At 39.9% G+C, this 115,343-nt stretch carries 100 protein-coding genes and 1 other RNA gene (2 of these 101 cut by a window edge); 58 read left to right on the top strand and 43 right to left on the bottom strand.

The genetic code is table 11. The features are described from left to right. Positions 1-589, bottom strand: the 5' portion of a protein-coding gene (locus OFN91_RS00590; RefSeq protein WP_270872884.1) for a putative transporter. It extends 389 nt beyond the left edge of the window; only the first 589 of its 978 coding nucleotides appear in the window; the start codon lies at positions 587-589; its stop codon lies beyond the left edge, outside the window. 172 nt (positions 590-761) lie between these two features. Here OFN91_RS00590 and OFN91_RS00595 point away from each other — a divergent pair, with 172 nt between their 5' ends. From OFN91_RS00595 to htpG, 18 genes are all read left to right on the top strand, one after another. Next, complete coding sequence (locus OFN91_RS00595) at positions 762-1,979, top strand: argininosuccinate synthase (protein ID WP_270866208.1); 1,218 nt, start codon at positions 762-764, stop codon at positions 1,977-1,979. Between the two features lie 18 nt (positions 1,980-1,997). Beyond that, positions 1,998-2,441, top strand: a complete 444-nt coding sequence (gene rplI / locus OFN91_RS00600) for a 50S ribosomal protein L9 (protein ID WP_270872885.1) — start codon at positions 1,998-2,000, stop codon at positions 2,439-2,441. Then, positions 2,441-2,986, top strand: a complete 546-nt coding sequence (gene hslV, locus OFN91_RS00605) for an ATP-dependent protease subunit HslV (protein WP_270858759.1) — start codon at positions 2,441-2,443, stop codon at positions 2,984-2,986. The genes rplI and hslV overlap by 1 nt, the downstream gene beginning before the upstream one ends. Further along, the gene (gene hslU, locus OFN91_RS00610; protein WP_270864462.1) at positions 2,987-4,303 is read left to right on the top strand and encodes an HslU--HslV peptidase ATPase subunit; all 1,317 of its coding nucleotides are present in this window, start codon (positions 2,987-2,989) and stop codon (positions 4,301-4,303) included. An 18-nt stretch (positions 4,304-4,321) separates the two neighbouring features. Then, positions 4,322-5,191, top strand: coding sequence for a GTPase Era (era, locus tag OFN91_RS00615; protein ID WP_270858761.1), 870 nt, complete (start codon positions 4,322-4,324; stop codon positions 5,189-5,191). A gap of 63 nt (positions 5,192-5,254) precedes the next feature. Next, on the top strand, positions 5,255-6,775 hold the full coding sequence (locus tag OFN91_RS00620) for a hypothetical protein (RefSeq protein ID WP_270872886.1): 1,521 nt from the start codon (positions 5,255-5,257) through the stop codon (positions 6,773-6,775). After that, on the top strand, positions 6,775-7,431 hold the full coding sequence (locus OFN91_RS00625; RefSeq protein WP_270872887.1) for a type 4a pilus biogenesis protein PilO: 657 nt from the start codon (positions 6,775-6,777) through the stop codon (positions 7,429-7,431). Before OFN91_RS00620 ends, OFN91_RS00625 begins: the two co-directional genes overlap by 1 nt. Beyond that, a complete protein-coding gene (locus OFN91_RS00630) occupies positions 7,428-7,865 on the top strand; it encodes a hypothetical protein (protein ID WP_270872888.1) in 438 nt (145 codons plus the stop codon). Before OFN91_RS00625 ends, OFN91_RS00630 begins: the two co-directional genes overlap by 4 nt. After that, positions 7,843-9,486, top strand: a complete 1,644-nt coding sequence (gene mshL / locus OFN91_RS00635) for a pilus (MSHA type) biogenesis protein MshL (protein WP_270872889.1) — start codon at positions 7,843-7,845, stop codon at positions 9,484-9,486. Before OFN91_RS00630 ends, mshL begins: the two co-directional genes overlap by 23 nt. Then, on the top strand, positions 9,486-10,316 hold the full coding sequence (locus tag OFN91_RS00640; protein WP_270872890.1) for an ATP-binding protein: 831 nt from the start codon (positions 9,486-9,488) through the stop codon (positions 10,314-10,316). Before mshL ends, OFN91_RS00640 begins: the two co-directional genes overlap by 1 nt. Then, positions 10,309-11,331, top strand: coding sequence for a tetratricopeptide repeat protein (locus OFN91_RS00645; protein ID WP_270872891.1), 1,023 nt, complete (start codon positions 10,309-10,311; stop codon positions 11,329-11,331). Before OFN91_RS00640 ends, OFN91_RS00645 begins: the two co-directional genes overlap by 8 nt. Continuing rightward, the gene (locus OFN91_RS00650; protein ID WP_270872892.1) at positions 11,328-11,867 is read left to right on the top strand and encodes a hypothetical protein; all 540 of its coding nucleotides are present in this window, start codon (positions 11,328-11,330) and stop codon (positions 11,865-11,867) included. The genes OFN91_RS00645 and OFN91_RS00650 overlap by 4 nt, the downstream gene beginning before the upstream one ends. Positions 11,868-11,872: 5 nt before the next feature. Beyond that, positions 11,873-13,621, top strand: coding sequence for a GspE/PulE family protein (locus OFN91_RS00655; protein ID WP_270858769.1), 1,749 nt, complete (start codon positions 11,873-11,875; stop codon positions 13,619-13,621). Then, a complete protein-coding gene (locus tag OFN91_RS00660) occupies positions 13,618-14,859 on the top strand; it encodes a type II secretion system F family protein (protein WP_270872893.1) in 1,242 nt (413 codons plus the stop codon). Before OFN91_RS00655 ends, OFN91_RS00660 begins: the two co-directional genes overlap by 4 nt. Positions 14,860-15,019: 160 nt before the next feature. Then, entirely contained in the window at positions 15,020-17,191 is a 2,172-nt protein-coding gene (locus tag OFN91_RS00665) for an FtsK/SpoIIIE family DNA translocase (protein WP_270873062.1), read from the top strand. Between the two features lie 36 nt (positions 17,192-17,227). After that, the gene (locus OFN91_RS00670) at positions 17,228-18,394 is read left to right on the top strand and encodes an FtsW/RodA/SpoVE family cell cycle protein (protein WP_270858771.1); all 1,167 of its coding nucleotides are present in this window, start codon (positions 17,228-17,230) and stop codon (positions 18,392-18,394) included. A 2-nt stretch (positions 18,395-18,396) separates the two neighbouring features. After that, positions 18,397-19,479 (top strand): undecaprenyldiphospho-muramoylpentapeptide beta-N-acetylglucosaminyltransferase, encoded by a 1,083-nt coding sequence (gene murG, locus OFN91_RS00675; RefSeq protein ID WP_270872894.1) that lies wholly within the window; start codon positions 18,397-18,399, stop codon positions 19,477-19,479. Between the two features lie 90 nt (positions 19,480-19,569). After that, positions 19,570-21,411, top strand: coding sequence for a molecular chaperone HtpG (gene htpG, locus OFN91_RS00680; RefSeq protein WP_270872895.1), 1,842 nt, complete (start codon positions 19,570-19,572; stop codon positions 21,409-21,411). A gap of 721 nt (positions 21,412-22,132) precedes the next feature. Here the strand turns inward: htpG and OFN91_RS00685 are convergent. The 3 genes from OFN91_RS00685 to OFN91_RS00695 form a co-directional block, all read right to left on the bottom strand. After that, a complete protein-coding gene (locus OFN91_RS00685) occupies positions 22,133-24,301 on the bottom strand; it encodes a heavy metal translocating P-type ATPase (RefSeq protein WP_270872896.1) in 2,169 nt (722 codons plus the stop codon). Between the two features lie 6 nt (positions 24,302-24,307). Then, complete coding sequence (locus OFN91_RS00690) at positions 24,308-24,517, bottom strand: heavy-metal-associated domain-containing protein (RefSeq protein WP_442867986.1); 210 nt, start codon at positions 24,515-24,517, stop codon at positions 24,308-24,310. A gap of 1,304 nt (positions 24,518-25,821) precedes the next feature. After that, positions 25,822-28,932, bottom strand: a complete 3,111-nt coding sequence (locus OFN91_RS00695) for an Eco57I restriction-modification methylase domain-containing protein (protein ID WP_270872897.1) — start codon at positions 28,930-28,932, stop codon at positions 25,822-25,824. Positions 28,933-29,082: 150 nt separating this feature from the next. On the opposite strand from OFN91_RS00695, the gene OFN91_RS00700 reads away from it, so the two are divergent. The 4 genes from OFN91_RS00700 to OFN91_RS00715 all read left to right on the top strand — a co-directional run bounded on the left by OFN91_RS00700 (position 29,083) and on the right by OFN91_RS00715 (position 31,142). Continuing rightward, entirely contained in the window at positions 29,083-29,820 is a 738-nt protein-coding gene (locus OFN91_RS00700) for a YebC/PmpR family DNA-binding transcriptional regulator (protein WP_270858167.1), read from the top strand. Positions 29,821-29,829: 9 nt separating this feature from the next. Continuing rightward, complete coding sequence (locus OFN91_RS00705) at positions 29,830-30,318, top strand: peptidylprolyl isomerase (RefSeq protein WP_270872898.1); 489 nt, start codon at positions 29,830-29,832, stop codon at positions 30,316-30,318. A gap of 108 nt (positions 30,319-30,426) precedes the next feature. Continuing rightward, a complete protein-coding gene (acpS, locus tag OFN91_RS00710; protein WP_270872899.1) occupies positions 30,427-30,783 on the top strand; it encodes a holo-ACP synthase in 357 nt (118 codons plus the stop codon). Next, positions 30,783-31,142 carry a hypothetical protein gene (locus OFN91_RS00715; RefSeq protein WP_270872900.1) on the top strand — a complete coding sequence of 120 codons (360 nt, stop codon included), beginning with the start codon at positions 30,783-30,785 and terminating at the stop codon, positions 31,140-31,142. Before acpS ends, OFN91_RS00715 begins: the two co-directional genes overlap by 1 nt. A 22-nt stretch (positions 31,143-31,164) precedes the next feature. Here the strand turns inward: OFN91_RS00715 and OFN91_RS00720 are convergent, their stop codons facing one another. The 3 genes from OFN91_RS00720 to hcp all read right to left on the bottom strand — a co-directional run bounded on the left by OFN91_RS00720 (position 31,165) and on the right by hcp (position 34,616). Then, positions 31,165-32,232, bottom strand: coding sequence for an AI-2E family transporter (locus tag OFN91_RS00720; protein WP_333720464.1), 1,068 nt, complete (start codon positions 32,230-32,232; stop codon positions 31,165-31,167). A 135-nt stretch (positions 32,233-32,367) separates the two neighbouring features. Further along, positions 32,368-32,886, bottom strand: coding sequence for an EexN family lipoprotein (locus OFN91_RS00725; protein WP_270872902.1), 519 nt, complete (start codon positions 32,884-32,886; stop codon positions 32,368-32,370). A gap of 98 nt (positions 32,887-32,984) precedes the next feature. Beyond that, positions 32,985-34,616 (bottom strand): hydroxylamine reductase, encoded by a 1,632-nt coding sequence (gene hcp / locus OFN91_RS00730; protein WP_270872903.1) that lies wholly within the window; start codon positions 34,614-34,616, stop codon positions 32,985-32,987. A 90-nt stretch (positions 34,617-34,706) separates the two neighbouring features. Between hcp and OFN91_RS00735 the strand changes: the two genes are divergently transcribed. Next, entirely contained in the window at positions 34,707-35,357 is a 651-nt protein-coding gene (locus OFN91_RS00735; RefSeq protein ID WP_270862585.1) for a Crp/Fnr family transcriptional regulator, read from the top strand. Between the two features lie 296 nt (positions 35,358-35,653). Here the strand turns inward: OFN91_RS00735 and OFN91_RS00740 are convergent, their stop codons facing one another. From OFN91_RS00740 to panB, 5 genes are all read right to left on the bottom strand, one after another. Then, positions 35,654-37,138, bottom strand: a complete 1,485-nt coding sequence (locus OFN91_RS00740; protein WP_270872904.1) for a phosphoethanolamine transferase — start codon at positions 37,136-37,138, stop codon at positions 35,654-35,656. Positions 37,139-37,152: 14 nt separating this feature from the next. Further along, a complete protein-coding gene (locus OFN91_RS00745; protein WP_270872905.1) occupies positions 37,153-37,401 on the bottom strand; it encodes a hypothetical protein in 249 nt (82 codons plus the stop codon). An 84-nt stretch (positions 37,402-37,485) separates the two neighbouring features. Then, entirely contained in the window at positions 37,486-38,499 is a 1,014-nt protein-coding gene (gene ruvB, locus OFN91_RS00750; RefSeq protein WP_270864436.1) for a Holliday junction branch migration DNA helicase RuvB, read from the bottom strand. A 66-nt stretch (positions 38,500-38,565) separates the two neighbouring features. Continuing rightward, positions 38,566-41,640 (bottom strand): AAA domain-containing protein, encoded by a 3,075-nt coding sequence (locus OFN91_RS00755; RefSeq protein ID WP_270872906.1) that lies wholly within the window; start codon positions 41,638-41,640, stop codon positions 38,566-38,568. A 59-nt stretch (positions 41,641-41,699) separates the two neighbouring features. Beyond that, a complete protein-coding gene (panB, locus tag OFN91_RS00760) occupies positions 41,700-42,494 on the bottom strand; it encodes a 3-methyl-2-oxobutanoate hydroxymethyltransferase (protein ID WP_270872907.1) in 795 nt (264 codons plus the stop codon). A gap of 103 nt (positions 42,495-42,597) precedes the next feature. Here panB and ssrA point away from each other — a divergent pair. From ssrA to OFN91_RS00800, 8 genes are all read left to right on the top strand, one after another. Further along, positions 42,598-42,958, top strand: a transfer-messenger RNA (tmRNA) gene (gene ssrA / locus OFN91_RS00765). Between the two features lie 195 nt (positions 42,959-43,153). Further along, positions 43,154-44,425 carry a tyrosine-type recombinase/integrase gene (locus tag OFN91_RS00770; RefSeq protein WP_270872908.1) on the top strand — a complete coding sequence of 424 codons (1,272 nt, stop codon included), beginning with the start codon at positions 43,154-43,156 and terminating at the stop codon, positions 44,423-44,425. A gap of 88 nt (positions 44,426-44,513) precedes the next feature. Beyond that, positions 44,514-44,936 (top strand): hypothetical protein, encoded by a 423-nt coding sequence (locus tag OFN91_RS00775; RefSeq protein WP_270872303.1) that lies wholly within the window; start codon positions 44,514-44,516, stop codon positions 44,934-44,936. Between the two features lie 112 nt (positions 44,937-45,048). Continuing rightward, positions 45,049-45,270 carry a helix-turn-helix domain-containing protein gene (locus tag OFN91_RS00780; RefSeq protein WP_270872302.1) on the top strand — a complete coding sequence of 74 codons (222 nt, stop codon included), beginning with the start codon at positions 45,049-45,051 and terminating at the stop codon, positions 45,268-45,270. Continuing rightward, positions 45,267-45,638, top strand: a complete 372-nt coding sequence (locus OFN91_RS00785) for a hypothetical protein (protein ID WP_270872301.1) — start codon at positions 45,267-45,269, stop codon at positions 45,636-45,638. Before OFN91_RS00780 ends, OFN91_RS00785 begins: the two co-directional genes overlap by 4 nt. 131 nt (positions 45,639-45,769) lie before the next feature. Next, positions 45,770-47,299, top strand: a complete 1,530-nt coding sequence (locus OFN91_RS00790) for a hypothetical protein (RefSeq protein WP_270872909.1) — start codon at positions 45,770-45,772, stop codon at positions 47,297-47,299. A 106-nt stretch (positions 47,300-47,405) separates the two neighbouring features. Beyond that, a complete protein-coding gene (locus OFN91_RS00795; RefSeq protein WP_270872910.1) occupies positions 47,406-48,755 on the top strand; it encodes a hypothetical protein in 1,350 nt (449 codons plus the stop codon). Between the two features lie 617 nt (positions 48,756-49,372). Continuing rightward, complete coding sequence (locus OFN91_RS00800) at positions 49,373-50,128, top strand: metallophosphoesterase (protein WP_270872911.1); 756 nt, start codon at positions 49,373-49,375, stop codon at positions 50,126-50,128. A 136-nt stretch (positions 50,129-50,264) separates the two neighbouring features. Here the strand turns inward: OFN91_RS00800 and OFN91_RS00805 are convergent, their stop codons facing one another. From OFN91_RS00805 to OFN91_RS00830, 6 genes are all read right to left on the bottom strand, one after another. Next, on the bottom strand, positions 50,265-51,032 hold the full coding sequence (locus OFN91_RS00805; protein WP_270872912.1) for a hypothetical protein: 768 nt from the start codon (positions 51,030-51,032) through the stop codon (positions 50,265-50,267). 157 nt (positions 51,033-51,189) lie between these two features. Then, entirely contained in the window at positions 51,190-52,008 is an 819-nt protein-coding gene (locus OFN91_RS00810; protein ID WP_270872913.1) for a ferritin-like domain-containing protein, read from the bottom strand. 12 nt (positions 52,009-52,020) lie between these two features. Continuing rightward, a complete protein-coding gene (locus OFN91_RS00815) occupies positions 52,021-54,036 on the bottom strand; it encodes an ATP-dependent helicase (protein ID WP_270873063.1) in 2,016 nt (671 codons plus the stop codon). Positions 54,037-54,212: 176 nt separating this feature from the next. Beyond that, positions 54,213-55,550 (bottom strand): M48 family metalloprotease, encoded by a 1,338-nt coding sequence (locus tag OFN91_RS00820; RefSeq protein WP_270872914.1) that lies wholly within the window; start codon positions 55,548-55,550, stop codon positions 54,213-54,215. Positions 55,551-55,562: 12 nt separating this feature from the next. Beyond that, entirely contained in the window at positions 55,563-56,156 is a 594-nt protein-coding gene (locus OFN91_RS00825) for a LemA family protein (protein WP_270872915.1), read from the bottom strand. A gap of 66 nt (positions 56,157-56,222) precedes the next feature. Then, positions 56,223-57,314: a D-alanine--D-alanine ligase gene (locus OFN91_RS00830; protein WP_270866245.1), complete on the bottom strand. Its 1,092-nt coding sequence runs from the start codon at positions 57,312-57,314 to the stop codon at positions 56,223-56,225. Between the two features lie 124 nt (positions 57,315-57,438). On the opposite strand from OFN91_RS00830, the gene OFN91_RS00835 reads away from it, so the two are divergent. The 9 genes from OFN91_RS00835 to msrB all read left to right on the top strand — a co-directional run bounded on the left by OFN91_RS00835 (position 57,439) and on the right by msrB (position 74,369). Beyond that, positions 57,439-59,970, top strand: a complete 2,532-nt coding sequence (locus tag OFN91_RS00835) for a transglycosylase domain-containing protein (protein WP_270872916.1) — start codon at positions 57,439-57,441, stop codon at positions 59,968-59,970. Between the two features lie 72 nt (positions 59,971-60,042). Beyond that, entirely contained in the window at positions 60,043-65,196 is a 5,154-nt protein-coding gene (locus OFN91_RS00840; protein ID WP_270872917.1) for an alpha-2-macroglobulin family protein, read from the top strand. 124 nt (positions 65,197-65,320) lie between these two features. Beyond that, the gene (locus tag OFN91_RS00845) at positions 65,321-66,466 is read left to right on the top strand and encodes a hydrogenase small subunit (protein WP_270858960.1); all 1,146 of its coding nucleotides are present in this window, start codon (positions 65,321-65,323) and stop codon (positions 66,464-66,466) included. 2 nt (positions 66,467-66,468) lie between these two features. Further along, a complete protein-coding gene (locus OFN91_RS00850; RefSeq protein ID WP_270868243.1) occupies positions 66,469-68,193 on the top strand; it encodes a nickel-dependent hydrogenase large subunit in 1,725 nt (574 codons plus the stop codon). A gap of 3 nt (positions 68,194-68,196) precedes the next feature. Continuing rightward, complete coding sequence (cybH, locus tag OFN91_RS00855; protein WP_270872918.1) at positions 68,197-68,865, top strand: Ni/Fe-hydrogenase, b-type cytochrome subunit; 669 nt, start codon at positions 68,197-68,199, stop codon at positions 68,863-68,865. Further along, complete coding sequence (locus OFN91_RS00860; RefSeq protein WP_270858957.1) at positions 68,862-69,410, top strand: HyaD/HybD family hydrogenase maturation endopeptidase; 549 nt, start codon at positions 68,862-68,864, stop codon at positions 69,408-69,410. Before cybH ends, OFN91_RS00860 begins: the two co-directional genes overlap by 4 nt. Continuing rightward, positions 69,407-70,969: a hypothetical protein gene (locus OFN91_RS00865; protein ID WP_270872919.1), complete on the top strand. Its 1,563-nt coding sequence runs from the start codon at positions 69,407-69,409 to the stop codon at positions 70,967-70,969. The genes OFN91_RS00860 and OFN91_RS00865 overlap by 4 nt, the downstream gene beginning before the upstream one ends. Further along, a complete protein-coding gene (gene hypF / locus OFN91_RS00870; RefSeq protein ID WP_270872920.1) occupies positions 70,959-73,253 on the top strand; it encodes a carbamoyltransferase HypF in 2,295 nt (764 codons plus the stop codon). Before OFN91_RS00865 ends, hypF begins: the two co-directional genes overlap by 11 nt. Positions 73,254-73,337: 84 nt before the next feature. After that, positions 73,338-74,369 carry a peptide-methionine (R)-S-oxide reductase MsrB gene (gene msrB, locus OFN91_RS00875; protein ID WP_270872921.1) on the top strand — a complete coding sequence of 344 codons (1,032 nt, stop codon included), beginning with the start codon at positions 73,338-73,340 and terminating at the stop codon, positions 74,367-74,369. Positions 74,370-74,422: 53 nt separating this feature from the next. Here msrB and OFN91_RS00880 read toward each other — a convergent pair whose 3' ends face one another. From OFN91_RS00880 to OFN91_RS00935, 12 genes are all read right to left on the bottom strand, one after another. After that, positions 74,423-74,956, bottom strand: coding sequence for a tetratricopeptide repeat protein (locus tag OFN91_RS00880; RefSeq protein WP_270872922.1), 534 nt, complete (start codon positions 74,954-74,956; stop codon positions 74,423-74,425). Between the two features lie 9 nt (positions 74,957-74,965). Next, complete coding sequence (locus OFN91_RS00885) at positions 74,966-75,904, bottom strand: carbon-nitrogen hydrolase (protein ID WP_270872923.1); 939 nt, start codon at positions 75,902-75,904, stop codon at positions 74,966-74,968. Between the two features lie 16 nt (positions 75,905-75,920). Beyond that, positions 75,921-76,901, bottom strand: a complete 981-nt coding sequence (locus tag OFN91_RS00890) for an agmatine deiminase family protein (protein WP_270872924.1) — start codon at positions 76,899-76,901, stop codon at positions 75,921-75,923. A gap of 69 nt (positions 76,902-76,970) precedes the next feature. Then, on the bottom strand, positions 76,971-77,762 hold the full coding sequence (locus tag OFN91_RS00895) for a DUF3298 and DUF4163 domain-containing protein (protein ID WP_270872925.1): 792 nt from the start codon (positions 77,760-77,762) through the stop codon (positions 76,971-76,973). Positions 77,763-77,809: 47 nt separating this feature from the next. Continuing rightward, a complete protein-coding gene (locus OFN91_RS00900; protein WP_270872926.1) occupies positions 77,810-79,303 on the bottom strand; it encodes a MutH/Sau3AI family endonuclease in 1,494 nt (497 codons plus the stop codon). 1 nt (position 79,304) lies between these two features. Beyond that, positions 79,305-80,504 carry a DNA (cytosine-5-)-methyltransferase gene (gene dcm / locus OFN91_RS00905; RefSeq protein WP_270872927.1) on the bottom strand — a complete coding sequence of 400 codons (1,200 nt, stop codon included), beginning with the start codon at positions 80,502-80,504 and terminating at the stop codon, positions 79,305-79,307. A gap of 113 nt (positions 80,505-80,617) precedes the next feature. Next, positions 80,618-82,327, bottom strand: coding sequence for a proline--tRNA ligase (locus OFN91_RS00910; protein ID WP_270872928.1), 1,710 nt, complete (start codon positions 82,325-82,327; stop codon positions 80,618-80,620). Continuing rightward, on the bottom strand, positions 82,317-83,624 hold the full coding sequence (gene hemA, locus OFN91_RS00915; protein WP_270858945.1) for a glutamyl-tRNA reductase: 1,308 nt from the start codon (positions 83,622-83,624) through the stop codon (positions 82,317-82,319). Before hemA ends, OFN91_RS00910 begins: the two co-directional genes overlap by 11 nt. Continuing rightward, entirely contained in the window at positions 83,624-84,526 is a 903-nt protein-coding gene (locus tag OFN91_RS00920) for a polyprenyl synthetase family protein (RefSeq protein WP_270872929.1), read from the bottom strand. The genes hemA and OFN91_RS00920 overlap by 1 nt, the downstream gene beginning before the upstream one ends. A gap of 60 nt (positions 84,527-84,586) precedes the next feature. Next, complete coding sequence (locus tag OFN91_RS00925; RefSeq protein ID WP_270868230.1) at positions 84,587-85,207, bottom strand: HAD family hydrolase; 621 nt, start codon at positions 85,205-85,207, stop codon at positions 84,587-84,589. Then, positions 85,188-85,901: an SIR2 family NAD-dependent protein deacylase gene (locus OFN91_RS00930; RefSeq protein ID WP_270872930.1), complete on the bottom strand. Its 714-nt coding sequence runs from the start codon at positions 85,899-85,901 to the stop codon at positions 85,188-85,190. Before OFN91_RS00930 ends, OFN91_RS00925 begins: the two co-directional genes overlap by 20 nt. Before the next feature lie 121 nt (positions 85,902-86,022). After that, positions 86,023-86,355: a hypothetical protein gene (locus tag OFN91_RS00935; protein ID WP_270866260.1), complete on the bottom strand. Its 333-nt coding sequence runs from the start codon at positions 86,353-86,355 to the stop codon at positions 86,023-86,025. Between the two features lie 202 nt (positions 86,356-86,557). Here OFN91_RS00935 and OFN91_RS00940 point away from each other — a divergent pair, with 202 nt between their 5' ends. From OFN91_RS00940 to OFN91_RS00960, 5 genes are all read left to right on the top strand, one after another. Continuing rightward, positions 86,558-87,850: an O-acetylhomoserine aminocarboxypropyltransferase/cysteine synthase family protein gene (locus OFN91_RS00940; protein ID WP_270872931.1), complete on the top strand. Its 1,293-nt coding sequence runs from the start codon at positions 86,558-86,560 to the stop codon at positions 87,848-87,850. Positions 87,851-87,859: 9 nt separating this feature from the next. Further along, positions 87,860-88,273 (top strand): RrF2 family transcriptional regulator, encoded by a 414-nt coding sequence (locus tag OFN91_RS00945; RefSeq protein WP_270858939.1) that lies wholly within the window; start codon positions 87,860-87,862, stop codon positions 88,271-88,273. 44 nt (positions 88,274-88,317) lie between these two features. Next, positions 88,318-89,232: a cysteine synthase A gene (gene cysK / locus OFN91_RS00950; RefSeq protein WP_270864410.1), complete on the top strand. Its 915-nt coding sequence runs from the start codon at positions 88,318-88,320 to the stop codon at positions 89,230-89,232. 418 nt (positions 89,233-89,650) lie between these two features. Further along, positions 89,651-90,247: a hypothetical protein gene (locus tag OFN91_RS00955; protein WP_270872932.1), complete on the top strand. Its 597-nt coding sequence runs from the start codon at positions 89,651-89,653 to the stop codon at positions 90,245-90,247. An 80-nt stretch (positions 90,248-90,327) separates the two neighbouring features. Beyond that, the gene (locus OFN91_RS00960) at positions 90,328-91,185 is read left to right on the top strand and encodes a hypothetical protein (RefSeq protein ID WP_270872933.1); all 858 of its coding nucleotides are present in this window, start codon (positions 90,328-90,330) and stop codon (positions 91,183-91,185) included. A 458-nt stretch (positions 91,186-91,643) separates the two neighbouring features. Here the strand turns inward: OFN91_RS00960 and cmoA are convergent, their stop codons facing one another. The 12 genes from cmoA to cmoB all read right to left on the bottom strand — a co-directional run bounded on the left by cmoA (position 91,644) and on the right by cmoB (position 103,371). Further along, the gene (cmoA, locus tag OFN91_RS00965; protein ID WP_270872934.1) at positions 91,644-92,348 is read right to left on the bottom strand and encodes a carboxy-S-adenosyl-L-methionine synthase CmoA; all 705 of its coding nucleotides are present in this window, start codon (positions 92,346-92,348) and stop codon (positions 91,644-91,646) included. Beyond that, the gene (locus tag OFN91_RS00970) at positions 92,338-93,258 is read right to left on the bottom strand and encodes a bifunctional riboflavin kinase/FAD synthetase (protein ID WP_270872935.1); all 921 of its coding nucleotides are present in this window, start codon (positions 93,256-93,258) and stop codon (positions 92,338-92,340) included. The genes cmoA and OFN91_RS00970 overlap by 11 nt, the downstream gene beginning before the upstream one ends. Then, positions 93,240-93,755 carry a lipocalin family protein gene (locus OFN91_RS00975; RefSeq protein ID WP_270872936.1) on the bottom strand — a complete coding sequence of 172 codons (516 nt, stop codon included), beginning with the start codon at positions 93,753-93,755 and terminating at the stop codon, positions 93,240-93,242. Before OFN91_RS00975 ends, OFN91_RS00970 begins: the two co-directional genes overlap by 19 nt. After that, entirely contained in the window at positions 93,756-94,460 is a 705-nt protein-coding gene (tlyA, locus tag OFN91_RS00980; RefSeq protein WP_270872937.1) for a 23S rRNA (cytidine-2'-O)-methyltransferase TlyA, read from the bottom strand. It lies immediately after the preceding gene. Beyond that, positions 94,450-96,396 carry an NAD-dependent DNA ligase LigA gene (gene ligA, locus OFN91_RS00985; protein WP_270872938.1) on the bottom strand — a complete coding sequence of 649 codons (1,947 nt, stop codon included), beginning with the start codon at positions 96,394-96,396 and terminating at the stop codon, positions 94,450-94,452. The genes tlyA and ligA overlap by 11 nt, the downstream gene beginning before the upstream one ends. A gap of 1 nt (position 96,397) precedes the next feature. Beyond that, positions 96,398-97,111 (bottom strand): 3-deoxy-manno-octulosonate cytidylyltransferase, encoded by a 714-nt coding sequence (kdsB, locus tag OFN91_RS00990; protein WP_270872939.1) that lies wholly within the window; start codon positions 97,109-97,111, stop codon positions 96,398-96,400. After that, positions 97,108-98,559: a threonine synthase gene (gene thrC / locus OFN91_RS00995; protein ID WP_270872940.1), complete on the bottom strand. Its 1,452-nt coding sequence runs from the start codon at positions 98,557-98,559 to the stop codon at positions 97,108-97,110. Before thrC ends, kdsB begins: the two co-directional genes overlap by 4 nt. Positions 98,560-98,568: 9 nt before the next feature. Further along, a complete protein-coding gene (argB, locus tag OFN91_RS01000) occupies positions 98,569-99,417 on the bottom strand; it encodes an acetylglutamate kinase (protein ID WP_270872941.1) in 849 nt (282 codons plus the stop codon). 14 nt (positions 99,418-99,431) lie between these two features. Further along, positions 99,432-100,373 carry a tetraacyldisaccharide 4'-kinase gene (locus OFN91_RS01005; protein ID WP_270872942.1) on the bottom strand — a complete coding sequence of 314 codons (942 nt, stop codon included), beginning with the start codon at positions 100,371-100,373 and terminating at the stop codon, positions 99,432-99,434. After that, positions 100,366-101,502 carry a DegT/DnrJ/EryC1/StrS family aminotransferase gene (locus OFN91_RS01010; RefSeq protein ID WP_270864399.1) on the bottom strand — a complete coding sequence of 379 codons (1,137 nt, stop codon included), beginning with the start codon at positions 101,500-101,502 and terminating at the stop codon, positions 100,366-100,368. The genes OFN91_RS01005 and OFN91_RS01010 overlap by 8 nt, the downstream gene beginning before the upstream one ends. A gap of 8 nt (positions 101,503-101,510) precedes the next feature. After that, positions 101,511-102,314 (bottom strand): NAD(+) synthase, encoded by an 804-nt coding sequence (gene nadE / locus OFN91_RS01015; RefSeq protein WP_270858926.1) that lies wholly within the window; start codon positions 102,312-102,314, stop codon positions 101,511-101,513. A 163-nt stretch (positions 102,315-102,477) separates the two neighbouring features. Continuing rightward, positions 102,478-103,371, bottom strand: coding sequence for a tRNA 5-methoxyuridine(34)/uridine 5-oxyacetic acid(34) synthase CmoB (gene cmoB / locus OFN91_RS01020; protein WP_442868043.1), 894 nt, complete (start codon positions 103,369-103,371; stop codon positions 102,478-102,480). A gap of 134 nt (positions 103,372-103,505) precedes the next feature. Here cmoB and OFN91_RS01025 point away from each other — a divergent pair, with 134 nt between their 5' ends. From OFN91_RS01025 to OFN91_RS01045, 5 genes are read left to right on the top strand one after another with little or no spacing between them, the layout of a single operon-like run. After that, positions 103,506-104,591, top strand: coding sequence for a transglutaminase-like domain-containing protein (locus tag OFN91_RS01025; protein ID WP_270872943.1), 1,086 nt, complete (start codon positions 103,506-103,508; stop codon positions 104,589-104,591). Beyond that, positions 104,588-104,911, top strand: a complete 324-nt coding sequence (locus OFN91_RS01030) for an aryl sulfotransferase (protein WP_270872944.1) — start codon at positions 104,588-104,590, stop codon at positions 104,909-104,911. Before OFN91_RS01025 ends, OFN91_RS01030 begins: the two co-directional genes overlap by 4 nt. After that, positions 104,904-105,179 carry a heavy-metal-associated domain-containing protein gene (locus OFN91_RS01035; protein WP_270864395.1) on the top strand — a complete coding sequence of 92 codons (276 nt, stop codon included), beginning with the start codon at positions 104,904-104,906 and terminating at the stop codon, positions 105,177-105,179. Before OFN91_RS01030 ends, OFN91_RS01035 begins: the two co-directional genes overlap by 8 nt. An 8-nt stretch (positions 105,180-105,187) precedes the next feature. Continuing rightward, positions 105,188-105,460 carry a cation transporter gene (locus OFN91_RS01040; RefSeq protein ID WP_270858921.1) on the top strand — a complete coding sequence of 91 codons (273 nt, stop codon included), beginning with the start codon at positions 105,188-105,190 and terminating at the stop codon, positions 105,458-105,460. A 9-nt stretch (positions 105,461-105,469) separates the two neighbouring features. Further along, a complete protein-coding gene (locus OFN91_RS01045) occupies positions 105,470-106,750 on the top strand; it encodes a M20/M25/M40 family metallo-hydrolase (protein WP_270872945.1) in 1,281 nt (426 codons plus the stop codon). On the opposite strand, the gene nth is transcribed toward OFN91_RS01045, so the two are convergent. After that, a complete protein-coding gene (nth, locus tag OFN91_RS01050) occupies positions 106,745-107,377 on the bottom strand; it encodes an endonuclease III (protein WP_270872946.1) in 633 nt (210 codons plus the stop codon). The two genes, OFN91_RS01045 and nth, sit on opposite strands and share 6 nt — an antisense overlap. A 77-nt stretch (positions 107,378-107,454) precedes the next feature. Here nth and OFN91_RS01055 point away from each other — a divergent pair, with 77 nt between their 5' ends. From OFN91_RS01055 to OFN91_RS01090, 8 genes are all read left to right on the top strand, one after another. Continuing rightward, entirely contained in the window at positions 107,455-108,264 is an 810-nt protein-coding gene (locus OFN91_RS01055; RefSeq protein WP_270872947.1) for a peptidylprolyl isomerase, read from the top strand. A gap of 124 nt (positions 108,265-108,388) precedes the next feature. Further along, entirely contained in the window at positions 108,389-109,210 is an 822-nt protein-coding gene (locus OFN91_RS01060) for a peptidylprolyl isomerase (protein ID WP_270858917.1), read from the top strand. 20 nt (positions 109,211-109,230) lie between these two features. Next, on the top strand, positions 109,231-110,295 hold the full coding sequence (gene fbaA / locus OFN91_RS01065) for a class II fructose-bisphosphate aldolase (protein WP_270872948.1): 1,065 nt from the start codon (positions 109,231-109,233) through the stop codon (positions 110,293-110,295). 10 nt (positions 110,296-110,305) lie between these two features. Continuing rightward, positions 110,306-111,589: a MotA/TolQ/ExbB proton channel family protein gene (locus OFN91_RS01070; RefSeq protein ID WP_270870761.1), complete on the top strand. Its 1,284-nt coding sequence runs from the start codon at positions 110,306-110,308 to the stop codon at positions 111,587-111,589. Further along, positions 111,579-112,589 (top strand): OmpA family protein, encoded by a 1,011-nt coding sequence (locus OFN91_RS01075; RefSeq protein WP_270872949.1) that lies wholly within the window; start codon positions 111,579-111,581, stop codon positions 112,587-112,589. The genes OFN91_RS01070 and OFN91_RS01075 overlap by 11 nt, the downstream gene beginning before the upstream one ends. Before the next feature lie 69 nt (positions 112,590-112,658). After that, complete coding sequence (locus OFN91_RS01080) at positions 112,659-113,555, top strand: 1-aminocyclopropane-1-carboxylate deaminase (protein ID WP_442868044.1); 897 nt, start codon at positions 112,659-112,661, stop codon at positions 113,553-113,555. 96 nt (positions 113,556-113,651) lie between these two features. Continuing rightward, positions 113,652-114,662, top strand: a complete 1,011-nt coding sequence (locus OFN91_RS01085) for a hypothetical protein (RefSeq protein WP_270872950.1) — start codon at positions 113,652-113,654, stop codon at positions 114,660-114,662. A 357-nt stretch (positions 114,663-115,019) separates the two neighbouring features. Continuing rightward, positions 115,020-115,343, top strand: partial view of an MFS transporter gene (locus OFN91_RS01090; protein WP_270872951.1) — the beginning only. The gene runs 879 nt beyond the window's last position; the window shows 324 of its 1,203 coding nt (coding positions 1-324); the start codon lies at positions 115,020-115,022; its stop codon lies beyond the right edge, outside the window.

The following is a 115,343-nucleotide window of genomic DNA, read 5'->3' on the forward strand; positions in this document are numbered from 1 at the left end:
GGTTGTTGTATTCTAGGCGTGGCAGGTAGCGTCCCACAAACCACGAAACCCCAAGCCCTCCGATACTAACGATTAGCGCAATCCAAACAAGCCCGCCTGGGATATTTTCGAGTATTGGTACTTTGACCCCTGAGCTTAAATTCCACAAAATCGGTATGAAGGCAAAGAGCGTCATAAAGGCATACACGATACGCATGCCGACATCTTCGAGCGTTTTGGTGAAACGATAAATGTCCTCTTGGATACGCTGCGAGCTACCCTCGATATCGCGCTCTACCTTGCGCCAAAAGCCGATATACGCAAATGTCATCGCCTCGCGCCATTTTAGCACCCATACACGCGTGATATATCGCTCAGCAACCACCGATAGCACGAACCAAACAGCAATCCAGATAAAAAGCAAAATTTGCTGGTAAAATTCATCGATTGTGTGCTTGTCTATCTCGCCACCCATATCGTAAAATGTCCGATACCACTCGTTAAATTTGACATTTAAAATGGTTTGAAACAAATTTATACCTAGTATGCAAAGCATACCGCCCCATGCCAAAATTCGCCATTTTTTGCTTTTGAAAAATGATGAAAACATTATCTACCTTTATTGAAAGTTTATTTCAAAATCAATTTTAGCAAATTTGATATTAATTTTTATTTTAACGCCTTAAAATTTTGCAAATTTCCCAAATTTCGCAAATTTCAGAACTTTTAAACCAAAATTTAGCTAAAATCTTTGCCGTTATTTTCAAATCAAAGGAGTGGTTATGCAAAAAAGCGTAAAAAAGGTAGTTCTAGCGTATTCTGGCGGACTTGATACGAGCATTATTTTAAAATGGCTTGGCGATAATTATGGTTGCGAAGTGGTAACTTTCACCGCTGATATCGGTCAAAACGAAGACCTAGCCCCAATCAAAGACAAAGCCCTAAAACTAGGCATTAAACCAGAAAATATTTTTATCGAAGATTTGAGAGAAGAGTTTGTAAAAGATTATGTTTTCCCTATGTTTCGCGCAAATGCAGTCTATGAGGGCGAGTATTTGCTAGGCACAAGTATCGCTAGACCGCTAATTGCGAAAAAAATGGTCGAAATCGCGCAAAAAACAGGCGCAGACGCTGTAAGCCACGGCGCTACTGGCAAAGGAAACGATCAAGTTCGCTTCGAGCTTGGTGCGTACGCACTAAAACCTGATATAAAGGTCATCGCTCCATGGCGCGAGTGGGATTTAAACAGCCGTGAAAAGCTTTTAGCTTACGCGCAAAAGCATGGTATTGATATCACCAAAAAACCGGGCAAATCACCATATTCAATGGACGCAAATTTACTTCACATCTCTTATGAGGGTTTAGTGCTAGAAGATCCAAACCACGCCCCAGAGGACGATATGTGGAGATGGACAACAGATCCTAAAAACGCCCCAGATGAGAGCGAAATCATCGAAATCGAGTATGCTAACGGCGATCCAATCGCGCTAAATGGCAAAAAACTAAAAGCGCATGAAATTTTACACGAATTAAACAATCTCGGCGCCAAACACGGTATCGGCAGACTTGATCTAGTCGAAAATCGCTATGTCGGTATGAAAAGTAGAGGTTGCTACGAAACCCCAGGTGGCACAATCCTTCTCAAAGCTCACCGCGCGATAGAAAGCCTCACACTAGATCGTGGCGCAGCGCACCTAAAAGACGAGCTTATGCCAAAATACGCTGAGCTAATCTACAATGGCTTTTGGTTTAGCCCAGAGCGAATCATGCTTCAAAGTCTAATCGATAAATCACAAGAGTGCGTAAATGGCACAGTTCGCATAGAGCTATACAAAGGAAATGTGATTGTAAGAGGCAGAGAGAGCAAAGATAGCTTGTTTAATGTCGAATTTAGCACATTTGAAGAAGACGCTGTATTTAACCAAAAAGACGCAGACGGCTTTATCAAGCTAAATGCGCTTAGATTTATTATCGCAGGAAAAAGCGGTCGAAAATTTTAAAATTTAAAAGGAAATTTAATGAAAGTTTTACTTATAAAAGATGTCAAAGGGCTAGGAAAAGCCGGTGAAATCAAAGAAGTAAAAGACGGATATGGAAATAATTTTTTGATAGGAAAGGGCTTTGCGCTAGCTGCGACTAACGAGGTTTTGCGTAAATACGAGGCTGGCAAACGCAAAGAAGCCGAGCTAGAAAAAGAGGAACTCGACAAAACCACCGAGCTTAAAGAGGCGTTAAAAAATGTCCGATTAAAAATTGCAAAACAAGCAGGTGCAAATGGCGCACTTTTTGGCTCAGTTACAAAAGAAGAAATCGCAACTGCGCTAAAAGAGCAAAAGAATTTCGATATAGATAAAAAAGTCTTGGAAGTCGAAAATATAAAAAGTGTCGGAATTTACGATGTTTCGGCGAAATTTAAACACGGCATTGTGGCAAAATTTGAAATAGATGTGGTAGCAGAGTAATGTTTGAAGCAACTACGATTTTAGCTTACAAAGGCAAAAGTGGCTCAGTTATCGGCGGAGACGGGCAGGTGACCTTCGGAAATACCGTGCTTAAAGGCAATGCGACTAAAATTCGCAAAATAGGCAAAGACGGAAGCGTGCTAGCTGGATTTGCAGGAAGCACGGCCGATGCGTTTAATCTCTTTGATATGTTTGAAAAATGCCTTGATAACGCAAAGGGCGAACTTTTGAAAGCTGTGGTGGAATTTAGCAAAGAGTGGCGCAAGGATAAATATCTACGCAAACTCGAAGCCATGATGCTTGTAGTGGATAGAAAAAATATATTTTTGCTAAGTGGCACGGGCGATGTCGTCGAGCCAGACGATGGCCGCCTAGCGGCCATTGGAAGTGGCGGAAACTACGCACTAAGCGCAGCTAGGGCATTGGATAGGTTTGGAATTTTAAGTGAAGAGGATTTGGTAAAAGAGAGCCTAAAAATAGCTGGTGAAATTTGCATTTACACAAACGAAAACATTAAAACTTACGCAATCTGGGACGATAAATAGATGATGACACCAAAGGAAATTGTTAAAAATTTAGATGATTATGTAATCGGACAAAAGGACGCCAAACGCACGATAGCAGTCGCACTTCGCAATCGCTATCGCCGTATGAGGCTAAGCGATGATATGAGGGGCGAAGTCACCCCGAAAAATATCCTTATGATAGGCTCTACCGGCGTGGGAAAAACAGAGATCGCGCGAAGATTATCAAAAATGTTTGGTTTGCCATTTATCAAAGTGGAGGCTAGTAAATACACAGAAGTTGGCTTTGTAGGGCGAGATGTGGAGTCTATGGTGCGAGATTTGGCAGCTGCGGCTGTAAATTTAGTCAGAAATGAAGAATTTGAAAAAAACAAAGACAAAATCGACGAGTATATCGAGCAAAAAATTTTAGAAAAGCTTATGCCGCCATTGCCTCGCGGGGCTAGCGAAGAGAAAAACGCAGAGTATGCCAAAAGCTACGAAAAAATGCGTGAAAAACTGCTTAGCGGGAGTTTGGACGAGAAATTAATCGAAATTGAAATCAGCGAAAATACGCTAGAATCAAATTCAAATTTACCGCCAGAAATGGCAAATATGCAAGAAAATTTCATTAAAGTCATCGGCATAGCGACGAAAAAAACAAAAAAAGAGCTCAAAATCAAAGACGCCAAAGTCGCCCTTAAAAACGAAGCTAGCGAGAAAATTTTGGATATGGAAAGCGTCAAGGCAGAGGCGATGAGACGGGCTAGGGAAGAGGGCATTATCTTTATCGATGAGATTGATAAGGTAGCCGTTAGCTCCAACGGCTCGCGCCAAGATCCGAGCAAAGAGGGCGTTCAGCGCGATTTGCTTCCGATCGTGGAGGGATCGAGCGTGAGCACGAAATTTGGCAATTTAGACACTGACCACATTTTATTTATCGCGGCTGGGGCGTTTCACATAAGCAAACCAAGCGATTTAATCCCAGAGCTTCAAGGCAGATTTCCGCTTAGAGTGGAGCTTGAAAGCTTAGATGAAAACGCGCTTTACGAAATTTTAACCAAGCCAAAAAATTCGCTCTTGAAGCAATACTGCGCACTTTTAGCAACCGAGGGCGTGGAGTTAGAATTTAGCGAAAGTGGCATAAAAGCACTTGCCAAATACGCTGCTCAGGCAAACGCTCAGGTCGAAGACATCGGCGCTAGACGACTTCATACCATAATGGAAAAGGTGCTAGAAGACATCAGCTTCGAAGCCGATGAGCACAGCGGTGAAAAGGTCGTGATTGATGAAAATTTAGTCAGCGAAAAGCTAGGCGTAATCGTTAATAACGACGATTTAGCAAAATATATTCTTTAAATTTTGCGGGAAATTTCGATGAAAAGCGGATTTGTTACACTTATCGGACGCACGAACGCTGGAAAAAGCTCGTTTTTAAACTATCTTTTGGGTGAGCAAATTTCGCTTGTCTCGCACAAAATCAATGCCACACGCCGTAAAATCAACGGCATAGTTATGCACGGAGATGATCAAATCATCTTTGTCGATACCCCAGGACTTCACGAGAGCGAGAAGCTGATGAATAAGCTTATGGTCGAAGTGGCGCTCAAAGCCATTGGGGACGGCGATTTGACGCTGTTTTTAGCGCCTGTGCATGATAGCGTGGAAAACTACGCGAAATTTGTCGAGCTAAATCCCACTGCCAAACATATCGTGATTTTGACTAAAATCGATGAAGTAAATGACGAAAAAATCGTTAAAAAACTGCTCGAATATCAAAAATTTCAAGATAAATTTGAAGCCATAATTCCAGTTAGTATCAAAAAAAATATCTACAAACGCCAAATTTTGGACGAAATTTGCAAATTTTTGCCCGAGCATGAGTATTTTTACGATCCTGAAATTTTAAGCACTACAAACGAAAAAGACATTTACCGTGAATTTATCCTGCAATCTATTTTCGAAAATACCAATAGCGAGGTGCCGTATTCGAGCGATGTTTTAATCGAAAAAGTGATAGAAAAGCCAAATTTAATCTCAATTTATGCCCAGATTATTACCGACACAAACTCTCATAAAGAAATTTTAATTGGCAAAAATGGTGAAACAATTAAGAGAATAGGAATTAGGGGGAAGAAAATAATTTCCGCCTTTAAAAACATTAAAATTTACTTAAAGTTAATAGTTTTGGTAAAAAAAGGGTGGAAAAATGATGAAAATGGCGTAAAAAGGCACTTTATCTATTGACATTTCATTTTATTTTTATTATTATTCGTAGATATTTAATTTCATTTAAAGAAGTGGAGTGTTATGGCAAGAAATAGTAAAAATGCTACTTCGGTTGTTGCAATCAACAAAGTCACGCAAACCATATTCGGTCTAAGTGAAAATGAAGTTTTTGAACACGATTTTTCTAAATCAAATCGTGCGAAAGAGACTTACATTTCTTATGTACCTTATAAGGATGTAATGACAACAACAGTCGAAATAAGCAAGACTGTCGCGGATGACGATTTGTTAGACACTATCGTCGTTAAGGTTTATGAGGAGCTAGGTCTTGACACTGCTCTGGATTATAAAATTACATATAGCGAAGTTATCGGTGCTAACAGCGATGATAGAGTATTTAATGTATTCGTCGTCGATAACACAAAATTAACTGCTGAATTTGATGCTATCGCAGCTCGCACAAATTACATCGATTATGTCGCTATGGCACCGTTTCTTTACGAAAATCTCTATGCTCGTGGAATTTTGACAAGAGACGGAATTGATTGTTTTGTTTATCTGCAAAGAGATGACGCGTTTTTGGTCGTCTATCAAAACGGTGAATATTTTCAATCAAGACAACTTAGATACAATCTCAAATTCTTGCACGACAAATTTTCTGAATTGGTCGGAAACAGAATGGAAGAGGCTGAATTCTTTAAATTACTTGCAACACAAGGTATAAATTTAGAAAATCCGGCTGAGAGAGATTATATGATTCAAATTTTCGATGATATGTTCTACTATATCAACGATGTTTTGAACGGTATATCTAAGGTCTATAACATAAATATTCAAAGTATTTATATCGGCACAGATATCGGCAAAATCCCTGCTATCGAGGTTTTTGTAGAAAATAATCTAAAAATCGACTACAAAGATTTTAATTTTAGCGTAGCGATTAATGCGAAAGATTATCCGCTTACTCAACTAGATACTTTGATGTTTTTAGCCGGACAGCAATACTTGGCTGAGCCAGATGATGATCACAACTACTCACCATTTATGCGCCCACCACCATTAAACCAAAGATATAGCGGTAAATTGATTGGCTATGTTTTGGGTGGTTTATTGCTTGGTGCTGCTTACCCTGCGTATCAATTTGGCTATGGTTATTACAACAATATGATAGCTGATGAGAAAACAACAGAATATCAAGGATTAGAATCAGAGCTTGTCCCTGCAAGAGAGCAAGTCAAAGAAGCAAAAGAAAAAACTGCCAAAGTCAAAGAGGAATTTGGCGTAAGAAATAAAGATTTAGGCGATCGCAGTAGTTTGATTAACGAAATTTTTAGTAAGAAAAATGAGTATGCTATGAAGGGTATGTCTGTATTTGACCTTACTAATATGATTGTTAAAAACAGAGGAAAATTGGTAAGAATAGGCAACGATGATAGAAATATTACCGTAGAAGTTCATACTAAAAATGACAAGCAAATGACAGAGTTGCTAGAAGATATAAGCCAAAAAGCAAAATATGGCGTATATACTGAAACAATCGTCTTGCAAGGCAAAGATGACAGTGTCGTTTATGATAGTAATATAAGTGTGGAGGTGCGCTAATGAGAAAAAAAGGTTCATTAGATCAAATTGATGAATGGTTTGCAGCCAAAGGCAATGGTGCCAACAACTACTTATATTTAGGTTTGATTTTGGCGGCAGTTATTGCTTATTTTGGATTGAGTACATATTCTGCGCCATATTTGGAAGAAAGTGAGAGTAATTTAGCTAGTGCTGCCCAAAAACTAGAAGATTCTCAAAGAGAGTATGATACTGACTTTAACAGCAACCCTGCTGGCAAAGTTGCACAAGAAAGAGCTACTTTAAAACTCGAAGAGACAAATTTGGAAAATGCTGTTAATAAAATCAACTATTTAGATGTAAAATTGACAGAGATTTCAAAGCTAACATACAATGAGAAAAACTGGGCTACCTTTATGGATAGTTTAACAACACTGGCCGAGAATAATAATATCAAAATTCATAGCATTACTAGCTCTAAAAAAGAGCCTAGTGCTAAAAATGTATTCAAGCCAGAAGCATTGTTGAATATCGATGTTAAATTTGAAGGTGCTTTTCAAAATGTTGTTAGATATGTAAATTTAATAGAGCAATCAGAAATGATTGTAGATGTTAATAAGATGGATATCAATGGCACCGAGGAAGGTAAAATTGGTGGCACGGTTGGTATGTCTATCTGGGGAGTGAATTACAAATGAAAAAGATAATTTTATGTTCGTTTGTTTTGTCTAGTGTGCTTTTTGGAGCAGATGAGCCTAAGGGTCTATCTGATGAAGTAAGAGCATTTCAAGATAGATATAATGGTATGTTTGCTAACCTAAACAAGCCAAGGGTGGGTCTTAGTGATTCTCAAATTGCATCTTTGCCAGATCCGTTTTATCCGCGCGAGGCTAATACTGGTCCTGTTGAGCCTGTGGTGAAAAAAACAGAAGGTTTAGGTTATCAGTTGCTTGGTATCATGGGCAATAAAGTTAAATTAAATGACAAATGGTATGGACTAGGTGATTATATCGGTTCATATAAAATTGTCCAAATAACTGGTAATAGCGTTATTGTCGCTAATAACGAAGATAATAAAATCGAATTAAAACTAAAACAAGGAAATCAAAATGTCACTATTACATACAAGTAAGAAACTTAGCTTAGCTGCTATGCTTGCATTATCGCTTGGTGTCACAGGTTTATCTGCTGCTTCAAACTGCGATAGAAAGGCTTTGAATATTAAGGTTAATGATGTTGTAACGCTAAATGAAATGCTAACACAATTATCTGATATGTGTAGATTTTCTGTCGTTGCAAAAGATGCTATTGCGCAAGAGGAACTTGCAAAAGAGCTCCAAGGTGTTAGCATTAAAGATATGTCATTAAGAGAGGTTTTTGATTTATTGATTAAAGAAAATAACCTTAGCTATGATTACTCAAACAATGTTCTTAAAATTTCTGCATTAGAGACAAAGACATTTAAGGTAGATTATATCACTTCTGTAAGAGAAGGCATTGCTACTACAAAAGCCTCTGTTGATTCAGCTCCTGTTGAAGTAGGAGAAGATGAAGACAAAGAGAAGTTAGATGATAACAAAATTACATCTACTGAGAAATTTGATTTTTGGGAAAGAATTAGCGATGATATCACTAGTATTTTAAATAACGGCACAGAAAAATATGTAGCCGTAGCTCCTATTGTCAATCAAAATGCTGGTTTGATTACCGTAACTGCTACAAAATCTCAAATTGCTCGTGTTGATAGCTATTTGAAAAATATGCAAAAACGCCTTGGCAGACAGGTTTTGCTTGATGTAAATATTATTTCTGTCGAGTTGCATAATGAATACACAACAGGTATCGATTGGAGTAAATTCCAACTCGGCTTTAACACATACATAGGTGGTGATGCTAATACTCCTACAAGCTATACTTTTGGTAATAGAAATGCTACTCCTATGCAAACACAGAGAATGACTGTAACACCAAATGTTCTAACATATCCAGATCCAAATAATCCTGACAGAACAATAAGTGAAAGATATAATACGGTTACTGGTTTTAATCGTTATGAATGGGGACGCGAAATGGGATTAAAAGCTAGCCAAGCTAGTGGTATTTGGGGAATAGCTGCGAATTTAAATTTCAGCATTGATGGTATGATTAACTTCTTGGAGACCAAGGGTAAAACAAAAGTCGTAGCTAGCCCTAAGGTAACTACTATGAATAACCAACCAGCGATTATTTCTGTTGGTGATACTATCAACTATTTATTGCTAGAAAGTGCTACTTCTCTAACTGCGGCAAGCGATGGTAGCTCTGTCACATCTGATCAAACACAATACTCTATTTTTATCGGTATTTTGTTAAATATCTTGCCAGAAATTTCAGATGATAATAGAATTATGCTTAGAATCAATCCGTCTTTGAGTAGCTTTAAATATGCAGAAGATGATATGAAAACTAGCACACCTAGAAATATCGCTCCTGATACACTTCAAAAGAAACTTTCAAGTGTAGTTTGGGTTGATGATGGCGATACTGTAATCCTTGGTGGTTTGATTGGTCAAACAAAAACTAAAAATAACACAAGAGTTCCGATTTTGGCTGAGATTCCTCTTGTAGGAAATTTATTCAAAAGCACAGCCGATGTTTTAAGCACAACTGAGCTTATTTTCGTCGTAACTCCACATATTATCGACAATACAGGTGCTCCTTTGGCTAGCTCGCTAAAAGAGCTTGGTTACTCAAAATCTGTCTATGAAAAATAATGAGTAACACTTATACCTCTATTAAAGAGATATTTATCGAAGATAACGAAGTCTCAGACTTCGTTAATCTCGATAAATCAACTCTTGCATACCATAAAATTTTAAATGCCCTACAAAAACCGCTCAAACTGATTTTGTTTTATGGCAAACCAGGTTGCGGAAAGACCTTTTTGCTAAATAAAATAAAAGCTGATTTGGAAAAAAAGGTTAAAGTCGTTTTTATGCCACAACCTTTTTTTGATGAAAAAGAGTTTTTTTTAGAACTTTATTCTCAAATTTTCCACTCTAACCCAGTTACGCCAATCGATAACTACGAAAATTTTATGAGAGTTTATCGCGAAAGACTTGGGATTACAGGTGGAGGCGCAGCTGTGGAGCAGGTGGTAATCTTGCTTGATGAAGCTCAACTTTATCCTGGAAATTTGATTGAAAAAATTAGATTAATGGCGGATTCTAGGTTATTTAAATTTTTATTTACAGTGCATAAAACAGATGAGGAAGATCGTCTTGCCAAAGATTATTTTAAAACCAGAATTTGGGAGAGTATAGAGCTTCCAAACTCAAATTTAGGCGAGGTAAAGCTGTATATAGAAAAAAAATTAGTTTTTCATGGTTTTCAGCAATATTATTTTATGTTTAGCGATGACAATTTTGATTTAATCCTAAATTTAACTGATGGAAATATGAGAAACATAAACAAATTAATGTATAAAATGTATGAGCTGTTTGAGTATTACGAGGCAAATAAGCCAACAGAGATTAGTTTTGCTCAAATCAATAATAAAATCATAGAAATGGCGGCCATTGGCACAGGGATAATCGATGCTTGAATTTTATGAAGTTAATGAATTAGAAAAAAAATGGGAAGAATACAATAAAAACAAAAAGCAATTTTCCTTTTTGAAATCTAAGCCAAATTTTGTATTTAAATTTGACAAGACGATTTTAGGGCTTTTGGCTTTGATTTCTATCGCGATTGGTGCAATTTTTTGGTTGCTTAAAGACGACGACAAAGTTAGCATGGCTAGCATAAACGAAAATATCCAAAACGGACCTACCATAAGCGATGTCGTGCCAAACCCTGCGCCCCAGCCCCAGCCTACCATAAATACTGCCCCGCAAACTGAGGTTGCCGCGCAAAATAGTGAAATTTCGCGCGCAGATTATAATATCAGCGCCCCAGCAAACGATACTAACCGAGCGCAAAATATTGATCGCCCAAGCCTAAATATCAACGATGTGGGTGTGCTATCTAGCGAGGATTCTGGCGGTTTTAAGATCACAAACACATACGAAAATTCTGCCAATAACCAAAATTTTGCTAACCAAAATTTTGCTAACGGGGGATTTAATCAGGGTTTTAATCAGGCTAACAATGTGCCAAATTTTAACCCAAATGCTCAAAATTTCAACCAACCGATGAAAAACGAGATTATTGATTTTGGTAAGGCTCCATTGCCACCAAAACAAAATGTCGCTTCAAGTGCGCCAGCCCCTGTGAATAGGGCTCCGATTAGTTCTCGCCTTGAAATTCGCACCTCAAATTTAAGCTCTGAGCGACAGAGTTTGGAGAGTAAATTTTATGCGACAAATAAAATCGAGTATTCGCTTTCATTGGCCGAGGAAGCTTATAATAAAAAAGATTATGACAATGCGATAAAATGGGCTTTAACATCAAATGAGATTGATAAAAACAATATTAATAGCTGGATAATTTTTGCCAAAGCTAATTATAAAAAAGGTCGCAAAGATGATGCTATTTACGCGCTAGAAACATTTAATTCTAAGGCTAAAAATGGCGAAATTGCGAATTTAATAAATCAAATCAAAAGCGGTGCGCTATGAGAGTATTTTTATTTTTAACGCTATTTTTCGGCTATGTTTTCGCTGTCAATGTCGATGATGTGCGAAATTGGGACCAAATCGGTCAATACAATAGAATTTGCCAAGAAAGCGTTAGGAATCTCTTTATCGAGGAGCAAAACGAGGCGCTAGCAAACACTTACGCGAAAGCTTGCCTAAAAATGGATAGGGTAAATGAGCTAGTCGTGCCAATGGTAATGCTGTATAAAACGAAGGAAACTAGGGAAAATGCCTCTTTGTATTCGACCATAGTTTTCCAAAAGAAAATGCTTTATTTAGCGCTTTGCGACGGCGTGGATATTTCGTATATCAGAACGCCGAAGATTAATTATATTTTGTCTGAAATTTTTGATAAATTTGTAGAGAAAACATACACCAAAAAAGGCGATGCGTATGTTTTTACCCTAGATGACGGCGAAAAAGCCGAGCTTTTTATCAAAGAAGAAGAGGGAGTAAAAAAGATGGTGGTGGCAATCTATGCCGGTGAAAAACTTAGCTCGATTAAAATTTATTGGTGATTGATATGACAAAGATAGAAGAGCAGATTGTTTCAATTCTAATAAAAAATAATGTCCTAACCCAAGCTATCGTCCCTGAAATTCAGGAGAAAATGGATATTGGTTTGACCCTTGGCGAAGTTTTGGTCGGCGACAACTATTTAAGTCAAGAAAATTTTTGCTTGATTTTAGCTGAGCTTTACAAACGCAGACAGATTGATTACGAAGATGTTCGCGAGAAATTTTCAATCGATCAAAAAGAATTTTTGCAAGTTTTGGCTAAAAAACAAAATTTAACCTATATGAATTTAGATGATGTTGATATCGATTTTAAACTATCTGAGCGCGCTCCGATGGCGCAACTTAAAAAATTTGGCGTAATTCCTGTAAGGGCGGACGATTTAAATATCTATGTTGCGTTTTCTGATCCGTTTAATATGGAAGCTCAGGATAGAATTCAAGCGATTTTTAACAAACACCTTCTAAAAATCGTTGTAGCCGATCCAAATCAAGTAAATAAATATATGTCTAAACTCGAACTTTCCGAGAGTATCAAAGATTTGGTCGCTACTATTAGAAAAGAGCTTGCTAGCACGGGCGGTAGTGGCACAGGCGATGATACATCTGCGATTTTGCAGCTTATCGAGATGATTGTAAAACAATCAATCATTATGCGCGGTAGCGATATTCACATAGAGCCTACTGAGAATAACTGCGTCGTGCGCACCAGAATTGACGGTATGTTGCAAGAAATTTTTATCTTTGATAAAGACATTTATCCGCCACTTGTGAGCCGTTTGAAACTGCTTTCAAATATGGATATCGCAGAGCGTAGAAAGCCACAAGACGGCCGTTTTTCTATGACGATTTCTGGGCGCGAATACGATTTTCGTATCTCGACACTGCCTATTATCAATGGCGAATCTACCGTTATGCGTATTTTGGATAAATCTAAGGTTATCATTAGCCTTGAAAAGCTTGGTATGCACCCAGAAAGCTTTAAAAAATTTAGCAATGCAATGCACGCACCGTATGGCATTATTCTAGTTACTGGACCAACCGGTAGTGGTAAATCAACCACACTATATGCGGCACTAAACGATGTCAAAAGTGTCGATACAAAAATCATTACCGTTGAAGACCCTGTTGAGTATCAGGTAAATTTAATACAACAAGTCCATGTTAATGAAAAAGCAGGCCTTACATTTGCGTCGGCTTTGCGCTCGATTTTGCGTCAAGACCCTGATATTATAATGATCGGTGAGATTCGTGACCAAGAAACGCTTAGAATCGCGATTCAAGCGGCTCTTACTGGACACTTGGTCTTTTCTACACTACACACAAATGACGCTGTTAGTGCGATACCAAGAATTGTAGATATGGGAATTGAGAGTTACTTAATCAGTGGTGCGCTTATTGCGGTCGAGGCTCAACGCCTTGTGCGCAAGCTTTGCCCACACTGCAAACAACCGACAAATGTGCCAAAATCTATGCTCGATCAGTTAAAAGAATTTTTACCTGAGCAGTATAAATTTTTCAAAGCAGTTGGTTGTGATCAATGTGGTCAGACAGGCTATATGGGTCGTGAGATGATAAGTGAAATTTTGCCTATTACAGATCGTATGCAAAGCCTGATTGCAAATGGTGGCTCGAAAGACGATATGAGAGCTTTGGCGAAAGAGGAGGGCTTTATCGATATGTTTGAAGATGGCATTATTCGTGCAGCTCGTGGAGTAACAAGTATAGAAGAAATTTATAGGGTGGCTAAACAATGAAAGATTTAAATGTAAATATGAACGCTGGTGGAAAACGCCAGCAAATGCGACTAAAAGTCAATAACAAGGTCAATGCGAACAACCTAATGAAACAACGCTCAGGCGGTTCGATTTCTAGACGCGCTCAAACGCAAAATTTGGGTAATATCACAGGCGATTTTAAAACCCAAGTAACTCGTTTAATGGGCGGTAGTGGCAAGGTAAAAACTCTGCCATTAGTTGCTGCTATTAGACAGCTTTCTGTTATGACAAATGCTGGTATTTCTATTCACGACTCTATTAAAGAGGTCGCAAGAGCGACAGAGGATAAGACGCTAAAAGGCATTTTTAGTGCGATGAACGACGACCTTAATGCAGGTCTTAGCCTGACTGAATCAGCGGAGAAATTCCGCCCACAACTAGGCGATGTCGTCGTGGCAATGGTAAGCCTCGGTGAAGCCACAGGTAATATGGCTGAATCACTTGCTAAGCTAGCTTCTATGCTTACTGAACTTTACGAAAACCAAAGAAAATTTAAAAAGGCTATGCGCTATCCGATGACTTTGATGATTGTTATGGCGATAGCATTTACGATTTTAATGATGTATGTTGTGCCTAAATTCCGCGAAATTTTCGAAGAGCTCGGCGCAGATTTGCCACTTCCTACAAGAATTTTGCTAGGAATTGAAAGTGCGCTTAACAATTATGGCGGCTATATTTTGCTTGGTATCATTGTTACAATCGTGGGTCTTAAATGGCTGTATAAAAACAACGATCAGTTTAAAATCGGCTGGGATAGGGGAATTTTAAAGGTTTATTTGTTTGGTAAGATTATTTTTTACTCTACAATGTCAAGATTTATGCTTATTTTTACCGAGCTAGTTCGCGCTGGTATTCCTATTGCAGATGCCCTTGATACGGCTGTTTTGATGGTCGATAACCACACACTAAAAGAAAAACTTTCAAGCGTTAAAATCGCTGTTCAACAAGGTGTTAGCCTAACAGAGGCTTTTGAGAATACTGGACTTTACGAGAGTATGCTTATTCAGATGATTAGCGCTGGTGAGCAGGCTGGTAACCTCGATAAAATGCTTGGAAATGTTGCTGATTATTACAAAGAGAAATTTGACGATATTATCGATAATATTTCTAGTTATGTTGAGCCGATTATGCTATTTTTCATGGCTGGTATGGTCTTACTACTCGCTCTTGGTATCTTTATGCCAATGTGGGATTTGGGAAAAGCTGTCAAAAACTAAAACAAAATCCGCGTCCAAATCGGGCGCGGATTTATCACAACTTCGTAAAATTCTAGTTTTCAAATAAAATTTTAACCTTAAATTTGCTAAAATTGCGCTTTTTATTTTCAAAGGATTTATCATAATAAAAGAAGTATATTTTATAATCGTCTCGGCTATAATTTTGTTTTTTGGATTTGCTACGATTGCGCCTGATTCGGCTCTTGTCGGCAGTGCTGGCAATGCAATTCGCTCGGTAAATTTAGGGCTTTTTGGTTATTTTTCATATATTTATCCACTATTTTTACTAGGGCTTGTCTATATCGCGTATCGCTATTTCAGGGGATTTGATTTTAGATTTTTTGAATTTTGCATAGGCGTGATTTTGCTATTTTTCACCGTGCTTTTTGTGCAATCAAGCATTATCGGCGATAGTGGTGGAATCATCGGTAGCGTGGTCATAAATCAGTTAAGGCAGTTTGTGGGAAGTGTGGGGATTTGGATTTTTAATCTAACGCTTTTTGTCCTTTCGCTGGTGCTGATTTTCGAGGATAAGCTTACAAATATTATCAAAAATTCTTTTATCAAAGAGCAAACTAGCGAGGCAAAAAGTGAAATTTCGCGCGAACAAACTCGCCAAAGAGCCACAAGGGCGCAAACCGAGCTAAAACCAAAACCGCTTAAAAAAGACAGAGCTGAATTTAGCGAAAAGCAAGAGAGCAAAATCGAAAAATTTCTAACCGAGCAAAGCGATGATTTGGAGGGTGAAAATTTAGATTTAAATTTAGAAAAAGAGCCAAATTTACAAAATGAAATTTCAGAGCCAAATTCTAAAAAATCAAATTCCAAAAAACCATCTTCGCTAAAAAAAGTCGAGCATTTAAGCGAGGTTGCCGAAAACAAAAAACTTCTTGATGAGTTAGAAAAGGGCAAAATCGATAAACCGCAAAATTTCGCCCTTCCGCCACTTGATTTTTTGGAAAATCCGCCCAAAAAACAAAATATAATCGATGAGAGCGAAATAGATCAAAAAATCTTTGATTTGCTTGATAAACTTCGCAAATTTAAAATCGACGGCGATGTCGTTCGCACATACTCAGGTCCCGTGGTTACGACATTTGAGTTTCGTCCAGCAGCGCACATTAAGGTTAGTAAAATCTTAACCCTCCAAGATGATTTGGCTATGGCTCTGCGCGCGCAGACGATTCGTATCCAAGCCCCGATTCCTGGCAAAGATGTCGTAGGTATCGAAATCCCAAATCAAGAGGCGCAGACAATCTATTTGCGCGAAATTTTTGAAAGCGAGGTTTTTAAAACTGCTTCTAGTCCGCTTACTATGGCGCTTGGTAAGGATATCGTGGGTCAGCCTTTCGTCACAGATCTAAAAAAACTCCCACATCTACTTATCGCAGGTGGGACAGGAAGTGGTAAAAGTGTCGGCGTAAATGCTCTTATTTTAAGCCTTTTGTATAGAAATTCGCCAAAAACACTGCGCCTAATAATGGTCGATCCAAAAATGGTTGAATTTAGACTTTATGAGGATATCCCACACCTACTAACGCCGATTATTACTGAGCCAAAAAAAGCTATAACTGCCCTTGGAAATGTCGTGGCTGAAATGGAGCATAGATATCGCATAATGGCTGATAATAGGGTCAAAAATATCGAAAGTTATAATGCCAAAATTTCAAAAGAAAATGGCGAAATTTTGCCTTATATTGTGGTTGTGATAGATGAATTTGCCGACCTTATTATGACAGGCGGAAAAGAGGTCGAAACCAACATAGTGCTTTTAGCTCAAAAGGCAAGAGCATGCGGAATCCACCTAATCATCGCGACACAACGCCCAAGCAAAGAGATTGTAACAGGCCTAATCAAAGCCAATATGCCAAGTCGCATTAGCTTTAAGGTTCGCTCATACACAGATAGTCGCATAATCCTCGATCAAATGGGATCTGAAAGCCTGATAGGGAAAGGTGATATGCTCTTTATGCCACCAAGCGGAAGCACTACGATTCGCCTGCATGCGCCTTTTAGCACAGAAGATGAGATAAACGCCATAGCTGAGTATTTGCGTTCGCAAGAAAGCGTGGTTTATGATGAGAGATTTTTAGCCGAAAACGATAGCCAAAAAGAGGGCGCAGGTATGATGGATCCGCAAAATATGGAGCTTGACGAGCTGTTTGAAGAGGCGAAAAATATCATTTTAACCGAAGAAAAAACTTCGATTAGCTATTTGCAACGCCGTCTTAAAATCGGATACAACCGCGCCGCTACAATCATCGAGCAGTTAGAGCAAATGGGAATTTTAAGCGAAGTTAATGCCAAAGGGCAAAGAGATATCATCAAATAAATTTGGCTAAATTTTGAAATTTAAATGGAGTAAAATTTGAGAACAGATCAGTGGCTGTTTTATTTCACGGTTGCATTAATCACCATAGGCATTGTATTTTCGCTATCCTTGACCTCATATACCACGCTTGCAAGCGATACTGAGCCACTATATTTTTTCAAAAAACAATGGATATTTGGTATGTTTAGCATTTTCCTTATGTGGGGGCTTTCACAGTTTAACCCAGATAAGGTTTTAACGCCGTTTTGCATGGTTTTGTGGGTGGTCTCTGGGCTAGTGATGATCTCAATGGGCTTCATGCCTAAATCAATCGTATCAGAGGTAAATGGAGCGGCTAGGTGGATAAAAATCGCAGGCATTAGTATCGCTCCGGTGGAATTTTTCAAAGTTGGCTTTATATATTTTTTGGCGTGGAGTTTCTCGCGCAAGATGAACCACACTAAAAAAACGGTTTGGCAAGAGATTAAAATTTGGGTTCCGTATGTCTTTCTTTTCGCGATTTTTGGCATAGTTATCGCCATAGGGCAAAAAGATCTTGGACAAGTGGCTGTTTTGGCTGCGACGATGATATGTATGTCGTTTTTCGCCGGAACCAGCATGAGGCTAGTTGGCATAGTGGTGGGAATAATCGGCATTTTGGGTTATACCTTTATCGTCACTAGTCCGCACAGAATCGTGAGAATTCGCTCGTGGTGGGCTGGCGTGCAAGATGCTATCACTCCGTTTCTCTCCCCAGAAACAGCCGCTAAGGTTCGCGTAGATGATGCGAATATGCCTTACCAAGTCGGACACTCGCTAAATGCCATAAACAACGGCGAGCTAATGGGCGCTGGGCTAGGGCAGGGAAGCTTTAAGCTGGGCTATCTTAGCGAGGTGCATACTGACTTCGTGCTAGCTGGTATTGCCGAGGAAATCGGATTTTTTGGAATTCTTGGCGTTGTTTTGCTTTTTTCTGCGATGCTTGCTAGGGTCTTTCGCATAGCCTCAAAATCCGTAAATAGCGTATATTTTCTCTTTGGGCTTGGCATTGCTTTTATGCTATTTTTCTCATTTTGTCTAAATTCTTACGGAATTACTGGGTTAATCCCTATGAAGGGTATCGCTGTGCCGTTTCTAAGCTATGGCGGAAGCCATGTCATAGCTGCTTCAATGGCGGTTGGATTTATACTTATGATTAGCAAACGCGCAAATTTAAGGAGCTGAAAATGATAGCAATCAGTGGCGGTGGCACAGGCGGGCATTTAAGTATCGCAAAAAGTTTAGGCGCTGAGCTTAAAAATCGCGGAATAGGGGTGATTTTTATTGGTTCGACCAATGGCCAAGATAGAGCGTGGTTCGAAAATAGCGAAATTTTCGAGCGGGCGTATTTTTTGGAAAGCTCTGGCGTGGTAAATAAAAAAGGATTTAGTAAAATTTCATCGCTGATGAATATTTTAAAACTATCTTTGAAATGTCGTAAAATTTTCAAAGAAAACGGCGTAAAAGCCGTAATCAGCGTGGGCGGATACAGCTCAGCTCCGGCTTCGTTTGCTTCTTTATTTTTTTTCAAGCCACTTTTTATCCACGAGCAAAACGCCATTTTAGGGCGGTTAAACGACCTTTTGGAGCCGTTTTGCAAGAAAATTTACAGCCCATATTCTAGGGAAAAATTCGAGCTTCCCACAGCTTGTGGTTGCGTGACGAAATTTACGCAGGATAATACCCAGTGCATAAGCGATAAATTCGACTATCCAGTAAGTGACATTTTTTTTGAAAAATCTAGAATTCGAAGCGAAGTAAAAACGATAATTTTCTTAGGAGGTTCGCAAGGGGCGAGTTTTATCAATACTCTTGCTTCAAATTTAGCGCCAAGGCTCGTTAAAATGGGCTATGAGATTATTCATCAATGTGGCGAAAAAGAGTTTGAAAAATACAGCGAATTTTACAAAAACGCGAATTTAAATGTCGAGCTTGTGGGATTTAGCAAAAATTTGGTCGATTTGATCTCAAAGGCCGATTTGTGCGTAGGCAGAAGTGGGGCTAGCACTCTGTGGGAGCTCGTGGCAAACGGACTTCCTGCGATTTTCGTGCCGTTTCCGCACGCAGCAGGAGATCATCAATTCTACAATGCAAAATTTTTGCAAGATCTAAATTTATGCAAAATCGTGCGCCAAAATGAGGCTAGCGAGGATAAAATTTTGGATTTAATCCAAAATTTCGACGCTCCAAGTGCAAGTAGGGGGCTAGTAAATTTCAGCTCCAAAAACGGCGCAAAATCCATAATCGACGATATTCTAAGCCAAATTTAAAAACAAAATTTGGCTTAATATTGACAAAACTTAGCACTCGGTGCTATAATGTGCTAATTTTTAAACAAAATTCAATCCAAAGGACATTTTATGGCAAAGAAAAAATTCAAAACAGAGGTCAATGATTTATTAAATTTAATGATTCACTCGCTGTATTCAAACAAGGAAATTTTCCTTCGTGAGCTCGTATCTAACGCCTCAGACGCGCTTGATAAGCTAAATTATCTATGCCTTACCGATGAGGCTTACAAGGCTTTAAGCTACACGCCACGCATTGAAATTTCGCTCGATAGCGAGAATAAAATTTTAAAAATTTCAGACAATGGTATCGGTATGAACGAGGGCGAGTTAGAGACTAATCTAGGCACGATTGCGAGATCTGGCACAAAGGGATTTATGGCGAATTTGAGCGGAGATGCCGCCAAAGATAGCAACCTAATCGGGCAGTTTGGCGTGGGGTTTTATTCGGCGTTTATGGTCGCAGATAGTATCGATGTCATCTCGCGCAAAGCCCTTGAAGACGAGGCTTTCAAATGGTCATCAAACGCCAAAGACTACACGATTGTCCCTTGCGAAAAAGATAGCTTTGGCACCGATATAATCTTGCATTTAAAAGACGATGAATTTGCGAATTTAGCGCGATTAGAGGGCATTATCAAAAAATACTCCAATCATATCCCATACCCGATTTTTGGGCAAAAAGAGGAATATATCCCTGGCGAGGACGGCGCGCAGGGTCATAGCGAGACCAAGGTCGTGCAGCTAAACTCGGCTAGCGCGCTTTGGCAACTGCCAAAATCATCGCTAAAACAGAGCGATTATGACGATTTTTATAAACAAATCAGCCATGATAGCGCAGATCCGCTATTTCATATACATACCAAAGCAGAGGGTGTGCATGAATACACGACGCTGTTTTATGTCCCTTCAAACGAGCCGTTTGATTTATACCGCGTGGATTATCAAAGTGGCGTCAAACTCTATGTCAAGCGCGTATTTATCACAGATGATGCCAAAGAGCTTTTGCCTGTGTATTTGCGCTTCGTGCGTGGCGTGATAGATGTGGAGGATCTGCCACTAAATGTAAGCCGTGAAATTCTGCAAGAAAACCGCATTTTGGCCCATGTCAAAGAACAAAGCGTAAAGAAAATTTTAGGCGAATTAGCCAAAATGCTAAAAAACGACCGCGAAAAATATGAGAAATTTTACGCGCTTTTTGGCAAAGTGCTAAAAGAGGGCTTGTATGGATTCGGCCCTGATAAGGCTGAGATTAGCCACCTAGCGCTGTTTAAGTCAAATTTACGCGAGGGGCTAATCAGCCTAGATGAATACAAGGCTAAAATGAGCGAAAACGCGGAGCAAAAAGAGATTTATTTCATCACTGGCAAAGACGCGAAAATGCTGAAAAACTCGCCACTTTTGGAGGATTTTAACGCTAGGGGCGTGGAGGTTTTGCTTTGTGATGATGAGATTGACGCTGTGGTTATGCCGGGACTTTTCGAGTTTGATGGCACAGCGGTAAAAAGCGTAACTAGCGTAAAAAGCGCCGAGCAAAACGAAGAGCAAAGCCCATGGGCGCTGGAAGTGGCAGCGAAATTTAAAGAGTGTTTGCAAGAACGCGTAAAAGATGTGAAAATCTCCACTCGTCTGACAAACTCACTTTCTTGCCTTGTCTTTGACGAGAGCGATCCAGACTACGCCACACAGCAAATTTTGCGCCAAATGGGGCAGACGAATTTGCCTGAGTTTAAGCCGATTTTGGAAATCAACGCAAAGCATGAAATTATCAAAAAGCTAGAAAATAATAAAACTATGATTGCTAGCGTGGCTCGTTTGGCGTTTGATTTGGCTAAGCTAGGCGAAACCCAAAGCGTCGATGATCCGGGCGCTTTTATCGCCAATATCAACGAACTAGTCGCAAAAGCTTTGTAAAATTTGATTTTTGATTGAGCGTGGCGCGTGGCTTGGAATTTAGTCGCGCTTTTTCGCTTGGAATTTGATTGTGTTTTAATTCGTCGCGTTTTAACTGGGAATTTAGCCGCGCTTTAAGCGTGGCTTTTGGCTGGGGGAATACTGCGCGCGAGGTGGTAAAAATCTCGGGCGCAGGTGATTTGTGTAAAATTTCGGCTTAATAGTCAAAAATTTAGGATGAAAAGTGCTACAATGCCCCTTGTAATCTATTTTGCAATGGGTTATAAAAAATGACAAAAAGTATGAGTAAAAAAATGTCCTTTAAGCCTAAATTTTTGACTATTAAGCCTTTTTTTATAATTTTCTAAAACAAGCGAAACACTCCGATGAAGTCCGATATTTCTTGTATGTAAAGTAAAGTAAAGTAAAGTAAAGTAAAGTAAAGTAAAGTAAAGTAAAGTAAAGTAAAGTAAAGTAAAGTAAAGTAAAGTAAAGTAAAGTAAAGTAGCGGCGTGCGTAAGTGGGCAAGTTTAAACTAGCCTTAGGTTAAATCAAACCTGCTTCGACTTCGCCTTACACCGCTTCGCTTGTTTTTAAGGAAACATCGGCTACGCCGAGTGCTTCGCTTGTTTTTCGAGACGCTTACCACCTTGGATTTAATTCGCACGCAAAAGCGCTGTTTGTGCCTTTTATTCCGTGCGAGATTTTTCCTGTAAAATCTTAGAAGTGCTTAAATTTATTTCTAAATTCTCGCAAATTTTAGTCTAATCGAATTTAGCACCACTGTTACCGAGCTAAAACACATTGCCGCTGCGCCAAACATCGGTTTTAGCAAGACACCCCACAAAGGATATAAAATTCCAGCCGCCACAGGTATGCAGATGAGATTGTAAAAAAACGCCCAAAAAAGATTTTGTTTTATCGTCGTCATGGTTTTTTGCGACAAATTTATCAAATAAGCCAAATTTCGCAAGTCGTTTTTGATAAAGATTATATCTCCTGCACCTTTGGCAATGTCGCTGCCTGAGTTCATCGCGACGCCTATATCGGCGGTTTTTAAGGACGGAGCGTCGTTTATGCCATCCCCTACGAAAAGGACTTTTTCGGCATTTTTTAAATTTGCGATAAATTCATATTTTTGGCTTGGCAAAACTTCGCTGATAATTTCATCTACGCCTAAACTTTTGCCGATGAAATTCGCTGTTTTGGCGTTGTCGCCTGTTAGCATTATGGTTTTTATGCCTTGATTTTTGAGTGTTTTTATACACTCACTCGCTTCATCTCGCAAAATGTCGCTAAGCGCCACAAAGCCCACGAATTCGCGCTCAATTGCCACAAAAATCACGCCAAAGCCATCGCACAAAAACTCATCTGCATTTTTTGGCGTTTCAAATTCCACGCCGTTTTCATTTAAAAGCTCTTTATTTCCAGCTAGTAGCGTAAATTCGCCGTTTTGCGCCTTTATACCACGACCTAGCAGGCTCTCAAATTCTCCCTCAAAATTAGCAAATTTCAGCCCTTTTTCTTTCGCAAATTTCACAATCGCCTTTGAAATCGGGTGTTCGCTAAGCATTTGCACGCTTGCGATTAGTGCTAAATTTTCATCGCTTAAATTTGTAAAATTTACCGAAATTTCGCCCCTGCTGAGTGTGCCTGTTTTGTCAAAAACGGCGATTTTCGTATCTTTTAGGATTTCTAAAACTTCCGGATTTTTCACCAAAACGCCGTTTTTAGCGGCATTTGAAATGGCACAAACTATCGCAATGGGCGTAGCCAAACCCAAAGCGCAAGGGCATGAAATAATCAAAACGCAAATCGCGCAAAGTAAGCCGATATGGGCTTTTCCTGCGATTAGCCAAATCACAAACACGCAAATGGCAATAAAAATCACGCTTGGCACAAAGATATTTGCGATTTTATCGGCAAAGCGAGAAATCGGCATTTTTTTGCTTCCTGCTTCGCTAAGTAAATTTTTGATTTCAGCCAAAACGCTTTGGTGCGAAAATTTGGTGATTTCGACCTGTAAAATTCCTGCGACACTCACGCACCCAGCATTTACGCTATCTCCTGCCTTTTTAAAAACGGCTAAACTCTCGCCGGTTATGAGGCTAATATCAATTTCAGCTTCGCCACTTATGACCACGCCATCGCCCGGGATTTGTGCGCCGTTTTTGACTAAAACTTTATCTCCCGGTTTTAGTTCGTTAGCCAAAATTTCGCTTGTCGTGCCGTCAGGGTTGATCAAAATCGCCTTTTTTGGGCTTAAATCTATGAGTTTTTTAATGTAATCATTAGCTTTAAGTTTGCTTCGCTCTTCAAGGTATTTTCCTAGCAATATGAAAGCAATTATCATCGCTGACGAGCTAAAATACAAATTCGCCCACTGACTTTCGCCCTTAAAATGGACGAAAATCGCACTTCCTAGCGAATACAAATACGCCGCAGACGAGCCAAGCGAGACTAGCACATTCATATCGTAGTTTTTGTTTTTTAGCGACCCATAGGCATGGTAAAAAAAGTTTTTGCCACAAAAGCCAAGCACAACTGCACCCAAAATCGCACAGAGCAGGGCTTTTACGGCGAAGCTGAAATTTGATTTCATCTCAATTAGCATTATAAAACACGCTAAAATCACGGCTAAAACGAATTTAAAAAGCATATTTTTTAAATTTCGCGCCTTTTTGGCTTCCAGCTCTTCGTAGTTTGTGGCGATTTCATAGCCTAGTTTTGTGATTTTTGCTTTTACGGCGTCTAGGACAGCTTCATCTGCTACTTCAAATTCGCCGATCCCAGCTGTGAAGCTCACATTTACGCTTTCTACGCCTTCAATCTTGCGCGTAACTCGCTCGATTGCGTTCGAGCAATTCACACAGGTCATTCCGACTATGTTTAGATTAAATTTTTGTGACATTTGCGATTAAATTTTGGTTGCGCTAAATCCCAAATCGTCCATTTCGCTAAGAAATTTTTCCACCTCATCCGCGCTTAAATTTACGCTTACGACCTTGTTTTCTACATCTACGCTAATCTCGCCAAACTCCTCGCTAAGCGCCTTTTTTATGGTGTTTGCGCAACCATTACACATAACATTTGGTGCGCTAAATTTCATAGTTTGTTTAAAAGACATATTCACTCCTTGAAAAATATTTTGCGATTGTATATCATAAAGTTAAATGTTTGGAATTTCGCTAGCGCAACCCCATAATACTGCGCCGAAAATTTGTCATTGCAAGCGAAGCGAAACAAAATTACTCGCTATTGTCATTGCGAGCTTTCCGCTACCGTAAATTTTTAAATACTGCCCCGATTTTGTCGTTGCAAAAAGTGGAGCAAAATTTGCCTTGATTTGTCATTGCGAGCTTTCGCAGAAAGCGAAGTAATCTACGAATTTAAAATTTAAAGCGTGTGTTTTGCTGTCATTGCGAGCTTTCGTAGAAAGCGAAGCAATCCAGGGAAATTCAGATAAATTTTAATTAATTCAAATTCTCTCTAAATTTTACTGGATTGCTTCGTCGCCTTGCTCCTCGCAATGACACGAAATTTGCGTTTGGATTATTTATGCTCGTAGATTGCCACGGCGACTGCGTCGCCTCGCAATGACATATTAGGCAAATTTGCTCGCTATTGTCATTGCGAGCGAAGCGAAGCAATCTACGAGTTTAAAATTTAAAGCGTGTGTTTTTGCTGTCATTGCGAGCCCAGCGTTGCAATCCAGGGAAATTCAGATAAATTTTGATTAATTCAAATCCTCTCTAAATTTCCCTGGATTGCTTCGAAAACTTCGTTTTCTCGCAATGACACTTTTTTGTCATTGCGAGGAGCTGTGAAACAGCGACGAAGCAATCTACGAGTTTAAAATTTAAAGCGTGTGTTTTTGCTGTCATTGCGAGCCCAGCGTTGCAATCCAGAGAAATTCAGATAAATTTTGATAAATTGAAATTTTCTTTAATTTTTACTGGATTGCCACGACCACTTCGTGGTCTCGCAATGACACTTTTTTTGTCATTGCGAGGAGCGTAGCGACGAAGCAATCTACGAGTTTAAAATTTAAAGCGTGTGTTTTTGCTGTCATTGCGAGCCTAGCGTTGCAATCCAGGGAAATTCAGATAAATTTTGATTAATTTTAAATTCTCTCTAAATTTTACTGGATTGCTTCGAGCCTTTCGGCTCTCGCAATGACACGGATTATAGCGTTTGGTAATTTTGGCTCGTAGATTGCCACGAAACGGCTTGCGCCGTTTCTCGCAATGACAGATTATGCAAAATTACTCGCTATTGTCATTGCGAGGAGCTGTGAAACAGCGACGAAGCAATCTACGAGTTTAAAATTCTTTGCGGTAAATTTGCAAAAACGCTGACCTTAAATTTTAAAGTCGTAGATTGCCACGGCGACTGCGTCGCCTCGCAATGACAGATTGGGCATTGCGAGAATTAAGAGTTTTCGATTAAGGCGATTTCGTCGGCAGTTAAATCGTAAAGTGCAAAAACTAGCGAATTTAGCTCATTTTCGCTCTGTGAAATTTGCGATTTTAAGGACAGCACTTGTGATTTGTATTCGCTAAAAAAGCCTTGATAGTAGTTTTTAAATTTCACTTCGGCGAGTTTGTCGGCAAATTTTTCTTTTTTGGCTTTTGCGTATTCTTTGATAAATTCGTCAAATTCTAAATTTTCAAATTCATTTAGTTTTTGCGGAATTTTTTCTAAATTTAATTCACGCAAAAATTCGGTTTTTGTGGTTTGTAAATTTTTGTTTAAATCTAAAAGTAAATCAACTTTTTGAACAAACGGCTTTTCTTCATCTAAATTGGCAAGTTTTGGTAAGCCAAAAGGTTTTAAATATTCAGTTTTATATCTAAAAAATCCACCCCTTAACTCAGCACCCGTGTTTTTAATAAAAAACCACATTATAGGAGAATTTAAAATTGCTAAATAAAATTTGTAATTTTCTTTAAATTCTGATTTTTTTATAAAACTATAAATAGTTGTTCCGTGATAAAATTTTCCACAATCAAAGCTCATTTGGGATTTTAAACAAATATCTGGTGTAACAATTTTGTTTTGTTCTACAAAATCAAGTCCTTGTTTTCTACTAAATAAAAACCACTCTTTTGGATTATCAAATCTGCCGTGCTCTCTACTACGCAAAAAAGCTTCATTTGCTTTTAAATATTCGTATCCATTTGGAAAATTTGATTTTATATAATCTTCGCTCATAGGAGTTGCTTTGCCGTTTTCAAGCAAATATGGAAAAATCACAAAATAGCGATTTTGCAAATTCGCATAGCGTTTAATGTCTTCGCCTTTTAAAATCGGTTTTAAAAGTCCTTTTTCAACTTCGACGATTTTATCTAATGCTTTGGAATAAAGTCCATTTTTTGTAATTTGTAGCAAATAAACATCATCACCACTAGTTGCAATGCCTTGAAAAATTTTGGCAAAAACATCGCTTACTTTTAGTGGTTGAGAGTTTATCTTTTCTAAAATATTTGCTGTTTTGTTATCTGTTAAATTCCATTTGTCGTTGCTTAAATTTTGGTATGAAATTTCGTTTAAATTTAGCGAATTTGTTAGTTCATTTGGATTTAAATGTGTAAATTTAAGCTTTTGGTTATCGTGCGATAAAATGCAAATGCAGGTATAAGTCGAAGCGTCGCTAAAAACGCTGTGGCTACCGAAATGATAGAGTTTTTCAAGGGCTTTGTTTTGGCTTAAAAATTTGCGAATTCCATTTCCAAAATCTGAAATCAAAAATTTATGTGGCAAAATAAAGCCTAATTTGCCGTTTTTATTAAGCCATTTAAAACCTTGTTCCATAAAAAGCACATAAATATCGTAATTTCCTGTGGCAGAAGTAAATTTTTGTTCGTAAATTTTACTTTCTTGTTCGTGGTGTGCTTTTAAGCCTTGCACTCTGATATATGGTGGATTGCCTAAAACGCAGTCGAATTTGAAATCAAACGGAAAATCTAAAAGCGAATTTGCGCATTTTATATTGTTTGATAAATCCGTCAGTTTTCGCCCCTTTTGCGCGGTGCGGAGCCAAAGCGAGAGTTTGGCGATTTGGACTGCGTCGGCGTTAATATCTACGCCAAAAAGGTTGTTTTCTAAAATTTGGGGTTCTATGTCGTATAACGGCAAAGCTTCGTTTTCGTAAATTTTGCGAAATTTATCTAAATTTTTGTGTTCGTTTATGAGAAAATCCAAAGCCCCGTTTAAAAATGCTCCACTTCCACAAGCGGGGTCGATGATTTTTAAACCAAGCAAAAATTCTTTATAAGCACGGATATTTTCTAGCGTTTGTTTTTCGTCCTTGCTAAGGCGTTTTGGGTTTTTTGGGATTGCGATTTCGTGCAAATTTAGCCTTGACTTTTCGTTTTCGCAAATTTTACCTAGGGTTTGGCTAATGATAAATTTCACAATGTATTCAGGCGTGTAGAAAATACCGTCTTTCTTGCGTTTGGAGTTTGTTTTTTCAAATTTTTCGCCGATTATTTGCGAATTTAACTCTTCTAAATCGCTTAGGCTTTGCTCGAAAATATGACCTAAAATATTTACACCAATATCACTTGCAAAGTCGTAAGATGAGAGTTTGGTGATATAGCTTTGTAAAATTTCATCGCTAAGCCTTAGCGAATTTAGCGTTTCATCAGTGGCAAAAAGTCCGCCGTTGTAAGCTGGGATTTGCAAATTTTGGCTTCCTTTGTCAATCGCTTCGAAATATTTCTGCCAAATTTGATAAAGCGACATATCGGCAATGTCCTTTAACTGGGTAAATTTATCATTTATTTCGCTAACCAAATTTGATTTTAAAAGCCCCATATCTTCGGCAAAAAGCACGAAAATAATGCGGTCGCAGAGTTTTTGGGTTAGGCTTAAAATCGTAGTTTGCGAAATTTGCGAATTTAGCGAAACGGCATTTTCAAAGAGTTTTAGGCGAAATTCACTAAAATCAGCGTAGAGTTTTTTAGAAATTTCTTGCTCAAAATTCTCGCTTTCTTTTAGCAAATTTAGCGTTGCGTTTGAGATTATGTTCTCAAAGCATAAAATTTGGTGAAAAAACTCAAATTCCGCACGGCTCATCGTAAAAAGGCTGAATTTTTCGTAAGCTGTCTTTTTGTCGATATATAGGCGAATTTCATCGAAATTTGAGATGATGATATAGCGACTTTTGGCGTGAGAGTTGTGGTAGTTAAAGGCTTGGATTTCTATTTTGTCTAAATCACGAGTTTTTTGGTCTTTTAGCTCAATGACGCCGATAACTTCGCCGTTTGCGCCTAGGATTGCGCCGTCTGCTTTTTTGCCGTCGGTTTCGTTTTTGCTCTCTCTTGCTAGGTTGAAATTTTGCGGATTTGTCGTTTTTAGCGTGTAGCCTAAGCAAGCCTCAAAAATATCGTGTAAAAAATCCGTCTGATACTCTTCTTCTTTTATGGTTTTTAGAAGTTCAATTTTAGCTTGAAATTTTAATAAATTTGCGTAGCGTTGTTCGAGCAGTTCGGAGTTTTGCGTCTGATTTTGTGCGATTTTTCGTTTGAAAAGTGGCATATTCATTTCCCAAAATTTTGAAATTTAAAAATTTTGTGATTTTAGCGAAATTTGATTTAAAATACCGCAAATATCCACCATAACACAAAATTTAAGCCAAATTTTGCTACAATCGCAAGTTTTTAAATTTTAAATTCACAAGGATAATTTATGGGACGAGCGTTTGAATATAGACGAGCGGCAAAAGAGGCTAGATGGGGGAAAATGAGCAAACTTTTCCCAAAACTTGGCAAGGCAATCACAATGGCAGCCAAAGAAGGTGGCGAAGATCCTGAAATGAACGCCAAACTTCGCGCTGCAATCGCGACTGCAAAGGCGCAAAACATGCCAAAGGACAATATCGACGCGGCGATTAAACGCGCCAGCGGTAAGGATAGCGCGGAGATTAAGACCGTATTTTACGACGGCAAAGCCCCACACGGCGCGCTTGTCATCGTCGAGTGCGCCACAGACAACCCTACTCGCACGGTTGCAAACATAAAATCAGCCTTCAACAAAGGCAAGGGCGAGTTTTTGCCAAGCGGAAGTTTGAAATTTATGTTTTCTCGCAAGGCAGTTTTTGAGACGAAATTCCCAGACGGCGCAGATATCGAGGAGCTAGAACTCGAACTAATCGACTTCGGACTAAGCGAAATCGAGGTAAATGAGTTCGAAAACGACAAAGGCGAGAGCGAAAAAACGCTAATCATCTACGGCGAATACGAAAATTTCGGCACTTTAAATGAGGGTATCGAAAAGCTAGGTTTGGAGCTAATTAGCGGAAATTTGAAATTCATCGCCAACGACAAACACGAATTCAGCGACGAGCAAATCGCCGATATCGACGCGCTACTAGATCGCCTCGAAGACGACGACGATGTGCAAGCAATATACACAAATATCGAATAAGGAGAAAAAATGGAAGAGTTAAAAGTCTATGAAATCGACGAAAGCGCGCTATCAAAGCTAAAATTCGCCATAATCCACACAGACAAAGGCGACATGACGCTAGAATTATACGCAGACGAGGCACCACAAGCTGTGACAAATTTCGCCACACTCGCAAACTCAGGCTTTTATAAGGGGCTAAATTTCCACAGAGTTATCCCAAATTTCGTAATCCAAGGCGGCTGCCCTTACGGCACTGGCACAGGCGGTCCTGGCTGGCGCATAAACTGCGAGTGCGTAGGTCAAAAACACCGCCACGAGCGTGGTTCGCTAAGCATGGCGCATGCTGGACGCAACACAGGTGGAAGCCAGTTTTTCGTCTGCCACAGCGCGCAACCGCACCTTGACGGCGTGCATACGGTATTTGGCAAGGTCGTGGATAATGCAGGACTAGCCGTGCTTGACGCGATTAGAGCCGGCGATAAAATCATCGATATTGAGATTAAAGAAAGCTTGTAAATTTATCATCATTGCGAGAAATGGCGAAGCTGTTTTGAAATCAGACAATATCAAAAATTCTCTGGATTGCTTCGCTTCGCTCGCAATGACAAATTTAAAAATCAAAAAATGGTTGGGATAGACATAGTTCAAATTTCACGCATATCGGGCTTACGAGAAAAATTCGGCGAAAAATTTTTGCGTCGTGTTTTTTGCGATGATGAAATCGCTTTAATAAAAAGTGATGAAACTTTGGCAGGATTTTTTGCCGCAAAAGAAGCGTTTAGTAAAGCTCTTGGCACTGGAATTGGCTCGGAGTGCGGATTTTTAGATATAAAAATCGCCAAAACGCCAAAAGGTGCTCCGTTTTTTGAAATCTCATCAAATTTAAAGACAAAATTCAATATAAAAAACTCTGCCCTTAGTATCAGCCACGACGGAAATTTCGCAATCGCAGCTGTGATTTTAGAAATAGGAGATATTTAATGCAGTTATATGTAGTTAGCAAAGATACACCACCGGTTGAAATTAAAGAAGAATTTTATCATGTGGAGAGTTATTTTGCGATGAGCGAAACACAAGCCGATAAATCAAATCTTCGCTCATGTATCCAGCCACAACTTCCAAATTACGGTAGAACTTGGAGAGCTTTGCAAAATTTACCAAAAAATTTATATGATGAAGTTACAAAAATTGCTGGTATTCATTTGCTTTATAAAATTCACAAATCAAAGCTTGATGATTTAATTGCATATTTGTATCCAGAAGGCACAGATTACCCGTATAAGGACATTTTAGACATAGTTGTTGGTGATTATTTTTATGTTTATTCTTTTGACACTTAAAAATCGCAATTTATAAAAATAATCACTGAAAATCTGCGCTTTTGAGATAATCATACAGGCTTAGCACGCTTAAAAACAGCGTCAGTATCGCAGGGCCTAGTATCACACCCCAAAACCCAAAGGTCGAAATCCCAGCTAGCATTGAGAAAAAGATTAAAATTTCGTTGATTTTGGCGGGATTTTTTACAAGGCGCGAGTTGATAAATTTAATCACAAGCGGCTTTACAAAGCTATCAGCGATCGTCGAAATCATCACCACACAATAAATCAAAATGATAAGCGCACCGCTCGTCGAACCCCCGATAAAGACGATTAGCGCGGTAGGCACATACACGAGCGCGCCGCCGATTGCAGGGATTAGCGAGCAAAATCCAAAAATCACGCCCATTAGCACAGGGTCGAATCCGTAGCTTCCAGCAATCACCGAAAACAAAAGCCCCTGCAAAACGGCGTTAAAAATTGTCGAGTATAGCACCACGCTCATGGTGTTTGCGGTCTCTGCGAAGATATAATCAAGCTGCTCGGCTTTGACGGGGACGATTTTTTTGATAAAGCCCGCAATATCGGCGCCATAAAGGTATGCAAAAAAGCAAAAAATGATGATTAGCACCATATCAGCGATAAATTTTAGGCTCGATTTGCCTGCCACAGAAAAGTATGAAAACGCCTGTTTGGCGGTGGCTGCGATGTCTAGGTTGCCCAAAAATTCCTTGATTTGCGCCTCAAATCCATTTAGTGCCTTTGGGAGCTGAATATCCATATTTTTGGCGTTTTCGACCATTAAATTTAGGCTAGAAATGTCAAAATGCGCGATATTTTTCGTAATTTGCGTGCCAGCATAGATAAATGGCACAAACAGCACCACGCACAGCACCAGCGTCGTTAGAAGCGAGCCTAGCACCTTTTTGCCACGCACAAATGAGAGGATTTTGACATGCAAACCAGATGTCGAAATCGAAATCAAAACCCCAATCGCAATCGCCAGCAAAAACGGCGAAAACAGATAAATCACGCAACAAAACAGAAATAAAATTATACCGATGAAAAAAATCTTGCTCGTTTTTGCGTTTTTCGCACTAGCTTTGCCCAGCGGTTCGCCCTTAGAATCGACAATATTAGGGCGTGAGTGTGAAAGTGTGTCTAAATTTTCGTTATTTGCCAAATTTTATCCTTTAAATTTCAAAAGGGGTATTTTATAAATTTAATTTTTAAATTTCAAATTTTACTATTTTATCTCGATAATTGCCCCACTACCGACGCCAAGCGCGCCAGTTTCGATAAGCGCACCACTACCGATATCAAAAACCCCGTTTTTCACATCGCTAAACACCCCAGCGCAAATTTCATCATCGCGGTTTATGCTAACCTCGATTTTAGCGCTATTTACGCGGTGAAACTGGGCGCAGGTTTTATCGCCGATTTGTAGTGGTAAGGATACATTTGTCATCGAGCCAGGCTCGCTAAATTCGCCCTTTGCGACATAATACGCGCCAAAATCGCTAAAAATCGTGTTAAACGATAATTTTACCTTTGATTTGGCAAAATTCATTTTCTCGGCGACTTCGCGTAGGGCTGCTCTTGCGTTTTGGCAGTTTTTGCCTTGTTTGGACTTTGCGTTACACTGCGCCACGACGCTCTTGGCGACCTCTAAATTCGCCCTGTAATAATCCACGCTTTTTTCGCTTTCGCAGCCTAAAAAAACGGCGCAAAACGCCACAATAGCGCAAAATTTTATGAATTTCATTTTTAGCCTTTTTGTGAAATTTGAAGAAAGATTATAGCGAATTTGGGGTTAAAATTTGCTCGCCAAAACGGCGAGCATAAAAGGAGAACTATTATTATTTATCCAACAAGCAATCTCATATCGGCCTCAACCGAGCTAATGCCCGCAATGCCGAAGTTTTCGACCAATACCTTTGCCACATTTGGCGATAAAAACGCTGGAAGTGTAGGTCCAAGGTGGATATTTTTCACGCCAAGATATAAAAGCGCTAAAAGCACGATAACCGCCTTTTGCTCATACCAAGCGATATTAAACGCCAAAGGAAGCTCATTTATATCATTTAGACCGAAAATTTCTTTTAATTTCAAAGCAATTAGCGCAAGTGAGTATGAGTCGTTGCACTGACCAGCGTCTAGGACACGCGGGATTCCACCTATATCGCCCAAATTTAGCTTATTGTATTTGTATTTAGCACAACCTGCGGTTAAAATCACGGTGTCTTTTGGCAAAGCTTTTGCAAACTCAGTGTAATACTCCCTAGATTTCGCCCGTCCGTCGCACCCAGCCATGACGACAAATTTACGGATTGCGCCTGATTTTACAGCTTCTACGACCTTGTCAGCTAGGGCGAAAACCTGTGCGTGAGCAAAACCGCCTATGATTTTACCGCTTTCAATCTCCGTTGGAGGCGCACAGATTTTGGCCTGCTCGATTATGGCGCCAAAATCCTTATTTTCGCCGTGTTCGCCCTTAATGTGGGGGCAACCCTCCACGCCCACAGCCCCTGTCGTCCAAAGTCTGTGTTTGTAGCTCTCTGGCGGGATTATGACGCAGTTTGTAGTCATCAAAATAGGGCCGTTAAATTTCTCAAATTCCTCTTTTTGCTTCCACCACGCATTACCGTAATTTCCGATGAAATTCGGATATTTTTTGAAAAACGGATAGTAGTGGGCTGGAAGCATTTCAGAGTGTGTATAGACATCTACGCCACTGCCTTGTGTCTGCTCCAATAGCATTTCTAAATCGCGCAAATCATGCCCTGAGATTAAAATTCCTGGGTTTTTCCCTACGCCGATATTTACTTCGCTAATCTCAGGATTGCCGTAAGCGCCTGTATTTGCGCTATCTAGCAAAGCCATGCCAGATACGCCAAATTTGCCAGTCTCCATGGCAAGAGCGATTAGCTCATCAATGCTTAGACTATCATCAAGGGTTTTCGCCAAAGCCTCTTGGATAAAAATATCAATGCTCTCATCTTCCTTATTTAGGGCGTTTGCGTGTTTCATATACGCAGCAAGCCCCTTTAATCCATAAGTGGTAAGCTCTCTTAGGCTTCGTTTGTCCTCATTGGCCGTGCTTAAAACTCCGACTTCTCTTGCTTTTTGTGTAAATTCGCTCTCATCTCCCTCCCAAAGGGCAAAGCTTGGCAAATTTGAACAATCGCCTAAATTTGCGATAAGCGATTTTTTCATTTCTAGGGTTTTTTTGATAATTGCGATAATCGCAGGATTATCGAAATTTGCGTTTGTGATAGTTACGAATAAATTCATCGTTACTCTGTGATTTACCTCTTTTGCTACGCTTTTACCCTGTGCCCTTAGCGCACAAGCTACGCTAGAAAGAGCTTTTGTAACATAAACTAACAAATCTTGCATAGCTGCAACTTCTGGCTTTTTGCCACATACGCCACTAATCGTGCAGCCTGTGTTTTTAGCCGTCTCTTGGCATTGGAAACAAAACATATTTTCCATAATTTCTCCTTTGAAATTTGAAATTCAAGGCGCATTATAATATAATGCAAAATTAATTTCTGTTGTTATAACAACAAAAAGGCAAAATTTATGAATTTATCCAAAACCATACTTTTTAACGGCATAAGCGAAGATGAGATTGCAGATTTGCTCCCTTGCTTGGAAGCACAAAGGGCGAAATTCGCCAAAGATGAGATAATTTTTCGCTGTGGGGACAGCACTACAAAAATCGGGCTCGTGCTAAGCGGGAGCGTGGATATTGTCGTAAATTTCTTGCGTGGAAATAGCAATATTTTTGGGCGTATTACCAGAGGCGATATATTTGCTGCAAACTACGCCATAAGCGCAAAACCCCTAGAATGCGATGTCGTAAGCGCAGAGCCAAGTGAAATTTTATTTTTAAATTTGCGCAAAATTCTAACTTCTTGTGCCAAAAATTGCCCCTATCATCACAAAATCATCTATAATCTGTTTAAAATTTCAAGCAACAAAAACCTAAATCTCTCAGCCCGTATGATGCACACTGCGCCCAAGACTATACGAGAGAGATTGCTTTCTTATTTTGGTGAGCAAGCACTCAAAAACGCAAGCACCAGCTTTTGTGTGCCGTTTTCTAGGCAGGGGCTGGCTGATTATCTAGGTGTGGATCGAAGCGCTATGTCAAACGAACTTAGCAAAATGGCGAAAGACGGACTTATCAGCTATGATAAAAACGAATTTCGCCTGAATTTTGATATTTGAAATTTTTTAAAATTTGCAAATTTAGCGTTAAATTTTGCAAATTTAACGCAATTTAATCAAAAAGTCCCCGTTCATCGGGGCTGGTTTCGTATCCTAGGGCTGATTTTGCGCGCACGCTCATAATGCGCCCTTTGGCTGCGCTTAAATTTGCCCTGTAATAATCCACGCTTTTTTGCTTTCGCAACCCAAAAACACTGCGCCTAGTATCGCCAAAACGCAAAAATTTATAAATTTCATAATTTGCCTTTTAAATTAATTTAAAAAAACATTATAATATTTTTATGCAAAATTTAAAACTATTCTAAAATTTTTCTTTTTCCATGAAGCGTTTTAAAACGGCTTTTATTTGCGTCGTAAAATTCGCCGGAAATATCATTATACGGCTCATCGACTGATGATTTTATCCCCATAATGCCACTTATGAAATTAAATATCAAATCATTTGTAAAATACTCGTTTGCATTGGCTTTGATTTGTGCGAATTTTTGCGAATTCTCGCCTATCCAATCATCGCTAAAATACGCAAAAAACGGGATTTGCGCCATATCCATAGTAAAATTTGAGCTATCGTGCTGATGAAGCATATCCTCGCCGTGATCAGCGCAATACACTAATGCCTTGAAATTTGGCATTTTGCGCACCTTTTCGTAAATTTTTTGCACTATGAAATCATTATAAAACACCGCATTGTCGTATTTTGATTCAAATTTTGCAAAATCTTTTGGATACCTTGCTTCGTATTTCCAGTGTGCGCCCATAAGGTGCAAGATAAGAAGTGTTTTATCCCCAAATTTCATCTCGTCAATTTTTGGCAAAATTTTCTCATCATACGGCTCTTCTGGGCGATGAAATCTATCTGTGCCTAGCGCAGTGATCCAAAATTTTTGATTTGCGCTAGCAAAAAGCATAGAAAGTGGCGAGCCATAAATGCCGTGTTTTGCTTGATTTGAGATATATATGGTTTCAAAATTTGCCATTTTTGCCAGTTCTATTAGGCTAATAGCCTTTTCTTGCGGGATTTCATTGTATTGATTTCGCGCTGTCATAAACTGATAAAGCACATGAATTGTAAAGCTGTGATTTGAAAAGGCATTTGTGAAAAATACCGAGTTGTCTTGCTTTGCAAATTCGCGCAAAAATGGCGTAGTATCGTGCTTGTAACCATACACGCTCATGTGATTTTTGTTTTGGCTTTCGCCGATGACAAGGACATAAAGAGCCTTTTCATCGCTAAATTTTAAATTTTTTACGCCACTAATTCGCTCGTTTTCATTTTGCTTAAATTTGTCTAGGCTTTGCAAAAATTCATTTGCCTTATCTAACGATATGGCATAAATTTGCATTTTTCTAAAATTAAATTTAGTAAAAATATCAAATGCCAAAAGCGCGCATATAGCTACCTTTAATACTGCGCCGAAATCAAATTTAACGAAATTTAATCGCTCAAATTTAGAAAAAATGACAAAATACGACAAAATAAAAAAAGCAATGATTAAGGGCAAATAAAGGTTAAATTTCGTGTTTAGGTATTCTATAGCTTCGCCTGGTTCGCTTTGGAGTATCGCTATAAGCGAGTATTCGTTAAAAAGTCCACCTGTTTGCGAAAAATACACCAGATAAAATGCGCTAGGAATTATCATCAAAACAAAGAGCAAAATTCGCGCTATTTTAAATTTAATCAATCTAAAAACTATAAGTAAAACAAATGCCAAAACAGCGAAAAAAGCGAAATTTAGACTAGCTCTACGAGTCGCTAAAAGGGTGTGTGTAGTAAATGTCAAAAACAGCGGAATGCTTATGAGTAAAAAGATAAAGCAAAATTTCTTAAAAAACGCCGCTCGCTCCTGCCAAAGCCCCCCCCAATGGCGATAAAAGCGCTCACAAAAATCATATCGATTAAGAAAAATTTAACTGCTACTAATCCTATTGGCATGCCCTTAACTAGGACATACGCAAGCGATACAAACAAAATATACGAAAGCGCAAAAAGCACGAAAAAATTAAATGAATTTACTCGTAAATTTATAAAATTTAAATTTTTCAATCTCCCTCCTTTTACCAAAATTACAATATTTCGCCGTGTGTAACTTACAAAATACTATTTATTAAATTTATTCGGATTTTAAATTTAATCAAAAAGCCCCCGTTCATCGGGGCTGGTTTCGTATCCTAGGGCTGATTTTGCGCGCACGCTCATAATGCGCCCTTTGGCTGTCTTTTCGATATAGCCGTTTGCGAGTAAATACGGCTCGATGACATCTTCGATCGTGCCCTCGTCCTCGCTAAGTGCCGCTGCAATGGTGCTTAGCCCCATGGCTCTCTTGCCCGCTTCGCCCAAAATCGCAAGGTATCGCAAATCCATCTCATCAAATCCGAGCTCATTGACCCCAAGCGCGTCCAAACCCTCGTTCGCGCGCTCTTTGGTGATGATTTTCTCGTCTTTGACCTCGGCAAAATCTCTTATGCGTTTCAAAAGTCGAAGCGCGATGCGTGGCGTGCCACGGCTACGGCGTGCGATTTCGCTACTAGCGTCTTTTTCGCACTCTTTTTCGAGTTTGATCGAGGCGATTTTTACGATTTTGGCTAGCTCTTCGGTGGTATAAAACTGCAAGCGAAACTGCATGCCGAAGCGATCTCGCAAAGGCGCAGAAATCATGCCCGCGCGCGTAGTCGCACCGATGAGTGTAAAGTGTGGAATATCGATTTTAATGGTTTGCGCCGCTGGACCTGAGCCGATGATGATATCGAGGCGGAAATCCTCCATCGCAGAATACAGCACCTCTTCGATCGCCGGGCTAAGGCGGTGAATTTCATCGATAAAAAGCACATCGCCCTCTTCGAGATTTGTCAAAATCGCGGCCAAATCGCCACTTTTTTCTATCATCGGAGCGGCGGTTACTTTGATATTGGCTCCCATTTGCGTGGCGATAATGTGCGCAAGCGTGGTCTTGCCAAGCCCTGGTGGCCCATAAAACAGCACATGATCTAGGCACTCGGCGCGCTTTTTGGCGGCCGTGATTGCTATGTTTAGGTTCGATTTGATTTTTTCTTGCCCGATATAATCCTCGAAATTCGCCGGTCTTAGCGAAATTTCCGACGCTTCATCTAGTTTTAATTTTTCTATTTCTACGATTCTGTCCATGATTTTCTCAAATTTAAAATAAATGCGTAGTTTAGCGAAATTTTAATTAAATTGAAATTTTAAATTTCACGGCTCTATTTGGCTAAACAAATTATACTCTTCATCGCTTTCGCCGTTTAATGCAAAGATTAAATTTGATATAGTTTCATACGATTTAGAGTATGAATTTGGCAAGCAAAGATAGGAAATATCGCTATTCTTGCATATTTGCATTTTCTTTTTATCATTGTCTATGCTTTTGCTTTTTGAAATGTAGTGTTCGCCGCCGTTTAGCTCGATAGCTAGGCGCGGTTTAGTGGCACCAAACTCATCTTTTGAGTATAAAACCAGATCAAATTCTGCTTTTGTAAAGTATGATTTTAGCTCCTCATCATCGATTGATTTTAGCACCTTGCTAACGCTTTGATTTCGCTTAACACTAAATTTTTTATAAACGCTACAAAAATGAGTTATCGTTTCAAAAAATTCTTTTTCGCACCGCGAGCTGTTTGAGAGACCGATTTCGATTTTATTGACCTTTGAGTGCGATACGCTTATATTTCCGTTTTGTTTGACATAATGGCTAAGACTAGCAATATCATCGTCTATTTCTTTATTCGATAGAGCCTCTAAGGCTTCATCATCGGCTACTAAAACCAATTTATCCTTGGCTCTGGTAACTGCTACATTGATCAACTCTTTATTATTCGCTAGCCACTCATAGGTTTTTAGAGAACTTTTTACTCCGATTGCGGGGGAAAATATAATGGTTTGATTTTCAGAACCCTGAACGGTGTGAATCGTCCCACATTTCACATTTAAATTTTGCTTAGCTAATTCGGTTTGTATGAGATGGGCTTGATTTCTAAATGGCGTTATTACGGTGACGCCGTTTTCGTCTAATTTGTTTTCTTTGATATATTCTACAACCGCCAAGGCTTCGGCTAGGTATGAATTTCGCTCGCTAGCAAATTCTTTATTTCGCACTTTTACATATTCTAATTGATTTTCGCCTAAGGAAGTTTGGATATTTAGCTTGCCGCCGTAATATCTGTGGTTTGAATAATCAGCTATTTTTTTGCCACATCTGTAATGATAGCTAAGTAAAATTTTAGTTGAAATTTCATCGACACGCGACATTAAATTCATAATAGAATTCCCGCAATAATCATACTGCCTTGGAACTTCGTATTTTTCCATCAATTTATCGTTGATACAGTTATCTAGCGTCGTTATGGGTTGGAGTTGATTTACATCGCCTACTAGAAGCAATCTTTTAGCCTTTGAAATCGGCACAAGCGAGGCTGCGACATCGCATTGTCCTGCTTCGTCCATTATGCAAATATCAAAATAAGCTTCGTTGTCGCCAAGTTTCAAACACGCGATATTTGTGCATGCAATTACAGGGAAAATTTTTAGAAATTTTTTAAAATTCTCGCTTTGTTTTAGCCATTTTGTAAATTCGGTGATTTGATTTTCTTTATCGTCAATGCTGATAATATCTCTTAAATCCTTGTAGCTTGGCTGTTTTAGTCTTTTTATGAATTTAAACGAACTAAAATACAAATACATTAAAAAATCAGAGTCGTCTCCGACAAATTTGACATTTGATAAAACCTCTTCATTGCTAATATCGGGCAAATTTTGCAATTTTTCCTCAATGGTGTTTTTTTGCTCTGCAAGTTTGTCTTTGAGTTTTTTTGATGATTTTTCATTATTCATCACAAAATCATAAAATTTATCGAGCTCCTGTTTTGATTGCAAAACTTCTTGTTTTTCTTCATATTTTGCTAGTAGCGATTTTAAATCATTATATCTTTTAGATGTTTTGTCGCTAATTTCTTTTAGTCTATCATCATAAATTTTGATATTTTCATCATTTTTTTCTAGTAAAATTCTAATCCTATCCAATGATTTGCCGATTTCTACGCGATTTCCAAGCCTAATAATCGGAAATGGTATCTCTTTGTGCTTATACTTAAATTTAAATTTTTTCAAAATATCATCGATTGGGTGGTTGTTATTCGAGCAAATTAGGCATGTTCTATCGTTTAAAAAAGATGATAAAACAACATTCATCAGCGTAGTGGTTTTGCCTGTGCCCGGCGGTCCTTGGACATAGGTAACTGGATTTTTCATCGCATTATAAACCACTCTTATTTGATCGATATTGACATTTTTATCCATTAATACGATATTTGGCTCAGTTTTTCCCATGTTTCGCTTGGAGAGTTCGCCAAAAAAAGCTTTAAGCGGGTGTTCGAGAGTGCCATTTTTATGCTTTTGCACTATGCCTTCATACACTGGGTCGAAATCCATGCGAATTTCCCTAGTTATGAGCATAAAGAGCGGATTTTCATCTAGTTTTTCGTTGCTATTTAAATTTTCCCTTAATAGCTCTTTTGTATTTTCGTAATCAACCTGCAACAATCCAGCAAATTCGCTTGGATTCATGCTCAAATACTCAGCCAACGATTTTTTATTTCCGTCAATCAAAAAGCTATTATTGATTATTAATTCGCCATTAATCATCAAGCTTTTTTCTTTTATATCCAAAAACAGCGGATAATACGCAACCACATAGAGTTTATTATTGTCGTAAATCGATAATTTATTGATTGCAAGTTGCGAATATTTGTTTTGTTGCTCAAATTTTTCTTTGTCGTAAATATCGTTTATGATGATTTTAAACTGCTCATCGGTTAGTAAAATTTTCTCATTTTTTAGTAGCGTTCTTACATCGATACCGCTAACCTTTGAGTAATCATTTTGGCACGGATCGACATCAAGCCTTTTTGCTTCGCTGTAATATTCTAAAATTTTGTCGTCGAAATTATCAAATTCTAGCCACGCAAGTTCTGAGATATTTTTTTCTATTTTATCGATTAAATGCGGTTCGCACGAATAATATGTTCCGTCGATGACCTTGGCTTTTTTTATCTTGTCAAAAAAAATACTTCCATCTTTGGCGTAATTTCCTTCACTATTATTAAACACACCGATATTAAACATATCGATTTTTAATTTTTTGTATTCTACATCGATATCCAAAACCGCGCACCAAAAATAGCTTGTTTCGCCTTTTTTATTGACATACTCTATGCTAAGCCATTTACTCTCTTTAATCGATTTGGAAATTACTTTACCGATATTATATTTCAAAACAAACCTTATATTGATAAATTTTTTACAAAATAAAATTTCATATAAAACGCCTAAATTTACTTCAAATACTCGAATTCTTCGCTTGGGAAAATGCCTTTTTTGACATCATTAGCGTAGTTTTTCACAGCTTCTCGCACGAGTTCGGCGCCGTCAAGGTAGCGTTTTACAAATTTTGGCTTAAACTCGTCAAAAAATCCCAGCATATCGCTCCACACTAGCACCTGTCCGTCGCAGGATCCTGCGCCGATACCGATAACTGGGACATTTGCGACGCTCATTACTTCGCTAGCCACGCTTGAAATTGTGCCTTCAAGCAGAAGCAAAACCGCTCCCGCATTTTGCACGGCTTTGGCGTCATCAAGAAGCAAATTTAGGGCATTTTTCTCGCGACCGCTTACTTTGTAGCCACCTTGAAAGCGAGAAAGTTGCGGGCGCAGTCCTATGTGACTCATAACGGCAATGCCGTTTTTGCTTAAAAGCTCGAGGGTAGCCGCAAAATCCTTTCCGCCCTCGATTTTAACGGCGTCGCAACCTGTTTTTTCATAAACTTTGGCGCAGTTTTTAAGCGCAAGTTCAGGCGTGGCGCATGAGCAAAACGGCATATCCACGACCAAATACGGGTGCGTTAAGCCGCGCCTAACAGCTCTTGCGTGATAAATCATCTCATCGACGCTTATGCCGATAGTCTCAGCATGTCCGCCAAAGCTCATATTTAGGCTATCGCCTACTAGCACCATATCGACTTGGTCGTTAAAAATTTTGGCAAATAAAGCGTCGTATGCTGTGATCATAACGATTTTTTCGCTGTTTTCTTTCATTTTATAAAGGTCATTTATAGTGATTTTTGCCATATTTAATCCTTAAAAATTTTTTGCGATTATAGCCTAAATTTGGCAAATTTAACCCAAATTTGACAATATAAAATTTTTGAAGTAAAATGTGCGACTTCCTTTTGGGGGTGACTTGGCTTCGACAGAAATGGATTGGTCAAGGTGGCATGCCGCTTCGGATATAGCGTATAAAATCCAAATTAAAATTAAACGCAAATAACAAAAATTTTGCTCCTGCTTACGCAAAAGTAGCGTAATCGCAGTCGAGCCCTGCACTGCGCCCATACTATCTAAGCGCGGTAGCGGGTAATCCTAGATAGCGTAGTTTCGCGCTCTGACGAGGCGCGGGGCGAAATTTAGTCTTTGCTTTGGCGATTTGTTTTGGAAAGTGAGCAAGCCGGAGCGAGAATTTCACTTTTGCTAAGCATGTAGAGGCTTTGGTCGTTTGTTTTTGGACTGCGGTTCGATCCCGCACACCTCCACCATTTAAGCTTTTTTTAAGTTATTTTTACTTCTTTTTAATCTCTTTTAGCTACCATTTTAAGGGCATTTAGTTTAGTTTTGATTATTTTTAGTTATTTTTGTGATATAATTAAATTGTTTTAATTAAGTTACTTAATAGGTTACTCGAAACCGATTAAGTTACTTTTTCAAAAAAACCACTTCAAAAGGTCGATAAAATGGGAAATGTAAGCAAAGCACACTTAACGGATAAAGATATACGCAATTTAGAACCAAAAAATAAGCGATATATTAAAGCAGTAGGTGACCCAAAAGAGCTCTATATTTTTGTTAATCCCGAGGGAATAAAAACTTTTGAAATTAGATATAAAGGCAAATATAAAAAAATCAAAGAATTTAGAGAAAATATGTATTCTGTCGCAGAAGCTAGGCGAGATGCTATTGCAGAACTTAAAAGGCTTGAAAATGGCGGAACTTTTGACAATAGAGATGATAAATTTAAATTTGGTAATTTGCTAGTAATATTTTTCAAGCAAAAATATAAACAAAATTCGAAAGATTACACCGATAAAATGTATCAAGCATTCAAAAGATACATACTCCCAAAATTTAAAGACAGAGATATCAAAGACATTAAACAAATTGAACTTTTAGAGGTTTTAAACCCTATTTTTAGACCAGAAAACATAACAGCAAGCAGACTTGAACTTATACATAGGCTTATAAATTATATGAGAGATATTTTTGAAATAGCCATAAACAACGACTATATCAGCAAAAATCCTACAAATGGCTTAAAAGAGTATTTTCCTAGCAAACACAATTTCTACTCCCAAAACGATTACGACCCTCGAATAAAGGGGCTTATCAAAGAAAATGAGATTAAAGAGTGGATAAAAGATTTGAGAGAAAGAACAAAAATCAGCGATGAAGTGCGCCGTATGGTCTTATTTCAAGTATTAAGCGCAAATCGCCCTGCAAACACCGTTAAAATCAAATGGGAGTGGATAGACTACGAAAACAAGGTATTAAATTACCCTGCAAGCGCAATGAAAAGGAAAATTCGCCATAGTGTGCCATTATCAACATATTTGTTAAAAATTTTAGAAACTCAAAAGCTATATAGTGGAAATTTTGAGTATGTTTTCCCTATATTTGGTTATGAAAGTATGAACGAAGAACAACTAAAAAAAGCCCACACAAATCGTGAAAATAACCTAAATAAGGCTTGTAAAAATATGGGCGGAAAAGACAAATGGAAAGGCAAATTAACGGCTCACGGTTTTAGAAAGACATTTAAAACACTTTGCAATATACACACAGCACAAAACGGAGCAAACTACGATACTATCGAGGATTGTATAGCGCACAAACAACGCAATAAAGTAGAATACAGCTATCAACTAGAAAGAGCCACAATCGAACAAAAAAGGGCTTTATTGCAGTGGTATGGAGATTATCTAAATTCAATAGAACCACTTGGAATTTGATTTTTTTCTTTTACAGAATTAAATTTCTAGTAAAAAGAAATTAAAAATAATTTATGTTAAAATAATCAGAAAATTTAAGGACAATGCGATGATAAACGAAAAAGATAAAAAAATCATAGATGATTTTCTAAAAGAGCAAAATTTTAATTTTGATGAGTATGATGATTTCATCGAATATATCCAAGCTAGGGGTATGCTAAATGATAAAAAGAAAATTTTAGATAAAGTATTTTTTACAAAAGCAAATTTGGAAGTTTTATATTTAGAATTTCTTAACCCTATAAAGCGTGTTTCAAAATTCCTAAGACTAAAATACAAAGAATTATCGCAACTTACAGGCTACACTGAGGGAGCTTTTAAAAATGCAGTGGCAAGGGGCGAAGTAAGCGAACCTATGGAAAAAGCATTGTTTCTTTTATTAAAAATACACAAATTAGAGCAAAAATTATCAGATAAAGACATTGTAATTTCAAATTTAAAAAAAGTGTTGAAAGATACTTTAAATGATTAAAATCTATTAAATTCTAAAATAAGTTTATAAAAATTACTTAAACTGCTTGACTTTTTAAAATAAACACATTATAATGCCCTTGTAAAAATTTTCTACAAGCAAGGAGCAAATTATGCAAAAAATAGATATCATCAACGATGAATTTTTAACAATCGAACAAGTTACGCAAATGTATGGATTGACAAGAATATCCCAACAAAAATTGCGAACTCAAAAAAGCCAACTCTCTGATAAACCACATTTAAAATATTACAAAATAGGCAGAAAAATTTTATATAAAACAAGCGATATAAAAGAGTTTATAGAAACTTGTGTCGTTGGAGCTTCAAAATGAAAACTCCAAATATTAGAACAATCATAAAAAACAAACGCCGTGCAAGAAATAAACTTCAAAATAAAATATTTGATATGCAATATTCTATCTTAGATGAAAAAGAAAAACTAGATAAAGCTTGTCAAAAGGAAAAAGATAAATTAGATAAAATTTGTCAAAAGGAAAAAGATAAGTTAGATAAAATTTGTCAAGCAAAAAAAGATAGGCTAGATAAAAATTTTCAAAAAGAAAAAGATAAGTTAGCTAAACTCGATGATGAAATTTTTCATCTTACAAAATCTACTTCCACTACAAATGATAATCCTAATCCTAGCCCTTGTGGTGACGGATTAGGCGCATTGACCCTTGATTATGAGCGTAGTGAATAATCAATGGGTAGTAGTGCGCGCACTACAAACCCTATACTCTAACGAGTAAGGGTTAAGGTGCGCTTTTTCTAGCCACAAGGGCATACGAAAAAGAGTTTATATCACAACTTTCTTTTAAAGGAGAAAATATTATGAAGCGCAAATACAGAAGCGATGATGAGTGGAGAGCCAAAAGAGTTTGGACTAAACTCGATAAAATTCAAAAAACAAATCATATAAAATACACACCAAAAACAGCAAAAGCTAATGCTAATTGTCAGCCAAGACAATCACAAAATTTTTGGCACGATACGAGAGAAGAAGAAGAAAAGTTAAAAGCAAAAAGTATTAAAGATATTTATTCTGATTTAAATGAATATTCTTGCTCGGCAGAGCAAATGCAAAAGCGAGAAGATGAAATAATGGCTCAAACCATACAAAACTACTATGAACGCACAAAGCAACGAATTCAAGCAAAAAATTATAAACAATCAATGGTTATAACTTTAAATGCAGAACATACACTAGTAGATGTTGAAAGAGTAGCTGATAAAGTTTGTAAGGAATTTGGGTGGCAATATATCGGCAGTGCAGTCCATAGAGATGAGGGGCATTTTTATACAGATGAAAATGGCAAAAAGTGCTTTGACCCAAATTTACACGCTCATATCGAATTTATCACGCTTAACGAAAAGGGAATACAATGTTTTAGGGCTAGACAAAAAAGAGACATAGGCAAAAGACTTCAAACAATAGTAGCCGATGAGTTAGGTATGGAGCGTGGATTTGATTATTCTGCTAATGGAGAAAAAGCACCAAAAGGGCTAAGTAGCCAACAATACGCTATGAAAATGAAAGACTTACAAAAAGCTACCGAAGAAAAAGACCTAACCATAAAAGAGTTAAACGAAACTATCAAAGATTTAAGGGGACAACTACAAGAAAACCACGCTACAAGGGCTGATTATGCTAAATTAGAACAAGAAGCAAAGAAATTAAGGGAAGCTATCAAGAACAAAGAGCTAATAAGTAAAGCTGAATTTGAAAAGCAAATAACTTTAATCCAAGAGCAAATGAATGCTAAATTTAGAGCCGAAAAAGAACAATCCGATAAAGAGAAAACAGAGAAAGATGAAAAAATCAAAGCCTTACAAATTGAAAACGAAAAATTAAATGAACGCAAAGGGTTTAATGATTATGAATACGAACAACTATCAAATTTAGAGAAAAAAGCCCTAAAATATAATAACCAAGAGCTAAAAGCTAAACATACCAAAAAAGGTTTTTTATCTTTTAGCAAAGAAGTTACAGACTACAAAGCCCTAGCACAAGAGCTAGGCGAACGGAACGAAACACTACAAGAAATCATTAAAAAGAAAAATTTAAACGATGATTTTATCGCAACAAAAAAGGTCAAGGAAAAAAATAGTGAGCTTTGGTCTAAGAACTTCAAATTAGAGAGTGAAAACAGAGAATTAAACGCTCAAATTTCAACGCTAAAAGAAAAGATAGCCAAAGATACTACCCAAAGCGTTAAAACGCAAGAAAACGCAAAAGAAACGCAAATAGATAGCGAAATTTCTGTTGCGAGTGTTATGGAGCAACAAAAAAAAGTTCTTCTCTCTTCAAAGTTTTCTAAAAACAGAATTCCAAAAAAAGACAAAGGATTTGATTATGAGTGATAAAAATCTTTTTCCTTTTACAAGAAAAATTCTTTGGGGCGAAGCCCCAAATATCTGTAAAAGAGAAATAAAAACAAATTTTAAAATTAAGAAAGGAAATTAAAAAATGAGTATAAATAAAAAAAGCTCTGCGCATAAACAGCACAGAGCAAGAAACATAAGCAAAGGAAGTATAAGCAAAAAAGCATTAGAAAAAGCTTATATTACTCCCTTTGCTTTTGAAAGCTCATTTTTAAATGAGTGGTGTAAGTTTGTAAGAGAGTATAATCCTAGCAATTATAGACAGATTGAAATCCAAGCCGTGCAGTGTATGAGTGCGATTATATCGTATTGCAATCAGCCAAATTTGCCTTTCTTTTTACTTGATATTTCAGATAGTGGCACAGGCAAAAGTAGAAATAAAAAATTTCAATTCGATATACTTTTTGACCCTATAAAACAAGAATTAGATAAAAAATTTAAAGCTAGTAACGAAATTGAGCTATATTCGTTTTTAATCGAAGGCAAAATCACTAGCGAAGGAATTTTTACAAGTGCATTAAATCAGAGAGTATTTTTTGCAAATTTTGGCGAAATTGGAACAGCTTTGAAAAACAAAGACCCAAAAACACAAGAAATTTTAACTATGCTAACAGATAAAAACTCAGCCAACAACACCCTAACAAGACCAGTATATAAAAACTCCAAAGGCAACAGCAAGAAAAAAGCCTTACCACCATTTTTAGATAATGTCAAATTCTATCTATCAGCAGATACAAACCTACAACAGCTAGGCTGTGATGATAGCGTGATAAAAGAGTATTTAGGGGGCTTATTTAATCGATTTGTGATTGTCTATACAAAAGATATTCTTTCTTATGAGAACTTCAAATTTAACGCAAATAAGCCGTTAAATGATGAAATTTCAAAATTTCAAAATTTTATCATCGGTTTTATGAATTTTTTAAAGCTAGAAAAATATGAAATCAATATAAATGCCTTTCACAATAACGCAAATTACGATAAATTTTGCAAAGAAACACATAAGAAAAAGCAAGATAAATCAAATGAGTATAAAGAGCTGTATTCTCGCACCACGCAAAATCTAAACGCCATTATTCAAACATTGCATTATTTGAAGCAATATGAGAGCATTAAGGCACAAAGAAGCGTAGAATTTAGCCCATTAGTTGATGATAGCACGATAGATGAAGCCATTAATTTTATAGAGCCTTATATTGATTTATCTCTTATGTTTGATGAGCTAAACGGACAAAGCGACAGCATACAAAGCGTTAGAAATAAGATGATTGAGTATATAGAACAAAGAATAAAAAAATATGGTAATTGCACTATGAAAAATATTGCTGACAATAGACCATTTAAAGACTATAAAACAAATGATATAAGGCAAATTCTAAATGATTTTATTATCGAAAATAGAGATAAAACAATAAGTCTTTTAAAAAATGATTAAAAGCTTAAATAAAATTTACAAAAATTTTGACCGAAAAATGGCAGAATTTGACCGAAAAATTTCCCTACAAATGGGCGTTTGAAAGAAAATTCGGTCAAATTCGGTCAAATTCGACCGAATTTTAAACTTAAATCCGTGAAACACCACTAAAATAATATTTTAAAAGCATTTTATCACGGCTAAATTTAGACTTTTCTTAAACAATTAAGCCTCTAAAAATGGGAGTTGAAAATTTTTCGGTCAAATTCGCTATAAAAAAACGCATTTTTTAGCCAAAATTTCGTTTAAGGTTTTGTGAAACCTTAAAGCAAATATTAGAGTTTTTTGTATTTCTCTTTTACTGATGAGCTTTGGGGCAAAGCCCCAAATTTTATTCTGTAAAAGAAAAAAATTGTTATAATGTAACTTCGTTTTGACTGCTTAAATGAGCGAAAATTTATAAAACAAAAAGTAAATAAGTTACTTTTTGGGTAATACTAAAAACCTTAAAGCTTTCAAATCCCATATTTATCGTAGTTAGAAAGGCATAGGTATAGAGAGCACACCTCCACCATTTAAGCTTTTTTTAAGTTATTTTCATAAAATTTACAAAATTTCATAAATTTAAAGGCAAAACAATGGCTAGAATTTTCATCACAGGCGATACACACGGCGGCTGGGGCGGATTTTCGCACGAAATGAAGCGATTTAGCGCATTTGAAAAGTTTGCAAATACGCTTTGCAAAGACGATTTTTTGATAATCCTAGGCGATTTTGGCTTCATTTGGCAAAACGCCCCAGATAGTGAGGAAGCCGGCTGGCTAAAATACTTCGAGGACCAAAATTTCACCACGCTTTTTATCGACGGCAACCACGAAAATTTCAATCGCTTAAATTCGTATGAAATTAGCGAATTTCACGGCGGAAAAGTGCATAAAATTTCTGAGAGCATATATCATTTAATGCGGGGGCAGGTTTATGAGCTTGCAGGGCACAAAGTCCTTAGTATGGGCGGTGCGGCGAGTATCGACAGGGAGTATCGCACGCAAAACATATCGTGGTGGGAGGGCGAAAATATCAGCGAGGCTGAGCTAAACGAGGCTTACAAAAACCTCGCCAAGCACGATTTTAGCGTGGATTTAGTGCTTTCGCACACTGCGCCGAATTCTATCGCGCCAAAGGTGCTGGCCCTAAATGAGTTTGCGCTAGATTTCCACGATCCAAACGGCGATTTGCTAGAAGAAATTTATCGCAAAATCAAATTTAAAAAGTGGTTTTTCGGACACTTTCACGAGGAGCTTTTCTGCGTAAATAGCCAGTTTATCACACTTTGGCACGATATAGTGGAACTGAAATTTGATGGCGAGAAAATCAAACATTTGTGCGTGATTTAATCTCGCTTCGCAAAATTTAAACACTGCGCCGAAATTTTACTGACGCAAAATTCTCGCAATGACAGCATTACGCGCGCACTGCTAATGTGCCACCGCGAGAATTTCGCGCCAAATTTCACGCCCTTATCGCAGGCTCTCAGCCTTGTGAGAGTTTCGTTGCGATAAAGTAGTTAAGCTGAGAATACGAAATATTCCCTAGCTCGGGCTTTAATTCTTTTAGTTTGGCACGGATATCCGTGAGCTGGTCGCCGCTAGCTAGCATTTTGCGAATTTCATCTTTGTATGGGCTTAGCAACTCTTCGCTTGTCGGACCTGCGAATTTCGCCTTTATTTCGGCTAGGTATTTTTCGCCAAACTCGCTTTTGATAAAGTTGCTAATCTGCGAATATGTAAGCTCGCTAAGCTCAGGGTATGCCTCTGCTAAATCGCCACCGATCGAGTAGTAGCTATCGCCGTTTTCGAGTTTGGCTTGGATTTCGTCCTTGTATTTGGCGAGCCTGTCCCTAGTCGATGGCGCGGAAAATTGATTTAGCCTTGTCTCTGATATGAAATGGCTGACCTGAGAGTAAGCCACCTCCACGCCTCGCTCTTGCAAAATTTTTGTGATTTGAAGCGGGGTTTTTTCCTTTTTGAGTAACTCTATGATTTCCATAGTGTGGCCGGCTAAAACCTGCTGTTTAGGGGTATAGACCTCATCTATTTCTGCCCTTGCTAGACCCAAGAGCGAAGCCATTGTTTGCACGCTATTATGGAGAGCTTCCCATTTTTCGCTATCTAAAAGGCTATAATTTTTAGCAATTCCTAAGAGTTTTAGAGCTTTTCTGTAACTTTCTCTACCTCTGATGTTTTCTAAAAATTCAGCATCTTTGACCATTTGCTCGACTTTTATAACATCTACTGCCATAGGTTGCTCCTTGTGAAAATTTGGCGTTATAATATAATATTAATTCTTAAAAGTCAATAAAAATAGCGAATTTGTAAGTGGATTTTAAGAAAATATGCAATATTAATATTAAAATTTGATATGCAAATTCACAGCACCTGCCGCAGCAAAAATCATTTTAATTTCCTTGTAACTCTTTGATTTTATCGATTTCGCTTTGCGAATAGCCAGCTTGCAAGCGGGCGGTTTCGTTTATCGCGCGAGTGGTTTTAAAGGCCTTTGGGTAGTGGCGCATAACGATTTCGAAAAAACACTCCGAGCTAACTCCCAGCCTAGCGCACTCGTATCTAAACCACTTATCGCCTTTGCTCACATGCGAAACTTCCTCGCACAAAATCATCTCCAAAAGTGGCCGCAATGGCCTTTTATCCGGCATTTCATCAATATGCGAAAGCAGATAAAAGTTCGCATCCAGCCCGCCAGCCTCCAAGTGCCTAGGCACCACTGCCATGCGCTCAATTAGCGAGTGCTGAGTTTTTTTCAGCGCCTCAAATAGCCCGTCATGCACGCTAAAATCGCCGTAAGAAAAACCCGTTTTTTCTAGCTCGGCATTTACGAGCGAAAAGTGCTTTACCTCATCTTCTGCCACTTCTAGCCAATCAGCGTAAAATTCGCGTGGCAGTCCTGCGAAACGATAACACGCATCGAGCGCCAAATCAATCGCGCTGTATTCGATATGCGCCACAGAGTGCAGAAATAGGGCGTTTTTATCGACATTTTGCTTTTTTAAATTTTTGTTTTGGATTTTTATATCTTTGACTTGCGAAATTTGGGCGAATTTCGCATAGCTAGGATTTTCGAGCGGTTTTGGCTCAAAATTTGGCTCAAATTCTACTTCGTTTTTGCAAAATTTTGCGTAAAATTTTGCAAATTTTTCTATTTTTTGGCTAGGACTGCCAGCGTTTAAAATTTCCCAAATTTCTGCGTGAAAACTCATTTTAACCCCCATTTACGCCATACCAGCTTCAACTAAAAAACAGCTTGGCTGATAGTTTATTTTGCGAATTTTATCAAATTTCGCGTAGCTTAGATAGAGCTCATTTCGCGCCCTAGTCACCGCGACATAAAATAGTCGTCGCTCCTCATCTAGACTGCCGCCCATGCCCATTAGCTTCAAATTTGGAAAGCGGTTTTGCGCCAAATCCACCAAAAACACGCTATCAAACTCCAAACCCTTGCTAGCATGCACGCTTAGCAGATTTACGCCTTTGCCCTCGCTCATTTCCTTTGCGCCAAGTGTGATGAAGTTATAAAAACTCCCCGCATCCTTGTATTTGCTCGCAATCCCGCCTAAAATCGCTACTTTGTTGTAAATTTTCTCATTTTCGTTTGTTTTGCGATCGAGATCGATTTTGCCGTTTTTGAGCGTAGCTCTGTGAGTGGCGATATTACCTGCGATTATGGCAAAAAGCTTTGAGGATTTTATCAAATTTACTAGCTCGCCAGCGCCGAAATTTGGGCTAAATTTGCTAAATAGCGTGTATAGCTCGTGCAAAATCACAGCCGCGCTTTCGTTTAGTTTGTTGTATTTTAGCACCGGATTTTTGGCGAAATTTTCGCTAAATCCAAGCGTGCTAAATCGCTCCAAACTCGCCTGCAAATCCATATCATCAAAAAGTCCTAGCTGGTAATTTCGCTTTTTTTGCTCGTAAATTTTCGCACTCATATCAGGGCGCAAAAAGCCATCTTTGATATTTCCGCCACCAAGCGTGATTAGCGCGTCGAAAATCTCCTTGCTAGTGGCGTTTCCGATACCTTTGGCATACTCTAAAATCCCAAGAAATGCCATCATATCCTTTGGGTTTATCAGCGCGCCGAAAATATCCATAAACGCCTTTATTTCGCGACTTTCAAAAAAGCTCGTGCTGCCTTTGCGCTTCGCGCCGATTCCTAGCTCTTTGAGCGCGACCTCGATCCCGTCAGCCGAGGAATTGTTGCGAAAAATTACCGCAAAACTCTCAGGGGCGCGCCCGCTTTGCTTGATTTGCTGTGCGATATGGCCGTATTGCGACATAATCTCATCATAAATATGCAGTTTTGGCGCGCTAAATTTGCCCGTGCGTCCCACGACTAGCTTTTTGTCATACAGGCGCGGATTGTTTGAAATGACCTTGTTTGCAAGGGCTAAAATTTGGCTAGATGAGCGGTAATTTATGTTTAGCGTGTAAATTTTCGCGTCGCTAAAACGGGTGCCAAAAGAGCCGATTATATCAATATTCGCGCCGTTAAAGGCATAAATGCTCTGATCGAAATCACCCACGCAAAAAAGGCTTTTTGTCCTAAATGCATCGATTAGTGAGCCTTGAAGCGAGTTGGTATCTTGATACTCATCGACTAAAATTTCATCATAGTATAGTGGCGCGCCCTTGCGCAGTTCGTGGCGCATTTTAAGCAGTATGTCGTTAAAATCGGCGTAGTTAAAGCGGGCTTTTTCTTCCTCAAATTCGCGCAAAATATCCTCGTAAATTTCGCTAAATTCAGCCTGATCTTCGAAATTTCTAGCAAACCACGAGCCAAAACTCTCGCCTGTTTGTTTGTTTTGAAATAGCGAGTATATGTCGTATAAATACGCACCGCCATACGGCCTAGTGTCGCTGATATGGTAAAATTTGCGATTTTCTACGATACTTTTTAAAAGCGTTTTTAACTCGCTTGGCTGTTTTAAAATCACACCCTTGCCAAGCTCGCGCAAAAGTGCGTAAGATACCGCGTGGAAGGTGCCTGCGGTGATTTTGGCGGTGATTTTTTTGTCAAAATAGCGATTTAGCCTCGCAATCATTTCGCTAGCTGCCTTGTTTGTGAAGGTTAGAAGCAAAATTTTGCTTGGATTTACGCCAAGGTGCAGTAAATGCGCAATGCGCGCTACAATGGTGCTAGTCTTGCCTGTGCCTGCGCTTGCGATTACGAGATTGTGGCCAAAGGGCGCAGTCGCGGCGGAGTATTGTTCTTGGTTTAAATTTGATATTGCGTTCAAAATTTTCCTTTAAAATCGTAGATTATAGCCTAAATTTATTATAAAAAAATTAGCCCTGCGCCTAAAATTTGGCGTAAATTTGGGCGTGAAATTTAACCAAAATTTGCGAATTTTAAAATTTAGCCTAAATTTAACGCGCGAAATTCGGCGCGAAATTTAGCCCAAATTCACGCGCCCATTTCTTTTAGCTTTTTTATCCGTGATTGCAGGCTAGGGTGCGTGGCGAAAAGCCCAGAAAATGCGGGCAAGAAAAACATGTGCGCACAGGCTCTGGCGTTTGTGTTTTTGATATGAAAATTTGCGAAATTTCTTAGTGGATTTGCGCGAAAATTTCGCATGTCATCTGTGTTTATACTGCCCCTTTGGCGCGTTTTTGAGGAAAAATATCTGTTTAAATTCGGCTTTTCTTCATCTTTTGGGGCTTTAAAATCCTTTTTGCCGATTCCGTCGTGATAGGCTTTGTTGAATTTTTGTATCATAAAAAGCTTATCAAGGGCTTTTTTGATACCCAAAGGATTGCGCGTGTATTTGGCTGCGCTAGCGTCTGCTAAAAACTCTTTTTGTCTAGAAATCGCGCTTTGGATAAGTTCGGCAAAAACCTTACCCAAAAGCCCAAGTAGCCAAAATGTAACGCCTACAAGTATGACTATGGCGATCCCGCTTCCTTTGGAGTTTCTGCCACTTCTACCCCTGCCAAACGCCCTTAAAATCTCATATCCGATGAAGCTAAGTGTGCCAAGTGCGCCAATGACGCTAATTAGCCTGATATTTAGTTCGATATCATCGTGAAATGCGTGCGAAAACTCATGCGCGATTACCCCTTGCATTTCATCTCGGTTAAATGTCCTCATCGCCCCAGCCGTGACAAAAATCGCGATTTTTTCGCTATCTTTGCCGAAATTCTCCCCGCTTGCCATGGCATTTACGCCATTTTCGTTTTTCATGATAAAAACCCGTGGCATATCCACACGCGAGGCAATCGCCATTTCTTCGATTATGTTAAGCAGAATTTTTTCGGAATTTTTGGCTGTGTGGGGGTGAATTTCTGTGGCGTCAAGCCCCTTTGCAAGGCTAGAAATGTCTGTCGCCTCAAAATGGCGTTTTTTGATATAGTTAAATAAAATCACGCAGACTAAAAGCGCGGACAAAAGTAGTGGCAGGGCGTAATCCGCGCCCTCGCCAAGGGCAAAATTTTTGTAATTTAAAAAATCAAAAAATAGCGCGTATGAGAGCCAAAAAACCTGCACCAAAACGCTTGCAAAGACGAAATTTAGCCACGCAACCTTGCTTTTGGCTAGTTTTTGGTGTTCGTTTATGCTGTGAGATAGCGAGGCTGTTTTGCCAAGGAAAATGCGCGTTATGGCAAACAAAACCGCGCTACACGCCAAAACGCATAGATAATACCCGCACTTTGGCGTGCAGGAAATCTCATTTGCGCTTAAAAAATGGCAAAATTTTTCAGGTAGGTAAAAAATCGCTAAATTTAGCGCAGACAACGCCTCCACAAAATTTCTCGCTTAAAACTCGATTTTTGGGGCTTTTTGGATATTTTCCTCTTTGAATTCAAGCAGGGCTAAATCTTTGTGAAATTTAGGGAAAAATCCGACTAAAATATTGTTTGGAAAGCTTTGTTTATAGGTGTTAAAGTCCGTCACTGCGTCATTGTAAGACTGCCTAGCAAAGCCGATTTTATTCTCAGTAGAGGTGATTTCCTCGCTTAGATGTAGCATATTTTCGCTAGCTTTTAGCTCAGGATAGGCTTCGACCTGGATATTTAGCCCATGTAGCGCGCTTTTTAGCTCGTTTTCTGCGCTTGCTAAATTTCGCATATCACTATCATTTAAGCCGTTTTGTTTGATACTTTCTAGTGCGCTAGTTGCGCGGTTTCTGGCATTTACGACATTTTCTAGGGTTTGTTTTTCGTGCGCCATGTATTTTTTGACAACTTCGATTAAATTTGGGATTAGATCATATCTGCGTTTTAGCTGGACATCGATTTGTGCAAAAGCGTTTTTGGCTTCGTTTAAAAGTGCGACAAGTTTGTTGTAAATACCAATGAGAAAAATTCCGACAAGAATTAAAATAGCTAAAATTACTAGCAAAACACTCATTTTTTATCCTTTTGTTAAATTTGGCTAAATTTCACGCTAAATTTGGAATTTAGCGTGAAATTTGGATTATTTGTTTGCTGCGATTTGCGTAACCAAATCGTAGGTTACTGGGATTTTTTTGTATTGCGGCAAAGATGTAGAAAGCCCGTCGATAATCGCGCCAAAATCGTTAAATAAATAGCTTGCAAGAGCTGCTGGGACGGGGTTGATTTCATTTAGATAGATTTCGTTATTAAACACGAAAAAGTCGCATCTGATGATCGAGCCCTCAAATCCGCTGTTGTAAATTTTAGCAAACGCATCTTTCATCTTATCTGCGATTGAAATGCCCACGGTTTGCTCTGTCACGGTGTTTGGTTGGGTGGTGTCGATGTATTTGCGACCAAAGTCTAGGAAATCTTTTTTCACAGGTTGGCCAAATTTTGAAAATACAATCTCGCCGCCTATTTTACAACCTGCTAGGCTGTATTCTTTGACATCTTTGACGAAAGGCTCGACGATGACCTCGCTATCTAGCTTAAAGACCTTGTCGATGATTTTATCGAGCTCTAAGTCGCTATTTACGATACTAGCGCCGATACTGCTACCTAGGTGAGCTGGTTTTATGATGACAGGGTAGTTAAAAGACGGCAGACTCGTGCGCTTCAAAACCGCGTAATTAATCGCCTTAACCCCTGCGTTTTTGGCTAAATTTTTGGTTAAAATTTTATTATGGCTTACCGCACTTGCCTCTAATCTAGGGCCGATTTGTGGAATTTCGTAAAATTCTAAAAGTGAAGCTAGCTTGCCGTCGCAACCATCACCGCCATGGATTGTGTTGATACACACATCGATTTCTAATCTGTTTTTTGAAAACATACCGCTTGTGTAAAATCCGCCATAAGAGAGGGTTAGCTCTTTGACCTTGCTGCCATAAGAAGTTTGAGATGAAAAACCGCCCTCAGCAGCGTCTGTGTTGGCAGAGTGAGATCTAGCAAAATTTCTAGCAAAGTAGCTTGCTACCATATTTCCCTCTTCGATTTCGAAAAATCTGCGGTTAGCGTCGCAGTAGATAAAGACTAAATTTTTGCCTTTTAATGCGTTTTTTACAGCGATTGCTGTGAGGATACTGACATCGTGCTCGTAGCTTTGTCCGCCAAAAATGATACCATATTTCATAATAACTCCTTTGGGCTCTTTAAAGTGTAATTTAACTCTCGATTTTATAAAATTTATGCTTTATATTCTCTTTTTGTGTGAAAAATTTGAGTAAATTTATAAATTTTATAGATATAATATTTTTATGAAATTTATATGGTTTGTGAAATTTAGCGCATTTTTGGGCGCATTTTTGCTTTCGTTGTTTTTGATTTTGGATTTTTTATTTCCCCTAAATTTGGCTGGATTAAATAAAGAAAAGTCGTTAGTTTTGTATTCGAGCGAGGGGGAAATTTTAAATATGCAAATTAGCAGTGATGAGATTTGGCGATTTTACGCCAGTAGCGATGAAATCCCACAGCGTCTAAAACAGAGCGTGGTGCATTTCGAGGACAGGTATTTTTACTATCATTTTGGTGTCAATCCATTTTCAATAGCACGGGCATTTACGCATAATATTTCGCAAAATTTTACGCATAAAAATGCAAATATAGCCAGAGTGGGTGCAAGCACCATTACAATGCAGGTTGCGCGTATGATGAACCCCAAAGAGCGCAGTTACAAAAACAAATTTATCGAAATTTTCAACGCCTTTCAGCTCGAATTTCACTACACCAAAGATGAAATTTTGACAATGTATTTCAATCTAGCCCCCTATGGTGGCAATATCGAGGGTGTGGCGAGTGCTAGCTATTTTTATTTTGGCAAAAGTTTAGGTGAGCTTAGCAACGCTCAAATCGCGCTTCTTGCGGTGGTGCCAAAAAACCCGAACAAAAACCGCCTAGACCGCGCGAATTTGGATTTAAATTCGCTAAAAAACAGGCTGATTTCTAGTCTTTACAAGGCAGGAATTTTATCTCTAAGCGAATTTGAACGAGCTAGTAGCGAGAAATTCACCCCCACAAGGCACCCAGCGCCAAATTTCGCCCCGCATTATGCAATGCGCGCCTTTAAAAATGCAAAAAATTTGGGCATGGTAGGGCGCGCCGCTGGCGCGAGTGAGGCTGTGGGTGTGCGTATGGGCGAAACAGCGAGCAAAACAGCTAGCGTGGCAGAGGGCGTGAGCGAAACAGCTACCGAAACAAAACGCGCGCGCACAACTTCTGTGGGGGCAACTTCTGTGGGGGCAACTTCTGTGGGGGCAAGCCAAAGCGCGCACTTGGCACAAAATGGCGCGATAAAGCCCGCAAGCACAGACAATCGCAGCGCGCGCATAGGCGATACAAAGCACTTGGCACAAAACGGCGCAATCTGGCAAAACAAAGCAGAGCGCGTGGCACAAAATAGCTCAAATTTAATCCACTCAAATTTAAATAAAACCTATCAACTCACCCTTGAAAATTTCCTTAAATCAAGGATAAATGACCTAGCCAAATTTGGCGTCAAAAACGGCTCAGCAATCTTAATCGACAACGAAAAAATGGCGGTTGTGGCATACGCGGGTTCGCACGATTTTGGCGGATTTTTGGGACAAAATGACGGCATAGTCTGGGCGAAAAATGTAGGCTCCACGCTAAAACCATTTATCTACGCAAGAGCCCTTGAAGAGGGGCTTATCACGCCACGCCGTGAGCTAATCGACGCTCCGATTAGCTTCAAAAACTACTCCCCACGCAACTACAATCTAGGCTTTATGGGGGTTATTAGCGCAAATGACGCACTCGGATATAGCCTAAATATTCCGGCTTTGAAGCTTTTATTATCCCTTGGCGATGACGGGCTTTATGAGCTTTTGCTTCGCGCAAATCTCGCGCCGTATTCCAAAGAGCATTATGGGCTCGGGCTTGGGCTTGGCGGAATTAGCATAAATTTGCTAAATCTCACTCATCTTTACAGCGTTTTTGCAAACTCTGGCGAGTTAAAACCGCTAGAACTAGCAGGGGCGAAAGTTGGTCAGAGCGCGCAGATACTAAGCCCGCAAAGTGCGTATATCATCACGCAAATGCTAAAAAACGCTCCACGAAGCTATCTTGGCTCTGTGTGGCAAAATACCAAAAACATGCCAGCCCTGATGTTTAAAACTGGCACGAGTGCCGACGGGCGCGACCTTTATACGATTGGCGTAACGCCAAAATTTAGCCTTGGGGTTTGGTTTGGCAATTTTAACGGCGAAAAAACGAGTGATATAAGTGGCGGACTTAGTGCTGCGCGCGTGGTTTTTGATATGTTTTCTTACCTTTCAAACACAGGCGCGATAAATGCCGAATTTGTCCGTCCAAGTGGCGTGAGCGAAAAAGAAATTTGCGCTGATTTTTTCGTAGAAAAAGAGTGTAAAAAAATGGTGCGAGATTTGGTGATAGAGGGTGTAACTTTGCGCGATGAGTGCGAATTTTACCGCCCTAGCGAGCTTTTTTATCTTTTGCAAAACGGCATAATCGACGCAAATACGACCAAAAACGGCAGGTGCAAGGATAAATTTGCTAGCATTGCACCCGCTCTTAGCGATATAGATGGCAAAATTTACGAAGTGAGCGATAGTGGAGAGATAAATCTTAGTGCTTCTTGCACGGCTGTTTTTGGCGATGAAATTTTTATCAGCGTAAATAATAGCCCATACGAGGCGAAAAAAAATGGCGAGAATTTTATGCTAAATTTGAGCCCGGGCGAATATGAGCTTTCGTGTTTGGACGAAAACGCGAATTTTAGCGTGGCGAAATTTAGGGTAAAAAATAGATAAAATAAAAAATAAAAAATTACCAAAATATAAAAATTTCACAATATAATTACGCGAAATTCTTAGGGGAAAATCATGGAAAAAATTTTAATCAAATTTGGGCTTTGTAGCGCGCTTTGCGCTGGGTGTCTCTTTGGCATGGAGACGCAGATTAATGATGAGAGCTTGGTTTTTAGTGGTGCAAAAATCGCGCCTTTTGGCATAAGCGAGGAGCAAATCGCAAAATGTGAGCCAGGGATTACTGGCGTGTATGAGTATAAAAATAGCGCTGAAATAGAGTTTTATCCAAAGACTAAGCTAAATGCTAGCACTCGCTATAATTGCGAGATTGGCGGGGAGAAATTTAGCTTTACGACGGCCCAGTTTAGCGCGAGCGAGCTTAAAATACTGCGCCCAGGGCTTGCAAAGATTAGCTTTAACGATAGCGTGAGCGAGGAGGGGGCAAAGGCTGGAATTCGCGTGTATTCACTGCAAAATTTAGCCAAAAACGATATTAGCTTTACCATTAGTGCGCAAAATGATAGAAGTTTTTTGATTTCTTATGATGCTAAGCACCCAAATATCGTCATCGAAGCAGGCTTTGTAAAATCAAAAAACGGCGCAACGCTAAGCGCGCCAAAAATCCTAAAAGCAGATGAGGAGCCATTTAACGACAGCATAAACGCCTCAAACCTAGATGATGTCAAAATCCGAGAAATTAGCTTTAATGACGGCTCGTTTGGAGCGAGGCTGTATTTCCCTCACTATGTCGATGACGCGAATTTAGCCAAATTTATCCGCGTTAATGGCGTGGGTAAATTTAGCCTTGGCGAGGCTAGATACAGATACTACGAAGATGAGCAAAAATACCCGCAAATCAGTGATAAATACTACTATCATGTAGATATCAAAAGCGCTGAATTTGCGCCAAATAAAAGCTATGAATTGCGCCTTTTAAAGGGCTTTGGCGATGATTCTAGAATAGTTAGAAATGAAATAAAGCTAAATTTCAAAACTGGCGATAGGAAGCCTTTTGTGCAGTTTAGTGATATGAAAAAATTCGTCCCTAAAAACGCAAATATCGCGATAAAAAGCTCGAATTTAAATGAAATTAGCATTAGCGTCTCAAAAATCAGCGATGAGAATTTCAGATATTTTCTAAATTTCGAAAGCAATTATCCGCACTCGCTAGCTAGCGAGGTTGTGAATAAAAAATTTGACATTGGCGGGGCGAAAAACGAGATTAGCGAGCATAAAATCGCTATGGATTTTAAGGGCTTTGAGGACGGCGTGTATGTGATAGATGTGCATTACAAAGAGGGTGCTATAATGCGAACTATCACGCGCACAGCCTATATCAGCGATATTTCGGCTCAGGTTAGCATGGCTGATAGTGGCGCGCTAATCTATACTTCGCGCCTAAGCGATGCGAAGGCTTTGTCGCACGCTATTGTTAAAATTTACAATGACAAAAACGAGCTGATTTTAGAAAAACGCACGAATAGTGATGGAATTTTGCTTGTAAATGACGCTAAATTTTTGGATAAAAATCCTAAATCTATCGAGATTACAGACGGCAAAGAGCGCGGATTTGTGATATTTGACGAGGCTGTTTCTAGCAGGGAAGCGACTACAAGCGACGCGCGGGCAATGGTGTATTTCGCTAGCGAGCTAGTAAGCCCAAATGAGGCACTAATCGGCTCTGTGGTGCTCAAAAAGAGCGATTTTACGCCGATTAAAAACACTCCGATAAAATACAAAATCACAGATCCTTACGGCGTGAATATCATCACTCGCGCCCTAAAAACAGACTCTTATGGCGCGCTAAATTTCAAAGAGAATTTGGGCGAAAAAAGCGGAAGTTATACCTTTGAGCTAATCTACGAGGATAAAATCATCGAAACCAAGAAATTTAGCGTCGAAAATTTCATACCAAACCGCGTGAAAAACGAAATTTTAACGAGCAAAGATGAAATTTACAAAGATGAGTTAATAATCGCAAATTTGATTTCAAACTACCTTGTGGGCGCACCAGCTGCAAATTTAGCCAGTAAAATTGAGGTGAAATCCTACGAAAAAGAGCTTAAAATCAGCGGTTTTGAAGGATATAGCTTCACAAATGCAAGACTTAAAAAAGAGGGCACATTGGAGGTAAAAAGCGAGGAATTTAGGCTAGATAATAACGGCAAAAAAGATCTCGTAATCGCTCCAAAGGCGCAGGGTGTGTCAAATGCGGCAAATTTGATGATGAATTTTAGCGTCCAAGACGGGGGCAAAAATGTCAGCGCGTATAAAATGCTAAGCTACTATCCATACGACAAAATTCTAGGAATTCGCGCTAGCAGGGACTTCATAAGCAGTGGCGAGGAGGTAAAATTTGACCTTGCACTGCTAGATAGCCTTAGCAAAAAAGAGCAAAAAGGCAAGGTGGATTTAGAAATTTATCGCCAAGATTTCACTTACATTTACGACGGCGAGAGATATGTCGAGCAAGAGAGCTTTTCGCTTGTAGATAGCATTAGCGCAGAGGGCTCACAGATTGGGTATAAATTCGAAAATGGCGGTTCGTATATCGTAGTGGCGAACGACTACGCAAGCGGGGCAAGTGCGAGCGTGAGAATCGATGTGAGCGGATATGGATATTATGGCAGGCTAAATGCCAAAGATGTCAATACCGCCCGTATAAATTTAGAAAAATCAAAGCTCAAACCTGGCGAAATGATAAAAGGCGTGATTACTTCGCCTATCGAAAACGGCGTGCTAAATGTGGCTTTGATAGGTGAGGGCGTGTATGATTATAAAATCACGCAAATTCGCGGAAACAGTGCAAGTTTCGAGCTAAGAGTGCCAGAGAATTTCACTGGCGGACACATTAGCGCTAGCATTTCACGCTCTGCCTCGGGTGCTGCTATGCCGCTTCGCACTTACGCTAATGTAGCCGTAAGCCTCGATGTGAGCGAGAAAAAACTCCCTCTTAGCCTGCAAAGCAAGTCTGAGTATAAAAACGGCGAAAAAGCCATAATCGTGGCAAAATCAGCGCCAAATTCTAAAATCACGCTTTATGCTGTGGATTTAGGGATACTAGACGCGATAAATCAAAAAGAGCTAAATGCGTTTTCGTATTTTGATAAGCCGATATATTTCAGGCACCGATATTTCGATATTTTCGATGATTTGAGCGTGTATAGCGCAAACGGCAAAGAACTAAGCTTTGGCGGTGATGAAATGCTAAAAAGTGCGAAGCGAAATTTAAGCCCAGTGCAAAACAAAAAAGATAAAAAATTTGTCAAAATGTATGAGAGTATTGCAAACGGCGCAGGCGAGGCTAGATTCGAGGTAGATTTGCCAAAACACTTTAACTCTATGATTCGCCTAAGCGCGCTAGCCCTTGATGATGAAGAAAAAATCGGCTGGGCAAATTCTCAAATTAGTGTCAAAGATGATATCGTCATCAAACCAGCCGATCTTACATATATGGTCAAAGGCGATGATATAAATATCCCGCTAACGCTTATAAATACGACAAATTCGCCAAAATCGCTAAATTTAAAGGCGAGTTTTAACGACGCAGTTCAAATTTCGCTTAGTGATGCAAATATCACGCTAGGCGCGCTAGAAGCAAAGAATTTGAAATTTAGAGCAAATGCGTTAGAGCTTGGCGAGGGCGTGGTGAGATTGGAAGCGAGCGAAGAAAATGGGGCGAAATTTGAGTATGAGTTGAAATTTGATGTCATTTCGCAGTTTCCGCGCTCGAAATTTAGCGCCAGTGCTTATAGCGACGCGCCGATGAATTTTAGCCTGCCAGCTTCGTATAAAGATGTCTTTACATACATAGGCACTAGACCTAGCACTTATACGGTGGCAAGGGAGTTGGAGCGATATCCGTATGGTTGCACAGAGCAACTAAGTTCAAAAATTTTAGCCTATGATTTCTTTTACAAACGCGATCACGACGAGGCGATGAAGAGGGCTGTTTTAGAGCATGCTACGAAAATTTTATCAAGGCTTAAAAATAACGGCGAATTTGGGTATTGGAGCGCGCATGGCGAGACGAACGCATTTGCGTCGCTGTATGCTAGCGATGTGCTTTTGGATATGGACGCGAAATACAAAATCCTAACCCCAAAACAAAAAGAGCTGATTTTAAGGGCGCTAAAATCGTCGTATTCTAGCGAGCCTAGCTTGCGATTGTATGCGGATTTCGTGCTAGATAGGGTAGGCGCGCTTAGCGATGATGAGCTAAATTTCGTCTATGATAAAAAACTCTACGAAGCTAGCCCGCTAGCGACATTTTCTATGCTTGCGATTTTGCAAAAACACAAAATGAGCGCGGAATTTAGTAAAATTTATAGTTCAAATTATAAATTTGATTATGCTAATAAAGAGGCTAGTAAAATTTTTGCTAGTGAGGTTAGGGACGCTGGATTTGCTCTGTATGCCCTAGGAAGCGTCGGTATAAAAGATAGTGTCTTAGATATTTTGGCGCAAAATTTAAGCCAAAATTTACAAGACATTTATAGCACGCAAGAAAGAGCGTTTGTGCTAAGGGCGCTGGAAGCGTATTTTGGCGAAGATGATAAGGGCGTGGGCGCAGATATCGTCGCAAACGGACTTACACAAAGCATCCAAACTCCGTCAAATTCAGTAATTACGCTAAATTCTAACGACAGAGAAATCAAAATTTCGCCAAAAAATGGCGAGAAAATTTTTGCTAATTTGCTTAGCTTTGGTTACGAACCAGTCGCGCTCAAACATAGCCCACTTAGTATAAACAACCACACAGGAAATCTACACGGAATCAAACAGCTAGAAATCGTGCGTGAATTTGTCGATGAGGCTGGTAATGCGGTTTCGCTTGATAATCTAAAAGTAGGGCAAAGAATTTATTCTAAGATAAATTTCCGCTCAAATTTCTATATCAGAAATTTCGTGATTGATGAGGCGGCAAGCACCTGCTTTGAGATCGTCAATGAGCGCATAAATCCGGGATTTATAAGGCCTGAGAATTTGCAGGATAAAACTAGCTTTGAGCACAAAGAGATAATGTTTGATAGAGTGCTAAGCTTCCCGGTTGGTGGGGCGTATTATAAAGATACGAAAAACGGCAATGACTATACCGGCGTATTTTACACACCGCTTAATGTAGTGTATTCTGGTATGTGTGCCTTGCCGGCTGTGAGTATCACCGATATGCAAAACGAAAGCGTAATGGATTATGATTTACCGGCGCTAAATTTCAAAATTAAATAAATTTAACCTTAAAATTTAACTTACTTGTAGAAAATTTAACTACAAGTAAGTTTATTCTTAACAAATTTTAAACAAAAAAACTATATAATTACGGATTAACGCTATAAGCGTAAAGGAGAACATAATGATTGATTTAGCAAAAGTAGCCGATAGGCTAGAACAAGTCGCTAAACTACCCAAGATAAAAGAGGGCGATAGTATCACTAAACGCCTTGCTGAGCGCGGTTTTTCACGCCGTGATTTTATGAAATGGGCGGGCGCAATGACTGCGGCGATTGGGTTACCTAGCGTATTTGCACCACAAGTTGCACGGGCGGCAGAACTCGCCGATCGCTTACCTGTGATCTGGCTTCACATGGCAGAATGCACAGGTTGTAGCGAAAGCTTACTTAGAATTGATACTCCAACTATCGATTCGTTGATTTTCGACTATATTAGTTTAGAATATCACGAGACGATTATGGCTGCTGCTGGCTGGCAAGCAGAGGAAAATTTAGACGGAGCTATCGAAAAATATAAGGGGCAGTATATTTTAATGGTAGAAGGTGGAATTCCAAGCGGAAGTAGCGAATATTTCCTTACAGTAGGACCTGCCGGTAAGACAGGTGCCGAGCATTGCAGACATGCTGCTGCTGGTGCAGCTGCGATTTTTGCTATTGGAACATGTTCGAGCTTCGGTGGTATCCAAGCAGCAAGACCAAACCCAACAAACGCTGTTGCGTTAAGCAAATTAACTAAAAAACAAGTAATCAATGTCCCTGGCTGTCCGCCAAGCGAGAAAAATATCGTAGGAAATGTCCTTCATTACATACTATTTGGCACACTTCCAGCGCTTGATGTTTATAATCGTCCAAAATGGGCTTACGGACTTAGAATTCACGATTTGTGCGAAAGACGCGGTCACTTCGACGCAGGTGAGTTCGTAGAGCAATTCGGCGATCAAGGCGCAAAAGACGGATATTGTCTATATAAAGTAGGTTGCAAAGGCCCATATACATTTAATAACTGCTCACGCGAGAGATTTAACGCTCACACTAGCTGGCCAATCCAAGCAGGTCATGGCTGTATCGGCTGTTCTGAGCCTGATTTTTGGGATCACATGGGACCATTTGAGGAGCCATTGGCAGATAGATTATACAATACCGTATTTAGCGGAGCAGGTGCTGATGCGACAGCCGATAAAATCGGTATAGGAATTTTGGCTGTTACAGGTGTAGCTATCACAGTTCATGCAGCCATTGCATCATTTAAAAAGAATAAGGGAGAGTAGAAATGTCACAAAGATTAGTAATAGATCCGATAACTCGTATTGAAGGACACTTACGCATAGAAGTAGTTGTCGATGATAACGGAGTTGTAACGGATGCGTATTCTGGCTCTACTTTATGGCGTGGATTAGAGACTATCGTTAAGGGTCGCGATCCTAGGGATATCGGCTTTTTTATGCAAAGAATTTGCGGTGTTTGCACATTTTCTCACTATAATGCTGGAATTTCAGCTGTTGAAAATGCTCTTGGCATAACTCCGCCACTAAATGCGATTTTAACCAGAACGCTAATGAACACTGCGTTATTTATGCACGATCACCCTGTGCATTTTTATCAACTACACGGACTTGACTGGGTCGATATCGTAAGCGCACTAAGCGCAGATCCACACGCTGCTAGCCAAGAGGCTTTCAGATATACAGATTTGCCTTATGCTTGCGGTGAGGATCAGCTAAAAGCGGTTCAACAAAGAGTAAAAGCTTTCGTTGAAAAAGGCGCACTTGGACCATTTGCAAACGCATATTTCGGACACAGCACATACAAGCTAACCCCTGAGCAAAATTTGATTGCGCTTAGCCACTATTTAGAGTGCTTGCGTATCCAAAGAACAGCTGCGCAAATGATGGCGATTTTCGGTGGCAAACAACCACACCCACAAACCCTAACAGTCGGTGGCGTAACATGCGTAATGGATATCCTAAGCCCGGCAAGACTTGGTGAGTATATGGTTAAATTCCAAGAAGTCGCTGATTTCATCAATCGCGCATATTATCCAGACTTGCTTATGGCTGGTGGTGCTTATGCTAATGAAGCAAGTGTCTTAAATGATGTCGGTGTCGCAAATCTATGGACACACCAAACTTTCCAATATTCACGCAATGATTTCTTATTCCAAAGCGGTGTGATTTTAGACGGCGATATTAGCAAGGTTCATGAGCTAGATGAGAGCAAGATTACAGAAGAAGCTACTCACTCATGGTATAAAAATGACAAACCACTTCACCCTTATGACGGCGAACAAGAACCAAACTACACAGGATTTAAGGTAGAGCAAACCCTAAATGCCAAAGGTGAAATGGAAGATACAAAAGTCCTAAATACCGAGGGTAAATATACTTGGATCAAAGCTCCTAGATATGATGGCAAATCACTTCAAGTTGGACCACTATCAAATATCGTTGTAAATTACGCAAAAGGTAATGAATTTGTAGTAAAAGTAGTAGATAAATTCTTAGCCGATACAGGTCTTCCGCTAGAAGCAGTATTCTCTACTCTTGGTAGAACAGCGTGCCGTATGATCGAGGCAAAAGTCGTAGCTGATAATGGACTATTAGCATTTAATAACCTAATCGCTAATATTAAATCAGGCGACACCGAGACTTGCGCTAAATACACAATCGATAAAAAGAAATCATACAAAGGCAGATATATCGGACATGTTCCGCGCGGTAGCCTAAGCCACTGGTGCAGAATCGAAAATGGAGTAATCCAAAACTGGCAAGCAGTCGTTCCTAGCACATGGAACGCTAGTCCAAAAGACGCTCAGGGCAATATGGCATCTTATGAGTCATGCTTAATCGGTCTTAAAATTGCAGATTTAACGCAACCACTTGAAATTATCCGCAAAATCCACTCTTATGATCCGTGCATTGCGTGCGCTGTTCATGTTATGGATACCAAAGGCAACGAGCTTAGCTCATATAAAGTAAATCCAAATATCAAGGATTAAACCATGAAAAAAAGAGAAGCCGAGTATGAATTTTCGATAGGATTGCGCCTTACCCACTGGATACGCGCTATCGCTATCGTCATACTTGTAATTACTGGATTTTATTTGGCTTATGTTTTCATAGCCCCAGAGATTAGCTCTGAGCCAAATTTATTCTTGCAAGCTAAAATTCGCTTCGTGCATTTAGTGGCAGGTTTCGTGCTAATGGCGGCTATGCTTTACAAATCATATCTGTTTTTGTTCGATAAACACAGCAGAAAAGAGCTAGTTAGTATTAAGGATTTTATTAATCCTAGGGTTTGGATCGAGCAGATCAAATTTTACCTATTTTTAGGCGAACACCCACATTTGCACGGCGTTTATAATCCTTTGCAATTCATTGCGTATTTAGGATTTTATATCGTTTTGGCTCTGATTTGTATCACTGGCCTTGTGCTTCATGTGCATATGTATCATGGCGGGCTTGGCGGTATGATTTATGAAATCATGCGCCCAATCGAGGCTATGATGGGTGGTCTAAGCGAGGTTCGCACTATCCACCATTTATCGATGAATATCATCATTTTGTTTATCCCTGTGCATGTTTATATGGCTGTTTTCAATGCTGTAAAAGGACAAGACGGAGCTATGGACGCTATCATTAGCGGCTATAAGTTCAAGGTTCAAAAATGAAATTAGGTGTTATCGGTATAGGTAACATTATGTACTCCGACGAAGGTGTCGGAGTACATTTTATGCACGCACTGCAACAAAACTACAAATTCACCCCAAACTCACCTGACGATAGTATCGAATTCATCGACGGAGGCACGCTGGCTGCGCTTTTAATGCACATTTTGGTCGAATTTGATGAAATTTTGCTGATTGATTGTATCGACGCAGACGAGGGCAGTATCGGCGATGTGTATTTCTTCGACTACGAGGCTATGCCAAAAAGCGTGAAATGGAGCGGTTCGGCTCACGAGGTGGAGATGCTAGAAACCTTGCAAATGCTAGATCTTTGTGGCGATAGACCACGCACGCAAATCCTAGCCGTGGTGCCAATGCGCATAGAGCCGATGAGTTTTAGCGTGAGCGATGAGGTGCTGAAATCTAGCGAGATTATGGAGCGCACGGCGATAGATTTTATCGCTTCTCGCGGTTTTGTGTGCGAAAAAATTGGGAATTTAAGCGTGCGCGATATCGCTGAAAATTTTGATTCTAAGGGCAAAAATTGATAATTTCTTTTAAATTTGATTATTTGAATAACAACGGCTTAATCGCCTATTTTTTGGATTTTTATGCGCGCAAGGCTGGGCTGAAATACGCCCTAAATTTAGGCAAAAATTTAACCACACTCTATGTCGAAGCAGACGAAAAAGAGCTACTCGAATTCAGCGATAAATTTATGGCGCTTATCCCAAATTCTGCGTTTTTGGCAAAATCGAGCGTGGAGGTGGTATCTGGCGAAGGGGATTTGAAGGAGGTTTGCGCCAGAAGCGACGAGATTAAATTTTTGCCTAAATTTTCGAATTTCACCCCAAGCCAAATTCATGAATTTTTGCAAAGTGGCGAATTTATAGAAAACGAATTTGGAGTTTTAAGCGGTGTTAGCGTCTTTGACGGCGAGAGTTTCGTCGCTGTAAATAAGCAAAATTTTGCAGAATTAATTGAGCATGCTTACCGCATTTTGCGTCATAATCAAATTTTGCAAATTTCGCTAAATGGCGAGAAATTCAGCCTTAGTGCGGATTTAAATTTCGAAAATTCAGACTTTATGGTCGCTACTGGCCTAAAATCGTTTAATAAAATTTTCATCACCGACGACAAGCAAAAAATCGCCCTTGCGACATACGAAAAGCCGATTTTACGCCTCAAAACAAACAGCGTTTTTCGTAGCTCCTTCTCAAAATCACCTAAATTTTTCGATGTGAAAATGTGTAGCGATCTCTTTTCGTTCGCGCTTTTTAAACGCCTCGAAGATGATGAAATCTACTATGTCGGCGCGCAGGGTAACAAAAATAAATTTTTAAATTTATGCGTGATTGAGGATAGATTTCTTATCACAAAAAACTCTGAATTTATGAGCGAGGCCGAAAAAACGCTTCTTGCCTCTGGCGATAGCACCACGCATTTTGGGCTTATTTGCAAGGAAAAAGAGATTTTTGATTCGCGCGTGATGAGGGTGTTTGTATCGAAAAACAGCGCCGATGAGATTGCGATTTACGAAGCCAAATCCAAGCGCAAACTCCTAAATTTCGCTATGCCTGCGAATTTAGACGCTCTTTTTGATGAAATCAAAAGCGACGAGACAGGCGCAAAACTTTTGGCAAATTTTAGCACAAAATTTAGCCTAGATTATGCGCGCGCAAATGCCGATTTTAGCGAAGTAAAACCTAGTTTTTATGGCTATTTTGAACTGCTTTCTCGCGTGATTTTTGGCAAAGACGCACAGTATTTGTTGGAGTGTGCTGGGGAGTTTTTGGGCGAAAAGGGCATGAAGCTAGACTTCGAGCTTAAAGAAAACGGCGATTTTAACTTCGCCAAAACGCTTCGTTCAGCGATGAGCTACAAGTTAGCAGGCGTCGATGATAAGGTTTTAAGCTACGGCGTAATCGACACACTGGCTAGATTTATCGGCGATTTGGCTGACGCAAACGAGGCATTATACGATTCTGGCGTGCTTAGCGGTTCGCTCTTTGCCGAGCGCAGGTTTGCAAACATCGCCACACTCGTGCTTGGCAAATCTCGCCTTGATTTCTCGGCGTATTTGGGTTTGCAAGGCTGTGAGCGTTAAAATCGAGATTGCAGGAGCTGTGCAGGGCGTGGGCTTTCGCCCGTTTATCTACCGCATTTGCACCGATCTAGGCATAAAAGGCGAGGTTTATAACGACGGCGAGGGCGTGAAAATCCACGCAAACGCCACGAGCGAGCAAATAGCACGGCTTAAAGAGCGCATTTATAGCGAGCTTCCGCCACTTGCGCGGATTGATAAATTTGAAATTTTCGAAATCGCGCCTAAAATTTATAGTGATTTTAAAATCGTTTCTTCGCAAAATTCGGCGAAATTTAACCCAATCTTGCCTGATTTTGCCATTTGCGATGATTGCAGGCGCGAATTTTACGACCCGCAAAACAAACGCTACCGCTACCCATTTATCAACTGCACGAACTGCGGACCGCGACTTAGTATCATCAAAAAACTCCCTTATGATCGCGCAAATACGACAATGGCGAAATTTAAAATGTGCGAATTTTGCGGTGGCGAATACACTGACCCGCTAAATCGCCGTTATCATGCCGAGCCGATTGCTTGCGCAAAATGCGGGCCAAAGCTCTTTTTGAAAAACAAAAATGGCGAAATTTTGGGTATTGGCGAAAAGGCTGTTATTAGGCTTTGTGAAATTTTATCTCGTGGCGAGATAGTCGCTGTAAAGGGGCTTGGCGGATTTCATATAATGTGCGACGCGACGAACGAAGACGCCGTAGCGACCTTACGAATTCGCAAAAATCGCCCTGATAAGCCGTTTGCCGTGATGTGTAAAGATTACGAGATGGCTAAAAAATTTGCCAAATTTAGCGAGAGTGAAAAAGAGCTTTTAAACTCGCAGATTAAACCGATTGTTTTGGTTAAAAAATCGAAAAATTCGCAAAATTTAGCCCTTGCTAGGGCAGTTGCGCCAAATTTAGGCAAGGTTGGCATTTTTCTAGCAAATACGGGCATTCATTTGCTAATTTTTGAGTATTTTAATCGCCCATTAATCGCTACGAGCGCGAATATCAGTGGCGAGCCGATAATTTACGATGAGGCGAGTTTGCGCCAAAAATTGGGCGGTGTGATTGATTTTTATTTGGATAATGACAGAGAGATTATCACGCCAAGCGACGATAGCGTGGGCTTTGTGGCGCAAAATCAGACGCAGAGTATTGCAGAAATCACGGAGCAAAATTCGCAAAAAATTACGCAAAATTTTACGCAATATTTACGCACTTCGCGTGGGCTAAATCCGCAAATTTTCAAAAGCAAATTTACTCATAAAGGCTCGTTTCTCGCCCTTGGCGCGGAGCTAAAAAACCAGTTTGCAATATATAAAGACGGGCAAATTTTTATTTCCCCATATATCGGCGATTTGAAAAATATCGCCACAAATGTTCGATTTTTCGCGCTTTTGGATATTTTTATCAAAACTTATGATTTGAAATTTGACGCTGTTTTGGGAGATTTGCACCCGAATTTTCTGCACTCCAAACATTTTGAAAATTTGGGCTTTGAAGTGGTGAAATTTCAGCACCATTACGCGCATTTGGTCGCGAATTTGGCGGATAATGATTTGCTTGGAAGTGGTAAAAAATACCTCGGATTTAGCTTTGACGGCACGGGATATGGCGAAGATGGCACGATTTGGGGTGGCGAAGTGCTGGAATTTGATGAATTTGGCTATGATAGAGTTTTGCATTTCGACGAATTTGCCTTAATCGGTGGTGAGAGTTCGATCAAAAATATCTACAAACTCGCAATTTCGCTGATTTTTAAATTCGGCATTGAAAGCGAGGCGAGTGAGTTTTTGGCGAAATTTAGCCAAAATGAAATTTCAAATTTAGCCAAAATCGCTCCGCGCTCGCCAAAGACAACCTCGCTTGGACGCATTTTTGACGCATTTGCAAGCGTGATTTGCGCCCTAAAAAGCGTTAGTTTCGACGGCCAAAGCGGTATGAGTTTGGAAAATCTCTTTGATGAGAGCAAAATCACGAGTGAGAGCGAAAAACGATATAAATTTGAGATAATAAATGGCAAAATTAGCGTGAAAAACGCATTTTTAAGCGCGCTAAAAGATGAGCCAGCCGCGGCTGCGTCAAATTTCATAAACGCACTCGCTAAAATAATGCTTCAAATCGCAAAAGAGCGAAATTTAGAGGTTGTGCTAAGTGGCGGGGTTTTTCAAAATGCCACGCTTTTGGATTTGGTAGTGCGCAATTTTAGCGAGGCTGGGGTGAGATTTCACCTACACAAAATCACTCCGAGTAACGATAGTGGCGTGGCCCTCGGGCAACTCATGGCCTATATTGCTCGCCTAAAATAATCAATAAATTTTATTAACTAACTTAAAATTTTAAAATTTTACGCTAAAATCGCAGAGAATTTTTAATCAAACAAGGCAAAAATGATGAAAATTTTAAAATTTTTACTATGTTTTGCGCTGTTTTTAGGCGCAGATGAAATAAATTTAAAGGGCGAAAGCGTGCAGAGCAAAAATCAAAATTTAAAAGAAATTTATTTAGCGGGTGGCTGTTTTTGGGGTATGGAAGGCTATTTTAAGCGAGTTAGTGGAGTGCTTAGCACAGAAGTCGGCTATGCAAATGGAAATTCGCAAAAGACCGATTATTATTCGCTCAAAAACACAGACCACGCCGAAACGCTAAAAATCAAATTTGATGAAAATGTCGTGGCATTTGCCGAGATTTTGGAGCATTTTTTCAGAGTGATTGATCCGGTCAGTGTCGATAAACAAGGTAACGATGTCGGCAGGCAGTATCGCACGGGGATCTACTACACCAACGAGAGCGACAAGGAATTTTTGCAAAATTTCATTGCCTTAAAACAAAAAAAATATAAGGAAAAAATCGCCGTCGAGGTCGCACCACTACGCAATTACGCGCGCGCAGAAGAGTATCACCAAAACTACCTTGGCAAAAACCCAAATGGATATTGTCATATCGACCTAAATTTGGCGAGCAAACCGCTTTATGACGAGAGCAGGTTCGCACTCCCTAGCCCAGAAGAGATGAAGGAAAATCTAACGCCGTTGCAGTTTAGCGTGACGCAAGAAAAGGCGACGGAGCGCCCATACACGAGCGAATTTAACAAACTCGACGCAAAGGGCATTTATATCGATGTCGTTACGAAAAAACCACTTTTTAGCTCGACGGATAAATTCGACGCAGGGTGCGGGTGGCCGAGCTTTTCTAAGCCCATAACTACCGACGCGCTGGATTATGCGCGCGATACGAGCCACGGCATGGTGCGCACGGAGGTTAGCTCACGGCTTGGCGGGGCGCATTTGGGACATGTTTTCGAGGACGGCATCAAAGAAAAGGGCGGTTTGCGCTACTGCATAAACGGCGCCTCGCTCGAATTTATCCCGCTCGAAAAAATGAGCGAGCGCGGATACGGCGAGTTTATCCCGTATGTGAAATAGGGCGAATTTGCGAGGTGTATTTGACTAGCCAAGGCGGGGCTAAATTTTATATTTTATTTGAATTTTTTTAAAGTTTCACAATCGTTTTTTGAGCCTAATTTGCAAGCTTTTTCGTAAAATTTCATTGCATTTGCAGGGTTTTGTTGCACCCCTTTGCCGATATAATACATAAAAGCTAAAATTTGACAGCTAGATACGATGCCGTGATCGCAAGCGTCCGTAAAAAGCGGTATAGCCATATCGTATTTAAAGTTTCCGACATAAAATTTTCCCAGATTATCGCAAGCACCATAAAATCCATTAGCGCAAGAGTACTGCAAATACCAAAGAGATTTTTTGTTATAAAGTGCGCCTAAATTCGAGCATGCTTTATAAAATTTTGCTTCACAAGCGGTGCGAAGCAAAATTTCAGCTTCATCAAGGCGGTAATTTGTCAAAAATTTATTTCCCTCTATATTGATTTTCGAACACGAATTTTCACTACCTAATTTACAAGCAATTTTTGGATAAAAGAATTTTTCATCAAAGCTTATTTGGATAAAAATCCCAATAATGCAAATTATTAAAAATAGTAAAATTCTCTTCAAATTCCGTCCTTAATCATCAAATCTTTTTAGAAGTGAGCCGTAGCTCTCGATTCGGCGATCGCGCAAGAACGGCCACCACCTGCGCACATTTTCGCACCTTTGCATATCAATCTCCACGACCTCGCAAAGCTCACTTTCGCTACCTGCGCGAAATAGCTCTTCGCCCTGCGGTCCAAAAACAAAGCTATTGCCCCAAAATTTAATCCCCTCTGCGCTCTCATCGCATGTCATCTTAGGCGCAGTATTTCCCAAAACTACATTTGGCGAAATTTCGCTAAGCTTCGCACTCTCAAATCCTACGCGATTTACAGCGATCACAGGCAGTGAGTTTGCCACGCTATGGCCTCTTTGCACAGCGACCCACGCTTCTAGCTGTCGCTCTCGCTCCGAGCTTTCATCGCCCATAAACCAGCCAATCGCAGTCGGATAGATTAGCACCTGCGCCCCACGAAGCGCCATTGCGCGCGCTGCCTCAGGATACCACTGATCCCAGCACACCAGCACGCCCAGCCTGCCCACGCTCGTATCAATCGGCGCAAAGCCCATATCGCCGGGCGTGAAATAGAATTTTTCATAAAAATTCGGATCGTCTGGGATATGCATTTTGCGGTATTTGCCAAGCACTTTGCCGTCGCGCTCGAAAACCACAGCCGTGTTGTGATACAGCCCCGCACTCCTGCGCTCAAAAAGTGAAGCCGCAAGCACTACGCCAAATTCTTTGGCGATACTGCCCCAAAATTTCACATCGTCTTCGAAATTTACCGCATAGTCGAAATTTTCGGTGTTTTCGCGCTGACAAAAATAGTGAGTTTGGTGGAGTTCTTGAAGCACGATTAAATTCGCCCCTTTTTGCGCCGCCTTTGCGATAAGCTCCTTGGTGCGCGCTATCGTGGCTGATTTGGTGCCGTAAAATTTGTGTGAGATTAGTCCTACTTTTAAATTTTTCATTTTTTGCCTTTAAATTTTAAATTTTATCGCTAAATTTATTCATACACGAGCAGTGAAGCGAGCCGTTTTGACGGATAAAAACCCGCGCATCTACGCCAACGACCTTGCGCCCAGGGCAAGCCTTTGCGAGGCGAGAGAGCGCGATTTCGTCGTTTTTATCGCCGTAAGTTGGCACAATTAAACCGCCATTTACAAATACGAAATTCGCATAAGTCGCCCCCAAACGCCTATTTTCGTAAAAAATCGGCTCTGGAAGCGGAAGCTCGATGACCTCGAATCCATGCGCTAAAATCTGCTCTTTTAGCGAGCGCAGGGCAGGGTAGTGTATATCGCTAGAATCATCGCATGAAGCCACGGCAACGAGATTTTCGCCCACAAATCTAGCCAGCGTGTCGATATGGCAGTCTGTATCGTCGCCCTGAATAAATCCGCCTTTAAGCCAGATTATTTTTTTTAGCCCAAAAATTTCGCCTAGCTTTTGCTCCAAAATTTCTTTGCTAAGGGCGTTTCGGTTGTCATTTAGCAAGCACTCCTCGGTCGTCATCAGCACGCCAGCGCCGTTAAATTCGACACTTCCGCCCTCTAAAATCAAATCGACATTGTGCAGCGCTTTGCCCCAAATTTCATAAAGCGTGGCATTTAGCGCGTTGTCCTTTTCGCTCGCAAATTTCCCGCCCCAAGCGTTGAAGGTGAAATTTAGTGCCTCTACCTTGCCCTCATTTTCGACATCAATCGCGCCATAATCGCGTATCCAAGTGTCATTTGTAGGGATCTGCACGAAATTAACGGCGAATTTCTCGTCTATTTCGCCACAGATTTTGTCGAATACTGCTCGTTTTGGTGCGATAGCTATGAGCGGCTGAAACTGCGCCACAGCGCGGATAAAGTGCGTATAAGCGCTACTAATCTCGCCCAGATACGGCGCCCAGTCGCTGTCCTCGTGAGGCAGTGAAACTAAAAGTGCGTTTTGATTTTCCCACTCTGCAAATGCTCTCATTTTCTCTCCAAAACTAAATTTGCGTTGAATTTTATGTAAAATTTAGCGTAAAATTTTACGCTAAATTTGTTAAAATTTTAAAAATTCCTCTTTGAAAATGCCTTTTAAATTTTCGTAAGGCACGATGATTTCGGGCTCGCCCATAGCATACGGCGCGATGAAATACGGCGCGAAGACAAACGCCACGCCCTCTTTGGCGAAGTAAAATTCGCTTTTAAAAACGATATCTTCTGGCAGATTATCCACCCAAAATGTCTTGATAAACTCCGTAATATCGCGCTCTTGGCAGGCTTTGTCGCAGTTTGGCTGCGAGGCTATGATATCTGCGCGAAGCATATCTTTGTAACCCTTGAAAATCTCCTTGTATAGGGGCTCCACGCTAACCGCGCCAATTAGGACATTTGCAATGTCGATTTTCTTGTCTGCGACTAAATCGTAGATGATATAGCTCGTGTGCTCCATGCCGTGTGCTCCGCCAGAATACGAGTATGAAAACTGCTTGATTTGGGCTAGGTTGCCGATTTGAGAGACGAAGCTTTGCTCGGCACTAAATTCGCTATGAAAGTCCAAATCGCCATTTTGAGCCATTTCTTTATCAGCTTGGGCTTTGGATTGTTCTACTAAACTTGTGGCGTATTTTTTCGCGTCCAAGCTTTTTAGCAAAAGCGCGCATCTCTCGTCGATACTCTCGCCCTCGCAAATCCCAAACAGGCGGTTTTTTAGCAAAATGTCTAAATTTTCGTTGCCGGTTTGAACTAGGGTGTAGCTGTGCGCATCGTCTGAATACAGCTCCTGGGACTGCGGGTTAATCTGCGCATAAGAAAACAGCGCAAACAGCGCAATTGTGGCAAGTTTTTTCATTTTTTTCCTTTATATAAATAATCCATCATAATTACAATTACATTTTTTCAATACAAATCCTTTAAATTTTTTTGAATTTCATTTGCTATATACGAACCTTTTATCCAAACAAATTGTGGGAGCATTTTTATATTATTTACAACTTCTGTTTTATTTTTTAAATGAGAATTTGTGCCACCACCACGGATAAATACTTCGTTTTGGGAACTTTTTATAAAATTTGGTGCGCAAGATTTACTTCCGTCACCTAAAATTTTAGGTTTTCCGTTTGTATCAAAATTTGGTATATCAAGTAATGTTTTATTTGTAATCTTATCTTTTGTATCTTTCCAAGCTTTATAAGCGATATTATAAATAAAATCATTAGAAAATACAATTCTCTCAAAGCCTATAAATTTATTTTCAAAAAGTTCATATTTTTGATTTTTTGCTTTTTTTGGCTCTTCAAAAATAATATACAAAAATTCGTTATTTGCAAAATAATTGTAAATTTGACTATCTTCAAATTTGGTATCTTCTATAAATTCATTAAAATCAATATGAAAAAGCTTCATATCTTCCGTTCTAGCACCAAGCGAAGTTAGAGTTATGGATTTGGCAGTTATGCCAAATTTGGCAAAAAGCTCTATTTGATTTAAGTGTTTAGCGTCTGCCCCAAACATTTTTACGATAATTTTTTCTGCTAAATTTTTGCTATTTGTTAAATTTAAACCTAGTTCATTTGAAATTTCTGCAATAGTTTTATTTTTGTATTTTTTTGTTAGTTCTTCGCATTTTTTATCTATGTCGCTAATGCTAATGTATTTTTCAGGCAATTTAATCAAATCATCACCAAAATATTTTGCGACCATGGTAGAAACAACGGATTGTTTTAGGCGAAAGCGTGGCGGAAATTTAGGCGCGAGATCTATATAAGTTAGCTCTTTTCTAAGCGTTCCGCTTGTGGCGATAAATTCTTTTTTTATATCTTTTTCAAAATTAAATTTACTAGATATATCCGAGCAAAATTTATGAACTATTTCCCAGTCGATTTTCAATCCAGCCTTTTCATCTTCTTCCCAGTTATGAAATTCGTATCCTTTTACTTCGAAATTTCTGTATTCATAAGCACTAACTGGTTTTTTATTTTTGCCAAATTCATAAAGGTAATACACGATTAGCATATTTTCTAATTTTTGCCAAAAATGGCTAGTTTTAAATGTTTGAGTGTGAATTTTATCTACGCCGACAGCTGTTATGCTCATAGGCTCTTTTGCTACATAATTTTTCGATTTTTCTTTTAGTAATATACCAGTGGTTTTTACTTCCGTCGGAGTTTTTTTATCTTTTTCTATTACGATTAAATCGGGTTTTTGCTCGTTATCTTGTGGATATTCTAAAACACATTGTTCGATAGCGCTACCTGCTATTCCTTTTTGTGATTTTACATTTTTAAATTTTTCAAAATAGCCGATATTATCAAATTCGATAAATTTTTTGCCAACTATATCGTTAAATCGTCTGATAATCTCTTTTTTTTCAAAAATATGCTCTGTTGTCATATTATTCCTTTTCGATTATCGTATCTAGTTCTTTGCCGATACGAGTTATCATAGGCACGACAAGGGCATTTCCCATACAAAAATATCTCATACGATCACTCATATTATCAGTCCAATTATCATCAAATCCCTGCAATCTTTCGGTTTCGATTGGCGTTAATATACGCAGTCTATTTGTCTGCGGATCGCAAACCACATGTGTGCTACGATTTATCGTAGATTCGCTAGTTAGCATAGTTCTAGCTGGTTTATCTAATGAATCAGGAAACGCAACAGGACCTTCTGAAAATACATATTCATGCCCATTTTTTGATTTACGATTTATCTTTTTTGATCCTTTTAAATAGCTCATTTTTTCTAATTTTGCATCATCTAAATAGTATTTTTCGCTAACATTTTTTTCCAAAATTTGTTTTAAATTTACAGGTTTTTCTTCTTTTTCTGTAACTTTTGTAGTGTAAATTTTATTATTTATCATAAAACCTGCGCTTTCAAAATTAAATTTAAACTCATCGCTATTTTTTTTAATATCTTCATCTAATTCGCAAATTTCTATCTTTTCAAATTTATTTATCGCAAAAGCTTTTGCCATAAGGCTATCTTTCAAAAAAAGATTTTCTATTTTTTTATTTAATACAAAATTCGCATATTTTGTATCTTTTTTGTAAGCAAAAATAAAAACTCTTCTTCTTCTTTGAGCTGCACCATAAATAGCGGCATTTATAACACGCCACTCTACAAAATATCCAAGATGATGAAGAGTCGAAAGCATAACGCCAAAGTCTCTACCTCTTTGTCTGGCTGGTGATTTTAGCAATCTATCCACATTTTCAAAAAGACAAAATGGTGGTTTTTTTGCGATTATAACATCTCTTATTTGCCACCAAAGCACACCTTTTTGTCCCTCTAAGCCCTTAGAATTTGGAAGCGAATTTGCCACCGAATAATCCTGACACGGAAAACCACCGACTAAAAGCGTGTGATTTGGTATAGTTTTTTTATCTACTTCTGCAATATCTTTGTTTGTGTGAAATTCGCCGTTTTCATCGGTAAAATTACCAAAATGTTTTACATAGCATTCGTGTGCCCATTGTTTTGTTTTATTTGGTTCCCATTGCGAAAACCATACGGTTTGCCAACCACTTTGCAACCTTGAAAAACCAAGCCCAAAACCACCAACACCGGCAAATAATTCACACATAGTTTTTTGCATATTTTTAGTTTGCTTTCAAGATTAAAAATTCTACGCAAATTTTGCAAAATTGTTCTTTTGTAATGAAACAACTAACCATTTCAACTCCGAATTTCAAGCATTTACGCCAATTTCTCTTTAATCAAATCCAAAATTTTATCCACGCTAACGCTTTGTTTTTCTAGGTTTTTGCGCTCGATAAACTCTACTTCGCCGTTAGCTAAGCCCTTGCCGACCAAAACGGCATACGGAAAGCCCATAAGCTCGTAATCGTTCATCTTAACGCCAAAGCGTTCGTTTCTATCATCAAGCAAGGCGTTAATGCCTAAATTTCGGCATTTCTCATAAAGTTCGGTCGCAAAATTGACGATATTTTCATCTTTTGCATTTGAAATGATGATTTCTAGCGCAAAAGGCGATAGCTCTTTGCTCCACACGCAACCCTTTTCATCGTGGCTAGACTCGACTGCGACTGCGACTAGACGGCTCACGCCGATACCATAGCAACCCATGAAAAATGGCTGTGTTTTGCCGTTTTCGTCTAAAAATTTCGCCCCCATAGGGTCTGAATATCTCTGTCCTAGCTGGAAAATGTGTCCTACTTCAATGCCCTTTGTAACGCGTAGTTCGCCACCACAGCACAGGCATTTATCCCCAGCTTTGACTTCGGTTAAGTCTTTGAAGCGAGTTTTGTTAAAATTCGTAACCGCACAACCGATTAAATGGTAGTTTTCTTCGTTTGCCCCAGCTATCATTTCGCGCTCGTTTTCAAGCTCAGCGTCTATGTAAAAATCAATATCCCTTGGCAGTCCAAATGGCCCGCAAAATCCAGGCACAAGCCCAGCTTCGCGCACTTCGCTCTCATCTGCGTCGATTAGTTCTAGCGCGCCACAAGCGTTTTGCGCCTTTGTCTCTTGCAAATCATCGTCGCCTCGCACAAAGAAAACCACGATTTTTGCGCTATCTTCGTAGATTGCCTTTTTCATCACGGCTTTGATTGTAAAAAATTTATCCACTTTGAAAAATCCAGCCACGCTCTCGATTGTTTTGGTGCCTGGCGTGTGAAATTTCATCATACCCTCGGTTTCTGGCGCTTCGCAAGGGGCTGTGCGTTTAGCGCGGTGCGCTGCTTCGATATTAGCAGCATAAGAGCAGTTTTCACAGACCAAAATATCGTCCTCGCCGTTATCTGCTAAAACCATAAATTCCTTGCTTCCGCTTCCGCCGATTGCGCCACTATCGGCTTCTACGGCACGGAAATTTAGCCCAAGACGGGTGAAAATTTTGGTGTAAGTTTGCTCCATGAGATCAAATTCGCGCTTCAAATCAGCCTCATTTGCGTGGAAACTATATCCGTCTTTCATAGTAAATTCGCGCCCACGAAGTAACCCAAAGCGCGGTCTAGCTTCATCTCTAAATTTGGTGTTTATTTGGTAGATATGAAGCGGGAGTTGCTTGTAGCTGGTGATTTTGTTCGCCACCATTAGCACGGCGCTTTCTTCGTTTGTCGGGCTTAGGACGAAGTCATTTTCTTTGCGGTCTTTTAGGCGCAAAAGCTCTTTGCCGTATTTATTATACCTGCCACTTGCTTTCCACGCATCAGCTGGTGTAACCACGCTAAATGCGACTTCTTGTGCGCCTGCGTTATTCATCTCTTCGCGCACGATTTGCGTGATTTTGTTTAAAACCATTTTTCCAAGCGGCATAAAATTATAAAGTCCGCTACCTAACTGCTCGATAAATCCTGCCCTAAGCAAGAAAATATGGCTTGGCAAAATGGCGTCTTTTGGCGCTTCTTTAAATGTCGGTGCAAAAAGTTTGCTAAATTTCATTTTTATTCTCCATTGTTTTGCTATTTTCGTAGTCTAAAAATTTTTCGTAATTTTCTTTAAGGGCGAAAATTTCATTTAACGAATTTGTCGCGAAATCAATCTCGTCCTTGCTCTTTAAATTTTTCAAATTTGTCGTTGGTGTGTGCAAAAATGATTTGAAAACTTGGTGAATTAGCTTTCTGGCTTCTTCTTTGTCGCTGTTTTTTAAATAGCCTTTTTTGATAGCTTTTTCTAGCTCGATTTCGGCTATATCCCTGGCTTTGGCGCGTAGGGCCTTGATGAGTGGGGTGGCTGCTTTGGCGTTTTGGCTATCGAAAAACTCGCTAGTTTGCGCCCCGATGATCGCATAGGCGTTGTGAGCCTGCTCCTCGCGCAAGATTAGGTTGTTTTTGACGATTTCTTCTAAATCATCGACGCTATATACGACGATATCCTCGCTTTGGCTTAGCTCTATGTCGCGCGGGACGGCGATATCGAAAAAGTAGCGTTTGAAATTTTTGGCTTCAATGATTTCATCGGTGATTATTGGCGTAGCGGAGCTTGTCGCGCTGAAAAATAGTCTATTGATATTGACATATTTTTTTAGGTTTTCAAGGCTATCAAATTTCACGCCTTCCCCTAGGCTTTTGGCTAAATTTTCGGCGTTTTTTAAATTTCGGTTCAAAATTGTAATCTTCGCGCCACTTGCGAGCAGGTGTTTGCACGCTAGCTCGCTCATTTCGCCAGCCCCACACACTATGGCTTCCTCGCCTTGAAGCGAGCCTAATTTTTCCTTTGCCATGGATACTGCCACACTTGAAACAGATACTGGGTTTTTGGAAATTTCGGTTTTTGTGCGCACGCTAGCGGCGCATTTTAGCGAAGCGTCGATTGCGCTTTTGATATCCTCGCCTGTGTTGTTGTTTTCAAGCGCAAATTTATACGCATCTTTTAGCTGGCCTACGATTTGCGTTTCGCCGACAACTAGGCTATCGAGCGAGCTTGCAACCGAAAAAAGATGATGAATCGCGCCGTCATCATCGTATAAATCAGCCCTGGTTTCTAGCTCGTCTAGCCCCACGCCACTGACGCGAGATAGCGCAAGTAGGGTAAATTTCGACGCAGCCTCATAATCGCTTACACTAGCGAAAATTTCCACGCGGTTACAGGTATTTAGCACCATGCACTCTTTGATACTCGCGTTCGAGCACAAAAGTCGCAAAATTTCTTTTTTTCGCACATCGTTTGTGAAAGATAGCTTTTCACGCACTGTAATGTCTGTGTTTTTGTGAGTAAAACTCACACTCATATAAGCCATTAAAACTCCCTATTTATCATATTTTCAGCGATTTGTATAAGTTTTTCGTTTTTGAAATCTTTTATCGCTTCTATTGCGCTAGTGCCCAAAAATTTCGCTTCATTTATGCAACGCTCGATGATTTTGTGCTCGCTAAATTTTGCCCTAAGCCACGAAATTTCGTCCTCGTTTAGCTCTTTTTTGAAAAGTGATTTTAGTTTTTCTTTATCATTTTCGTTCAAAATCTCGTATAGATAAATATACGCTAGCGTAGTTTTGCCCTCTTTGAAATCCCCTAAATTCGGCTTTCCTAACACTTCGCTTGATTGTGTGATATCCAAAATATCGTCAATTATTTGAAAGGCAAGACCTAAATTTTTGCCATATTCGCCAAATTTTTCTACCTCCGAGCCCTCGCCAAATTTCAAATACGCCGCACTTCTTGCCACTTCCTCGATGAAAACGGCGGTTTTGTAATAAATCATTTGGGTGTATTTTTGGGCGTCAGAGTTGAAATTTTGCGACATTTTTACATCCATCATTTCGCCGATTGCGAGTTTGGTGACAGCTGAGCTTAGCGAAGTAGCGATGAAGCTAGGAAATTTGCAAAGCTCGCTGTAAGCTTTGGAGTAGAGTATGTCGCCGAGCATAACGGCGTTTTTAGAGCCCTGGGTTGCGTTGATTGAGGGCTTGCCGCGGCGCATTACGCTTTCGTCGATGACATCATCATGCAGCAGGCTAGCAGCCTGAATAAGCTCAGTAATAGCGCATAGTCTTAGGCTCTCTTCGCTCTCTCCGGCGATATTTAAAAGCAGTTTTGAGCGCAGTTTTTTGCCTGAACTAAGAGTCAAAAACATTTTGCTAGCCACGCTGTATCCGCAACTAGCGATGAAATTTTGCATAATTTGATCGATTTTGTCCATTATTTCTTTCTTTTTTGATAAAAAATTTAGCGATTATAGCAAAATTAAATTTAATCCAAGCTAGAATTTATCGATAATCTCCCACGCTTGCTCTGGCGTTTTTGCGTTTTTTACGCCCTCTCTAAACTCACCCATGCCCCAGCTTACTTGCAGATACTGGATATTTGCCCTTTTGGCGGCGAATTCGTCCTTTTTGCTATCGCCTAAAAAAATCGCTTTTTTAAATTTGCTATTTTTTAAAACTTCTAAAATCATAGCGGGATCTGGTTTGTGTGGCACTCTCTCGCTCTCGCCCACGATAAAGTCAAAAAACTCGCTTAGCCCCGTAAATTCGGCTATGCTAGCAAGGCTAACTTGTGGAGCATTCGAGGCTAGGGCGACGAAAAAGCCAGCGTTTTTGCATTTTTTTAGCAAATCCAAAATCCCAGGATATGGCAGGGCGAATTTGCGGTAATTCCCCATATACACAGCCATAAATTCAGCCCCTAGCTCCGCGCTCACGCTCTGTGTGCCATATAGCGCGATAAAGGGGTTTTGCGCAGGATCGTTTATCACGCTCATTATGTAATCATGCTCCAAAGGTGCGAGATCAAGGCGGTTTCTAGTGAAATTTATACTCTCGCAAATGGCCTTTTTGCTATCAAGTAGCGTGCCGTCCATATCAAAGATTATCGTTTTCATGCGCCTCGCCTTGCAAAAATTTTCTAATATCGCTCTCCCATTTTGGCGCGGCGGTAACGGCACTTTCGGTGTAGCATTTATCGAAAAATTTATCGATTCGCGAGGCGTCAAGGTTGTTTAAAACGCTGATTTTAAAGTATCTTGTATAGCCTGCTACATCGAGCACCTCCCCGCTCGTGCCGATACAGACGAACATTTCGCACTCTTGCAGTGCCTCGTATAAATCGGCGTAGTGTGGGGCTTGCTCGCCAAACATAACGATATTGTGGCGCATTTTAGGGCTTTTACATTTTTCGCAAATTTGCCCCTTAATTGGCGCGTAGCCGATATTTTGGACATGTCCGCACGCCTCACAACGAATGTCGGGCAAAAATCCGTGCAAATGAATTACACCCTCACACCCAGCGCGTTCTAGCAAATCATCGACATTTTGGGTTTGCACGACGATTTTTTCTCCAAATTCTTTTTTTAATTTTGCGATTGTGTAGTGCGCTAAATTTGGCTCGCAACCCGCTAATTGCGCCCTGCGCTCATCGTAAAATTTAAGCACCTTCGCTCTATCTTTTAAAAACCCAGGCACCGAGCAAACCTCTGCCACGCTGTATTGCTCCCAAAGTCCGCCACTCTCCCTAAATGTGCGAAGTCCGCTAGCAGCACTCAGTCCAGCCCCACTTAAAATCAATACTTTTTTCATTTTTTACTCCATAAATTTTATTTTTTTGCGGGGGCGGCGCTCAGAGTTGCGATGGCCGCCCGCCCCCGCGCCCCCACCAGGCCAACGCTAGTAGTGGCGCGCTTTGCGCGCTAATTTTACTTTAAAATTCATCGCTAAATTTGCCCTTGTGCTTCTCTTTTTTGTAAGTTTTTGAATTTTTGAGTTTTTCTAGCAAATTTGCCTCTTTTATCAGCTCATCTTTGCCCTTGTGTGCTAGGACCGATTTGACGAAGTTTTCGAGCGATTTCGTGTAGGGCTGGTCTAAATAAACAGCTTCTACTTTTTTTAAAACTTCGTAGTTTTTTATTACGCGAATTTTAAATAAATTTTCGTCAAAATCATCTCGTTTCAAAATCGAAATTGCCGATTTTGCGAAGCGTTCTAAGGCGCGGATGTATTTGATACGATCGCTTTTTTCATTTATTTGGCTCAAATTTTATCCTTTGAAATCAAAAGTGCGATTATACCAAATTTAGCTTTATTTTTTATTTTACATATTTTTCCTATATATTATTAAAACTATATTTTTTTCAAAACACTTTAAATAGGGAATTTATAAAATATATTTTCTCTATTGACTTGTTTGTAAATAAGTGTTATAATCTCTTTAAAATTTTAAAATTTAAGGAGGAGAAATGGCGGAATTTAACTTCGAAACACTAGCAACTCACGCAGGATATAGCTCAAAAGAGGGCTGTGGTTCTATGGCGGTGCCGATTTATCTAACCACGGCGTTTGACTTTGGCACGAGCGAGGAGGCGGCAGCTAGGTTTGCATTGCAAAGCCTTGGTCCCATTTATACGCGCTTAAATAACCCAACGGTCGATATTTTCGAGGCGCGCATTGCAGCCCTTGAAGGTGGCGTGGCGGCGATTGGCACTGCTAGCGGTCAAGCCGCTTCATTTTATGCGGTCGCAAATGTCGCAAGCGCAGGCGATAATATCATCATGGCGCAAAAGGTCTATGGCGGAACTTCGAATTTAATGCTCCATACGCTTAAAAAATTTGGCATTGAAACGCGTATGTTCGACGCAGACAGCGCGGAGGATTTAGAGAGTTTGATTGATGAGAAAACAAAGGCGATTTTCTTCGAAACGCTTTCAAATCCGCAAGTGGCAATTCCAAATTTTTATAAAATCATAGAAATCGCCGATAAATACGGCATTATCAGCATTGTGGATAACACAGTCGCCACGCCAGTGTTGTTTAATCCTATCAAAAAAGGCGCAGATGTCGTCGTGCATAGTGCGAGTAAGTATATCAGCGGTCAAGGGCTAACCATCGCAGGTGCTGTCGTAAGCGGGGCTAGCACAAACAAAAAAATCCTAGCTAATCCAAGATACGCTGATTTCAACGAGCCAGACGAGAGCTATCACGGGCTAGTTTATACAAATTTGGTAGAAAATTTCGACATTTTCACGCTTCGAATTCGCCTTGGTTTGCTTCGCGATATCGGTGCGACGATGAGCCCATTTAGCGCGTGGCAGTTGATTCAGGGGCTTGAAACCCTAAGCGTGAGGGTCAAAGAACACTCTCGTAAAACGCAAAAAATCGCTGAATTTTTAGAATCTCACCCAGCGATAAAAAGCGTAAATTACCCAGGGCTAAAAAGTTCGCCACTAAATAAATTTGTAAGCGAAAATTTCACCGAGGGGTTATGTAGCGGACTTTTGTGTTTTGATGCAGGAAGTAGAAAAGTAGCTGATGATATCATGCGAGAGGTGAAAATTTTCGCCGTTGTCGTAAATATCGGCGATAGCAAATCCGTCATCACTCACCCAGCAAGTTCAACTCACTCGCAATCAAGCGACGAGGAACTTTTAAGCGCAGGGATTACACCGGGGCTAATTAGGCTTAGCGTGGGGCTAGAAGACACTGACGATTTGATTAATGATCTTAAAAACGCAATCGAAAAAGCAACGAAATAAGGGGAATATATGGCACTTTTATCTACAAAAGGCGTTTATGGCTTAATGGCGATTTTAGAAATCGCCAAAGCTAGCGAAATTTCGCCGATTAGCATTAGCGAAATTTCAGATAGAATTTTGGTTTCAAAAAACTATTTGGAGCAGATTTTAAACGGCCTTAGAGGTGGCGGATTGATCGAGAGTATAAAGGGCAAAAACGGCGGATATTATCTCTCGCGCGATATCGAGGATATCACATTTGCCGATGTTTTTAAGGCTATGGAGAAGGACTTTAAGCTTACGAATTTGAAGCTTTTAAACCCAAATTTAGAGTTTTTTTTCAAAGAGTATGATGAAAAACTGCTAGAAATTTTCAACAAATCAATTAGCAAATTTGAAGAATACAAGGAAGAAAGCACTAAATTTTTGGATTTTAGTATTTGATTTGAGGCTGTGCGCAGTTTCACAACGATAAAAAAAGGAAAAAAATGAAAATAGCAAACGATGTAACAGATCTAATCGGCAACACTCCGTTAGTTAGGATTAATACCTTTTCAAAAAACGCGACAATACTTGCAAAAGCTGAGTTTCTAAACCCAAGCCACTCGGTCAAAGATCGTATCGCGTGGAATATCATCAAGGTCGCCTTCGTGCAAAATCTCATCAACAAAGACACAATCCTAATCGAGCCAACCAGCGGAAATACGGGCGTAGGACTAGCCATGGTAGCTGCGAAAATGGGGCTAAAACTAATCCTAACAATGCCAAGTTCGATGAGTATCGAAAGACAAAAACTAATCGCGGCTTTTGGCGCGAAAATCGTGCTCACAGATCCGCAATTTGGCATGAAGGGTGCCGTGGATAAGGCAAACGAACTAGCCGAGGAAAACCCAAATTCCTTTATCCCAAGCCAGTTTGACAATCCGGCCAACCCACAAGCCCACTACGAGAGCACTGGCCCTGAGATTTGGCGCGATACAGACGGCAAAGTCGATATCCTAGTCGCTGGATTTGGCACGGGAGGCACGCTAAGCGGGACTGCGAAATATCTCAAAGAGCAAAACCCTGATTTAAAGGTAATCGCGGTCGAGCCTGATTCGTCGCCACTAGCCAGTAGAGGGTGCGCTGGAAGCCACAAAATCCAAGGAATCGGCGCAAATTTCATACCGAAAAACCTAAATTTAGACATAATCGATGAGTATATCGCGGTCGCAAATGGCGCAGCTTTCGATACTGCAAAGACTTTGGCGCAAAAAGAGGGCTTGCTAGTGGGCATTTCAAGCGGCGCAAATGTCTATGCGGCAAACATAATCGCCAATCGTTTCGAAAATCGTGGCAAAATCATCGTAACCACGCTAAATGACACTGGCGAGAGATACCTTTCTACCGATTTATTCAAATAAAATCTAATTTCAAATTTGCGAATTTTGAAATTCGCAAATTTGCTTTTTACTACGAAAAATTCCAAAACGCTAAATTCGCTGTCATTGCGAGGAGCGAAGCGACGAAGCAATCTACGAATTAAAAATTCCAAACTCTAAATTTGCAAAATTTATAAAATTCTATAAATTTCTGCTAAAACACTGCGCCGAAATTTTAAATTCGTAGATTGCTTCGAATTTGCTACGCAAATTCTCGCAATGACACTAGTGAGCAAATTTGTTTAATTTGTCATTGCGAGCGAGTGTAACGAGCGTGGCAATCTACGAGTTTAAAATTTCATAAATTTCTGCCAAAACACTGTGCTGATTAACCAAAATTTACACATTATTATCAAAATTTGCGCTAGAATTTGGCTAAATTTCATAAAAAAGGAAAGTTATGAAAAAGCTTTTTGTTTTTTTATTTTTGTGTGCTTCTTTGTGGGGCAAAATCAACATAAACGACGCGACTAGATACGAGCTAATGACCATTGGCGGGCTTGATGCGGGCAGGGCGGACATGCTCATAAACTACCGCAAATCGCGCGAAATCACAGATGAAAACCAGCTAAAAAACATAACCGGTTTTGGCGGTTATGATACGACTAGGCTCGCGCAAAATTTTGATTTGCAAGCCCTGCCAAAGCCCCAGCCTGCCCCAGAACCTAAAAAAGAGAGCGAACAAAACATAATCATAATCCAACCAGAAAAAAAGGTCTATGTAAATCACCCGCCAAGATACCGCTACGAACAGAATTTCGGCAATGGTATCACTATCATAGAGGAGGGCAATCTACGACGCAGACCACTACCGCCACGCTACGAGGAGCACCGAGGGCGCCGCTTTGGCGCGCATGAGCAAAACAGAGTCGCCAAACCTGCGCCCGTGCCACAGCACCTCACTACACAAAGAGCTAAGAGCTCCCAAAATAACTGCGTCATGCGAAATGGAATTTGCATAAGTGGCGAAGTGCGCGCCAGAGGCGTGTGGCGGTAGGCATCTGGCTTAAATTTTTAAATCAAAGGGAGAAAATATAAAAAACAAGTCAGCACAAAATTTACAAAGGAGATTATTATATGAAAATTCATAAAAAGACCAAAATTCTACTTATTGCTTTATCGATTATTGCCATAGTTGGATTGCCGATTATTGGGTATTTGAATTTCATTGGTTATAGTTTTAGACATCATAAAATTTTAACCAAAGATGAGTTGTTGCAGATTTTTACACAAGATGAGTTTGAATTTCAAGTCTATGTAATTGAGAGCTATAACCAAGAAAATCATGGCAACAAATTTTACGAGTTAGATAAAAATTTGGCTATGGACGAAATGATTTTGGAAATATCCGAAATCATAAATTCTCATATAGATGATAATGGGACTTTTGATTTGTTTAAGGGGCTACAAAGTAATTTTGCTATGAAAGATATAACGCAAGAAATTTTGAATATAAACGAAAAAATTCCTTACTACAAAGAAGACGCTCAAATTATCGCCGACTATAACAAAGAAAGTCACGGGAATTGGGTTTATGCGGGATTTAGCAAGATTAATTATCCTGTTGGAAAAACTGTAATATTTGACGATATAAAGAATTTTTCGATTTACCCTTCCGACGCTTTTGAGATAAAAGAGTGTGAAATACCTACTAGTTTTGTTGGTAGATTGCTTGGTAAAAGTAAGTATTGTAGAAAAAAGAAAACTTTCGTATATATCGATAAATGCTACAAAACACCAGATGGACTTGTTTGCCTAGATAGCGATTTAAAAGAAATGAAATCCGAAATGGAAAAATTTCAAAGCGGACACAGAGGTGGCATTTCTAATGCTATTTGGATTTATGAAATTCCTATAAATAACGACGGAATTAATAAAAAGCAATGGCGGTGGCAATGGATAGGCAACGGCTTATCTAGCTCAACAAATAATTAAAAATTTTTAAAGGAATAAAAAATGTCAAATACAAACTTAAAAGAAAAAGAATTAAATTTAGATAGCGACCAAGCTCAAAAATGTCTGCTTGACACGCAAAACATATAGGGGCTATGAGACGACCTGCGAAGATATGCGCCATTATTTTATATCGTTGTATAAAATCCGTTAATTTTCTCGTTTTAAAATTTCAGCTTCGACGATATGATAAATTTAAAGAGGGCAAATTTTAAACTGCATTTGAATAGATGGCTAAGGACACGAAATTTTGACATAATACGCTGATAAAATTACTTAAAAATAGAGTTACTAGTCTAAATTTATACCACAAACCAAAATCATTTTTAAGCTATTTTATGGATTTAAAGTCATTTAAAATTTAACTTTCCAAAATGCTACAAATTTTGCAAAACACAAATTTTCGGGGCAGTGTTTGCAAAAATAAAGGCGAAATTTAGCTATTTTCTCGCCATGAAAACAGCGAAATTCGCCCATTTAAAGATAATTTCCACGCTGGCAAATCCGGCATTAAGCGCGAGTGTTTTGTTCTCGCTCTCGGTGTATGGGATTAGCACATTTTCGAGCGCTTTGCGCTTTTGGGCGATTTCGAACTTCGAATAGCCTTGATTTTCTTTGTAATTTTCGTAAATTTCAATCATATTTTTGCTAAGCGTTTTATCCTCATAAACGAGCTTTTCAGCGAAAATCAAAACCCCGTTTTCGCTCAAATTTTCATAAATTTTGCGCATAAATTCCGCCCGTTTTATCGGGCGAATAAACTGCAAAGTATAGTTTAAAATAACGGCGTCAAAGCCCTTAAAATCGCACTCTAAGATATCTTCGCACGAAAATTTTATCTGCGCGCCAAAAGCAGCGGTTTTTGCCGCGGCGATTTCTAGCATTGCCTCGGAGTTATCCACGCCAAAAAGCGCCAAATCAGGGCGCATTTGATACAAGCTAAGCAAAATCCCAGCCGTCGAGCAGCCAAGGTCTATGGCTTTGGCACCCTGACCCAAAATCCGTGCCAAAAGCTCGCAAACAAGCTCGGAGCTTTGTTTATAAAACGGCACCGAGCGCGCGATCATATCGTCAAAGACGCTAGCAACGCTTTTGTCGAACTCAAACTGCTTTTTTATCGGCGTTTTGAAAATTTCATCTTTCATATTTGTTTCCTAAAATATCCCTAGCAAGGGCGATGTCGCTTGAAATTTGCGCTTTTAATTCGCCCAAATTTTCAAATTTTTTGTTTTCGCGGATAAATTTGATAAATTTCACGCTAGCGCTCTTTGGCGTGAAATTTGCGCCAAACTCCCCTAAAATGTGCGTTTCTATGGCGAAATTGCTATCCGTGCTGACCCTGTGCCCTATAAAAGAGACGCTTTTGTAAATTTTGTTTTTTACCCTGCACAGCGTGGCATAAACGCCAAATTTTGGCATATAAAACTCGCTAGCATCTAGATTTAGCGTCGCAAACAGCTCCTTTGCGCCAAGGCCTTGACCGCTGATGACTTTGCCAGAGATTTCATACTCCCTCCCCAAAAACTGCGCCGCCTTCTCGCACTCGCCAGCGTTTAAAAACTCCTTAATCAGCCTCGTATGCACGCCCACGCCGTTGATTTTATACTCGTCGATTATGAGCGTTTCGCCAGCGAAATTCGCGCGCAAAAACTCTGCGTCGCTGGCTCTATTTTTGCCAAATTTAAAATCATTTCCGACTACGATTTTTTCTAAATTTGGAAAATTTGCGTTTAAAAGCGCGATAAATTCGGCTCCGCTTAAATTTTTCACCCTAGCTAAATCGCAGTAAAAAATCTCTTTTTCGCAAATTTGGCTAATTAGGCTAGGTGGCGTGAGTTTGGGCGCAGTATCGGCGATGACTATGATTATGCCGCCATGCTCGCCAAGAGCGTCAAATAGCTTTTGATGAGCCCTGTGAAATCCGTCGAAATTGCCGATAGCAAGGGCTTTAATCTCGCTTTTTTTCGCTCCATTTAAATTTAGAAATTTCTCGTTTTCGCCAAATTTGGCTAGGATTGAAATTTCGCTAGGCTCACTCATTTTTGCTTCGTCCATACGATTTTTTGGGTGTCATAGCCACTTTCTTTGGCTTTGTTTAGGTAGATATTTTTGATGAGTTCGGGCATGGTTTTGGTGCGCGAAAGCATATAAAGCTCGCCTGTGTTTTCGCCAAAAACGAGCGCGTAGCTGTAATCCGCATCGGTTTGAGCGACGCTAAATTTGGCATTTTTTATTATGCCTTTGCGAACTAAATTTCCCTCGGATTTTTTGCCCACAAAGGCTAGTTCTTCGCTAGATAATTTGATTTTTCCGCTTTGGCTTTGGGCTGATTTTAGCATATTTATCGAGCCGTTTTTATCGACGAAAATCTCATAGGCTGTGTTTTCTAACTCGCCCCCAAAGCCCTTGATATGGGCTATCTCATACCAACCACCGCAAAATTTAGCTATGTCAAAATCCCGCGTGATAGGCGCGTTTGGCGAAATGCTTTTGGCGCACGCCCCCAGGAAAAATATAGTTAAAGTTAAAATTAAAATTTGCTTAAATTTCATCTATTCTCCTTTTTTATAATGATAGAAAAACTCCTGATTTCCCTCTTTGCCTTTGATTTGACAAGGGAGTTTTTGTATCATTATAAGCCCCATTTTAGCGCAGTTTAACTCAAATTTCGCCATTGCTTGTTCGACTAGCTTTTGATTTTTTATGACGCCTTTTTTATCTCGTTTTGCGCCCACGCCGACCTCGAATTGCGGTTTGAAAAGCAAGATTATATCGCGCGAAGCAAGGCGCAAAATGCTAGGCAAAATTTTCTCAATCCCGATAAAGCTCACATCGCAGGTGATTAGCTCAAAACTCGTTTGGCTCTCAAACTCCCTGATATCGGTGTTTTCGCGCACGATTACACGCGAATCGTGGCGCAAGCTATCATCTAGCTGTGCGCTTCCCACATCAAGGGCTACGACCTCGCTTGCGCCGTATTTTAGCAAAATTTGCACAAATCCGCCTGTCGATGAGCCGATATCTAGGGCGCGCACGCCTGCGATATCAAGCGCGCACTCATCTAAAAATCCCTTTAATTTCAGTGCGCCACGGCTTACGAAAATCTCGTCTGTCGCGCTAATATCGCCACTTTCTACTTCGGCTGATATCTTGTCGCAAATTTCGCCATTTAGCAAAATTTTGCCCTCTTTAATGAGATTTTGGGCTTTGTTTCGACTGATTTTTAGAGCATGAGCTACGAAATTATCAAATCTCACGCGCCATTTCCTCAAACTCATCTTCGCTTAGCGTGCGCACGCCAAGGGTATTTGCCTTATCTAGCTTGCTTCCAGCCTCGCTTCCATAAATCACAAAATCGGTTTTGGCTGATACTGAGCCCGAAACCTTTGCGCCCATTTGCAAAAGGCGGTTTTTGATCTCATCTCTGGGGCGCGACATGGTGCCAGTAAGCACGATAGTCTTGCCTGTAAAGGCGGTTTGCGTGGTTTCGCTCTTAGAAATTTGTGGATTTATGATATTGATTAAATTGCGAATTTTCTCTTCGTTTTCGGTGCAAAATTCGCAAAAACTCTTCGCCATAGCTTCGCCAAAATTTTCTAAATTTAGCACCTCTTCATAGCTAGCTTCCAGCCATTTCTCGCCGAAACTCTCGGCGATTTTGCGCGCTGCGACCTCGCCTATATGCTCGATACCAAGCCCGCTGATGAAGCGATAAAGCTGCGCGCCCTTGCTCGAATTTATGGCGTTTAAGAGATTTGAAATTTTTTTATCTTTGAAGCCTTCAAGCCCCACAAAATCAGCTTCGCTAAGCGCGTAAATATCGGCGATTTCGTTAATTTTACCAAGGCTATGAAGCAAGCTAATCGTAGCCTCGCTTAGCCCTTCGATATTCATACATTTTTTCGAGCAAAAATAGATCAAAGCCCCTACAATTCGTGCTTTGCAACCCAAATTTTGACATTTTATCAAAGCCCCCTCATCGAGCAGGCTACCACCACATACAGGACACGCGCTAGGGCGAGTTATGGGCGTTTGCGAGCCGTCTCTGCGCCCAGCAAAGACGCTTGTGATTTTTGGGATTACATCGCCGCTTCGTATAATTCCCACAAAATCGTTTTTCATCAGCCCCAAACGCTCGATTTCATCGAAATTATGAAGCGTAGCGTTGCTGACATTTGCTCCGTCGATATTGACGCTTTCGACCACCGCCACAGGGGTGATTGCGCCCGTTCTACCTACTTGCAAAACAATGTCTTTTAGCCTTGTAACCTTTTCGATAGCTGGGAATTTATACGCCACCATGAAACGCGGAAATTTCACGGTGTATCCCAGCAAATCGCACTTTGCGACATCGTTTATGCGAAGTACCATGCCATCAAGCATCAAATCTTTTTTATCGCGCAGGGCGTGCAAATCCTCGTAAGCCTTGCGGATTTCATTTGCACTCGCGCAAATTCGCCTAAAATCGTCCCTCTTAAAGCCAAGACTTCGCACAAACTCCATAATCTCGCTATGGCGCGTGAAATTTAATCTATGCTCGCCCACGCCCCAAGGGATAAATTGAAGTTTTCGCTTCGCTACGACCGCGCTATCTAGCTGGCGAAGGCTCCCGGCTGCGGCGTTGCGCGGGTTTGAAAACAGCGCTTCGCCATTTTGCGCACGCTCATCGTTTAGGGCGTCAAAATCGCTTTTAGCAATCAAAACTTCGCCACGAATTTCGATTTTTTCATTATATGGGATTTGAAGCGGGATTGATTTTATCGCTCTTGCATTGGCGGTTACATTTTCGCCGATTTTGCCGTCCCCGCGCGTGGCAGCCGAGATTAAAATGCCGTCTTCGTAGGTCAAATTTAGGCTCGCTCCGTCAAATTTCGGCTCGACATAAAATTCTAAATTTGCCTTTTCTCCACGCCCAAGCCACGCCAAAAGCTCGCCGTCGTCAAAAATATCCTCCATAGACCACATTTGTGCGCCGTGAGAGAGCTTTTCGAAACCCTCGCTAAGCTCGCCTCCGATACGCAAAGTAGGGGAGTATGGCAAAATTTTCTCTGGGTGAGCGCGCTCGAAGATTTCGACCTTGCTATATAGCGCGTCGTATTCTTCATCGCTAGCGATTGGATTATCCTGCGTGTAATACGCTCTCGCCCATAAATTCAGGGTTTGGACGGCATTTTTGTATTCGTTAAAATCCATTTTATTTCCCAAAAATTTTCAGCGCTTTTTCATAATCTTCTTGCGTGTCGATTCCGACGCTGTTTGTAGCGATTTGCAACATTGCGATTTTTTTGCCAGCACTTAGGGCGCGAAGTTGCTCTAATTTCTCGGTATTTTCTAGCGTGCTAGGCGGTAGGGCGCAAAACTCGCGCAGGGTTTTTGCGCTATACGCATAAATGCCAATATGCCCCAAATAGTCCTTAAATTCGGCTCTTGGATAAGGTATCGGCGCGCGTGAAAAATAAATCGCAACGCCGTGGTTGTCCAAAATCACCTTGACTAAATTTGGATCTTGCGCGCTTGTGGGGTCGATTTTTTTGTAGCAACTAGCCATAAATGCGCCGTTTTTGATCGCGCTGGTGGCAAATTCTTTAAATTTAATTAAATTTTGCGTCTCAAAAAATGGCTCGTCGGCTTGGACATTGATTAAAATTTCATCATCGCTTAAATTTGCGTTTTTCACAGCTTCGTTTATTCTATCTGTGCCGCTTTGGTGGTTTTCATCTGTCATGACGGCGCGAAATCCGTAATCCTTGGCGATTTGCAGGATTTTTTCATCATCTACCGCGATTAGCACGCTATCGACTTTCGCGGCGTTTTGCGCTGTTTTGATAAACATCGGCACACCGGCAAATTCGCATAAAATTTTGTTTTTAAACCTAGTTGAGGCTAGGCGGGCAGGTATTATAATCATAGTTTTATCCAATCAATAATCGTGTTTTTAATCTCGTTTTGCTCGATTATGCTCGTGTGAATTTCAGGGCTGGCAAAAAGGCGTGAAATTTGTGCTGGAATATCGCTTTGAAACTCTTTTGAAAGCGCGATCATATCGGCCTTTTCGTCTTCGCATGGGCGAGATTTTATCGCTTTTATCATTGACGGAGTAAATTTTATCCATTTCGCCGTAGAAACGATGAGAGTTGGCGTATCGCCACCTAAAAGTTTGAAGCAGTTTGCAGTGTGCGGGTCGATGAGACGGCCACTACTGCTAGCTTCTTTGATAAAATTCGAGCACTCATCATCGCTTGTGAAACCGGCCTCAAATTCGCTTTGAAGCTTAGTAAGCTCATCTTTGCTAAGGGCGTAGAATTTATCTTGCGCAAGGCTAGCCATAAGCTCTTTTGTGCGTTTATCGCCGAATAAATCAGCCAGCACGCGCTCGACATTTGAACTAATCAAAATGTCCATTGCAGGGCTAATCGTGCTAATTAACTCTCTACCACGCAAATCGTAAATTCCAGTTTTGATTAGATCAGTTAGGATATTGTTTGCGTTGGAAGCGATTTTGATTTTGCCGATACTAGCTCCCATTTTTTTGGCGAAATACGCACCAAGGGCGTTGCCGAAATTTCCGCTTGGCACGATTACATCAAATTTATCGTGCGCGCTAAATTTTGGATTTTTGCTAAATTGCACGCTAGCGTAAATGTAGTAGATGATTTGAAACAAAATTCTGCCGAAATTTACAGAATTTGCCGCACTTAGGCAAAGATTATTAGCTTTTAGTTCGTTTTTGAAATCATCATTGCTAAGTAGCGATTTTAACGCTCTTTGTGCGTCGTCGAAATTCCCTTTAATGCCTAGAATTTTTAAATTTTTGGCTGATTGTTTTACCATTTGTTGGCGCTGAATTTCACTCGTCCCGCCAGCTGGATATAGGCATACGACCTTGATATTTGGGTCGTTTGCAAATGTTTCAAGCGTAGCTGGGCCAGTATCGCCACTAGTAGCGCAGATTATGAGGTATTTTTCATTTCTTTGCGCCGCTAACTCGCCAAGAAGCGCGCCAAAAGGTTGAAGCGCCATATCTTTAAAAGCAAGTGTCGGGCCGTGATAAAGCTCCAAAATATAGGTGTTATCGTTAAATTTAGAAATTTCAAGTGGCAGGGCAGGGTTTTCGAAACTATCATACCTAGCAAGAGCGGTTTTGAAAACCTCCGGCGAAATGTCGAAATCTAGGGCTTTTATAAGCTTTAAAGCTATTTGTTTGTAGCTAAGCTCTCTGCACTCGCTCCAAAATTCAGGTGTAAGTTTTGGCAACTCGCGCGGTGTATAAAGTCCGCCAAATGCAGCACTCGGGCTTAGTAGTGCGTCGCTAAGTGTGGCGCTGGCGCTAAAATCTCGTGTGGAAACTAATTTCATAAATTCTCCTTATCTAATCAAACTTCCGATACCAGTATCAGTGAAAAGCTCTAATAAAAGCGAGTGTGGGATTTTGCCATTTATTATGTGAGCGGCCTTGGTGCCTGTGTTTATGCACTCCAAACAAGCATCGATTTTAGGTATCATACCGCCACTAATCGTGCCGTCTTTTTTCAAAGCCAAGATCGAATTTTCATCGAGTTTGCTAATGAGTTTGCCCTCTTTATCTAGCACGCCGTCGATATCGCTTAGAAAAATCACTTTGTCGGCTTTTAGGTAGCTAGCGATTTTGCTAGCGCAAAGATCTGCGTTTATGTTAAAGCTGATATTTTCGTCATTTTCGCCCCCGGCAAGTGGCGCGATGACTGGCAGATAGTCGTGATCTAGCAAATCATAAATGACTTTTGTATTCACATCTGTGATTTCGCCTACGAAGCCGTATTTTTCGCGGTCTAAAAATTTGGCTTTCAAAAGTCCGCCGTCCTTGCCACTAATGCCTATGGCAGGGGCTCCGTTTTGGTTAAGAAGCGCGGTGATTTCTTTATTTACAAGTCCGCTTAGCACCATTTCGGTTACTTCGATAGCTTCTTTGCTTGTTACGCGCAAACCATCGCAAAATTCGCTTTTGATATCCAGTAAATCGAGGGTTTGGTTGATTTTTTTGCCGCCGCCATGCACGACGATGACCTTGATACCAACCATGTGCAAAAGCGTGATATCACGAGCGAAATTTAGCTTTAAAACCTCGTCGGTTTGGGCTGCGCCGCCGTATTTGATGACGAAAATTTTATCGCGAAATTTGCGGATATAAGGTAGGGCTGAGATGATAATTTCTGCGATTTGACTTGATTTTATCATTGTTTTCTCCAAATTTAGTGGTTTAGTTTGCTAGTAATGTAGGCTTTGATTTGGTTTTTGAAATTTTCGCTAAGCGTGGTTTTAAGCTCGATTACGCTGATATTTAGCCCGAAATTTTCGAGCTTGACGAAATCTTTGGCTGTGCAAATGATATGCGTGGCGCTAGATTTATGAAGTAAATTTTGAATTTCATCTTTTATAAAATCATAGTGATCTGGGAAATAAAAACTAGCTTTGGCGTGTTTTTCAAACTCTTTTAGACGCCATGGCTTGGCGATTGCGCTGATTAAAATCGTATTTTCCTTATCGGTGTGTGGATTTGGGAAATTTGAAATTTCACTCGTGGATTTTATATCATCTATGCTAGGGATAAAATCTGCGAATTTGTAGAAATTTGGCGGATAGCGATAGCCTGCGACTGGCAGTGGCAAGGGCAAAAGCGGCGAATCGCTAGGGCGCAAAACAATCTCAAATTTTTCTATATGAAATTTAGAAAATCCATCGTCTAAAATCGCAAGAGCAAACCCATCTTTTTTGGCCTGTATTATGGCATTTTCGCGGTTTTCGCTTACGAGGACGCTTGCGTTTTTTAGGGTTTTGGCATAGAGCATGGCTTCATCGCCACTGGTTTTTATGTCGCATAAAATTTCGCCATTTTTTGCCACATATTGTAGTCCGTGGCTTTTGCGGCCGTATCCGCGCAGTATTATGCAGGTAGGAATCTCAGGGCTAAATTCTGTAAAAATCGCTCCCACAAGCGGAGTTTTACCACTTCCGCCAAGGGTTAGATTTCCCACGCTTACTACTGCTATGCCATAATCTTTGGGCTTAATTAGGGCGCGCCTAATCATCTGAATAAAGCCAAAAATGATTGAGAGTGGAAGCAAAAAAAATGAAATTATAAGCCAAATAACGCCCGGATCGTATAAATTTTTTTCGAGCCAAATTTTAAACACGGCTTCTCGCAATTTCTATAATTTTTTCGCAGATATACGCCACATCGTCATCGCTAAGCGAGGCATAAATCGGCAAAGATAAAATTTGCTGATAATTTTTTAGCGCATTTGGGAAGTCATTGACTTTGTAATTATACTTGGATTTGTAGTAGCTTAGCAGGTGCAGTGGCACATAGTGAAGCCCCACATCAATGCCCCTAGAAATCATTTCGCGCGCGAAATCATCGCGGTTTTTGTCGATTTTGATGATAAATTGTGTATAAATGTGCTCCGCGCTATCGGTAGGAAGCTCGATATGAGGGCAATCTTCCAAGGATTTCCTAAACATTTTTGCGATATTTTGGCGACGCTTGATAAAACTATCTGTTTTTTCTAGTTGCGATAGCGCAAATGCCGCATTTATCGAGTTTAAATCGTATTTTTGACCGATACGATCTACATTATAAGTAAAGCCTAAATTTCCGTCTTTATAAAACGCTTCGCCCACGATTCCGTTATTGCGCAAAATTTTGGCAGAATTTGCCAAACCTTCGTTATTTGTGACGAAAAATCCAGCCGTAGAGATTGCGTCTTGGGCTTGTGGATTTATCTGAAAGCACGAAAACAGCGAGTTTTCAAACGAGCCGATTTTTTTGCCCTTGTATGTAGCACCTGTGGCCCTAGAAGCGTCATCTATGATAGTGATATTTTCTTTTTTAGCGATTTCGTAAATCTCGTCCATATCTGTTACGAGCCCAGCTGTGTGCGAGATAAAGGCGCATTTTAGCTTTTTGTGTCTGTTTAGCTCGATAGCTTTTGAAAAGCTTTCAGGGGTGATATTAAAGGTGTTTGTATCGATATCTACAAATATCGGCTCAGCGTCAAAATGCCTAATAACCGCCGCTACATGCGGAAATGAATTGACCGAGCATAAAATTCTATCTCCGCGCTTGACACCAAGTGTGCAAAGCGCAAGATGAAGCGCAGTAGTGCCACTAGTAGTGGAGATTGCGTAATTCACACCAAAATACTCACAAATTTTGTTTTCAAAAATTTCTGAGTATTTTATTTGTGGATTGTGAAGGGCATTTAGTATAAGCGATTCTTCTTTATCATCAACCTGCGCTTTAAAAAAGGGTATTTGCCTCATGTGAAATCCTAAGCATTAGGATCTACTTGTGCTACATTTGGCATGCGTAATTTAAAGCTATTTTTTATCATTCTATTTGTGATAAATTTGCATAAATCAGCGTTGTGATTCGAATCAAGCAAGTAGGCTAAATCATCTTTTGTGATCTCTTTGCCGCCTCTAATTTTTTCGCGAAGTTCAGGGCGAGAGAATATATCTCTAAGCACGCTATCAAGGATATCATAGCTATATCCTAGCTCTCTTTCGTCGCTTTGATTTTCCCATAAATCTGCGCTTGGAGTTTTTGCGATTATGTTTTCATTGATAGTAAGCGCTTCGGCAAGCTTGCTTACTTTTGTCTTTAAAATTTCGCCGATTGGGTTAAAGGCACACGCTAAATCACCATAAATCGTGCTGTATCCTAGCATTCTTTCGCTCAAATTTGTTGTTCCGACTACGACTGCGCGGTGTTTCGCGCTGTAATCGTATAATAATCCCATGCGAACTCTTGTCGCAAAATTTCCAGTTCTTAGCTTGTCTGCGCCAGTATCAAGCGAAGCGAAAGCCTCCATAAATGGGGCGATTTCTTGGATTTCGTAGTCTATACCAAACATATCGCAATGCTCAATCGCATCGCCTAAATTTGCTAAATTTGAGCTAGGCATAGGCATGATTAGGGCGTGAGTTGGAATCTCTGTTAGGGCGCATAACGCCGATACTACGGCACTATCAAGTCCTCCGCTGACTCCGACTACGAAAGCGTCTGCTCCTGTTTTTTCAAGTTCTGTGGCCAAAAAATCGGTCAAATATGGAATTAAATTTTGAGCGTTCATAGAAAACCTTTGTAAATTATAAACTAAACTTTTAATTCTACCAATATTAAACTAAAATTAAGCTTTAAAAAAGAGAGAAAAATTTGATTAAAATTTATGATTTATTTGCAAATTTTGCCAAATTTGACAAAATACACAAAATTATTTGTAAAATTTTGCGTATTTACAGGCTGATTTTGACATAGACTCGTTTCGGGGCAGGGTAACCCTCGATAGTGAGATTTGGGTTTTTTGGATTTAGGAAATTTTCCAAGCTCTGCCCATCAATCCACTCGGTTTTTCGCTGTTCGTTAAAATCAGTTTGTTTGGTTTCTAAAATTTCAAAATTCTTAAATTTCGCCCTTTCGCACCAGTTGCTAAGTGCGCCGATAGTGGGCACGAAGTAGATATTTGAGATCTTAGAATACCCGCCCTTTGGTGTAAGCGCGAAATCCCCGTCCATATCTATATACATCGTATCTAAAATCACCTCGCCACCGCTATTTAGCGCAGATTTGAGCTGTTTTAGCATAGAGATAGGATCTGAGCGATGATAAATCACGCCAAGGCAGAAAATCGTGTCAAATTTCGCCCCATAAAATGGCAAATGTTCCACGCCAAGCGGCTCGAAAATCGCCTGCGCTCGCATAAAATGTTGCAAAAACAAAAATTGCAGATAAAATAGCGCGCTAGGATCAAAGCCTGTAACGCTACGCGCGCCAAGGCCTAGCATACGATACATATAATAACCATTATTGCACCCCACATCTGCGACATTTTTGCCCGCCAAATCAATATGCCCCCTTAAAAGATTGAATTTGATGAAGCTTTGCCACTCGCTGTCGATAAAAAGCTCATTTAGCGCGAAAGGCCCCTTGCGCCAAGGTTTTAGCGATAGTGCGATTTGCCTGATTTGCTCCATTTGCTCTTCGTTTGCGTCAAATTTCGCACTTATAGCATCGCCAAAACTCACCTCGCAATCAAATTTTGGCAGTGCATTAATCGCGCCTAAAATTTCGGCGTTTTGAGCGTTTTCTAGTTTTTTTAACATTTCGTTTTTTATGGTAGTTAAATCCATTTTTTACCCTAAATTTCATAAATTTTGCGCCATTTTATCAAAGCAAATTTAAAAAAGCAATTTTAAAGCATTAAAAGGATAAAATCTCTGCCTTTTAGAGCCAAGTTTGGTTAGATTATTCAGGAATTTTTCAAATGAAAAGACGAGATTTTTTCAAATTTAGTAGTATTTTAGGTGTCGCTAGCTTCGCTCCTAGCGTGGTTTTGGCTGATACGAGCGCCAAAGAAGCCGAGCAAAAAACGCGCAAATTTAGCGTTAGTTTAAAACACGCTATCAAAGAGGTCGGCAAAGAGAGCAGGGTCTGGGTCCCGCTCGTGCTTCCTAGCGATTTTCAGCAGGTCATTTCGCACTATAAGGTCGGCTCAAACGCAGTGGAGAAATTTATCACTGAGGGCGAAATTCCGACATATTATGCGAAATTTAGCGGAAGCGAAACTCCGATACTTGATATCAGTTTCGATGTGCAAACCACAGAGCGAAATACCGATTTTTCGAAGGTAAATTTCAACGAAAACGAAAAATTAACCCCCGAAATCGCTAAATTTTTGCAGCCAACTACGCAAATTCAAATCGACGGCGTGGTTAAACAAAAATCAGATGAAATCGTAGGAAATATCAAGGGCGATTTAGAAAAGGCTAGGGCGATTTACACCTGGGTGGCAAACACCATGGAGCGCGATAACAGCGTGCTTGGGTGTGGTCTTGGCGATGTCAAACAAATCCTAACTAGCGGTAAATTAAGTGGCAAATGCACCGACATAAACTCAGTTTTTGTGGCTTTGGCGAGGGCTGCTGGGATACCTGCGCGCGAAATGTTTGGTATCCGTGTGGGCGCGTCACGCTTCTCATCTCAAATGGGCGCAGCACCCAAAGATGACGGATTTAGCCATATTTCAGGCGGACAACATTGTCGCGCTGAGTTTTATCTCAAAGGATACGGCTGGATTCCAGTAGATCCTGCCGATGTCACCAAAGTCCGACTTGGCGAAAAACTCACAAACGACGACCAAAAAATCGCGCAAATCCGCGAATATCTCTTTGGCAACTGGGAGATGTGCTGGATAGGGTTTAATTACGGCAGAGATTTCACGCTAAGTCCGCGTCCAGCGCAATTTCCGATAAACAATTTCGGCTATGTTTATGGCGAAACGGACGGCCAAACGCTAAATTATTACGACCCGAAAGAATTTAGCTACGATTATAAAAGTCGTGAAATTTGAGTAGGCTAAAATTTATCGCGTTGGCGATTATAAGCGCATTTATGGCGACTTTGTGCTGTTTGCCAGCACTTTTGTTTTTGCTTTTTGGGGTGAGTTTTTCGGCACTTTCCTTTGCGGACGAGTTGGCGAGATTTCGCCCCATTTTTACGGCGATTTCCATTGTTTTTTACATTACGAGCCTATATTTTGTGCTATTTCGCAAAAACTCATGCGTTATCGGCGCAGGTCGCAAAAAATGGTATTTTATTTACATTTTAAGTGGAATTTTGATATTTTTACTTCTATTTTATCCTGAAATTTTAGGGAGATTTTATGCGTAAAATTTTACTTTTATCACTCGTTTGTGGCGCGCTTTTTGCACAGCGCGAAATCGAAATCCAAGTCGGAAAAATCCATTGCAACCTATGCGCAGCTTCGATTAAATTTGCCTTGCAAAAATGCGAGGGGGTAATTAGCGTCGAGGCCAAAGAGGGCGAGAAAAAAGTGGTCGTCATCGCCGAAGATAGTGCCGATACGAACGCTATGATCGAGGCTTTGAAAAACGCAAAATACGAAAAAGCCAAAATTTTAAGTATTAAACAAAAATAAGGAAATTTATGCGTAAAATTTTACTATTATTTGCCCTTGTTAGCGCGGTTTTCGCCGATAGAGAGATTGAAATTTATGTAGAGAAAATACACTGCCCGCTCTGCACGCAAATGGTGCGAAAGGCCCTAAGCGAGTGCGAGGGCGTAATCAGCGCGCGCGTGGAGTTAGCAACTAAAACAGCCAGCGTGCTAGCGCGCGATGATGCCGATACAAAGGCAATGCTAGAAGCGATCGCAAAGACCACTTACGAAGGCAAAATCGTAAGTGATAAGCGAAAATAGGGCGAAAAAATGAAAAAAGTTATGAATTATTTTCGCAAAATTTGCGAGATTCCGCATTTAAGTTATGAAACGGAAAAATTGCGAGATTTTTTAGTGGAATTTGCAAAAAAGCACGAATTTAGCGTGGAAGTTGATAGTGCCGGAAATATTTATATCTGCAAAGGTGAGCCAAAAATTTGCCTGCAAGCGCACTATGATATGGTTGGCGTGGGACTTACGCCGAGTATCGAGCTAGTAGAGCAGGACGGATTTTTAAGTGCGAAAAACTCATCGCTTGGGGCTGATAACGGGATTGGCGTAGCAATTATAATGGCGATGATGAGCGAATTTAGCGATTTTGAGGCAGTTTTCACAAACAACGAAGAAGTGGGGCTTTGGGGCGTTAGGGAATTTAACGGCACTATAAAAAGCAAAAAAATGCTAAATTTAGACAGCGAAGATGAAAACGAAGTCATAATCGGGTGCGCAGGAAGTGCTGAAATCCGCGCTATTTGCGATAGTGTGCGCGAGAAGACAAGTGGCTTTTGCTATGAGATTTTTGTAGATGATTTCCCGGGCGGTCATAGCGGAATCGAAATTCATAAAAACCTGCCAAATGCAATTAAATTTTTAGCCGAATTTATCGCTAAAAATGGCGGTAAGATAGCCGAATTTAGCGGTGGCGAAAGGGCAAATTCAATCCCTGCAAAAGCTAGTGCAACGGCAATTTTTAAAAATGAAATTTCAAATTTTCCAAATTTCATAAAACATAAATTTTTTGGATTTAAAGAGTGCGAAATTTATGAAAATTCGGACAATATTTTAAATCTCATTTGCGAATTTAAGCAAGGCGTTAGGGATTTTAACGATGATTTAGGCTTGCCCGGGACTAGCATAAATTTATCTTTGGCTGGTGAAAAAAACGGCAAATTTGAACTTTTGTTTTACGCTAGATCGATGAGCGAAAAGGGCTTAAAAGGGGTGAAATATCAAACCAAAATGTCGGCTGAAAATTTTGGCTTGGAGTGCGTTTTTGGCGAAACGAGCGAACCTTGGCAACCGCAAATTAGCGAATTTAGCGAATTTATCTTAAAAAATTTGCAAAAATTTGTGCCAACTGCTAGGCTGGGAGCCGTTCATGCCGGGTTAGAGTGTGGCGTTTTTATCACAAAAGATAGCGTTATACAGGCAGCTTCGATTGGTCCAAATATCACTTCGCCACACAGCATAAACGAAAAAGTAGAATTTAAATCTGTCGAAAAAATCCTAAACGCAGTGCGTGAGATAATCTCTGGCGTGCAAAATTTATAAAATTTTATCCTTGCTTTTGCAAAGGTGTGCTAAAAAGCACTCTTTGCAATTTGGCTTTACGGCTTTGCAAGTGTATCGCCCAAATAGCACCAAAGCTTGGTGCAGATAGTTTAAATCGCTTACAAATGCCTTTGTAAGGTCGTTTTCGGTTAGTTCTGGCGTTTTTGCGCTTGAAAGTCCAAGTCTATGTGATACGCGAAAAACATGGGTATCCACGGCGATAAAATTCGCCCCACAATGCTCGATTAGCACGACATGGGCTGTCTTTTGCCCGACCCCTGCAAGGCTTTTTAAATCCTTTTCATTTAGTGGGATTTCGCCACCGAAATTTTCCACCACAGACTTTGCCATTTTGATTAAATTTTGCGCTTTGTTATTAAAAAAACTGCACGAATTTATTAGCATTTTAACTGCGCCCAAATTTGCATTTGCCAGCGAGTGTATGTCAGGAAACTCCCTAAATAGCGCAGGTGTGATTAAATTTACCCGTTTATCGGTGCATTGCGCGCTAAGCATTACGCAGACGATTAGTTCGTATAAATTCCTAAATTTAAGCTCTGTTGTGGGCTCGCCAAAGTGCTCTAACAATAAATTTTTGATTTCCAAAATATCTTTTTTCGTTCTCATGCCCCTATTTTACACAAAATTTTTGATTATTAACAGCTTTTTGGCTATAATCTCGCATTTTTTTACAAGGAATTTTAATGAAAAAATTACTATTTTCAGCCCTAAGTTTAGCAGCGGCAGTAAGCCTAAACGCGACAGTTTTCGCCACAGTTAATGGCGCACCAATCACAGAGGCCGAGGTCGCCCCGCACATAGCAGCACTTGGCAAAAATCCAGCCACGCTTAGCAATCAAGAAAAACAAATGGTGCTAGCAAGAGCGGTTGATATTGAAATTTTAGCCGCTGAGGCTAAAAAAAGTGGCGTTACAAATCTACAAGAATACAAAGACGCCCTAAAAGCAGCGCAAGATAGAATCGCTATCGAAATGTATCAACACCAACTATCAAAGCAAATCAAAGTAAGCGACGCTGATATCGCTAAATTTTACAACGAAAACAAATCTGCTTTCGTCGAACCAGCTGCTTTGTTGCTATCTAATATCACAGTGGAGAAAAAGGCCGAAGCCGACGCGATTATCAAAGAGTTAAAAAACACAAAAGCCGACGCTTTGGTGAGCAAATTCGAAGAACTTGCAGTAGCTAAATCAATCGTGCCTGAGGCCAAACAAACCAAAGGTCATCTTGCATGGGTTACCCAAGAAATGATGCCAAAAGCGTTTTGGGACGCTTCAAGCAAGCTTAAAAGAGGCGCTATCACGCAAACCCCTATCAAAACTGATTTAGGCTATCATATCGTGCTCAAAGAAGACGCCAAACTTCAAAAACAGCTTAGCCAAGACGAAGCCAAGCCTTTCATCGAAAATTTAATCAAAGGCCAACAAGCAGGCGCTGCATTAGAGCAAAAACTACAAGAACTTCGCAAAAGCGCGAAGGTAGAAGTAAAATAAATTTCACTTCAATTACACTGACCCGCTTATAGATACGCGAAAATGCGTATCCTAAGGCGGGCAAAATTTTAATCATTAACCAGCTTTGGCTATAATCTTGCGATTTTTTTTACAAGGAATTCAGATGAACAAATTAGTTTTTTCAGCACTTAGTTTGGCTGTGGCCATGGGCCTAAATGCGACAGTTTTAGCGACTGCTAATGGCAAAAACATCACAGAAAACGATGTTATTCCATTTCTAGTAGCCCAAGGCATAGCTCCACAACAATTCGCTTCACTGCCAGCAAATACCAAAAAAGATATCTTAAATCGCGTTATCGCTAGAAAACTTGTCGTAGAACAAGCTAAAAAAGCAGGCGTTATGAACGACGAAGTTTATAAAAAAGAGTTAGAGTTCCAAAAAGACAACCTAGCTGTGCGCGTATGGCAATCAAAAGAGGCCAAAAAAATCAAAATCAGCGACAAAGAGGTTCAAGACTTTTACAACAAAAATAAAGCCAAATTTGTAAATCCAGAACTTGCCCAAGTTCGCCATATTTTGGTCAAAACAGACGCCGAGGCAAAGGCTGTGATTGATGAGCTAAAAGGGCTAAATGGTGGCGCGCTAATCACTAAATTTAGCGAAATCGCAAAAGCCAAATCAATCGAGCCAGCCGCTAAACAATCAGGTGGCGCGCTACCAGCATTTCCAAAAGAGGGTGCTATGGTTAAACCTTTCGCAGACGCTGCGTTTGCACTAAAAAAAGGCGAAATTTCAAAAACTCCTGTTAAGACAGAATTTGGCTACCATGTAATCTTAAAAGAGGATCAAATCGCAAAACGCCAAGTCCCAGTTAGCGAGGTAAAACCTCTAATCGAAGGCTCAATCCGCCAAGAAAAAGCAGCCGCAAATTCAGAAAAATTGGCGCAAGATCTGCTTAAAAAAGCAAAAATCGAATACAAATAATCTTAAAAAAGGGGTGCAAAATGGGTGTTTTAGATGTAGTTAAAGCTGGTGTATTATTTGGTGATGATGTTAGCAAGCTCTACAAATACGCGCAGAGCGAGGGTTTTGCAATCCCTGCTGTAAATGTCGTAGGAAGCCACTCTGTAAATGCTGTCTTAGAGAGCGCCAAAAAAGCAAACTCTCCTGTGATTATCCAATTCAGCAATGGCGGAGCGAGTTATTATGCGGGCAAAGAGTGCGAAAACGGCGCGATTATGGGCGCAGTCGCAGGTGCTTTGCAGGTGCATTTGCTAGCTAGGTATTATGGCGTGCCTGTGATTTTACACACTGACCACGCAGCGCGCAAACTGCTTCCTTGGATTGATGGATTATTAGAGGCAAGCGCAGGGTATAAAAAAGCGCACGGCGTGCCACTATTTAGCTCTCACATGCTAGATCTTAGCGAAGAGAGTTTGGAAGAAAATTTAAGTACTTGCGAAGAGTATCTTAAAAAGATGAGTGAGCTAGGAATTAGCTTAGAAATCGAGCTTGGCGTAACAGGTGGCGAGGAAGATGGCGTGGATAATACAGGCGTAGATAACGCGCTTTTATACACGCAACCAGAAGATGTCGCGCTTGCGTATGATAGACTTAAAAAAATCAGCGATAATTTCTCGATTGCAGCGAGCTTTGGCAATGTGCATGGCGTGTATAAACCGGGAAATGTCGTGCTAAGGCCTGAGATTTTGCGAAATTCGCAAAAATTCGTGCAAGAAAAATTTGGCTTAAATGACGCCAAACCTGTAAATTTCGTATTCCACGGCGGCAGCGGTAGCGAGATCAAAGATATCAAAGACGCTGTAAGCTATGGCGTGGTTAAGATGAATATCGACACCGATACGCAGTGGGCGTTTTGGGACGGCGTGAGAGAGTATGAGCTCAAAAACAGAGCATATTTGCAAGGTCAAATCGGAAACCCAGAAGGCGAAGATAAACCAAACAAAAAATACTACGATCCACGCAAATGGCTAAGATGTGGCGAGGAAAGTATGGTAAAAAGATTGCTTGTCGCATTTGAAAATTTAAATTGTATAAACAAAAACTAAGGCAAATTTCATGGAAAAAACAACAGAAATTTTAGATTTAACGCTTCCAGAAAATCCAGAGCGCTCACTACTTGGCGTTTATCTGAAAATCGTGTTTGTTCCTGTGGCGATTTTCGCCATATTTTTGCTAGGATTTTTGAAGGTAATCAACTTCAAAGTCGAGCTTCACTCGATCGTAATGATGGGCTTTTTGCTCATCATTGCGCTATTTTTGGCTAGGCATAATGCTGAATTTGGCTGTTTGAAATTTCAAAATAGTATCGAAAATTTTAAAATTCAGCTTAAAAACTACATCGTTGAAAATCTCCTTAGCATAGGCGCTAAGAAAAAGTCCGACGCTAAATTTGAAAATTTCGTAGATGAATACTCGCACTCGCTTCGCAATGACAACTACGCCTCTGTCGCGGTGGGTGTTTTCCCAATGCTGGGTATTTTGGGCACATTTATCAGCATTGCGATTTCTATGCCAAATTTCTCATCATCAAATATCGCAAATTTAGAGACCGAGATTGCTGGGCTTCTAGGTGGCGTTGGCACGGCGTTTTATGTGTCGATTTATGGTATTTTTCTAGCTCTTTGGTGGATTTATTTCGAAAAAAAGGGAATTAGTAAATTCGAAAGATTGCTTTTAAAATACAAAAACGCCACAAAAAACTTTTTTTGGAGCAAAGAGGAAATCACGCAAAGCTACCTTAGCGAGATACTTGATCGCAACGCCGAGGTTTCGCGCTCCTTCATGGCTATGGCTTCAAATACCCTTAGCGATAGCCTAAATGTCGCAATTGATGAAAAAATGCAAACACTTCAAGGCATAATTGACGCCGAGCAGCGCGCCCTTGCGCTAACTACTAGCGAATTAGAAAGGGCTAATGAAATGATACTAAATGCCAACCTAACTCACGGCGAAATCAGCAAAAATTTCGACCAAATTTTATCGTCTTTAAAGGCTGTTACGAGCAATATGGTCGAGATCCAAAACGGCATTTCAGCGGGATATTTGAGCTTTTCGAAATCATCTGAGCAAAAGAGCGCAAATCTGCAAACCAGCGCAGACGCCCTAAATCAGGCAATCGTAAATTTTACCTTGCAGATTAAATCTCTAAACGAAAATATGCTAAGCGAGCAAATTAACGCAAGAGAGAGCTTTAAGGCAAGTTTTAAAGAGCTAAATGACGAAATCAAATCGCTTTTTGATTCTAGCCTAGGCAAAAACACAAGCTCAGAGGGTATCATCGACGAGCTACGCAAAACGCTTAAAAGCATAGACGAAAAAGAAAACCAAAATGAAGAGTAAAACCAGCGAAAAAGAGACCTTTTGGATAGCTTACGCTGATTTAATGGCGGGGCTTTTGTTTGTCTTTATTTTACTAATCGGCGGGATTATCGTCAAATACTATTTGGTGCAAGACGACCTCAAAGCCCAAACTAGCGAGCATGAAAAGACTATGGTCGCACTTCAATCCTCGCAGAAAAAATCCGCTGAATTAGAGGCTTTAAATAAGATTTTTTCCGAACAGCTTGAAAAGCTAAATGTCGAAAACACCGACCTTCGTAAGCAAAATTCGATCTATTTTATCCAAATCGAAGATCTCAGCGCCATGGCAGAAAAACTCAAAAAAGAGAATTTCGACATTAGCGAGCTTTTGAAAAACACTCGCACCGAAGCTACCGAAAAAGAGATAAAAATCGCATTTTTGCTCGATCAGCTAACCCAAAAAGAGAGCGATTTCAACAAAATTTTGCACGATTTAAATGTCACCAAAAACCGAATTCGCAACCTAACCGGTCAAAAAGTCAAACTAATCGCCGAACTTAAAGAACGCTTAGGTGGCAAAATCCGCATAGATAGCGAGAGCGGGGCGATGACGCTAAATTCGTCAGTGCTTTTTGACAAGGGTTCGAGCGAGCTTAAAGAGGGTAGCAAGGAGAGTTTCAAAACCGCGCTAGAAGGGTATTTTAGCGCGCTTATGGATAATGACGAAATCAGAAATAGCCTAGATCAAATCATCATCGAGGGCCACACAGACAGCGACGGCGGGTATTTATACAACCTAGCCCTTTCGCAAGAGCGCGCACTGGCGGTGATGAATTTCATAAATGAGTGGAACAAAGACGAGAGATTGCAAAAATACCTAATCGCAAGCGGTCGCAGTTATTCTCAGCCTGTGCTAACTGGCGGCGTCGAGGACAAAGACGCAAGCCGTCGAATCGAAATCAAATTTACGCTTAGCAACAAAGAGGCCATGGAAGAAATCCGCAAATTTTTGGAATTTGACGCAAATGCGACAAGATAGCTTTGGCGGGGCGAAATACTCCGCGAGCTTTCGCAGCGCGCCATAATCTCGCCTGAGTTTGAAGCCAATTTGCGCGAAGTAGAAAAGGCGCAAAAAACGGGCGAGATTTCGCTACAAGCACCACAAATCCAAAAGATAAAAATCGAAAATTTTAGCTTTGCAATTTTGCGTGATGATTTGATTGGGATTTTTAACGGCAATAAAGCAAGGAAGCTCCAATCTCTGCTCGGTGCCGATTTGCGGGGCATTTCAAAGATTGTAAGCTTTGGTAGCTCGCAATCAAACGCTATGTATAACGAAAGCGTTTTTGCCCGCATAAAAGGGCTAAAATTTCAGTTTGTCATCTCGCATTTAAGCGAGAATTTAAGCGCGCACCCATGCGGGAATTTCGCCGCGGCACTAGAAAATGGCATGGAGATTTTCGTAGCGCAAAATCGCCGTGAATTTGCGCTTAGCCTTTGCGATGAGAGCACGATTTTTATCGAAGAGGGGGTTGCGCAGGGCGAGGCTGAGGCTGGATTTATCGCGCAGGCTAAATTTATCGAGGAATATGCGCGCGAAAATGGGCGAGAATTTGACATTTTTTTGCCAAGTGGAACAGGCACGAGCGCGGCGTATCTAGCCAAACACAGCCGTTTTCGCGTCTTTACCACGCCTTGCGTGGGCGATTGCTCGTATCTGAGAGAGCAAATACTAGCCCTAGATCCGCGCTCGGGCGTGCAAATTTTGCCCCCACCACGCAAATTTCACTTCGGCAAACCTTACGCCGAACTTTATGAAATTTGGCAGAAAGCCCGTGCGCAAACCGGCATAGAATTTGATCTCATCTACGACCCTGTGGGGCTTCTCACACTTTTAGCTAACCGCGATAAATTCGCAAACGAAGTCCTATATATCCACCAAGGCGGAATTCTCGGCAATATCTCGCAACTGCAAAGATACAAATATAAATTTAAAAATTTGTAAATTTATGCTTTCCGTTTTTTTAAACGAAATTTAGCTAAAATTTGTGTTTTTGAATTTATCAAGTTTGTTTAGTTTAAAAATTTCAAAGGATTTGTGGTGATAAAACAAAAAATTTTTATTATTTTGTTTATGACTTATCTGAATTTATACGCTTATGAAACACCAAAAAATCCGGTTTGGGAAATGAATTCAAAAGAACTTTATGATTGGTGCGTAAGCCATAGTTTTGTAACTAATGAGATGATTTTGACTGGTTGTAAATGGGGCTTGCAAGGCAAATTTGCTTTTATCGATAAAAATGGATTTTTAATCAATCGTATCTCGCTAGTAGATGATAGGCTTAATGGCACAGTAGCCCAAACAAAATCGCATTTGATTTTGGGTAATTACATATTTGATAAATTTGAAAGTAGAGATAATTTAAAAATTATAAAAACACTACCTTATAAATTTAGGTATATTTTAGTTTTAGGATACGATTTTATCGCAACCGACAGCCAAAATGTGGTGCGATATTTTGATAGAAATTTAAACATAAAATACGAAATTTATCAAACTGACGAAATAAAAAGTATCCTTAAAAAAGATGAAACACTTCTGGTTTTAGTGGAAAATGAAGGGCTTTATAAATACGATTTAAAGGGCAATCTCATAGATAAAAAAGAGATAAATGCCAAATTTATAGATTTTTTAGCTTTTGATGATACATTTTTTGCATTAGAAGAGAAATATTTTTATCAAAATTTTCAAACAACAAGGGAGATAAAATTGATAAAATATGATTATGACGGGCATAAAATTTTTGAAAAAATCGTAAGTTCGGATTCTAATAGAAATGAAGTTAAAATCGTTAAATTTAATGAGAATTTACTATTTATAACAAGTAATGAAAATGGAATAAATTTGATTGAATTTAATCAAAACGGCGATGAAATAGATAAAAATATTGCTTATGGTTATTCAAAAGAAACCATGATAAATACAGCTGTGAAATTAGATAACGGCGATATTTTGCTTGGCGGAACAATAAATTATAGCGCATTATTTATCAAAATTTTAGCCGATTTGCCACTTGGAAAACAAAAAATACGACCATTTGACGAATAACAATATACTGCGATAATTTGTTTCTACTATTATTGCGAGAATTTGCGTAATCTGTCATCGCCAGACCACGAAGCGGTCGTGGCAATCCAGTAAAATTTAAAGAGAATTTCAATTTATCAAATTTATCTGAATTTCCCTGGATTGCAACGCTAGGCTCGCAATGACAGCAAAAACACGCATTTTGAATTTTCAAACTCGTAGATTGCTTCGTCGCTGTTTCACAGCTCCTCGCAATGACAAAAATAACACTTCGTCGCTTTGCTCCTCGCAATGACAATAGCGAGCAAATTTAGCCAAATCCAAAACACATAATTAAGCCAAATTTGGCTAAAATGCAAGGTTTTTTGAAAGGCAAAAATGGTTAGATATTATATTTTACTTCGCAATTTTCGCAACTATCGCTTGCTATTTAGCGCGGGATTTATCTGCATGTTTGGCGTGTGGTTTTCGATAGTAGGTATCGCTACGCTACTAATCGAGCTGGGCGCGCCTGTGTGGGCGATCACCGCTGTGGGCGTGGTGTCGTTTATACCAAATATATTTTTAGCTCCGATTAATGGCATTATCGTGGATAAAATTCGCCCAAAACCCCTAATGCTGAGCATGTTCGCCATAGAGATTGTGACGATTTTCATGCTGATTTTTATCAATGATTTGGCGTATTTGTGGCTACTTTTGGGT

The organism is Campylobacter sp. JMF_08 NE1 (assembly GCF_027737875.1).
Classification (GTDB): domain Bacteria; phylum Campylobacterota; class Campylobacteria; order Campylobacterales; family Campylobacteraceae; genus Campylobacter_B.

Bases quoted from the DNA above. Each gene is read 5' to 3' on its own strand.
- OFN91_RS00595 (WP_270866208.1), top strand. From the start codon at position 762: ATGCAAAAAAGCGTAAAAAAGGTAGTTCTAGCGTATTCTGGCGGACTT.
- rplI (WP_270872885.1), top strand. From the start codon at position 1,998: ATGAAAGTTTTACTTATAAAAGATGTCAAAGGGCTAGGAAAAGCCGGT.
- hslV (WP_270858759.1), top strand. From the start codon at position 2,441: ATGTTTGAAGCAACTACGATTTTAGCTTACAAAGGCAAAAGTGGCTCA.
- hslU (WP_270864462.1), top strand. From the start codon at position 2,987: ATGATGACACCAAAGGAAATTGTTAAAAATTTAGATGATTATGTAATC.
- era (WP_270858761.1), top strand. From the start codon at position 4,322: ATGAAAAGCGGATTTGTTACACTTATCGGACGCACGAACGCTGGAAAA.
- OFN91_RS00620 (WP_270872886.1), top strand. From the start codon at position 5,255: ATGGCAAGAAATAGTAAAAATGCTACTTCGGTTGTTGCAATCAACAAA.
- OFN91_RS00625 (WP_270872887.1), top strand. From the start codon at position 6,775: ATGAGAAAAAAAGGTTCATTAGATCAAATTGATGAATGGTTTGCAGCC.
- OFN91_RS00630 (WP_270872888.1), top strand. From the start codon at position 7,428: ATGAAAAAGATAATTTTATGTTCGTTTGTTTTGTCTAGTGTGCTTTTT.
- mshL (WP_270872889.1), top strand. From the start codon at position 7,843: ATGTCACTATTACATACAAGTAAGAAACTTAGCTTAGCTGCTATGCTT.
- OFN91_RS00640 (WP_270872890.1), top strand. From the start codon at position 9,486: ATGAGTAACACTTATACCTCTATTAAAGAGATATTTATCGAAGATAAC.
- OFN91_RS00645 (WP_270872891.1), top strand. From the start codon at position 10,309: ATGCTTGAATTTTATGAAGTTAATGAATTAGAAAAAAAATGGGAAGAA.
- OFN91_RS00650 (WP_270872892.1), top strand. From the start codon at position 11,328: ATGAGAGTATTTTTATTTTTAACGCTATTTTTCGGCTATGTTTTCGCT.
- OFN91_RS00655 (WP_270858769.1), top strand. From the start codon at position 11,873: ATGACAAAGATAGAAGAGCAGATTGTTTCAATTCTAATAAAAAATAAT.
- OFN91_RS00660 (WP_270872893.1), top strand. From the start codon at position 13,618: ATGAAAGATTTAAATGTAAATATGAACGCTGGTGGAAAACGCCAGCAA.
- murG (WP_270872894.1), top strand. From the start codon at position 18,397: ATGATAGCAATCAGTGGCGGTGGCACAGGCGGGCATTTAAGTATCGCA.
- htpG (WP_270872895.1), top strand. From the start codon at position 19,570: ATGGCAAAGAAAAAATTCAAAACAGAGGTCAATGATTTATTAAATTTA.
- OFN91_RS00685 (WP_270872896.1), bottom strand. From the start codon at position 24,301: ATGTCACAAAAATTTAATCTAAACATAGTCGGAATGACCTGTGTGAAT.
- OFN91_RS00690 (WP_442867986.1), bottom strand. From the start codon at position 24,517: ATGTCTTTTAAACAAACTATGAAATTTAGCGCACCAAATGTTATGTGT.
- OFN91_RS00695 (WP_270872897.1), bottom strand. From the start codon at position 28,932: ATGCCACTTTTCAAACGAAAAATCGCACAAAATCAGACGCAAAACTCC.
- OFN91_RS00700 (WP_270858167.1), top strand. From the start codon at position 29,083: ATGGGACGAGCGTTTGAATATAGACGAGCGGCAAAAGAGGCTAGATGG.
- OFN91_RS00705 (WP_270872898.1), top strand. From the start codon at position 29,830: ATGGAAGAGTTAAAAGTCTATGAAATCGACGAAAGCGCGCTATCAAAG.
- acpS (WP_270872899.1), top strand. From the start codon at position 30,427: ATGGTTGGGATAGACATAGTTCAAATTTCACGCATATCGGGCTTACGA.
- OFN91_RS00715 (WP_270872900.1), top strand. From the start codon at position 30,783: ATGCAGTTATATGTAGTTAGCAAAGATACACCACCGGTTGAAATTAAA.
- OFN91_RS00725 (WP_270872902.1), bottom strand. From the start codon at position 32,886: ATGAAATTCATAAAATTTTGCGCTATTGTGGCGTTTTGCGCCGTTTTT.
- hcp (WP_270872903.1), bottom strand. From the start codon at position 34,616: ATGGAAAATATGTTTTGTTTCCAATGCCAAGAGACGGCTAAAAACACA.
- OFN91_RS00735 (WP_270862585.1), top strand. From the start codon at position 34,707: ATGAATTTATCCAAAACCATACTTTTTAACGGCATAAGCGAAGATGAG.
- ruvB (WP_270864436.1), bottom strand. From the start codon at position 38,499: ATGGACAGAATCGTAGAAATAGAAAAATTAAAACTAGATGAAGCGTCG.
- panB (WP_270872907.1), bottom strand. From the start codon at position 42,494: ATGGCAAAAATCACTATAAATGACCTTTATAAAATGAAAGAAAACAGC.
- OFN91_RS00770 (WP_270872908.1), top strand. From the start codon at position 43,154: ATGGGAAATGTAAGCAAAGCACACTTAACGGATAAAGATATACGCAAT.
- OFN91_RS00775 (WP_270872303.1), top strand. From the start codon at position 44,514: ATGATAAACGAAAAAGATAAAAAAATCATAGATGATTTTCTAAAAGAG.
- OFN91_RS00780 (WP_270872302.1), top strand. From the start codon at position 45,049: ATGCAAAAAATAGATATCATCAACGATGAATTTTTAACAATCGAACAA.
- OFN91_RS00785 (WP_270872301.1), top strand. From the start codon at position 45,267: ATGAAAACTCCAAATATTAGAACAATCATAAAAAACAAACGCCGTGCA.
- OFN91_RS00790 (WP_270872909.1), top strand. From the start codon at position 45,770: ATGAAGCGCAAATACAGAAGCGATGATGAGTGGAGAGCCAAAAGAGTT.
- OFN91_RS00795 (WP_270872910.1), top strand. From the start codon at position 47,406: ATGAGTATAAATAAAAAAAGCTCTGCGCATAAACAGCACAGAGCAAGA.
- OFN91_RS00800 (WP_270872911.1), top strand. From the start codon at position 49,373: ATGGCTAGAATTTTCATCACAGGCGATACACACGGCGGCTGGGGCGGA.
- OFN91_RS00805 (WP_270872912.1), bottom strand. From the start codon at position 51,032: ATGGCAGTAGATGTTATAAAAGTCGAGCAAATGGTCAAAGATGCTGAA.
- OFN91_RS00810 (WP_270872913.1), bottom strand. From the start codon at position 52,008: ATGAGTTTTCACGCAGAAATTTGGGAAATTTTAAACGCTGGCAGTCCT.
- OFN91_RS00825 (WP_270872915.1), bottom strand. From the start codon at position 56,156: ATGAGTGTTTTGCTAGTAATTTTAGCTATTTTAATTCTTGTCGGAATT.
- OFN91_RS00830 (WP_270866245.1), bottom strand. From the start codon at position 57,314: ATGAAATATGGTATCATTTTTGGCGGACAAAGCTACGAGCACGATGTC.
- OFN91_RS00835 (WP_270872916.1), top strand. From the start codon at position 57,439: ATGAAATTTATATGGTTTGTGAAATTTAGCGCATTTTTGGGCGCATTT.
- OFN91_RS00840 (WP_270872917.1), top strand. From the start codon at position 60,043: ATGGAAAAAATTTTAATCAAATTTGGGCTTTGTAGCGCGCTTTGCGCT.
- OFN91_RS00845 (WP_270858960.1), top strand. From the start codon at position 65,321: ATGATTGATTTAGCAAAAGTAGCCGATAGGCTAGAACAAGTCGCTAAA.
- OFN91_RS00850 (WP_270868243.1), top strand. From the start codon at position 66,469: ATGTCACAAAGATTAGTAATAGATCCGATAACTCGTATTGAAGGACAC.
- cybH (WP_270872918.1), top strand. From the start codon at position 68,197: ATGAAAAAAAGAGAAGCCGAGTATGAATTTTCGATAGGATTGCGCCTT.
- OFN91_RS00860 (WP_270858957.1), top strand. From the start codon at position 68,862: ATGAAATTAGGTGTTATCGGTATAGGTAACATTATGTACTCCGACGAA.
- msrB (WP_270872921.1), top strand. From the start codon at position 73,338: ATGAAAATTTTAAAATTTTTACTATGTTTTGCGCTGTTTTTAGGCGCA.
- OFN91_RS00885 (WP_270872923.1), bottom strand. From the start codon at position 75,904: ATGAAAAATTTAAAAGTAGGACTAATCTCACACAAATTTTACGGCACC.
- OFN91_RS00890 (WP_270872924.1), bottom strand. From the start codon at position 76,901: ATGAGAGCATTTGCAGAGTGGGAAAATCAAAACGCACTTTTAGTTTCA.
- OFN91_RS00895 (WP_270872925.1), bottom strand. From the start codon at position 77,762: ATGAAAAAACTTGCCACAATTGCGCTGTTTGCGCTGTTTTCTTATGCG.
- OFN91_RS00900 (WP_270872926.1), bottom strand. From the start codon at position 79,303: ATGACAACAGAGCATATTTTTGAAAAAAAAGAGATTATCAGACGATTT.
- dcm (WP_270872927.1), bottom strand. From the start codon at position 80,504: ATGTGTGAATTATTTGCCGGTGTTGGTGGTTTTGGGCTTGGTTTTTCA.
- OFN91_RS00910 (WP_270872928.1), bottom strand. From the start codon at position 82,327: ATGAAATTTAGCAAACTTTTTGCACCGACATTTAAAGAAGCGCCAAAA.
- hemA (WP_270858945.1), bottom strand. From the start codon at position 83,624: ATGGCTTATATGAGTGTGAGTTTTACTCACAAAAACACAGACATTACA.
- OFN91_RS00920 (WP_270872929.1), bottom strand. From the start codon at position 84,526: ATGGACAAAATCGATCAAATTATGCAAAATTTCATCGCTAGTTGCGGA.
- OFN91_RS00925 (WP_270868230.1), bottom strand. From the start codon at position 85,207: ATGAAAACGATAATCTTTGATATGGACGGCACGCTACTTGATAGCAAA.
- OFN91_RS00930 (WP_270872930.1), bottom strand. From the start codon at position 85,901: ATGAAAAAAGTATTGATTTTAAGTGGGGCTGGACTGAGTGCTGCTAGC.
- OFN91_RS00940 (WP_270872931.1), top strand. From the start codon at position 86,558: ATGGCGGAATTTAACTTCGAAACACTAGCAACTCACGCAGGATATAGC.
- OFN91_RS00945 (WP_270858939.1), top strand. From the start codon at position 87,860: ATGGCACTTTTATCTACAAAAGGCGTTTATGGCTTAATGGCGATTTTA.
- cysK (WP_270864410.1), top strand. From the start codon at position 88,318: ATGAAAATAGCAAACGATGTAACAGATCTAATCGGCAACACTCCGTTA.
- OFN91_RS00955 (WP_270872932.1), top strand. From the start codon at position 89,651: ATGAAAAAGCTTTTTGTTTTTTTATTTTTGTGTGCTTCTTTGTGGGGC.
- OFN91_RS00960 (WP_270872933.1), top strand. From the start codon at position 90,328: ATGAAAATTCATAAAAAGACCAAAATTCTACTTATTGCTTTATCGATT.
- cmoA (WP_270872934.1), bottom strand. From the start codon at position 92,348: ATGAAAGATGAAATTTTCAAAACGCCGATAAAAAAGCAGTTTGAGTTC.
- OFN91_RS00970 (WP_270872935.1), bottom strand. From the start codon at position 93,258: ATGGACGAAGCAAAAATGAGTGAGCCTAGCGAAATTTCAATCCTAGCC.
- OFN91_RS00975 (WP_270872936.1), bottom strand. From the start codon at position 93,755: ATGAAATTTAAGCAAATTTTAATTTTAACTTTAACTATATTTTTCCTG.
- ligA (WP_270872938.1), bottom strand. From the start codon at position 96,396: ATGGATTTTAACGAATACAAAAATGCCGTCCAAACCCTGAATTTATGG.
- kdsB (WP_270872939.1), bottom strand. From the start codon at position 97,111: ATGATTATAATACCTGCCCGCCTAGCCTCAACTAGGTTTAAAAACAAA.
- thrC (WP_270872940.1), bottom strand. From the start codon at position 98,559: ATGAAATTAGTTTCCACACGAGATTTTAGCGCCAGCGCCACACTTAGC.
- argB (WP_270872941.1), bottom strand. From the start codon at position 99,417: ATGATAAAATCAAGTCAAATCGCAGAAATTATCATCTCAGCCCTACCT.
- OFN91_RS01010 (WP_270864399.1), bottom strand. From the start codon at position 101,502: ATGAGGCAAATACCCTTTTTTAAAGCGCAGGTTGATGATAAAGAAGAA.
- nadE (WP_270858926.1), bottom strand. From the start codon at position 102,314: ATGAACGCTCAAAATTTAATTCCATATTTGACCGATTTTTTGGCCACA.
- cmoB (WP_442868043.1), bottom strand. From the start codon at position 103,371: ATGGATTTAACTACCATAAAAAACGAAATGTTAAAAAAACTAGAAAAC.
- OFN91_RS01025 (WP_270872943.1), top strand. From the start codon at position 103,506: ATGAAAAGACGAGATTTTTTCAAATTTAGTAGTATTTTAGGTGTCGCT.
- OFN91_RS01035 (WP_270864395.1), top strand. From the start codon at position 104,904: ATGCGTAAAATTTTACTTTTATCACTCGTTTGTGGCGCGCTTTTTGCA.
- OFN91_RS01040 (WP_270858921.1), top strand. From the start codon at position 105,188: ATGCGTAAAATTTTACTATTATTTGCCCTTGTTAGCGCGGTTTTCGCC.
- OFN91_RS01045 (WP_270872945.1), top strand. From the start codon at position 105,470: ATGAAAAAAGTTATGAATTATTTTCGCAAAATTTGCGAGATTCCGCAT.
- nth (WP_270872946.1), bottom strand. From the start codon at position 107,377: ATGAGAACGAAAAAAGATATTTTGGAAATCAAAAATTTATTGTTAGAG.
- OFN91_RS01055 (WP_270872947.1), top strand. From the start codon at position 107,455: ATGAAAAAATTACTATTTTCAGCCCTAAGTTTAGCAGCGGCAGTAAGC.
- OFN91_RS01060 (WP_270858917.1), top strand. From the start codon at position 108,389: ATGAACAAATTAGTTTTTTCAGCACTTAGTTTGGCTGTGGCCATGGGC.
- fbaA (WP_270872948.1), top strand. From the start codon at position 109,231: ATGGGTGTTTTAGATGTAGTTAAAGCTGGTGTATTATTTGGTGATGAT.
- OFN91_RS01070 (WP_270870761.1), top strand. From the start codon at position 110,306: ATGGAAAAAACAACAGAAATTTTAGATTTAACGCTTCCAGAAAATCCA.
- OFN91_RS01075 (WP_270872949.1), top strand. From the start codon at position 111,579: ATGAAGAGTAAAACCAGCGAAAAAGAGACCTTTTGGATAGCTTACGCT.